Here is an 84,746-nt window from a genome sequence, read left to right as displayed (position 1 = left end):
TCACACCGTGAACAGAGCTAACTTTTGAATGCGGACAATCAGGGGAGCAGGTCACCGTCTTTTTGGGACGAGCAGGGCAAAACAAAGGGAGAGCTACAAATACAGTAGGCGGCGGACGGTTCCGACCCTCACAACCATTGGACTCCAGTGGTAATCCGATCATTCGTACGAATGATCGAGGTAGTGTGCAGGTTCAGCCAAATCGTTCGGTTACTTGCGGTCAGCATTCTTGTGGGATGGTACTAAATACACAGGGCAACCCTGTTGCGGTTGACGATCTTATTCGGACACACCCAGTTACGAGTTCTGCCGGTACCACTGTGCCGGACTTGCAGCGTCTTTTGCGAGACAATGGAGTTAGTTCGGTAGTCAGAACCCGGCGGTCGGTCTCCGACTTGGAAAGTATGACAGCAGGAGGCCGTCCTAGCATTGCAATGGTTCGGACTGGTCCCAATACCAATCACTATGTTGTTGTGGATGGGGTGACGACACGCAGTGGTCAGCGTGTTGTAGCTGTTCGTGATCCAGCAGGCGGACCAAACGGCGGCGTTTACTATGAAACGGTTTCTTCATTTGAAGGTCGCTTCACTGGCAACGCAATTCAGATACGGGACTAATCATGGAAGAATGTTTGTTGGAAATTCCTGCTGACGAAATGAGCGTAACGCTGTCGACAACGGACGGAGCGCGGCTATTTGTCGGTGATGAGTTTCAAGCTCTAAGAGTTTCGAACTTGCTTCCCCCCGTTGCGGGCGGATCATCGCATCGACATTATCTCAAAGGACAATTCGAGCGGCGAGAGGATCATATCCTAGTTCAGATTCCAGACGGCTATGATCTAGATAGTACGGTTGAACTAGAAATTTATGGTGATGTGATAAAGCGAATAGCCGTTTGTTGGCCGTGACTTTGATCACTCCGCCTGTTCTGGCTCCTGATGCGCAACGTGGATTATTTGGGGGTTGGGAACCAAATCTATTTCGAAGTATTGAACATGAATAATAAATCCAAAATTGCTGTCATTAAAATCATCGAGTTGTTTAGGGGGCGGTTAGATGGCGAGTGGCTGAATGATTGCCGGAGTGATGCTGAGCACGGTGAATGGGGTATGGCTTTTGAGAATCTGTGCACGCAGCTTGAAGAATTTGATGTTCTTCCAAATGAGCACGAATACCAAGCTATCCGTACAGCGGGTGAAAGCATGGAAATTGATCCGCAAAATTGGAACTTTCTTGCTCCCAATAAAAACTGAACGAGTTTGACTTTGTGTGCCATATCACTGGTCGTTCGACGACATGTCGTAACCCGCTCCCCTGAAAACTCCGCGTTTTGAGGTTAGTCCGTTTCCAATTCGCACTTTACCCAACTTCACCGCGCCGAGCTTGCCTGTTCCGGTCATATCCTCGTAGTTTGATGTAGTCGCGGAGCAGGGCCACCCGGTTGGGGCGGAAGCTTTCGGTGCCGGGCGCCAGTGAGGCGATCCGGCTGACGTGGAAGTGGCGGTAGTCGTGCCGAAGGCGGCAATGGGCGAGCAGCAGCAGCGAGGTTTCGCTGTAGGACAGGCCCATCGGCCAGATTTCCCTTGTGGTCGTCCGCTCCTGCAGGTCGCGATAGGTGATGATCAGGCTGAACTCTTCCCAGCAGGCCTCGCGCAACAGGTCGAGATCCACCGTCACCGGCGGGCGCTTGTCCGGCTGACGCCAGCTGCGCATCACCGTGTGCATGGCCTGGCGCGCCTGCCGGTCGGGCAGGGTGGCGATGATGCGGGCCATGGCGTTGCGGCCGGCCTTTTTCAGTGTCTCGTCACCGATCTGGTCCAGCCCGCTTTGTGCCAGCATCAGCGCCTCGATTTCCAACCGGGAGAAACTCTGCGGCGGCAGCACGGGATCTTCCGTCAAGGTGTAGCCGACGCCCGCGGCCCCGTCGATCAGCGCGCCGCCCGCACGCAACGTTGCGATATCGCGGTAGAGCTGGCGCAGGGAAACGCCGGTCTCTTCGGAAAGGCGCGCGGCGGTGACCGGTTGGGGTAGGCGCCTGAGGGTATCCATCAGGCGCATCAGCCTGTCCATGCGGGCCATGTTTGCTCCTGCCGTAAATTGTCAGCAGGGGGAAGCTATACCTCTGGCATCGCAAAGAAAAGGAGCTTTCCCATGATGACGCTTTACCATTCTCCCAACAGCCGCTCTTCGGCAATCGTGACGCTGATCGAAGAGCTGGGAGCCGACGTTGAGGTGAAGGAAGTGACGGTTCGCCGGCTGGATGGCTCGGGCGGGCCGGATGCATCCAACCCGCATCCCGAAAAGAAGGTGCCCTACCTGTTGGATGGAGCCGAGGCGATCCGCGAGCGCGGCGCGATCATGCTTTATCTCACCGACAAGTTTCCCGAAGCCGGGCTGGGGCCGATCGAAGGTCAGCCGGGGCGCGGCGAGTATCTGTCCTGGCTGTTCTACTATCAGGGCGTGATGGAGCCGGTCATCATCCTGAAATTCGCGGGGCTTACGCATCCAGCCCTGGAGGCAAACCTGCGCGATTACGACACGATGGTCGCTCGGCTTGCCGAAACGCTGGAAAAACAGCCCTATCTGCTGGGCGAAAATTATTCCGCCGTCGACCTCTTGTGCAGCGGTCCGTTCCTGTGGCTGCCGGATCTGATGCCGGACAACGAAGCGATCCGCGACTGGGTGAAGCGGTGCAGCGAACGCCCGGCCACCGTGCGGACGCTGGAGCGTGAACGCAAGGCGGCCTGAGAGGTTTTGAACCCGAGTTGACTAATCGGCCTGACGGCTGCCCCGTCGGGCCAAATCTGTTTTGTAAAGCGGAGAGGGGCAGTCGGCGTTTTTGCTGCTCGTGGGGTGCTTTCTGCGCCCGTGGCGTATCAGCGTCTCTTGCCGAAGGTCGGTTTGCCGGCGCTTGCATCGGGCCGGTTGCGGCGCACGGAGGCGCGCTCGTCGGCATGCGGTTCATCCATGTGGCGGCGCTGGAAAAAGTTGTCCGGGCTGTCGCGGCGATGGTCAGGCTCGTTGTTTCTCAAGGCTTCTTCGGAGCTTCGCAGCACTTGCGCACGCTGCGCGGCGACCGGTCGTTTCTCGCCGATGAACTGCACGCCGCAGCGCAGGCCTTCTTCCCATCGCCGTTCGCAAGTCACTTCATAATCTTCGAGATCGATGTGCAGGTCGAATTCCTTCGGCAGCATGTAGGCCTGCTCGAACTCCAGCAGGGCACCGCCGTCGGAAATGTTGCGCACGATACATGGGATCGACCGCAGACCGTTTTGAAAGACCATCTTGCCTTTCTTGAAGACGCGTGCCCGCCGCTCGCGCGGCATGTGTTCGCTGGCGCTCTCATCCGCCATTTGGGGCGCGAAGGGTTTGGCGGCGTCCGACATGGATCTCTCGCATTCTCTTGGTGTCCAAGGGCACATTAAACCCCAATCATGGTTAGTTTAGGCTCAAAGCCCTTGCCAATCGGTGAATCCACTTAGGCCGGGCCTGTCCACGCCTGGTTTCGGGCCTTGTGAGGAGAAACAAAAGCTCCTATGCCGCCGTCAGAGAAACCTGAGCTTTTTCTATTCAGGCGAAAACGTGGAACACCATTCCTTGAATTGATACACTGTCCCTTTCTATTTACGGGAGAGCCACTCGAGCGAACTGCGCGGGGGCAATATTTCCCGGCGCAAATTGAGGCATCGATGACTGAAGAACAGATATTTTTCTTGAACCGGCTGGCCCTTAAGGCTGGAGAGGAAATCCTCAAAATCTACGCGGAACCGTTCGAAGTCGAGAACAAGGTCGACGGGTCTCCGGTGACCAAGGCAGACGCAGCGGCCGAAGAAATCATTCTCGCGGGCCTTGCGGAAAAGTTTCCCGATATTCCGGTTGTGGCTGAAGAGGCGGTCGAAGCAGGCAAACTGCCTTCTGCGGGAGCGCGCTATTTCCTCGTCGACCCGCTCGACGGCACAAAGGAGTTTCTGAAGAAGAACGGCGAGTTCACCGTCAACATCGCGCTCATCGAAAACGGCCGGCCGGTCTTCGGCGTGGTCTCCGCTCCCGCTCTTGATGAGATCTACTGGGGCGGGGAAATCGAGGGGAATGGAAGCGCCGAAATGAAGGCCTTCAAGGGCACCATCCGGGATGGTGGGATCACCGACATTGCACCCATTGCCGTTCGCACGCCACCAGCGGGCGGCATCAGTGTGCTCGCCAGCCGCTCGCATCTTTCTGAAGAAACCTCTGCCCTGATCTCACGGCTGAGCGTCGCCGAGCAGCTTAATGTAGGCTCGTCGCTGAAGCTGTGCTGGGTCGCCGCCGGCCGGGCCGATTTCTACCCGCGCCTTGCCCCGACCATGCAATGGGACATTGCCGCGGGCGATGCCATCGTGCGGGCCGCAGGCGGAGCCGTTGTTCTGGCGGAGACGGGCGAAGATTTTGTCTACCGCGTGCCGGAAAACGCGCGGAAGGACGATTTGAGAAATCCCTATTTTCTGGCGACGGGGTGCAGAACCCTGCTGCGGGACGTAGCCCCGGCCGCCTGACGATTGGCAAATTGCGCGGGCGTCTGGCCCGTGTCCGATTTTTGATACGGCTGGTTCGCCGGCCAAACGGAAAAGCGAACATGAACATGCAATCTCACGGGATCACACCCGAGCGCCTCAGCAATCTGAAGCGGCTTGAAGCGGAAAGCATCCACATCATCCGCGAGGTCGCGGCGGAATTCTCCAACCCGGTGATGCTCTATTCCATCGGCAAGGATTCCGGCGTCATGCTGCATCTGGCGATGAAGGCATTCTATCCGTCCAAGCCGCCGTTTCCGCTGCTGCACGTGGATACGACCTGGAAATTCCGGGACATGATCACCTTTCGTGACGAGACTGCCGCGCGTCTCGGCATGGATCTGATCGTCCATACCAACCCGGAAGGGCTGGAAAAGAATATCGGCCCGTTTACCCACGGCTCGTCGGTTCACACCCACATCATGAAGACCGAAGCGCTGAAACAGGCGCTCAACAAATACGGCTTCGATGCCGCCTTCGGCGGCGCGCGCCGGGACGAGGAAAAGTCGCGCGCCAAGGAACGCGTCTTCTCGTTCCGCAATGCCAATCACGGCTGGGACCCGAAGAACCAGCGGCCGGAACTGTGGAACCTCTACAATGCCCGCGTGGCAAAAGGCGAGAGCATCCGCGCGTTTCCGCTGTCCAACTGGACCGAGCTGGATATCTGGCAGTACATCCTGACCGAAGACATCCCCATGGTGCCGCTCTACTTCGCTGCCAGACGGCCTGTGGTGAACCGCGACGGCATGCTGATCATGGTCGATGACGACCGCATGAAGCTGCTGCCCGGCGAAGAGATCGAGGAAAAGATGGTCCGCTTCCGCACGCTCGGCTGCTACCCGCTGACCGGCGCCATTGAATCGGATGCAGACACGCTGCCCGCCATTGTCCGCGAAATGCTGATTGCCCGTACATCCGAGCGCCAGGGCCGCCTCATCGACAAGGATGAAAGCGCGTCGATGGAGAAGAAGAAGCGGGAAGGATATTTCTAAGATGTCGATCGAAAACATTGAGGAAGCTGCAGAGACAGCCGTCACAGACTATATCCTGGCCCAGGAAAGCAAGGACCAGCTCCGTTTCCTGACCTGCGGTTCCGTCGATGACGGCAAGTCGACCCTGATCGGCCGTCTGCTCTATGACACCAAGCTGATCTTCGAAGACCAGTTGGCCGCGCTGGAGCGCGATTCCAGAAAGCATGGCACCGTGGGTGAGGACATCGACCTGGCGTTGCTGGTCGACGGCCTTGAGGCGGAGCGCGAGCAGGGCATCACCATTGATGTCGCTTACCGGTTTTTTGCGACCGAAAAGCGCAAGTTCATCGTTGCCGACACCCCGGGTCACGAGCAATACACCCGCAACATGGCCACCGGCGCTTCCACGGCCGATCTTGCCGTGCTGCTGGTTGATGCGCGCAACGGCCTGATGGTCCAGACCCGCCGCCATGCCTTCATCGCGTCGCTGCTGGGCATCCGCCACGTTGTGCTGGCCATCAACAAGATCGACCTTGTCGGCTATTCCCAGGAACGCTTTGAGGAAATCCGAAAGGAATTCGAGGTCTTTGCCAACGGGTTCGACTTCGAAACCCTTCAGGCCATTCCGATGTCGGCGCGATATGGCGACAATGTCACCGGGCGCAGCGACAAGATGGACTGGTATTCCGGCCCGACGCTTCTGGAACATCTGGAAACTGTGCAGGTGGGCGAACACGTTCTGGAAGCGCCGTTCCGCTTTCCGGTTCAGTGGGTCAACCGGCCCAACCTGGATTTCCGCGGTTATTCCGGTACGGTTGCCAGCGGACAGGTGGCCGTAGGCGACGAGATCGTGGTTGCAGGCCCCGCAAAACAGTCCCGGGTGAAGTCGATCATCGGCGCAAGCGGTGAAGTCAGCTCGGCCCGGGCCGGCGAAGCGGTTACCATCTCGCTGGAAGATGAAATCGACATCTCCCGCGGCGATCTCCTGACCTCGACCGCCCATCGTCCGGATGTCGCCGACCAGTTTGCCGCGCATGTGATCTGGATGTCGGACGAACCGCTGCTGCCGGGTAGGTCCTATCTTCTGAAGATCGGCACCCGCACGGTCACGGCAACGGTCTCTGAGATCAAACACAAGATCAACGTCAACACCTTCGAGCATGTGGCCGGCAAGACGTTGACGCTGAACGAAATCGCGTTCTGCAATTTCTCGCTGTCCTCGGCGGTGCCATTCGATCCTTATGAGGCCAACCACACGACCGGTTCCTTTATCCTGATCGACAGGATGAGCAACTCGACGGTCGGTGCGGGCATGGTCTGGTTCGCGCTGCGCCGGGCAAGCAACATCCATTGGCAGGCGCTCGACGTCGACAAGACGGCCCGTTCCGAGAAGCTCGGGCAGAAGCCCGCGATCCTGTGGTTCACCGGTCTGTCCGGTTCCGGCAAGTCGACCATCGCCTCGATCGTGGAAAAGAAGCTGCATATTGACGGGCGCCACACCTATACGCTCGACGGCGACAACGTGCGCCACGGGCTGAACAAGGACCTGGGCTTCACCGATGCCGACCGGGTGGAGAACATCCGCCGCGTGGGGGAAGTTGCCAAGCTCTTTGCCGATGCAGGCCTGATCACTCTAGTGTCGTTCATCTCGCCGTTCCGCTCGGAACGTCAGATGGCGCGCGATCTTCTGGAAGACGGCGAATTCATCGAGGTCTTTGTCGATACTCCTATCGAGGAGTGCCGCAAGCGCGACCCGAAAGGCCTTTATGCCAAGGCCGACCGGGGCGAGATCAAGAACTTTACCGGCATCGACAGCCCCTATGAAGCGCCGGAAAACCCGGAACTTCATATTCGCAACGTCGGCCGAGACCCGGAAGAGGTTGCCGAAGAGATCATCGAGTACCTGCGCGAACGCGGCTACCTGAACACCTTCAGCGCCGACGGCGAAGGGATCTGACAGGCGAGCGAATGTGAGCGCGGCAGGGAGATCTGACGCACAGACCAGAAAACGAGCCACTCGCGCTGCAACAGAGCGGGTGGCTTTTTTCATTTGCAGAGGCGGATTGTGTATCTCCGGCAAGGCGGGTCCGGCAGACTTCGCCATTGCCCGTTTCCCCGAAGCCTTTTAATACCTTGACTGACTGACTGACTGTTACGTTCTTGCAAAATGAATTTTCGATCGAGAGGCTTTGGGTAAATCATGAAAACCGTTCTGGTGACCGGCTCCGCGGGGTTTATCGGCTATTTCCTGTGCACACGACTTCTCAAGGATGGCTTTCGGGTGATTGGCCTCGATGCCATGACGGATTATTACGATGTCCGCCTGAAGGAGCGCCGTCAGCAGATGCTGATGCAGAACGAGCATTTCAAGCCGATAAACGACCGGGTTGAGGCGCCGGACCTGTTGATGTCGCTGTTCCGCACCGAGCGGCCGGATTTCGTCATTCATCTGGCAGCGCAGGCCGGTGTCCGCTACTCCATCGAGGCACCGCGTTCCTACCTGGAAAGCAACATTTGCGGCACCTTTGAACTGCTTGAAGCGGCCAGAGCCTTTCCGCCGGAACACATGCTGCTGGCGTCCACATCCTCAGCCTATGGCGCCAACACCGAAATGCCCTACACGGAGACCGACAAGGCCGACCATCAGATGTCGTTCTATGCGGCGACCAAGAAGGCAACGGAATCGATGGCGCATTCCTACGCCCATCTCTATGACCTGCCGGTGACCATGTTCCGGTTCTTCACGGTCTACGGGCCCTGGGGCCGGCCGGACATGGCCCTCTTCAAATTCACCAAGGCGATCCTCGAAGGAAAGCCGATCGACGTTTATAACTACGGCGACATGAGGCGGGACTTCACCTATGTGGAGGATCTCGTCGAAGGCATCCGGCTGCTGATGGATGCCGTGCCCGTTCGCCCCGCGGAAGGGGAAGGGGTCCAGGAAGGCGACAGCCTTTCGCCGGTCGCGCCCTGGCGCGTGGTCAACATCGGCAATTCTACCTGCGTCCAGTTGACCGAGTTCATCGAAGCCATCGAAGCGGCGACCGGCAGAACCGCCGAACGCAATCTGATGCCGATCCAGGCCGGCGACGTGCCGGCCACCTGGGCCAACGCGGATCTGCTGCAAAGCCTGACAGGTTACCGGCCGAAGACGACCGTGCAGGACGGCGTAGCCAGGTTCGTTGAATGGTACCAGGACTATTACCGGGCCTGATGCCTGGCCTGGCTGGCGACAACGCCAAAGTCAAAGACGGCAGTCCCTGGAGAAAGACACTGCCCGTCGCAGTCAGGCGGGCTGGGGCGGCTGGCACACGTCCACCCATTCGGCACCGGTGATTTCGGCCATCTGGTCCGGTGAGATCCGCACGGCGGCGTTGGTAGCCCCGGCCGCCGGAATGACCACGTCGTATTCCTTCAGCGAGATATCGCAGTAAACGGGCAGCGGCTGGGCGAGGCCAAACGGGCAGACACCGCCAACCGGGTGCCCCGTCAGGGTTTCCACCTCGTCGAGGCCGAGCATCTTCACTTTGCCGCCAAAGGCCGCCTTTGCCTTCTTGTTGTCCAGCCGGGCATCACCGCGGGCAACCACAAGAAAGATCCTGTCCTTGAGCTGAAACGACAGCGTCTTGGCAATCTGGCCGGGCTCGACCCCATGCGCCTTGGCGGCAAGGTCGACCGTGGCGCTGCTGTTTTCCGTCACGATGACTTCAAGCTCAGGGGCGGCACTGGCAAGGTGGTTGCGGACACTTTCAAGGCTCATGCTGCGGAAATTCCTCGTGTCGGATCAAACAGGACCGGCAAGGCGGGATGCGCAAAAGCTACACTGGGCCGGACCACAATTTGTGCATATCAACAATCTCATTGTGCTGTAAATTAATAAAACATTCATGGTAATCTTAAACGGGTTTTAACCATTTGCGACTTAAACGGTACAGTGTGTGGCTACGGATAAAGGGTTGCCGTTAGCCATTGTTTTAGTCGTTCAAGGATTGCCGAAATGGCGAGAGCCGCTGCAGCCGTTAATGAAGTTGACTCCTCTGGTATGAAGAGGAAGAAACAGGCTGATCTTGCAGCTCGTCGGGATGGGTCAATGAATTTGCCATTTCTGGTGGCGAAAAATCTCCTTTTCTGGGGGACGATTCTGCTGAGCCTTTATGGTCTATACGCGGTGGTTGCCGCCATATAGCCAGCCGACGGGTGCTGCTTCTGACCGAGCCAGGCCGCTAGAAACTTGCGGTCATGCCTTGCCCGACCCGGCCTGTTTTATCTGACATAGTCGCAAATAACCGGGTGTCGTCGCATCCCGGTGCCGACTGCGCGTGTGCATCTTCAGAGGTCAGTGTCCAGCCTGCCGCTGCCAAAGTGGTGTGCGGGCCGGAATGTGTCCGGTAGCGGCACCGCCGGCTCACGGCCGGTCATGTCGGCCACGAGAGCGTCCGCGATCAGATGGGCAATGCCGAAGGATATCTTGAAGCCCCCGGTAGCCGCAAAGGCGGTTTGAAAACCGGGCAGCTGTCCTGCAAGCGGATCGCGCCTGTGGTTGCGCGGCCGGATACCGGCCCAATCCGACAGCACCTGACGTCCCTGCAGTTGCGGGCAGAAGGCGGTGGCACGTTGCAACAGCTCGGCTGACCGCGCCGGTGAGGGCTTTGCGTCTTCAAATTCCCGGTCGGATGTGCTGCCGATCGCCACGGTGCCGTCATCGTGCGGGACGACATAAAGCCCGTCGCAGTAAATCGCAGGCCGGTCTTCCAGTCCCTTGCCTTCCAGCACCAGGGCCTGGCCCTTCTCTCCGCGCCCGATCCGCTCACCGGTGAGTGTCTCGATCAGGTCGAAAGCCGCAAATCCACCCGAAACGACGAATTGCCGAGTCTGAATGGAGGTCTGCCCGTCGGCGAGCAAAACGGTTTGTGTTGCATCGTCATAACCGGTGACTTCAACACCTTCCCGCAGGCACCCGTTCTGGCGGACAAAGCTGGCAAGGCTGGCAAGGTATGCCCGCGGTGAAATTCGGGCCGCAAGGGTCTCATAAACGATGCCGAAAGGGGCTGAACTGGCATCAAGCCAGTCTGACCGGCTTCCGGCTGGTTCAACCACATAGGAAAACCCGGTCTCCAGCGGCCGCCAGCGCAGCTTGCTTTCTTCCGCGCGTTCCAGATGGTGCTCCAGCTTGTCGGTTGTCGTCAGCGGCAAAATGCGGCCGCAGCGGCGATAGCCGCAGGAGAGGCCGGTCTGGTTTTCCAGCGTGCGAATTCGCTCTTCCAGACAGAGCAGTGCCTGGAACTGGAATTCCTTCTTGGGGTTCCAGCGTGCCGGCATATGCGGCATCAAGGCACCCAGCACACCTCCGCTGGACCCGGCGCCGACATGACTTTTCTCCAGAACCACCACCTTCAAGCCGGCCTCGATGGCCGCCCGCGCAATTGCCAGTCCGAAAATGCCGGCACCAGCGATGGCAACATCGAAAGGTTCGGCGTCGGTCACTGCCATGGGCGGGGTCCTTTGAGATTGATTGATCCTGCCGGCTCTCTTATGAGAACGCGTTGCAAATGGCAAAGGCTGATGAGGGCACCCGGAAGGAAAGCTCAAGATCATGTCCATCAAGGCACCGGATCTGGAATGGCTGCAGGGCGACGTACCCCGGGCCGAAGGCTTCAACGACACGTATTTCTCCAAGGCGGGCGGCCTCGCGGAAACACGCCATGTCTTCATGCGTGGCAACGGTCTGCCGGAGCGGTTCGACGCCTGCGAGCGGTTCACCATTGCCGAATTCGGTTTCGGAACCGGCCTCAATTTCCTCACGACCCTTGCAGCGTGGCAGGAAAGGTCCAGCCGGCCGGAGCTGACCTTCGTGTCGTTCGAACTCTTCCCGATGACCGGCGAGCAACTGGCACGCGCCCTTGCGGCCTTTCCAGAGCTGCAGCCGCTGGCTGATGAACTTCTGAAAGCATGGTCTCCGGAACCAGGCTGGAACAGTCTGAAAATTTCCGGTGCCACCTTGCGGATCGGCATTGGCGATGCACGCGAGCTGATCGGTGACCTGCGATCCGGGGCAGCCGCAGGTGAGGAACCTGTGATGCCGTCCGTCGATGCCTGGTACCTCGACGGTTTCAGCCCCGCGCGCAATCCGGAGCTGTGGGACGCCGACCTTCTGAAAGCCGCTGCGGATCTGACGACCTCCGGGGGGACGCTGGCCACCTACACGGCTGCCGGTTGGGTTCGTCGCAATCTTCAGGCGGCGGGCTTCGAAATCGAGAAGGCAGAAGGGTTTGCCGGCAAACGCGAAATGGTGAAGGGGCGAAAGCCCTGAGGACGCCGCAAAACGTACGTCACTCGGCGACCGTCTCCAGTATCCACTGGCGGAACTTTCGCATGGCGCCGGTCTCTTCACGGGATTTCAGCCAGGTCAGCCAATAGCTTCCTGTCAGCACACTCGTCTGGAAGGGCCGCACGATCGCGCCGGACGAAAGCTGGCGGCTGAACATTGAAGTCGGCACCAGGGCGACACCCGCCCCTTGCGTGACCGCTTCAACCATGGCGAGCGAACTGTCGAACATCCAGCCGCGCGCCCTCGGCGGCGGAAGGTTTGCGGCCTGAAACCACATGGCCCATTCGTCGATCCGGTAGGATCTCAAAAGGGGTTCGTTCACAAGGTCTGCCGGTTCGCACAACCGGGGTGCCGCTTCAGGTGAGCAGATCGGGGAAAGCGGGGCATCCATCAGCTTTTCCGCATTGGTGGCATGCCAGGCGCCGTCGCCGAAGCGCAGGAAACAGTCGAGGCCGTCCGCCAGAATGTCCGCACGGTTGTTGTTGGTCTTCAGCCGCAGATCAATTTGCGGGTGGTCCTTGGCAAAGCCGGCTAGACGCGGCAACAGCCAGCCGGTCGCTAAGGTCGCAACCGCACCGACGGTCAGCACCTCCCGGTAATTGCCGTCCTCGAACCGGCTGAGCGCTTCGCTCATCCGCCGGAAAGCATCGGTCAGCACAGGCAACAGGGCGAGGCCCTCGTCCGTGAGGGCAACGCCGCGCGGCAGGCGCTCGAACAGCGACACCTGCAACACATCCTCCAGGGTCTTTACCTGATGGCTGACGGCGGTTTGCGACACCCGCAATTCCAGTCCCGCCCGTGTGAAGCTGCAAAGCCGGGCGGAAGCTTCAAAGGCTCTCAAGGCATTAAGCGGCAGTTTGGAGACGTCCATCGGGATTCTACTATGGCCAAGTTTTCTTCATGTCTAACCCCAGTAATCATCATTTGCGTTATATCTGAGGCGGCGGCACTGTTTCGGTGTTCCGAAGACGAATGGTGCGGGGGGCAACACACCACACCGGGTCGGGCTGTTCGAATTCATCATTGGAGTTGAAGATGAAACTCTGGAAACGCCGCAACGCGTTGACGCTCTCCCTTGCCCTTTTCGCCATGGTTCCAAACATAACCGGATCTGCACTGGCTGCCGGGTTTGATCCCGCACCGCTTGAAAAAACCGTCCAGGATGCGGAAAGCCGCCTGTCGGCCCGGATCGGGGTCGCCGTTCTGGACACGGAAACCGGCAAGACATTTACTCATCGGGCGGACGAACGTTTTCCGCTCAACAGCACCTTCAAGGCCTTTCTGTGTGCCGCGCTTCTGGAAAAGGCAGAGCAGGGTGAGGTTCAACCAGACCGCCGCGTGAAGATCCGCAAGGAAGACCTTGTCTCCTATTCGCCGGTTACCGAGAAAAAGGTCGGCTCCGGCGGCATGACCTATCTGGAACTGTGCGACGCGGCCATTACGATCAGCGACAACGCTGCTGCCAATCTGGTCCTTGAAGCAGTCGGCGGACCTCAGGGCCTGACGGAGTATCTGCGCGGCATCGGCGATACCATTACCCGGCTGGACCGGACGGAACCGACCCTCAACGAGGGCCAGCCTGACGATGACCGCGACACCACCACCCCGGTCGCTGCCGTCGCCACCTTGCACAAACTTGTGCTGGGTGATGCGCTGTCACCTGCTGCCAGAGACCAATTGACGGGCTGGCTGCTGGACAACCAGGTTGGCAAGGCGACCCTGCGCGCCGGATTGCCGGAAGAATGGCCAGTGGCGGACAAGACCGGGGCAGGGGGTAACGGTTCTCGCAGCAACATCGGCGTCATCTGGCCCGATGACAGGAAGCCCGTGCTGATCGCGGTCTATATCACCCGGACCGACGCTTCCTTCGATGACCGCAACAAGGCGATTGCCGATATCGGCGTTGCGCTTGCGGAAAGCTTGCGCGACTGACGCGCTTGCCCGGGCGGAATCTCTTCCCCGCCCGGGCTACACCCTAAATCTCCTGCCGCTTCCGACGGAGACAATCTTGTCCGCTCCAAGGTCCTTGTCTGCCCTCCTGCTTGCCTTTGTTGCGGCCGCGACCATGTGCTGCCTGGCGTCTGCGGAGGAAACCCGCGAACAAAAGCGCGTCAGACGATGCGCCTACTACCAGGAGATCGTCCGGGTGGCATTCGAAAATGTCAGCCGTTCGCAGATGCGGCCAGGCTTTGTTTCCGAGCATGATGCCTTCATCGCCGGTGGCTGTTTCGCCGGGAAAGCCGTTTGCCCGAAAACACCCGCCGAGTTCGCCTTTGCCGACATCCTGACGATGATGACCGTCAGTGCCAACATGGGCAGCACCTTTACCCCGTTCAGGTGTCCGGCCGGCGGATCGGATTGAGCCGGTGAAGTCTGGCCCGGATGCTCCAAGCACCTGAATGAAGATCACAGCAGGGCTATTGCCGACATCGCGAACGAACGCGCCGCCAGCCTTCCCATTGCCTGCCGGCTTCCAATCACATCAAGTCACGAACAGAGATCCGCATGAAATTCAGCACAATACCGGCCCTCATTTTATTGCTTTTCCTGCCCATCAATGCCCACGCCACCTGCATCGAAGCCACGGGTTCCGGTTACGCAATCAAGGGGGATGAGGCAACGGACGTGGCACGTGGTCTCACCTGGAAAAGATGTGCGGTCGGCATGACGTGGGACACGCAAACGAACACATGTTTGGGGGACCCGCGCGGCTTCACCTTGGATGAAGCACTCGCCTACGCCGAGCGGGAAGGGGGCGGCTGGCGCGTGCCCAAAGGGCCGGAACTGGAAACGCTTTACGCCGAGACCTGTGAAGGTCCGAAGATCGACACCGTGACCTTTCCCAACATCACCGCGTCCGACTTCGGCGAAGGCGCGACCTTCTGGAGTTCGACCGAAGCCATGCCCGGGATGTTCTATTTCTTCGAGGTGACGAATGGCTATTTCGACATGCACAGCAAGGGCTACCATTTGTCGGTGTTGCTTGTGAAAGGCAGGCTTCTCGGTCCCACGGCGAATTGACTGGCCCAAAAATGGCACGGCCGCACAGCGTCGTGGGAAAGCAGTCCCTGAAAGCAACTGCCCCGGTTCGAACGTTCGGACCGGGGCAGACGTTTTTCATTTGAACAAACGTGCAGTTATCAGGCGGCGTTCACTTCGTTGAGGAAGTGTTCGACCACCTGACGCATGGTCGTGGACTGTGCCATGAGAAGCTCGGCAGCCTCGACAACGCTTCCGGCAGCGGCATCGGTTTCGCTGGCGCCCTTGGACACGACAACGATGCTGCGGCTCACCTCGTCGGTGCCTTGAGCAGCCTGATCGATGCTGAGGGAGATTTCCGAGGTCGCTGTCGATTGTTCCTCCACTGCGGATGCGATGGAGGAGGCAACGGAGTTCAGTTCAGCGATGATTTTTGCGATGCCCTGAATGCCGCTGACGGCTTCACGTGTCTCGCTCTGGATCGCCGAGATCTTGGCGGAAATTTCTTCGGTGGCTTTGCCGGTCTGACTTGCAAGCTCTTTCACTTCGGCCGCAACCACCGCAAAACCCTTACCGGCTTCACCAGCCCTGGCAGCCTCTATGGTGGCGTTCAGGGCGAGAAGGTTTGTCTGCTCGGCAATGGATGAAATCAAGGCAATGACTTCGCCGATATCTTCCGCGACGGTTGCCAGACCGGCAATCTGCTGATTGGTCTTTTGGGCTTGTGCTTCCGCCTCGCTAGCTATGTTTGCAGAGTGCACAACCTGCCCGCTCACCTCGCCAATGGTCGCAGAAAGCTCTTCCGTTGCAGCGGCAACTGTCTGAACGTTCACACTGGCCTGTTCCGATGCGCTCGCCACAGTGTTTGCCTGATGCGCAGTGTCCTGTGCGGTTGCGGTCATTTGGTTGGCGGTCACCTGCAGGTTACCAGAGGCCTCCGAAATGGAGTTCAGCATGCCTGAGACTTCCTTGTCGAAAGCTTCGACAGCTATGGCCACCCTGGCAGTCCGCTGCTCACGCGCTTCCTGTTCTAACTTCTGCGCGGCCTCCAGGCGCTGACGGTCCAGAACGCCGTCAAGGAAGCCAGCGATGGATTGGGCCACTTTCCCGATTTCATCCGAACGTTTCGCTTCTTCAAACGCAATGTCGGTGTTTCCGGCAGCCAGTTCCCTGGCGTCTGCGACGAGGCGCAGCAGCGGCTTGACAATGGCTCTTGAAATCAATGTTGCAAACGCGATTGCGAGCAACAGGGCGGCGGCGGCGACAATGGCGACGTGAACAACCGCCGAGTCGGCGCTGTCAATTGTCGCCAGACCAAGAGCCGTTGCGTCGGCGGTGGCGCTATCCTTCATCAGCCGCGCATGTTCCGAGGCGTCCGCACCGGCGGTCAACAGAACATCGTTTCGCAACTGGTTTCGTTCGAGAATGATGTCGCGAACACGCAGCGCATAAGTCTGATATTCATTCATCAACGGAGTCGTCTCTGCCAGAAGCTGCATCCGGGCAGGATTTTCTATACTGCGTTCCAGAGAAAGAATGTCGCCGGAGACGGACTCGAACTCATTTTGCAGGCGGTCAATTTCAATAACGGCATTGGTATCGAGGAACTTGAGCATATCGATCCGGGCAAGCAGGAAACTTTCCTGAACCCTGGCTGCAAGAAACGCGGTCTGGTAGTCGCCATCCGCTGCCGCCGATGCCCCCAGCTTTTCAAGATTTTTGATGGCTTGTGGACCAATGACGTTCAACTTGTCTCTTACAAGCTCATCTCGTTCGCCATAGAGAACAGCAACTTTTTCGAGAACAGATTTGAAGGTTACCGTATTCGCTTCAATTTGCTTCAGCAGCTCGACGCGAGCTGGATTGTGGATCTCTGCCTCTGCATTGCGGAGGCCAGTCTCTGTTTTTTCAAGATAGCGAGTGACCTGTTCGAGAGCCTCAGGCTTTCTCGTGCGCAGGTAGTCTCCTGTTCCGGCGAGAATTGTCGCAACATCAGCATTCAGTTCAGATGCGATCAAGGCATCGCCATTCATGTCGTCCAGATCGGCAACGGCGACGCTGACATTCTGCAGGTTGAAGATGGACCAGGCACCCAACCCCAGGAGGACAATGGCGACCGCGCCAAATCCTAACGATATTCTAAGTAGTACAGACATTTTAAAAGTAGCCCTGATTGATTCCTCCCTTCCGGCGACGGTGCTCAGGCGTTGGTTAAAACAGTTTTAATTAAAGCGATTAAATTTTTTAAAAGTCATTGTTTCATATGACCTTTTTAGATTTTTGAGTTTGACGCTAAGGCAGTTTTGGTCGGGTAGGCCCGGCTGATTACAGCTCACTGCAGGTTGCGGCGTTCTTTCAGGCTGACAATCGAAGAACTGCCTGCCCGTTAAGACCTTGGGCAAAAAAAGGCCGCGTACTTTGAAAGCCGCGGCGCTTAGGTCTGGTCGGTGTCTTGGCCCGAGTGGAGCTTTTCGCAAAGTCGCCGCAGCGTTCGCTCAGGCTGAACGCATTTCCGGCACAGGCGAAATGGCCTTGCCCGTTTCGAACCAGCTTTTCAGATTGTCGACCACGCGCTGGCCCATGGCATTTCGGGTTGCCTGCGAGGCGGAACCGACATGCGGCAGCACCGTGACCCTTGGCAGTTTCAGAAGGGCATCCGGCACATGCGGCTCCTTCTCGAAGACGTCGAGACCGGCGCCGTAGATCGTGCCATTCTCAAGCGCCGCGATCAGCGCTTCCTCGTCGATGACGGTTCCCCGGCCGATATTGATCACGATGCCATCTGGCCCGAGTGCTTCCAGCACCTCCGCATTGACGGCATGTCTGGTTTCCTCGCCGCCTGGAGCCACCACCATCAGCGTGTCGCAGGCAGCCGCCAGCTCCTTCGATGTCGCGTGGTAGGGGTAGGAGATGTCGTCCTGCTTGTGGCGGCCGTGGTAATGGATCGTCATGCCGAAGGCTTCGGCGCGCTTGGCAATCGCCTTGCCGATGCGGCCGAGGCCGAAGATGCCGAGCGTGCGTCCCTGCATCGTTGCCCCCGTCAGCTTGTAGGGGCCCTTGCTTTCCCAATTGCCCTGCCGCAGCCATTGCTCGGCCTGGCCGAATTCGCGGATCGTCATGATCATCAGCCCAAGCGCCGTATCGGCAACCTCTTCGGTCAGGACGTCAGGCGTATGGGTGACCATCACATTCGCCGCCAGGCAGTCGTCCGTGTTGATGTGGTCGTAGCCGACGCCGAAGCTGGAAACGATTTCCGCATTCGGAACTTTCGCAAGAAACTCGGCATTCACCGGCCCGAACGCCATAGCAACTCCGCGAATTTTCTCTCCGATTTCCGCCAGCATCGCCTCCGGATCATCAGCCTCGTAAAGCCGGTGAACCGTAAAGGCGGCATCCAGCTGCTCCTGAACAATCGGCAGCATCGGGCGGGGCATCAGAATATCGATGGAGGTCATGGTGGGTCCGGTGGGATGAAGAACAAAGATGCGGTGACCTTAGGCACTTCGGCAGGGGGAGAAAAGATCCAATTGGGCGGAGTTGGTACGCAAGTTCCGTTACACTTGAGGCGTGTATGGTCCAACTTGCCTGAGAAACGGCGCCTTCCACTGTCATTCCGGACAAGCGAGACAATGTCGAGCGCAGATCCGGAAACCAGAGATATTTCGCGCTAAGCGCGGCAAATTTGAGCAGGATCGCGAGTTCGCTTTGCTCACGCTGATGCGCTGGGTTCCGGATCGGCGTGCAGCGTCGCTGCACTTGTCCGGAATGACCGTGCGGGCAGCGCACAGGACTTGCACGCAGTTCCGGAATTTGCCGCCAGAGCCTGATGCAATGGGCGTAGTTTGCTTCCTGGAGACTTTAGGTATCGCCAGCGGTTTGTAACTTGCCCAAAGAAAAGGTGCCTTATCCGCAGGTGAAGGCGGGCGGAAGTTGGCGCAGGAGGAGGAGTAATCGGGATTGCGCAGTCAATGACAGAGGGCGATACAAGCTCATGGACCGCTCCCGGTTTAATCCCCCCATTGCCCCCGGGCGTCATTTCCCCTAAAAGACGCCGCAGAATTCCTGAGAATCCCATCAGATTTTGAAAGCGGAGAAGCGGAGCCCCATGGCGCGCCAGTTCATCTATCACATGCATGGCCTGTCCAAGGCCTATAACGACAAGAAGGTCCTCGACAACATCCATCTCTCGTTCTACCCGGACGCCAAGATCGGTATCCTGGGCCCGAACGGTGCGGGTAAGTCGACCCTTCTGAAGATCATGGCCGGTATCGACAAGGAATATACCGGTGAGGCCTGGGCGGCCGAAGGGGCGAAGGTCGGCTACCTGCCGCAGGAACCGCAGCTCGACAACACAAAGACCGTGATGGAAAACGTCATGGAAGGTGTTGCCCACAAGCAGGCGAAAATCGACCGCTACAACGAGTTGATGATGGACTACTCGGACGAAACCGCCGAGGAAGCTGCACAGCTTCAGGACGAGATCGACGCACAGGATCTGTGGAACCTGGAAAGCCAGGTGGAAATGGCGATGGAAGCCCTGCGCTGCCCGCCGTCAGATGCAGCCGTCGACAATCTCTCCGGTGGTGAACGCCGCCGCGTCGCGCTCTGCAAGCTGCTGCTGTCCGAGCCGGACCTGCTGCTGCTCGATGAGCCGACCAACCACCTGGACGCCGAAACAGTCCATTGGCTGGAGCGCCACCTGCGTGAGTTCAAGGGCTCCGTCCTGATCATCACCCACGACCGCTACTTCCTCGACAATGTCACGGGCTGGATTCTCGAGCTCGACCGCGGTCAGGGCATCCCTTACGAAGGCAACTACTCGGTCTATCTGGAAAAGAAGACCAAGCGTATGGAGCAGGAAGGCCGCGAGAACATGGCCCGCTCCAAGGCGATTGCCCGCGAGCGCGAGTGGATGGGCATGAGCCCGAAAGGCCGTCAGACCAAATCGAAAGCCCGTATCCGGGCCTTTGAAGACCTTTTGACCGCCCAGGAAGAGCGTCAGCCGTCCATCGAGCAGATCCTCATTCCGGTTGGTGAGCGCCTCGGCGCCAACGTCATCGAGGTCGATGGCGTTTCCAAGGGCTTCGAAGATCGCCTGTTGATCGACAACCTGTCGTTCAAGCTGCCACGCGGTGGCATCGTCGGCGTGATCGGCCCGAACGGCGCCGGCAAGACGACGCTGTTCAAGATGCTGACCGGCCAGGAAACGCCGGACAAGGGCAAGGTCATCGTCGGTGACAGCGTGCACCTTGGGTACGTCGACCAGTCCCGCGATGCGCTCAACCCGAACAACACGGTCTGGGAAGAGATTTCCGGTGGCGCAGAAGTCATCTATCTCGATGACAAGGAAATCAACTCCCGCGCCTATTGCTCGTCCTTCAACTTCAAGGGTGCAGCCCAGCAGGCCAAGGTCGGCGATCTTTCCGGCGGTCAGCGCAACCGCGTGCATCTGGCAAAGGTGCTGAAAAAGGGCGCCAACGTGCTGCTGCTCGATGAGCCGACCAACGACCTCGACACCGAGACGCTGGCAGCTCTCGAAGACGCGCTGGAAAACTACGCCGGCTGCGCCGTTATCATCAGCCACGATCGTATGTTCCTCGACCGTCTGGCCACGCACATGCTCGCCTTTGAAGGCGACAGCCATGTGGAGTGGTTCGAAGGCAACTTCGAAGACTACGAAAAGGACAAGGTCCGCCGCCTTGGTGCACATGCCGCCGACCCGCGCCGGATCAAGTACAAGCCGCTCACACGCTAAGCCAACGGCCTGAAAACTGAAACAGGGGGCTTGCCCCCTGTTTTCCCAATGTGCCGGCCCCAGCAACGGGCCGGCATCTTTTTTGCGCGGCGGCACATACCGGCCACCGGGCGATTGTTGTCCAGCGAGCGGCACGAGGCATGGTCCACAGAACTCTTGTTTTTCTGTTTGCGGCTTTTGCCGTTGCCGTCCTGGTTTCCTTTCTGGCGGAGATCGGCTGGCCGCTCGATCTTCTGGCGCATTTTCAGGCCCAATATGTTCTTGCCGGCCTGTTGTTTGCCGTTGGATTTGCGGTCTGCCGGACCTGGTCCATGGCGGCCCTGGCCGTCTGTTTGTCGCTGGTCGCGCTCGTGCGCATGGGGATCTTCGACGACGGTCGCTTCGCGGCATCCTCCGATGCGGCCGAACCGGCAATCAGCGTTGCCACCGCAAATCTCTTCGGTAGCGCTTCAGCGCTTGATGACCTCATTGAGGAAAACACCGCGCGCGGTTTCGATCTGATGATCCTCACGGAGCTGCCGGTACCTGCCGACCAAGGGTTGCTCGACCGGTTTAAGGGCATGCTTCATTTGGCAGGAACACCCGATCAGGCGCTCGGCGGACGTCCTGCTGCAATTATCCTGTCGCGCACTGAACCGCGCAGCGTCGAACTGATCCCTGTTGGCCGGAACCCTTTCGCGATCACGAAGGCAGTCTACTGCGGTGTGCAGGCGGAGCCCTGCATGAGTGTCTTTGCGGTGCATACTCTGCCGCCTTTCAGGCGAGACTTCTATCTGCACCAGGCGGACATTCTTCAAAAGCTTGCATCCGAAGTCGCAAAGACGCCGGGACCGGTTCTCGTTGCCGGTGACATGAACGCCGCCTCCTGGGCACCGTTGTTGAGGCAGTTTCAGGAAACGGCAAAGGTGCGCAAGGCTGTCTGTGGCAGCCGCTGGACCCCGACATGGCTTGCCCCAGTTCCGGGCATCGGCCTCGAACTCGACCATTTCTTCGTCAGGAACGGGCTTGCGGTGAAAAACTGCGAACTCGGACACTTCAACGGGTCCGACCACTGGCCGGTCTTTGCCGAGTTCACTCTTGTGGAGGGAAAGCCGTCGGACTGATCTTCCGGTGGCAACCCGGCGTTCGGCAGATCGAAGCGCCATGGACACGAGACACTGCAATCCGCATAAGAGGTTTCTAGTCTGTACGTCAGGGCGTCTGCCCTGAAGAGCCGGGTTCAAGTCAAGCCAATGCTTCAAGCCGTGTCGGACATAAAGACAAGTCTCCTGCGCACCGATCCGGGTGGCCTGCGGCTGATGCGCGGCGTTCACCTGATGCTGACCGTGCTCGGTGCAGTCTTTCTGGCAAATATGGTGGCAAGCTTCGTGCCCGGTCAGTCGGCTTTCAAACTGGCCGTTCTGGCAGCTGCCGCCGGCGGGCACTGCTTGATGTTCACGCCGGTCTCCACTCGAAAGGCCGAGATCTTCGGTATCCTGAAGCTTGGAGCACTGCTGACAGCCCTGTTTGCGCTCGGGGCCATTGCCGCCGAGGTATCGGGAAAAAGCGCCTCAACCGTTCTGCAGGCGCTCTGGATCGCCGCGATCATGCTGGGCTTTGCCATGCAGGGGCTCAGCCCCTTCTGGCAGCGTGCGGGCCGCAGCATGGCGATCTGCTGGCTGTTCGTGGTCCTCGGCAACCTGGGAGGATCGCCCGGCCTCTGGCTGCCGGCCATGGCGGTGCTCGGCACGCTGACTGCGCTCGTGGTCCGCACAGGGCCGTGGCGGCCCTCGACATATCGAACCTACTTGCGGGTGGAAGCTGCCAACCGCCAGGCGATGGCAACCTATCTGCGGCAATTGTCGGGCAAGTCTGCCGGTTCGCCCGGCGCTGCGGCCATCCGGATCAGGGATCTGGCGAAGCTGCGCATGGAACTTCAGGCATGTGCCGATCTGCTCAGGCCGGAAGGCGAATTGCAGGGCATGTCGCCGGAAGCGGCGATCATGGTGGAGCTTGCCCTGGAAGTCGTCGGCGATGCCCGCGCCCAGCTTTCCCAGGACGCCCGCAACCGTCTGGCCCAGGACGCCGGCTTTCGCCGCACGGTCGACCGGATTGTCCATCGCCTGGAAACCGGTGAGGGCGATAGGGTGGAAGGTGATGGGGGGGACGGCGCACCTGCCGCGAGCTGGCTTCAGGCCGATGCCGGGGCGACGGCACACGACCGGTTTCAGGAACTGCGCATCGCCCAGGCTTTCAAGCGGCTTTGGCTGCTGGCGGCAAAAGACAAGCCGGTTCGCCTGAGCCTCGGTGCGGATGCCAGCGGCCCCACACACGGCTGGTTGCAGAAGCTCTCCTGGCGCCTGTCGCTTCAGGCAGGGGTTGCGGCCGGGATCGGCTTTTCCCTGGGGCTCGCGTTCGATCTCAATCACGCCTATTGGGTCACGCTGACCATCATCATCGTCCTTTCGAACAGCCTCGGAGCGACGCTGCTTCGAACCGTGCAACGGATAGGCGGGACGGCGGGCGGCGTCGTTCTGGCCATGCTGGTCGACCCGGCTCTGGCGGAATTTCCGTCCGTCCGGCTCGCGCTCGTTGTTCTTGCCATACCCGGTGTCATCGTTTTCCTCGATCGCAATTACGCTATTGCCTCCGGCATCATCAGTTTCCTGGTGGTCATGGGGCTTCAGACCCTGGAAGGCCTTCCCATCGGTGAACTCTGGTCGCGTCTCTATGACACGATGATCGGCGCAGGCGTCGGTCTTGCTGCGGCATGGCTGTTGTTTCCCAACCGAACCGGCGCAAGCTTCAAGAGTCTGGCGTCCGATTACCTCAACGCCTGCCGGAAATGCCTGAGGGTGGAAGGCGGCGGGCCGGACACGGATCTTCAGGATCTCGCCCGTCTTCGTACGGCAGCGAGCACTCTGATCGCTACCGCAAGGTCCTACCGAATAGAACAGGCGCCGTGGTCGTCGTTCACGCGCTCCACCAGTGACATGAACGTGCTGGTGATCGTCCTGGCTCAATATGTGGTGCTCTACCGGGAGGTCCGTTCGGACGTCGCGCGGGAAACGCTGGACAGTCCGGCCAAGCCCGGGATAGACGCGCTTGTCGCGCGCATGGACAAGCGCCTGGAGGACGAGTTTGCGGCTGTGCTTGAGGGACGCCCGAGGCAGACCGTTCCTGGGCTGGAGGACGACTGGATGTCAGCCATGCCCGAAGGGGCATCTGGCAACCTTGCTCTGGAAACCGGTTGGGTCGCGATGCTCTATCATGCCCGGAAGATCGTGCGATGCCTGGACGGATTGCGCAAGGAGAAGTTCCTCTCCGGTCCTGTCTGATAAGGGCTGTGTCCGGCTCAAATCTCAGGCGCGGCGGATTGATCCGCAGCGTTTATGAAAACATCAATGAGTTTCGTTGGTCAGGAAGGCCTCCATACCCTAGCTTCGCCTTTCGACCGGGACAGGAGACACCCATGACAGACCAGCTCGACCTTCTTGCCGATGACCTTCGGATCACGCCGGCGTTCAGGGCCACCGGCAAGGTGGAGGGTGTGTTCCGGACAAGTTCTGCGGAAGACTTCAGAACCGCCACCGTGGATGCGTTGGAGCTGACGTTCGAAGGCATTTCGGGAGACCGGCACAGCGGTCACACCCGCAGGTCCGGCGGCCGCGAGCCCTGGTACCCACGCGGTACCGAGATGTGCAACGAGCGCCAGATTTCCATCCTGTCGACGGAAGAACTTGCCGAGATCGCATCGCGCATGGAGATTGCAGAGCTGAAGGCCGAGTGGATCGGCGGCAATATCCTCGTCTCCGGGATCCCGAGGCTGTCCCTCGTTCCGCCGCGCACACGGCTGGTCTTCGAGGGCGGCGTGGTTATTCGTGTGGACGGTGACAACAAACCCTGCCGTTTTGCAGGCGAGGCGATTGCCGAACATTTTCCGGACAGGGACGGGCTGGACCTGCTTTTTCCACAAAAGGCAAAGCGCCTCAGAGGGCTCGTCGGCTATATCGAAATTCCGGGGAAGATTGCGGCAGGCGAGACCGTCACCGCTCATGTTCCCGAACAGTGGATATACGAACGCATCTGATTTTGAGCGGGGCTGTATGCGAAACCTCTTTCCCGAGGATCGCAAATTTCTCTAGTCTGGACGCTCTGTCATAACCTTCCAAAAGGAGCCTCCATGCTGCCGATCCACCACATGATCGACCAGGCGCCACAGCCGGTCGCCCCGTTTTCCCATGCAGTCGAAATAGACGGCTGGGTGTTCGTGACCGGCCAGATGCCAACCCTGCCGGATGATCCGGACGCTCCGTTGCCGGAGGGCATCGAGGCGCAGACCGTGCGCGTGATGGAAAACCTGAAGCTCGTTCTGGGAGGGCTCGGGCTCGGTCTTGAAAATACGACCTTTGTCCGTGTCTATCTGACCGAATTCAAGCGCGACTATCAGGCGATGAACGACACATACCGCTCGTTTTTCGAGCCCGGCAAATTGCCTGGACGTACTTGTGTCGGCGTGTCGGGCCTTGCCGTTGATGCACTGGTCGAGATCGATTTGATCGCCCGGCGGCCGTGATGCATCAAGCCGGGGGCTGTCAGCTTTCCGGTTTCCTGAAAACCGGCAGGTGCAGAGCGAAGACTAACGGCAAGCGGAAGGCGCGCGATGCTTAAACGCATAAGGGCAGCGCCTTGTGGCAGGGCAGTCAATCGTCGGCCGGGGACGTGTCGTCGGCTTCCAGACGTTTCGCACATCCCCAGGAACTCAGCACGTCGTTCATGTCGTCCAGCACGAAGAACCGGGCAGCGTCGCGGTCATAGCCTTCGTCCAGCAGTGTCTCGTAGTCGGTCAGCGCGTGGCGGACATGGCTGGTGGTGGCCTGCCAGAGAGCAATGGACGGTGGCAGGTGGCGCAGATGGCCGGCCAGGGCAACCTCAAGGATGGCTTCCGCGTCGGAAAAGGGAACACGCGGCAGCAAGACCCGCAGTGCCTTGCGCATGTCTTTCTGACGCTTGGTGCCGCCAGTCATGAAACTATCCCTTGAGTTATGAGTTATGAGTGATGAGTGATGAGTGATGAGTGAGGAGAACCGGAAAGGGGCAGCTGAAGGCTTGAAAAAAAGCCGCTACCTTATAGCCCTGTTCCGGGCGTCCGTCAGGCGCGGAAGAACTGAATGCTGTTGGCGGCAGCGGTTCCCGACAAGGGGAGACCTGCAACTGTTCCGTTTTCCCTGGTGCTTGCCAGAATGTCCTCGAAGGGCATGGGAGCGCTGAAATGATATCCCTGGACCAGCCGGCAGCGCATGGCTTCCAGCAATTCCAGCTGATGGCTTTCCTCAACACCTTCCACCACGCAGGACATCTTCATCGACCGGCACAGGTTGACGATCGAGGTTACAACGCCGCTCGCGATCGGGTCCTTGATACCGGAAACGAAACTGCGGTCGATCTTGACGCAGTCGATGGGCAGCCGGTGCAGGTAGCCGAGGCTGGAATAGCCGGTGCCGAAATCATCCAGCGCCAGTTTCACACCGGCCTTTCGAAGAAGCTGCAGGCAGGTCTCGGCCGCTTCGTAGCTTCCGATCACGGATGTCTCGGTAATTTCGAAGGTGATCTGCCTTGGGTTTACGCCGGCACGGCGTATGATGTCGAGCAGTGCTGCGACGGTTTCCGAAGACGTGATGTCGTGGGCGGACAGGTTGAACGACAGGATCAGCGTGCCCGGCAGGCTCTTGATCTGCTCGACCGCCTTTTCGAACAGCGACAGGGTCAACCGATGAATCAGGCCGGCCCGTTCGGCGATGGGGATGAACTTGTCCGGGGCAATCCTGCCCAATTGCGGACTGTTCCACCGCGCAAGTGCCTCAAAACCAACAACGAAGCGTTCCGGCAACTGGACCACAGGCTGGAAATAGACCTGGAATTCGGTGGCAAGATCCGCGCTCTGAAGGGCAGCTTCAATCGCCCGTTCCGAGCGGATCCGGGCCTCGTGTTCCGCCGAGTAGACGGTGGTTCGGCCGCGCAGACTGGTCTTTGAATTGTAAAGCGCATAGTCGGACCGGTCGAACAAAACATGGGCTGAGGTCCCGGCGTCCGGATAAAATGCAATGCCGCAGGACGCACCGACGGACACCTGCAGTTCGCCGATCCGGTAGGGACGGCTGATCTGTTCGCAAATGGATTGTCCCGTACTCGCTGCCTCATCGAGATTACCGAGATAGAGAAAGCCGAATTCGTCACCGCCAAGGCGGCAGATCTCGACACCTGGAATTCCGAGGTTTTTCAGACGCTGACCGACTTCCATCAGCAACTGGTCGCCCAGCTGGTGGCCATAGGTGTCGTTGATGGGCTTGAACCGGTCCAGATCGACAACACCGACGGCAAACTTCCGGCCAGTGTCTTTCACCTCATCGATCAGGCCCTCAAGTCTGTTGAAGAAGTGGCGGCGGTTGGGAAGGTCGGTAAGGGCGTCAGTCTGGGCGAGTTTGGAGTTTTCCGCGTTGAGAAGCTCCGTTTCCCTTTGTTTGGCAGCCAATGCCGACTGCGACACGATCAGTTTGCAAAAGCCCCTGTATCCGTTCAGGAGAACCTGCAGAACAACGAGGCAGACCAGGAAGATGTTCAGCCCCATGGCGATGTAGACATCCTCGTTCTGGCCAAGATAATGCACCAGATACGGGATGGTGACGATGACCATGACCATCAGGGCAGCCTGCGGCAGATGCATCAGGCAGAAGATGCAGCCAATGACGGTGATGGCGATGAAAAGCGCGACATGCCCGCGCTCCGTGGGTCCGCCGTAACCATCAAGGCTGAGCGACCACGTGATATAGATGACTGAAATCAGACTGCCGAGGATGACCGTTTGCCGGATCTTCCGGATGGCTTCTCGCGGAGCAAGCTCTGTTTTCCGGGCACGCAACCAGGCCACCATACGCACAACAGTGACGAGCAGGATGACCGCCAGAATGCCGACCGTCAGATAGGATGGCGCGACGTCGAAGTGGGTATAGGCAACCGCAATCGCGTTGACCATGAGGAGGGCATAGAGAGATGGAATCTGGGTCTTCAGCTCATTGTACTGAGCCTGCGCTATTTCCGGATGGCGAGGATCGATCATCATCCATCTCAGGAAAGCCCGGATTTTTTCCATCATTTTCTCCATTGATATTTCTTCTAATCGAAATGAGATAAAGAATAGTTATTTGATCAGCTTTCATGACCTTGGGTCGTTATACGGTTGTGAAAGCGTTTAATATTTGGATGGGGAAAATGCGGTTTCTTTTTACTGATATTCAGTTAGCAAAGTCGGGCTGCTGGCAAGAAATGCCGATCGTCCTGACATGGTGTGGTTGCAATCCTGCACATGAACTTTGCTGCCGGAATTCGTCAATTTACAGCGTTGAAGCCGACGCTTTCAGATTGTTTCGAGAACTGTGCAGTGGATCATGTATCCAATTTGGCGGGAAAGCAACGTGACTACAGCTCAGATCCATGTAATCGTAGCTCGGTATATTGTGCTTCCTCGCGAACGGTTGGGCTTGAACTGGCGATTTTTAGTCTCAAACAAAAGTGCAGAACGAGCGGCGTGGAGAAAGGCCAGGGAAAAGGAACTGCATCCGGTGTCACGGGGTACCGGATCGGTAGTATTAAGAGTTAAGCCAAATCGATTTTTTATTTGTTATTCGGGCAGAATAAATTGACCAGAAGATTGCACATAATCACAGGGTCTGCTCTGTTTTTTGTCACAGCCATCGTCGTCGCGCTCGTTACGGCAGCTGGCCCGGTTCAAGCCGCCGGCATTCAGCCGGTCCGCTCTGACCATTGTGCTCATCGTATTGACGGCCAGATCCGTCGCGGAGACAGCGAAAAGATAATAGGCTATTTGCAAACGGCACTGGATCGCATCGATCGATATCAACTAGATGATCCGCTGGTTCTTTCGCCATTCTCGGTGTGCCTCAATTCTCCGGGCGGTTCGTTGTCGGAAGCAACGCAGATTGCCGCATTCCTGCTTGAGAAGTGGATCGGAACGGTGGTCGACGATGGCGACAGTTGCCTGTCGGCCTGTTCGATCATTTTCCTGATGGGCAGCACGGACGGTGATTTAGGCAAAGGCCTGAACCGCAAGCTGCATGTCAATGCCACACTTGGTCTGCATCGCCCGTCGGTCGATGCACCGGACGGAGCCGGCTTTTCCGGCGAACAGTTGTCAAAGGCCTTCGACCTTGCCAATGAGGCGATCTACCGATTCATGGCCTTGGCCAACACGCCGCTTGGCCTGACGGACGGCATATTCGTGCAGCCCGATCTGATGCAGAACATGCTCCAGCACAAGGGGCAGGATTTTTTCTATGTCGATACGGTGGGGGCGGCGCTGCGCTGGCAGATCGACCTCTTCGGTTTTGAGAAATCCGTGCTGGTCGACGCCATGGCGGCCTCGCGGGCATGCCACAACATGTTCACTGTCAGCACGACCACGGGTGAAGATCTGGTCTACGACTACGAAACCTATACCCAAGATCAGCTGATGGACGGAGTGACTGCTTTTCACGCGCATTCCGCTAACAACGGTTACAGCGGCTTTCATTACGAGGTTTATGCGGCTCATTGGGATATGGTTAAGTCCGGTTGCCTGATCGGCGTTGTTAACCTAGGGGAAGGACCGCAGATGTCGGGCTGCGGCGGTTCCTGGTCCGGTGCCGATAATTTTCCCGGCAACGACTTCTGCCTGATTTCTGGACCATTTGCTCCCGACACGTTCGACATGACAGGCAGCAATGACGCCGAGGTCTTGGCGCTCCTCATGGACAAGCTGCCGTCCTTTGCAATCTACCCTTTGGAAACCGCCCTCAAGGATCTACCGGATCTTGCGCGGAACACCCGAGCAAGGATCATGGCATCGCCTGATCTTCCCCGGATGCTTACGGCGCTTGGTTTCCGCGATTGCGCGGAATCCGGCCTTTGCAAACCCGGAGAGCGGCCGGTCAATGCGAAGGCTTCGAAACCCGACAGTCGTAACTGGCAACGCATCGTCGGCGTGGCATCAAACGACGTGCTCTGGATACGTTCGTGCGAGTCGTCGAAATGCCACAAGGTAGGGTCGCTCGCACCGGGACAATCCGATTTTTACATCACCGAATGCGACGGAGGATGGTGCAAAGTCTTCTGGTCCGACGATAGTTTCGCCGGTTGGTCGAGCAAACGTTACATGGAAGCTCGCTGACCTCACTTTAAAGGCGCACGCCGGTGATGGTTTCTTCGTAATATGATAAGCAGACTATTTTTTTATCTTAAATCTACGCTATATGGAAAGGCATGGCAGATCGTACTCGAACCCGGCTCCTGAACGCGTTGAAATCCTCCGGCCCGCAGACCGCGGCAGACCTTGCCAGAGGACTGAAGGTGACGTCTGTGGCTGTCCGTCAGCATCTGGACGGCCTGCTGCAGGACGGACTGGTGGATTTCGACGACCAGAAAGGCTCAGTCGGCCGGCCCAAGCGGGTCTGGGACCTGACGCCGGAGGGGCACAAGCAGTTCCCCGACAATCATTCCAATCTGATGCTCGGACTGATCAGCGGCCTGAATGATATTTTCGGCGCCGAAGGTGTCGACAAACTGATCGCCCACCGGGAAGCGCAAAGCCGGAAATCCTATTCCGAAGCGGTTGGCAAAGCGCCGGATCTGCTCGGCAAGCTGGAAGTGCTTGCCGACCTGCGCAACCGCGAAGGCTACATGGCCGACCTTGTGCCGGAAGGGGCGGGCTATCTGCTCATCGAAAATCATTGTTCGATTTGCGCCGCGGCAACGGCCTGTCAGGGGTTCTGCCGTTCAGAGCTCAATCTTTTCAAGGACGTACTTGGACCTGACGTCACCGTCGAGCGCACCGAACATCAGTTTTCGGGCGGCCGTCGCTGTGTTTACAGGATCGAGCCCGCGGCCTGATCCTTCGCCGGTCCTGCTCAAGGAGTATATTGAGTGTCACTTGCCCGGCCGCTGCTTGCGCGGCTCATCGATCGGTATTTCCATCCGTTCGAAACCCACATCAAACCGCTGGAACTGCCCGTCACGCCGCTTCCGGACGAGGGGCCGCTGAAGCTGGTCTGGCATTTTGCCATGATGTTTCGCTGGCAACTGGTGATCGTCTGCTGTCTGGCAATGACGTCCTCTGGTCTCGGCCTCGCCGGCATCTGGGCAATCGCCTTTGTGGTTGACGGGGTAACGGAGGCCGGCGCGCAAGGCTTCCTGAGGGACAACGTGACTATCCTGGCCGCTTTCTTCCTTCTGTTCGTGATTATTGACCCGCTTGCCTTCCTTCTGCGGCAGACCTTTGCTCTCCAGACCGTGCGCATTCTTCTGCCGGCGGCGATGCGCTGGCAGGCACACAAGGCCGTGGAATCCCAAGATCTGGCGTTTTTCGAAGACACCTTCGCCGGTCAGGTTGCGTCCCGCATTGCCCAGGTCACCATGTCGGTTCACCGGCAGATGATGCTGGCCATCGAAACGATTCCGTATCTGGTCATCCAGTTCGGCGGCTCGTTCCTGCTGCTGCTGGCGATGGCCTGGCCGCTGGCCATTCCGGTGCTTTTCTGGATCTGCGCGAATATCCTCGTCGCCTGGCTGGCGATCCCGGCTTATCTGCAGCGCTCTGCCAAGGTGGCGGCGGCAAATTCCAAGGCCACCGGGGCGATGACCGACGTTTATTCGAATATCGCCATGGTCAAGCTGTTCGCAGCGGAAGATTCGGAGGCCGGTGCCATTCGCAAGGTCATTGGCGAGACGATCGACACCAGACACAGCGAGAACCGGTCGTATATCCTGACCGACAGTGGCGTTTACTTTCTGAACGTGCTTCTGATACTGGCCGTGGTGGTCATCGGGTTCTGGGGCATGATGGAAGGATGGGTCACGATTGGTGACTTCGTCGCCGGACTGACCGTCACGCGCTCGCTGTCGAACGCCTCAACCAGTTTCATCGGCATCGGGCAGTCGATCACCAGCACGCTCGGCACGATCCGCGACGCCATGCCGATCATGACGAGCCGGCCGGCCATCGTCGACCGACCGGATGCTCGTGATCTCAAAGTCAGCGCCGGGGAGATCCGCTTCGACAACGTGTCCTTCGCCTATCAGAGCGACCGGAAGCCGGTTCTCGACAAATTCAACCTGACCATCAAGCCGGGGGAACGGGTTGGTCTGGTCGGCCTGTCCGGTGCCGGCAAGTCGACGGCGGTGTCTTTGCTGATGCGCTTGCGGGACGTCACCGGAGGGTCGATCTCGATTGACGGGCAGGACGTGCGCGATGTCACGCAGGCATCTCTCCGCGGCCGGATCGGGGTCGTCACGCAGGATATTTCCCTCCTGAACCGCTCGATCCGCGATAATATCCGCTACGGCAAACCGGATGCCTCCGATGAGGAGATCCGGAAAATCGCCCAGGCAGCCGAAGCGCTCGATTTCATCGAGGAGCAGAAGGACAGCAAAGGCCGAACGGGGCTTGATGCCCATGTGGGCGATAGGGGGGTGAAACTCTCCGGCGGGCAGCGCCAGCGCATCACCATTGCCAGAGTGCTGCTGAAGGATGCGCCGATCCTGATCCTCGACGAGGCAACCTCTGCTCTCGACAGTGAAGCCGAACTTGCCATTCAGCAGAACCTCACCCGCATGATGGAAGGGCGCACGACACTGGCCGTTGCTCACCGCCTGTCGACCATCGCGGCCATGGACCGTCTGGTCGTGATGAACGAGGGCCGGATTGCCGAAGAAGGCACGCACCGGGAACTGCTTGCGTCCGGAGGGCTCTATGCGGCGCTCTGGGAACGGCAATCGGGTGGGTTCCTGGCGCTGAGTGCTGCCGAATAAGTCCTTCAGGCGCCAGCCTGGCAAATGCGTGCTCTTGTCGCGCCTGGTCTCCTGAAGTTGTCATAAAGACGAAGGCTCCTTCCGTTTAACTGAGAACTGGAGGAAAGACTGTCCGGTGGCAGGTGGGAGCTGCCGCTGCGCAATATGGAGAGTTCCATGGAGTTGCAGGGCGATACACCCTCGAACGAGGAAACCGGCCCCGAAAACGGATCTGCAGATAAGGGTGAAGGGGCTGACCTGGCCTCGATGATTCGGGAAATTACTGCCCTGAGGGACGCCATCGGGGTCGACGCCGCGCGGCTGCTCGAAGGCTATGGGGTAACGGCAGCCGCGCCTGAAATCGTCAATCTGGCGCATTATGTCGCCCTGCGTCATCACGATATCCGATTTCTGCAACGCCGCCTGATGCGCCATGGCCTTTCCTCGCTCGGCCGCCTTGAAAGCCGGGTAATGCCGACCCTCGACGCGGTGCTGGCGGCTTTGTCGGCCATGACCGGGCAGAAACAGGATGGCAGCTTCAGGTCCGAAATGGAGTTTTTTGCCGGTGAACGGCGGCTGGAAGAGGCCTCGGCCGGCTTGTTCGGCCCGAAACCGGAACATCGCCGCGGTCGAATCATGGTGACTTTCCCGAGCGAGGCGGCTGACGATCCGGCTTTTGTCCGGGATCTTGTCCGCAAGGGCATGAATGTTGCCCGCCTCAACTGCGCCCATGATGGCCCCGAAGCCTGGGAGAAGATGGCCGCCCATGTCCGGACCGCAGCCGAGCTGGAAGGGCGAGACGTGCGTATTCTGATGGATATTGCCGGGCCCAAGATCCGTACCGAAACCGTGGTGCCCCAGAAGAAGACACCGAAGCTGACCATCGGCGAGCGGTTTCGCCTCGTGGTGCAGGAAACGCCTGACGCCCATTCGGACATTGCGGTAACCGCAAGCGTGTCCCTGCCGCAAATGGTGAACCGGCTGCGCGAGGGGGACCGGCTGCTTTATGACGACAGCAAGCTGGAAGGTGTCGTGGAAGAGGTCTCGAATGGCGAGGCTGTCATCCGCGTCACGCGCGCCAAGGACAGTGGGGTCAAGATCAAACCGCAAAAGGGCATCAACCTGCCTGATACTGCGCTCGGGGTCTCGCCTCTGACGGCCAAGGACAAGACCGATCTCAAGACGGTCACCGCCCTCGCTGACATGGTTGGCTATTCCTTCGTCAGCGAACCGGACGACATCGACCTTCTGGAAGACGCGCTGGCAAGCATCGGCGCGGCGAACCATCCGCTCGGCATCGTCGCCAAGATCGAGCGGCCCGAGGCGGTTCAGAACCTGCCCGCATTGATCGCCCGCGCCAGCGGTACCAGGCCGCTTGCCATCATGATTGCCCGGGGCGATCTTGCCTCCGAAATCGGCTTTGAGCGGCTGGCGGAAATGCAGGAGGAAATCCTGTGGATCTGCGAGGCTGCGTCGACACCGGTGATCTGGGCAACGCAGGTGCTGGAAAGCCTGGTGAAATTCGGCAGCCCTTCGCGCGGCGACATGACCGATGCCGCCATGGCGGCACGGGCAGAATGCGTGATGCTGAACAAGGGCCCGGCTGTCGGCGAGGCGGTACAGCTTCTCGACAGGCTGGTTTCGCGCATGGAAGGGCATATGGCCAAGAAGACGCCAACGCTCCGGGCCCTGCATTCCTGGTAGAAACGGTGTGGCGCGCGGGAATTTGTCAGCTCGTGTTGATTTTCTGAAATCCGGCTGACAATACTCCCCTCATGGACAAAAGAGACCGCGCTGTACTTTTTCGCGAACGCCTGTCGGATGCCTTGAGCAGCCGGGATATGAACCGGTCGGATCTGGCGCGTGGCGCTGGGCTCGACCGGTCAACCGTTTCCCAACTGCTGTCAGAGGATGCGCCGCGCCTGCCCAACGGACAGGCGCTGGCCGCCATTGCGACCGCGCTCAGCGTTTCTTCCGACTGGCTGCTGGGCCTGTCGACCCACCGCGGGGCTGCGGCCGAAATCCTGGACCAGGCGGTGCAGGTGGCCGAGACCGATCGGCATCCTGTCGATGAACACCTGCTCGCCTGGTACCGTGATGCGGTCGGGGCGAAGATCCGGCATGTGCCCGCCAATCTGCCGGACGTGCTGAAGACCGAAGCCGTTCTGGCCTTTGAATATTCCGGTGAGACGCTGCGCACCGCGGATCAGGCCATTACCGGTACCCGGGACCAGAGGGCGCTTCTCAGCCGGGCGGAATCCGACATGGAAATTGCTCTGTCGAAGGAGGCTCTGGAGGGTTTTGCACGCGGAGAAGGGATGTGGCAGGGCTTGCCGGTTGATCTGCGCCGCGAACAGCTTGAAGTTATGGGACACACCTTGAGTGAGCTTTATCCCTCACTCAGGTTGCACCTCTTCGGCGCCACGGACCGATTCTCAGCGCCATTCACCGTCTTCGGTCAGAAGTGGGCCGCGCTCTATCTTGGCCAGCGCTATCTTGCCTTTTCCAACACACGGCATGTCCAGCTTTTTGCCAGTCATTTTGACGATCTGGTCCGCCATGCGGTTATCCGCTCCCATGAGGCTGGGGACTTCGTGGGTGGACTGGCTGGTCAACTCGGCTGAGTTACTTCAGTTCGTCACCGTAAACACAGGGGACAGGGGGCGGTTCTGCCTTTGGACTCAGTCGAGCAGCCTTCGCGTCCATGCAGTTTCCTATCGGCAGTCAGCCGGCCCGATATCCTCTCCAAGGTGGTCCCTACGCCTAGCCGTGGGCGGACTTTGCGGCTTCAACCGACTTGACCGGTAGAAAGCTTTCCGCTTCCGCCATTTCCCAATAGGTCGAATAACCCGCGATATTGTGCGACTGCTCCAGAAGCGCGCCTTTCTTCAGCCAGGAGAGCGCGACGCTGGCCGGCATGATTTCGCGAAGGCCTTCGTGCAGATAGAAATGCTCCGGCTTGAATTCACGCGGATGGTTCAGCCCCGCGGCAGCGGAGAAATCCCGGAGTGACTTGAGTGTGTTGCGATGGAAATTCGCGACACGCTGTGCCTTGTCGGGAACCACCAGGGCTTGCTGGCGCTTGGGGTCCTGCGTCGCGACACCGGTCGGGCAACGGTTGGTGTGGCAGCTCTGGGACTGGATGCAGCCGACCGCGAACATGAAGCCGCGCGCGGAGTTCACCCAGTCGGCCCCGAGTGCCATGGCGCCGGCAATATCGAACGCGCTGATCAGTTTGCCGCTGGCCCCAATGCGGATATCCTCGCGCAGGCCCGTGCCGACCAGGCAGTTGTGGACGAAGGTAAGCCCCTGGCGCAGCGGAGTGCCCAGACGGTTGGCAAATTCCACTGGTGCCGCGCCAGTGCCACCTTCAGCGCCGTCGACCACGATGAAATCGGGTTTGATGCCTGTTTTCAGTATGGCCTTGACGATGGCCATGAACTCCCAGCGGTGGCCGATACACAGCTTGAAGCCGACAGGCTTGCCGCCGGAAAGGTCTCGCAACTGCGCAATGAAATGCAGAAGTTCGATCGGGGTTGAAAAGGCGGAATGAGAGGCTGGCGAGATGCAATCCGTGCCGACCGGAACCCCGCGGGCTTCTGCAATTTCTTCCGTCACCTTCGGGCCAGGCAACACGCCGCCGTGACCGGGCTTCGCCCCCTGGCTCATCTTGATTTCGATCATCTTGATCTGCGGTTCGACGGCCTGCTTGGCGAATTTGTCGGCATCGAAGGTGCCATCGTCTGCGCGACAGCCAAAATAGCCGCTGCCAAGCTCCCAGACCAGATCGCCGCCGCCCTGCCTGTGATAGCGCGAAACGCTGCCTTCGCCGGTGTCATGATAGAAGCCGCCGGCCTTGGCGCCCTTGTTAAGCGCCAGGATGGCGTTTCCGGACAGCGAGCCGAAGCTCATGGCCGAAATGTTGTAAAGGGAGGCGGAATAGGGATGCTTGCAGTCCGGCCCGCCGATGGTCACGCGCATGTCTTCGTGATTGTGCGGCTTGGGACAGATCGAATGGTTCACCCAGCCATAGGACGTGTCATAGACGTCGAGTTCCGTCCCGAACGGCAGAACATCCTCGATGTCCTTTGCCCGGTCGTAAACCATGGAGCGCCGCTCGCGCGAGAAGGGGCGGCCATCCTGATTGCTTTCGAAGAAATACTGGCGCAGCTCAGGCCGGATCGCCTCGAACAGAAAACGGAAATGACCGGCCACCGGATAGTTGCGCAGGATCGCATGTCGGGTCTGGCGGACATCGAGATAACCGATCGCCGACAACACGGCAAAGATGAGAAATGGCCAGACGAAGTAGCCGCTGAGGGCAAACGTCAGGACAAGCGCAATAACGGCAAGGGCGATGCATAGAATGAAAACGGTATAGCGGGCGGGAAACACGGACCGGTGACTCCTTTTCGGCGGGCTGCCTAGTTTTGTCAGGCTGCGGCCGAAAAGGAAAGAGCGATCAACTCCGTTGACCGCTCTTCGCTGGAACCGGATCGACTTCAGACCATGTGGTGAACGTTCAGCTTGTTGCCGTCCAGATCCCGAAAATAGGCGGCATAAAAGCCGTTGTCAGCGCGTTGTCCGGGTTTGCCTTCATCCGCTGCCCCAAGTTCGATGGCTTTCCGGTACACAGCGTCAACCTGCGCGCGGCTGTTGGCAGACAGGGCAATCATGACACCATTGCCGACAGTCGCCCGTTTCCCATCAAAGGGAATGTGCACGGAAAAGGCGGCACCGGCCGGCTGGCCGGACCAGACGATAAAGTCGTCAAACTCCATCAGCCGCTGCGCGCCGAGTTCGGCCAGCAAAGCGTCGTAAAACGCGGCTGACCGCTTCAGGTCGTTTGTTCCCAAGGACGTATATCCGATCATGTCTTGCTCCTGAAAAATGGTGTGTGCGGTGCCGGCATGACCGATTTAGAGATTTGCAAAAATGAACGGAATAGGCAGAATTGAGGTGCGGCTTTGCAAATTTGAAAGAATGTGATGGACTGGAATTACCTTCGAACATTTCATGCCGTGTCTGAGACCGGCAGTCTCGCCAAGGCTGCGGAAAAGCTCGCCATCAGTCACGCGACGGCGTTCCGGCACATCCGCTCTCTGGAAGATCAGCTCGGTTCCAGATTGTTCGAGAAGGTGAAAGGCCGTTACAGAGCCACTGAGGCGGGGGCTGAAATCCTGGACCTGGCGCAGTCCGTCGCTGTTGCGATGGAGGACATCGACCGGCGGATTTCGGGCGCGGATCTGGCCTTGAAAGGGCGAATCCGGCTGACGGCTCCGGCAAGTTTCGCAGTCCACTTCCTGCCCGGATATCTTCTGGACTTCAAAGCCAGGTATCCAGACATCACGGTTGAGCTGCTGACCTCCAACGAGGAGATCAACATGTCCAGCAGGGCCGCCGAGATCGCCCTTCGTGTCACCTCATCCCCACCCGAACACTTGATCGGCCGAAAGGTCGCGGATATCCTCTGGGCCTATTTTGCAAGCCAGAGCTATCTGGATCGCAAGGGCGTTCCGGTGAGTGCCGCCGAGCTTTCCTCCCACGATCTGATCGGCGCCAGCGGACTGCTGGCGCAGCGGCCCGGTTTCCTGCAGATGGACAGATCGCTGCGCGACAGGGTCGTTGTTCGCAGTGATGATCTTACGACCATGGCCGCTTTGGCGCGCAAGGGGCTGGGGCTCTGCCTGCTTCCTACGGATGTGGCGCGGGAAGGTTTGAAGAAACTTGCCGTTGCCACCGAGGTGCCGGCAAACGAGCTCTGGGTTTTGACCCACCCGGACCTTCGATCAGTCGAACGGGTCGCCTGTATGGCGCGGTTTCTGTCAACGGCCTTTCGCGCCGAAACGGCATTTTCAAGCGCGTAAGGCAGCGGTGCCGACACGAGTGCGACAGCGCCGGGCTTGTCAGGCCTTTTTGGCGCCGATCATTGTCAGCAGCCGCTCGGCCGTGCCGCGTGCGCCCGGTTCGCCCGCCATGATGTCCGCTGCCCGTTTTGCTCCCACACGGTAGACTGGGTCTTCGAGCTGCTTCAAGGCCCGGGCAAGTTTCGAAGCCGTCAGCGAAGTCTGACGGATCGGCGCAGGTCCGGCTCCGGCCCTGTGAACCTGTTTGCCCCAGAACGGCTGGTCGCCGAAAACCGGGCAGACGAGCGATGGTTTGCCCCAGCGCAGGGCTTCATGGGTGGTGCCGGCACCACCATGATGAACGACTGCCGCACATCGCGGGAAAAGCCAGCTATGGGGCGCTTTTTCCAGCAGGAAGATACGGCCTGACACGGATCGCGGCAGGTCTTTCGCCGACAATCCCCCCCAGCCGGTGGCCAGAACGGCGCGTTGGCGGGTTTGTTCCAACGCCGCAACCACGGTTTCCGTCAGTTTTCCGGGGTCTCTGCTGGGCATGGAGCCAAAGCCCAGATAGATCGGCGCCGGGCCTTTCTCCAGAAAGGAGGCCAGGTCTTCCGGCGGCACATAGTCCGGATCGGGTTCGGTCAGCCAGTAGCCGCAGGCCCAGGTGTTTGTTGGCCAGTCCTTTGGCGCCGGCACCAGGGCGCGCGAAAACGCCTGGAGGCAAAGCGCTGCCTCACCGCCCGGCATATGGCCATCCATCAGATCGCCGCCCATCAGATCGTCGCCCATCAGATCGCCGTCTGAGGCAGACGTGTCTTTCAGTCCCGCGTGTTCCCGCACAGCCTTCGCCAGCGGGGCAATGCCGAGCCGCATCAGCAGCCGTCCAACGGCATAGCTTTGCCGGTTGAGGAAAGGGCCGAGGTCGGGTAGCCCGAAAAGGGGCAGGGGAAAGGAACCTGTGGGCGCGGAAACAGGCTGCAGCGCCGTCGGCAGGGCAGGCACGTTCAGGTGTCGCGCCACCAGCGTGAGAACCGTTGCCTTCAGGTTGAAGAGAATGAGATCCGGCCGCTCAATCGTTCCGATATCCCAGAGGCACCGCGCGGCCTCCTTTTGCAGATCCATGCTCTTGCGCGCCGCGCGGATTTTCCCCTTCAAGGTGAAAAGCGCAGCCTGTGTGTCTTCCCCTTGCAAAAGGGTCTGATAATTCAGCGGGACAGGTCGTGAGCGGGCACCGGCGGCGGTGATCATGTCATCGAAGCCTTCCCCCGTGGTCACCACCACATCGGCCCCGAGCCTTGTAAGGTCACGCGCCAGGGCAACATACGGCTGAACGTCTCCCCGTGTACCGAGGGAGGCAATCAGGATCTTCTTTCGGGGACTTGGCATCGGGGCCTCGGAGGGGATAGTCACACAGGACGTCGGCAGGCCTCCCTCAGATGGCTGTCCCGGCCCGCAATTGCAACCTTAACGTGGATCGCCTAAGCCAGAGCAGGCGCAACACCGCCGTTGGAGTACACAATGCAAACCAGATTCGCACTCGGCACGCGCGGTCAGGGCCTTTACGAATTCACTTCGTCGGTGGCCGACTGGCTTGCGGAAACAGGGGCTGAAGACGGTTTGCTTACCCTGTTCGTTCGCCACACGTCCTGTTCGCTGCTGATCCAGGAGAATGCGGACCCGGATGTGCAGAAGGACCTGAAGGCGTTTTTCGAGCGTCTCATTCCGCCCGCGGATCACCCTTCCATGACGTATCTGGTGCACACGCTGGAAGGACCGGACGATATGCCCGCCCACATCAAGGCCGCGATCATGCCGGTTTCGCTTTCCATTCCCGTCTCTGCGGGGCGGATGGCGCTTGGAACGTGGCAGGGGATTTATCTTTTCGAACACCGCACCCGGCCGCACCAGCGCCAGGTCGCTGCGCATTTTCTGTCCGACCGCTGAAAGTTGGTTTCGCGGGCCTGTCAAACGCCCTGGATTGAGAAAAGAGCCCTTTTCGAAAAATATGTGACGACTATCACATCCTGAAATTTCGGACCGTCTAGAGTGGTGCATGAACCGGAAGTCCGTCTCCGGAAGTCGGTTGAGATTCAGGAGTTTACAAGATGCGCTTCATCATTGTCCTTGCCGCACTGTTCCTGGCAGGTCCCGCTCTTGCGGACAACGACCCGAACCGCCCGACGGACCGGATCGCAGCCGACCTCGGGATCGAGGAAGCGGTTTTCATCGAGTGCTTCAAACCGGTCAATCCGGAACCGGGTAAATATCCCAGCGGTGCCCAGCAACGCGCGAACAAGGCAATTCTGCTACCCTGCCTTCAAAGGGCCAACGCCGCCATCACCAACGACCGCCTGGACGCGGTCATGGACAAGTACCGCCCTGAAGGGGCGTTCCGGAAAGAGGATTGTTCCCGGAAGGCCGCAAACCGGCCGGTCATGCAGCGCTGTGTGTTCCTGAAAGTCGACTGACGCCTACTTGCGAAGCGCCGGAAGACCGACCCCCGTGCTTTCAAAACCGCCATCGGAAGCGATCACCTGACCGGTGACATAGCTGGCCTGCTCTGAACACAGGAAGGCAATGACTTCGCCAATCTCGGTTTCCGAGCCATAGCGGTTGAGCGGAATGGCGTCGTGATAGGCATCGATAATGTCCTGGCTGTGCACCGCCATTGCCAGCTTGGTGCGCACCGGGCCCGGGCAGACGCAATTGGCGCGAACGCCGTATTCGCCAAGTTCCGCCGCCTGTTGTTTCGTCAGCTGGATGACCGCAGCTTTGGAGGTGCCGTAGGCAACCCGCAGCGTGGAGGCGCGAAGGCCGGAAATCGAGGCGATGTTCACGATCGCGCCACGGGTTTCCTTCAGGGCGGGCGTGACCGCCTGCGAAATCAGAAACACACCGTCCAGATTGGTCTCCATCACCCGGCGCCACATGGCAAAATCGGTCTCTTCGATGGGGCCGAATTCAGCAACACCAGCGTTGTTCACCACCGCGTCCAGCCGGCCGAACCTTTGCAGGATGTCGGGGATCGTCGCCTCGACCTGCTCAATGATGGAGACATCACACACAAACGGCACGGCCCCCTCCAGCCCCTTTGAGGCAATCGCAAGTTCGTCTGCATCCCTGTCGAGCATGGCAACCTGCCAGCCGCGTGCGAGCATGAGCTTTGCCGTGGCAAGGCCAATGCCGCGGGCAGCACCGGTGATGAGAATGGTTTTCTGGGTCATGACAGCGGGGTCCGTTCGGGGCAGGGATTGGAAAAGGGGTTGATTTCAGCGGCTCAGCGCATGGAAATGCAGACGCGGATCGCGCCGGCATTGTCCGGCAACGCAACGTCCTTGTCGTTGATGCGGAAGGCATAGACCCCGGCAGGGTCGCGTGTGTTCACGGCAAGCGCGGCGAACTCCGCGAAGGGCACGATGCGGCCAGCCTGGTCCCGCACCAGCATTTCCCCGAAAGCGTAGGCCTGATCATACTTGTAGCCATAAAGCGGGCCGAGCTTGCGGGCATCTTCACCGGAATAACCACGCGGACCGACCGCCTTGTACATGCCGGCAATAACGCTCCAGCCCCCCGAATACCGCACACCCGTGATCTTGCCACCGGGTAGCGCCAGTTGCTGCCAGCCCCCCTTGGCCTGCACGTCGATGCAATGATCGGCGGCAAATGCCGTGGACGAGAACAAGAGGGGCAGAAGCAGGCAGAGGCGAACAAGGGTCATGATCCGATCCGAACTGAACTCGCCCCAGAAGATAACACGGCCGCGTGCGGGTCAAGCGACGGCGGGTGCGGGCAAGCGGGCAATCAGGCATTCCTCCGCTGAATGATCGAGGTCGGGTGAGTGGGAATTTTCAGAGCTTTGACGGAATCGTAATCACGGCCCTTTGCGGTCGTTCGATCAGTCTGCGGCGCAGGTCTGCTTGGAGCCCTTTCTAACCAATGCTGCGAGGCGCGCGAATTGCAGCTTTCGGCAACAAAGCGCAGCACAACGTCATGCCGCAGTTCCTTTTGTAAGAAACGGAAGCAAGGCATCGAACGCTTCGTTTGGGGCCTCTTCCGGAATGAAATGGCCGCTCGGCATCGCTGCATAGTGCGCGTCCTCGCACCATCCGTCCCAGATTTTCTTCAGGTCGAAGTGCCGCCCGGTCACACCCTTGTCACCCCAGAGGACCAGTGTCGGGCAGGTGATCTTGCGGTTTGCCTCCCAATCGACAGCGTCGTAGTCCCGGTCGATCCCGTAGCCTGCCCGGAAACACTCACACATAGAGAAGATGGAAGCAGGGTCCGTCGATCGTTCCAGATAAACCGCGAGGGCGTCCTCGTCGTATGGCACCCGCTTGTCGCCCAGGCCGAAAAGTATCTGGCGCTGGAACGCTTCAGCGTCGCCTTCGATAAGTCGTTCGGGTTGCGGGTATGGCTGGGTCAGGAAAAAGAAATAGAAATAGTCCTGAGCGATCGCAGCGTTCGTATTTTTGTAGAAGTCTAGGGCGGGCACGATGTCCATGACGCACAAGCGCTCGATGGCATTGGGATGATCGAGCGCCATTCGCCGGGCAACCCGCGCTCCACGATCATGAGCAACCAGCGAGAAGCTGTCGAACCCGAGCTTGTGCATGACCGCGACTTGCTCGGCTGCCATCGTGCGCTTTGCAAAAGGGTTCGGGGTTTGGCCCGGTTCGGGTTTGTGACTTTCTCCCCGTCCCCTAAGATCGGTCAGGACGACGGTGAACCGGTCCGTCAGGCGCGGCGCGATGTCATGCCAGCATAGGTGCGTTTGCGGATCGCCATGCAGCATCAACAGCGGCGGACCGGACCCGGCCGTCAGGGCCAAGGTGTCGTTGCCATCGACAGTGACGAACTGCCTCTTGAAGCCGGGCAGAAGCCGGGCGTCGGCTGCCTCACAGATGTTCATTCAGCCACTCCTTGTAAGCAGCAATGCCCGCCTCATTGCGTTTGAAAAACGACCAGCGACCGATCTTGTTGACGGTCACAAAGTCTGCGCGACGCAGCAGCTCCAGATGGCGGCTGACCGTAGGTTGGGCCATGTTGAGCTTTTCCGTGATCAGCGTGACACAGACGCCGATATCGCGAGGGTCACCAGTCTCCTGGTGCGCAAAATGATCATATGGCTCACGCAACCAATCGAGTATTGCCACACGCGCCTTGCTTGAAAGAGCCTTGGATTGTTCAAGCCGATCTACCATGCTCAACCATTACATAGTTAAACAGCTATTCGTCAATGTATTTGTATCAGTGCAGACGTTGGAGCAGCCGCAGCGAAAGCTCACTTTGTCCGCAATGCAGCCGTCCGGTTAAAGCGCAGCGAATTCACACTTCCCGCCCGAAGTTTCAATTAGAGCGCACCGCGTCAAAGCTCTCGGAAGCGCTCTTTCGAGCCTTTCGCCGCACGATACGCCAATGCCGTATTGCCCTATAGCTCGCACGAAAATATCGGTCGCCTTCAACTGCCCCTGTCGGGGCATTGCTCGCATGGCTGATGTTTCAGGTGACCGCCGGCATGTCGGGGAACGCTGGTTCCGGATCACTCAAGCCTCACACAGGCTTGCCTTGCAACTGTTTGCGTGAAGACCCACATCGTAGGGTGAACGATGAGGGTCGTTCCTCCCCAGACTGGCGCCGGGCCTTGAAGTAGGCTGCGGCGCCTTCTTTTTTCAACTCTTTGTAGTTATGCTGCGTGTGTCGTCGGCAGGCTTGCCGCGACTGGAAATGTGCTCCGCTGCGCTCCTGGAGGGCATGGACTTTGTCCCGGAGACTTGTCCTGGAGAGCTGCAAGCGGTGGCCCGCGCCGTCGGACGGGGACGGCGCGGGCTTTAACACCGGCCTGAAAAGGAGGGGCTCAGGACACGGTGTTAGAGGCTGCGGCCAGGATGGCTGCAATCTGGTCTTTCAGGTGAAGTCTCTTCTTTTTCAGATCTTCCAGGACTTCGTCCGATGTGGGCTCCACATCCGTCTCGATGCGATGCACTTCACGATTGACCGTGTGATATTCGTCCGCCAGCCGCGCAAAATGGGCATCGTTGGTTTTCAACGCATGCAATGTGTCCGCGGCTTCCGGAAATTCTTCATGTAGTTCGTGTGGCACGTGGCTCATTCTTGCCTCCTTGTAAGAAGCACAAGGTGCCGCCAACCCGTTCCAATCACCTTGAGACAGATCAATCGCGCTTCAAATTGAAAAGTGTTTTTGAGGCCGCGCCGCCTTTCGGAAGAACGCGCGGCTGAAAGCCTTTGGAGCGATGCTTCGACGGTGATGCAGGCCTTAACCGCTGGCGGGTTTGAGCTTCGCCAGCCGGCCGGTTGTCGGCATCTTCTCTTTCAGCGTCTGCTCCAGAAGGTAAAGGGAGAAGTCGCGGATCGGCATCGGCTTGGCAAAGAAATACCCCTGCGCGTAGTCCACATTGCGGTGTCTGAGGGAGGCGAGCTGTTCCATGGTCTCGACACCCTCCGCACAGACCTTCATGCCGTGTGCCGACGAAATACTCAGAATCGCCTGGACGAACGCGCCGCGGGCACAATCGGTGGCGCTGCCCAGATCGTCGATGAACATCTTGTCTATCTTCACGAGATCCGGATTGAGCGCCTTGATCTGTGCAAGGTTTGAATATCCCGTGCCGAAATCATCGATCGCGATCAGGCAGCCGTTGCTGCGCAGATACTCAAGCGACTTGACACTGCTGGTCCCGGACCTGATCCCGGTTTCAAGAATCTCGCAGCACAGGGAAAGACCGGCTTCGGCCGCCATGGCGAAAACAGGCGAGCGAAGGACGGACTGGATCTGGTCGTCTTCAAGATCCGACTGGAAAAAATTGACGGAAACCTTGAAACCGGGCCGTCCGGCAAGCAGCGGTTTCAGATCGCGCACTGCCTTGGTGATGATGATTTCCGTGAACTCCCAGGTCAGGTTTTCCTGCTGGATAATGCTCACGAATTCATCGGGGAAGAGTTTGCCCTGTGCATCCTCGAACCGCGCAAGAACCTCGCAGCCGTCGCACTTCATCGTCTCGAGCGTCAGGATCGGCTGGTAGTGCGGTTCGAAACCCTTGCCGCCGTTGGCAATCGCATGGCGGATCCGCCCGGCCGGGCTGTGCCGGTCACTCACGATCCGTTCAACCTTCAGAAAAACGAGCACGCCGGTCACGAGGCCGAAAGCGGCAAATATCACGATCAGTGCGATGTTCTGCTCGACGATGCGGGTGGGGGGAATCATGGTCAGGTAACACAGCCTGACATCCCCTTCACCGCAGGCCTGAGCATAGATCCGCCCGAACACCGGGCCATAGGTGTTCCGGTATTGCTGGAGAAGGCCGGCGTTTCCGTGGCCGTAAAACAGAACGGTGTAGGGATCCTGCCTGTTCGAAACATAGAACAGGTCGTCTGCCGCCGTTGCCAGGTTGCCGGTCTGGTAGAAGGAAACCCCGTAGCGGCCTTTCTTGATCAAGGTGATCTCGCCAACATCCCGGGCCCTTTCGAATGGCACCCGATACCAGGTCTGGCGGCCATCGCGAAAAAGCTGAGCCTTTTTGGGCGGGCCGAAATCGTGAGCAGGCTCGAACCGCCCGAAACTCGATGAGCAGGCAGCCTTCGTATCCCCATCGGGGAAGAACCAGATGTTGGTGATGTGATTGTCTTTGTAGACGAGTGTGTTCAGCGCATTCAGATGGTCGTCGCTGCAATCGTGTTGCGGAAGGTTTTCCAAGGTCGCATAGAGCTTGTTGCCCCGGTCGATATTGGAAAGCCAGATCGCCAGAAGATCAGATGTCTGTTTTTGCAGATCCCGCTGACCGTCATAGGCGACGCCAGCCCAGGCAATTACCAACATGGCGGCAAAAATCGCGAGGCCCGCAAGAGAGCCTGTTAATAGTGCGCGGTTGTTGGGCGAGGTACTGTGACGTGCCATTTCATTGCCGGTTATTGGTCCGCCCAAGTTGCACAGCCAGGATTAAGAACAAGTCAATTGTTAGAATTAACGGCGCTTAACTTGACTGGTTATCCCGCCTTTTGTGGCTCCTGGTGTTGTTTTTTACCCCAAAACCGCAGTTTGGCCCGCCCGGATCAGGTTGAAGCGTGCATCAGGGCAAAGCGCGCGCGCCTTCAACCGGCAGACAGAAGGGCAACCTTGCTCGGTCCGGTCTGTCTGCGCCGGTGTCTTGCCGGGTTAAATGTCATCAGTCCTGTTTGAAGATCTTCTCTGCAAGCGAAATTATCGGGTGTTTCCCTGCATTTGCGTGAGATATGCTCGGTGCTCTCTCCTGACAGAATGCTGTCAGGAGAGGTCTGATAGGGTGATCCTCATCACAGCGCCTGAGGAGACTTTCCATGACTTTTGCACCCGATCACTTCACTGTCTGGATGGAGATACCCGTCTCCGATCTGGACAAGGCGGTCAGCTTTTACAATGACGTGTTCAAAACGGAGCTTAGACGTGTCGCTGACATGGGACCCAATGAGATTGCAATCTTTCCAACGAAAGAGCAGGGCGGGATTGCAGGTCACCTTTATCCCGGGAAACCCGCACAAAGCGGAACCGGACCAACCATCCATCTCGCTTGTCCGGACACCCTGGAAGAAACAATGGAGCGCTTTGCCGCCAGTGGCGGGCAGATCATTTCCGATCCGGCGGCGATCCCGGCAGGCCGCTTTGCCTATGGCATCGATCCGGACGGCAATTCCATCGGCATGTTCGCACGCTGAGGCACGACTGACAGGATGCCGGCTTCGCAGGGAGCCGGCATCATGAGGCGTGCCGACCGGTTGTTCCAGATCGTACAGTATCTGCGCGGTGGCCGGCTTGTCCGGGCGCGACAGTTGTCCGAATGGCTCGAAGTTTCCGAACGCACCATCTATCGTGACGTGGTCGACCTCCAAGCCTCCGGCGTGCCGATCGAAGGGGCTGCCGGCGTCGGCTACATCATGCGCGATGGCTATGAACTGCCACCTCTCATGTTCACGCGGGACGAAATCGTCGCTCTTTTGGCCGGTGCGCGTTTGATCCGCGCCTGGGGCGGTGCGGCCATGGCCCGGGCCGCCGAAGAGGCGATGATCAAGATTGACGCGGTTCTGCCTGAAAAGATGCGGGTGCGCCAGAATGAGGTCGAGATCCACGCCTTCGCGCCGGAGATGACACCGCAAATCCGCGCGCATATCGATTTTCTGGAAGCGGCTGCCGATGGCCGAAAGCGACTGTCCATTGCCTATAGCGACAGCAAGGGGCAGCCGACCAGCCGGGCGATCCGCCCTCTGGGGCTCTGGTTCTGGGGCAAGGTGTGGACACTTGTCGCCTGGTGCGAGTTGCGGCAGGATTTCCGCATGTTCCGGCTGGACCGGATTTCCGAAATACGGGAAATGGGCGACCGGTTCGATCCTGAGCCCGGCAAGACTCTGAAGGATTTCTACCGCGGTATGGAGCGAGACAGCCAGGGCAATTCTGCCGGGTGACGACCACGCGGAAAGGCCTTCTTTTAATTGCAAATCGGTGGAGCAGCCCTGTCAGCCTCGCGGGCGCGCGCAGCCCAGGCGGCAAACGTCAACGCAGGGACGCGTAGCCGCTGCCGAAGATTTCCCGCAGCAGCTTGCGCTTCATCGCCTCTGCGTAGTCGTCGTAACTGGCGGCGACCTCGACAAAAGCGCCTGGACCCTTGATCACATGGGACCGGTAGTAGCGCACAGGCGTTTCGTCCGCGCCCGAGATCACAAGGCCATTGACGGTGATTTCCTTGAAGTCGAAGGCCCTATAGGCGCTGTCGGGGCCGAAGCCGTCATTATTGATGCCGTCGCCGGCGACATCGACCACCTTTCGCCCGCAGGGAACGGGTGCTTTTCGCATCAAGGTGGATGCATGGCCGAGTGCATAACCGAGGGCAGTCGGAAACTCCGTATAGCCTCTCGGCGCACGGCGCAGGATCTCAGCGGCATTGGCAACGCTTTGCGCATCGTTGAGATGGCTCCACCCGAGCTGGAGCAATTGCTGGTACCTGCCGCTCCACTCGAAACTGGTGACCCAGATCCCGCCGACAGCCTCGATTGCCTGCACCACATCCGGGTCGGTCAAGGCGTCCGCCAGTCCGTTGAGCTGCAGGGTATGCTCGCGGGCATCGACACTGGCCGATCCATCCATGGCCAGAACAAGCGAGAGGGAACAGGCTGAAGCCGAGGCAGGGACGAGCATCAGCGGTGCGAGGCACAACAGACTGCAGGCGCGCCGCAAGGTCTTGCGCATTGCGCCTCTTCCAAGGCGGCGGTGATCCATCAGCAAGTTCGAACGGCGGCCCATCATGACACCATTCTAGTGGATCCGGGCTCGAAGGGAATGCCAATAAGATGAGCATGCATCCACGCGGCGTTCAAATTCCGGCAATCGGGCGGTTCGAGCAGATCTGCCGAAAGACCGTCTTCCTGCCGCTGCTGCCAGTTCATAGCGGAGGATCTTTCAAGGCAGTGGCGGAGCAAGACAGGCCTGTACGACAAGGTGTATTGTCGGTAGGGTTTATGTTGCAGTGCAAATTTCTTGGCTTAGTCTCTTGAAATTGCTGAAATATCTGGGCAGGTTTAACGCATGTATGCATCCCATGGATTTTTGCGGTCGGACATTGGCGACGTCGATGTCGTGTATCACGACGGCCTCTATCATCTGTTCCATCTGGTGCTGCCCAACCACGATTTCATCGCGCACGCCGTCAGCACGGACGGCATGACTTGGCGTCGCGTAAAGAATGCGCTTTTCGTCGGAGAACCGGGCGAATGGGACGATGACATGCTCTGGACGATGCATGTAACGCCCGATCCGGACCGCAAGGGCGAGTGGCGCATGTTCTATACCGGGCTTGCCCGTGCGGAATATGGCCGGGTGCAGCGGGTCGGGCTGGCGCGGTCCAAGGATCTGTTCAACTGGCAGCGCTGCAACCACGGCAACTATCCGCTGGAGGTGCCGGGGCCGCTTTATGAAAGCTCCGTCGACGAAGGCCGCCAGTGGGTCAGTTTTCGCGATCCGTTCTTTTATATGGACGAGGAAACGGGCGAACGGCTGCTGCTGTCGTCTGCCAGAGTGAAAGACGGTCCGGTCATCCGGCGCGGCTGCGTCGGGCTTGCGCGGGAGACAAAGACGGACAAATTCTCCTTCGAGGCACCGCTCTACCGGCCCGGACTTTATGATGACGTCGAGGTGCCGAACCTCTTCCGGCTCGACGGCCGCTATTATCTGATGGGCTCGATCCGCGAGGATACCAAGATCCATTACTGGTATTCAGAGACGATCGACGGCCCATATCAGAACTTTTTCGACAATGTGATCCTGCCGACAGGCAATTACGCGGGCCGGATCTGCCGGACGAACGACCGTTTGCTCTTGTTCAATTTCTTCTCCAAGACGGAATACGTCTACGGACGGGAGCATGTGAAGAAGCTGCTGCCGCCTCCCAAGGAGCTGGTGACCGACAGTGCCGGCCGCCTCAAGCTGAAATCGAATTCCGACTTCAATTACCTGGTCACACAGCGTCAGGTCGTAACGGCCTCCTATCAGTGCAAGGTTCTCTATTCCAATCCGCACGCCTCCGCCATCGATCGCTCGGACGGGCTGCACCTGTCCTGTGTAAGCGGCTATGAGGCCTTCATTCTGCCCGGCAAGCATGAGGACTTCCGCCTGAAGGCGCAGTTGATGCTGGAAGGGCTCGGCAAGACCGGTCTCGTGCTGCGGATGAACGACGAGGGCGACGGCTACTATCTGTCTCTCGACCTCGTCAACGGCATTGCCCAGATGCGGGCATGGGGCGCAAATCCGACGCCGGAATTCGAACACGCTTTCCGCTACGAACCGCTTCAGGAAGCGCATTTCCGCGGCAGCGATCATGGCCCATGGCAAATCGAGGTCGTGGCCCATGGCCTCTATTTCGAGTTCTCCATCGACGGTCATGTCGTGCTGTCCCTTGTCGACGACAGTTTCGTTGACGGGGGCATCGGCTTCTACACTGAAAGCGCGGCGGTTTGCCTGAAGGACCTTGTTGTCGAAACATTGAGCCGTCCGGTAACGGAGCACACGGTCGAACCGGTCTATTCCGTCACGCACAGGGCGCCCGATCAGGAAGGGGAGAACCGGTGACCGCGGAGACGGGCACGGCAGATACGAGTGACACCTGGCTTCTGGTGAGCGACATTGACGATACGCTGACCGGTAATCAGGCAGATCTGGAACGGCTTTGGCACCAGCTCAAGACCGCCGGGCCGCATCTGAAACTGGCTCTGAACTCCAGCCGTCCGGCCGTCAGCGTCGACCAGACCCTGTCGGAATATTTTCCAGATGACTTCGAACCGGACGCAATTATCACCGGTTTGGGAACCGAAATCCGTCTTGGCCGTTTGTTTCTGGAAAGTTGGCAAAGCCGTTTTGCCGACTGGCCTGACGGCGAGGTTCGCGCAATCGTCCGGAAATTGGGGTATGATGCACACGACAACAAGTTCCAGACGGGCGGCAAGGCCAGTTTTGCCGTTCCGGGGAAAGACGGCGTGGACGCAATTCTTGCCGAACTTCGGAGCGAGGGCATCCCGTTCAGGCATATCTATTCAGGAACCAGCGACCTGGACATTCTCGCCCCCGGTGCAGGCAAGGACGCCGCCATGCGCCATCTTGCAAGCCACCTCGGCATTCCGATGGAACGAACGATCGCCGCTGGAGATTCCGGCAACGACCTTGCGCTGTTCGAAGCAGCAGGCAAGGCCATCGCGGTCGGCAATGCCCGGCAGGAGCTTCTTGCGAGCCTGCCGCGTGAAAAGACCTATCTGGCATCCGCCCACCACGCCGCCGGCGTGCTGGAAGGCTTGACCGTGATGGGGCTGCTGCCGCAGTCGGCAGTCTGATCCGGCCATTTTAAGGGCCGCTGCCTGCCGCAACGCTGGTGGGCTGATGAGCAAAAAGAGCAAAAGAACGCCTGGGACGCTGGAGTACAAAGCACACGAACAAGGTAACGACACATGAACAAGCACAATATCGGTTCACTTCTGATGATCTCGCTGCACGGTTATGTGGCCGGATCACCGGAACTGGGCAAACCTGATACGGGCGGCCAGGTGGTCTTCGTACTGGAACTGGCAAAGCGCTTCGCGCGGCTCGGCTACAGGGTCGATGTCATGACGCGCCAGTTCGAAGACCAGCCGGCCGAGGATATCATCAACGAAAACCTGCGCGTCGTGCGCGTGCCCTTCGGCGGATCCGATTTCATCCGCAAGGAAGACATGCACGACTGGTATGGTGACTTCGTTACCAATGCGCTGGCAATGATCCGTCATCGCAAGCTGAATTATGACGTCATCAACTCGCATTACTGGGACGCAGGCGTTGCGGGCCAGAAAATTGCCGAGGAACTGCAGATCCCGCACATTCACACGCCGCATTCGCTCGGCTGGTGGAAGCAGCACGACATGGTGGGCGCTGGCGAGGAAGAGATGGCCGGTTACCGGTTCAAGGAGCGGATCCAGAAGGAGTTCGTTCTTTACCGCAACTGCGATCACATCATCGCAACCACCGAGCAGCAGACCGACCTCATCGTGGAGCAGTACCAGTTGCCACGTGAGCACATCACCATGATCCCGCCAGGCATCGATGAAGGCCGCTTCACACCTGCAACACCGGATGTGGTTGCGGAGGCGCGGCGGAAACACGATTTCAAGGAAACGGACATCTACGTTGTCGGCCGCGCGGCGGAGAACAAAGGCTATGACCTGATCATTCAGGCCATGCCGAGCCTCTTGAAGCTGCAGCCCGAAGCGCGGCTGGTGCTTGCCGCCGGTGCGAATTCCGACAGCGACAAGGCTTTGCTCAAGCAATGGAAAGAGATCGCTTCTTCCCTTGGGGTGGCCGATTCCATCAGTTGGCGCGGCTACGTCGAGGATGAAGATCTGGCCGATTTCTATCGCGGTCCGGGCATTTTCGCCCTGCCGTCCCGCTATGAGCCCTTCGGGATGACTGCCGTAGAGGCAATGGCCTGTGGCACTCCGACGGTCGTGACCATTCACGGCGGCTTGTTCGAGCAGATTGAATTCGGCCGTCACGCGCTGGTTGCTGATCCCAAGCGTCCGGAGGAATTCGCGGCCATGCTGAACATGCCGATGCAATATACCTGGATGCGCGAGACACTGTGTGTGGAAGGCGCCCGCTTCGCCCGTCGCGTGTTCGGCTGGACAGGTATTGCGCGGCGGACCTTGCAGGTGTTCGAGCAGTTCAAGGGCCGTTATGACGACCTTCAGTCCGACGAGCTCGCGGTGGGCTGACGGCTTACCGGAAGGGTGCCTTGAATGAGAAGGGATGCTGAAGATAACCAAACGTCCGGTTCAGCTTGCGTTCAGGTGAAATAGATTACACCTTGCGCATGACCTCGTGAGCAGACCGGAATCGGACACGTGAAACAGATATTTGCCCTTTTGATCCTGACCTTCGCCGTCATCGCGCCGGCGCAAGCCGCTTGTTTGTCCCAGTCGCAGGCCCGCGAAGTCGTGGCCAGCGGCAAGGCCGCCCCGCTTGGGGCGGTTGCAGGGCAAGCAGGCGGTGAAATCGTCAAGGCCCAGCTTTGCCAGCAGGGCGGAGGCTATGTCTATCTGTTGTCGGTCCTAAAGGGTGGCAAGGTGACAACTGTCACAGTCAATGCCAGCAGGTAATTGCTAGAAGCGACATCTTCCTGCCGGCTTTCGGTTGGTTGATCTGATTCCGGTTCCTTCAGTCAAAAAGTTGAATTTCATGCGCATTCTTGTTGTCGAAGACGATACCGATTTGAACCGCCAACTTGTGACCGCCCTGGAAGAGGCCGGCTATGTGGTCGACAGTGCGACGGATGGTGAGGACGGGCATTTTCTTGGCGATACGGAGCCGTATGACGCCGTGGTTCTGGACCTCGGTCTGCCGTCTCTCGACGGCCTCTCCGTTTTGGAAAACTGGCGCCGCGACGGACGCACCATGCCTGTTCTTATCCTGACCGCACGAGACCGCTGGTCGGACAAGGTTGCCGGGATTGATGCCGGCGCGGACGACTACGTCGCAAAACCTTTTCACATGGAAGAAGTTCTTGCCCGGGTCCGTGCGCTTGTGCGCAGGGCTGCCGGCCATGCCTCCAATGAACTGACGTGCGGTGCGGTGCGTCTGGATCTCAGATCCGGCCGTGTGACCGTGGACGGCAGCGCGGTCAAGTTTACATCACATGAATACCGGCTGCTGTCCTATCTGCTGCACCACCAGGGCAAGGTCATTTCCCGGACGGAGCTGACCGAGCATCTCTACGATCAGGATTTCGACCGCGATTCCAATACGGTGGAAGTGTTCGTTGGCCGATTGCGCAAGAAAATCGGCTCGGACATGATCGAAACCATCCGTGGGCTCGGATACCGCCTGGGAGCGGCGAGTGACTCCTGAGACCACGGCCAGCAGAAACGGTCAGCCGTTGAACAAGCCCCAACGATCGCTTGCTGCCCGCCTCGTATTTGTGGCTGCTGTCTGGTCCACCATCGCGCTTGCCATTGCCGGTGTGTTTCTGGTGAGCCTTTACGAAAGAGCGAGCGAGCGCGCATTCGATGCGCAACTCGAAGTTCACATCAAGGCATTGATTGCCGAAATGCTGGCAACCAACGCGGACCAGACAACCGCGACCCTGGCCGCACCGGCCTACCGCGGCGATCCGCGGTTTTCGCTGCCACTGTCTGGTTGGTACTGGACAGTCCGCCGCGCCGACAGCCCGTCGATCCTCTATGCCTCGGAGTCTCTTGTCGGAGATCCGCTGAACACGCCGCCGATCGGTCAGGACGAGGCCAACGCGGGGTTCATCATTGGCCCAACAGGTGATGAAATCCGTGTGTTGCAACGCAGAATTTCCGTAGGCGATACCAGCTATGTGATTGCCGTTGCGGCGGCAACTGCCGGGTTCTGGGCGGATATCTTCGAATTTGCGCGACTTGTCGCCATTACCCTTTGCATTGTCTGGCTCGGGCTCATTCTGGCGATCTTTCTTCAGGTGAAATTCGGCTTGCGGCCGCTTGCGCATTTAAGTGCGTCGCTGTCGGCCGTAAGGCGAGGCGAGGCCGAACGGATCGATGAGGCGTTGCCGCGCGAGATCGCACCGCTTGCGGTGGAACTCAACGCGCTCATCGTGTCGAACAAGGAAATCGTCGAACGCTCGCGTACCCATGTCGGCAACCTTGCCCACGGGCTGAAAACGCCGCTTTCCGTCATCTCCAACGAGGCAAGGGCCGCCGGAGGTCCCTTGGCGCAGAAGGTGTCCGAACAGGCGGCGATCATGTCTACGCAGATCCAGCACCACCTGGAGCGGGCCCGCATGGCAGCGCAGCGGCGGGTCATCGGGGTCTCCTGCGAGACCGAGCCGGTTCTTGCCCGTCTGATCCGGGCCATGGGCAAGATCTATCAGGACAAGGGCGTGGAAGTCAGCTTCGCCCAGACGGGCGCTATCCGCTTTCGGGGGGAAAGCCAGGATCTGGAAGAAATGAGCGGCAACCTGATCGACAATGCCTGCAAATGGGCAGGGTCGAAGGTACAGGTTCAGGTTGCGCCTCTGAATGATCCTGCGACCAACCGGGACATGTTCACGATCACGGTCGAGGACGACGGGCCCGGTTTGACGCCGGAACAGCGGGCTGAAGCGGTCAAACGCGGACGGCGACTGGATGAAACGGTGCCGGGAACGGGGCTTGGCCTGTCGATTGTGGCAGACCTTGCCGCCCTTTACGGCGGCTCCTTCACCCTAGACAGTTCCTCGCTCGGAGGACTGAAGGCACGTCTTGTGCTGCCAGCGCTCAACAAGGAATAGGGGATTTGTCGAACGAACGGTGGAGCCGCCCTTGCGGGACTGTGATAGGATGTGATGCAAATCTCGGCAATAAAGACATGGTTGTGGCCAAGTTCGGCCACAAATTAAAAATATCACTGATTCATCCGCCGGTTTCAGCCGGTTTCACGCCTTCTAGCGCAATCGACTTGCGTTAGCCTATGAAAATGGTCAGCACTCGGATTTTGGCTGCTCCTGGTTGAAATCCTCGGAACTTGGAGCTTTCAAGAATGCGTCTTCGCGGTGCCTCGTGTCTTGCTCTTGCCTTGGTTCTGGCGGGATGCTCCATGACGTCCGGATCGAGAGACAGCAACTCCTGGGGGTCCTTTTTCGGCGACCCGAATGCGAATGTGGCAGGCTCTGAGGCGAACACGGCTATTTCGGTTCTTGTAAACAACGAGTTCGGCAACGCGCTTGAGCCGTCGGATCGCATGGCGGCGGAAGATGCGCAGAACCGGGCCTTGCGCGCACGCGGGCTCGGGGTTTCGGTTGCCTGGCAGAACGAGCGCACCGGACGCAGCGGCCAGGTCCGCCCCGGACCGGTCTATTTCGTCAACGAGACGAGCTGCCGCGAGTTCACCCACGAAATGGTCCTTCAGGGCCGCACCTTGCAGGCACGTGGCACGGCCTGCGAAACCGACCAAGGCAACTGGCAGGTGATTGGCTGATCCTGCCAGCACCAAGACCCGGTTGAAGGCAGCTCCACCATGCTGGTGCGAAGGGGCGGGGCCTTTAATTTTCCTAAGGTTTTTCTCAACACTTGCTTAAGTCTTCTGTCGTTAAACTTGCGGTGAAACGGATCGCGATGTTGACGCTTTGAATGGCATATTCGGACCAGCTTGAAACCAAGATCAAAACCTACCTGAGCAGTCTAAGCCCTAACGCGGTTAAGGCTCTGGTCCGGAATTTGGAACGCGCCAAGGTTCAAAAGCAGGCCGACCCGCACATCCAGCTTGTTCTTGCCGCAGCTGTTGCTCTTATCCGCAAACCGCAGTCGGTGACGCCAGGAATGCCTGGCGGTGCGCAGCGTCGGGGCCAGGTACAGCGCATGTTCTTCATGCCGCTTGATGACTTTCTGATCAACGAAATGCTGCCGACCCGGCAGGAAGGCCGCATTCAGCGCGGTGTTCTGGATCGTGTCTGGAATTGGCTCAGCCGCGATGTGATGGCCGCCGATATCCGCCTCGTCCTGGAACAGGCCGGTAATGCCGCTGTCAGCGGCGAGCGGGTGGATGCTCTTGTTCAGGCGCTGCGCTCGCGTGCGGTGGACGCCATTGGTGATATGCTTCGGCGCGCCGAGATATCGGAAAAAGACAAGCGCCGGATGGCTGTCGAACTTGGCGGTGATCGCGGGATCGCGGAAGTTCGCGACATCCAGAAGATCTTCGCGGCGGAGCGTTGGCTCGTTCCCTTTCTGCAGAACATACCGGACCGCATCAATGAACATCGGCTGAAGCAGGACACGGACGTTCTGCGTCTGGTCGACAAGTGCTCGGCGCGTTTTCCAGACCATGTGCCCGTAATCGCCGCTGCCCTCGTGGACCGCTCCGATATGCCCTCGGCCTTGTGTGCCTTTGCCGGGCGCCTGGCGGGAGACAGCGATCCCAAGGCGATCGCCCAGTCCCAGTTCGCGCCCTTCGTGGATGTGGTCATGAGCGAGGCCGAACGTCTGCAGATCCTGGCGCTTGAGCACCGCAACAACAATCCGGATCCTGTTGCCTTCTCTCAGGCGCTGTCCGAATACCACACGTTGGTGCGCGGCGTTGAACGCGACATGGACCTTGCCGTCACAGGCAGGTGGCACAAGCGTCTGGCGGAAACCAAACGCAGCATTTCCAGCGTTGTCACCCGGGAATTGAACAGTGCACACGGCAGCGTGCGCCGGGCACTGCAGGTGCCTAAGTTCGACAAGGAAGGCAAGCTGCAGATCGATCAGTCCGCCATAGATGATGCCGTACGCACCTTGCGCGTCGTCGCGATGGTTCGCAACGCCTCCGAGACCTTTGCAGTCAACGAGATCGGCAAGCGCACCCGTCAGGCGGTTGAACAGACGCTTGAGATCCTGACCCGTTCGCTGATTACCGATCTTGGCAAGGCCAAGGGACCGGCACTGGAGGCGCAGACGGCCGCAGCCGATGTCGCCATCATGCTGTCGGAGATCTATTACGGCGCTGATTATGCCTCGCAGCTTCGCCGCAGTCGGCAATCTGCCTATGCAAAGGCAAGCATGAATGCGGCCAGCGTCCCTTCCGGCCTCAGTCCGGAGCGCAAACTGGTTGCCAGCGCCCTCGGTCGCCGCTGACGGTTTTCCCTTAGGCCCGCCATCCTCGCGCCGGCTTGTGAATTCCGGCGAGGGGCACTCACAGCGGTTTCATGACCTGAAACATCTCAACCGCGACCGCCGGTCACAGCTCAGCCACCTTGCTTTTGTCCGCATTGAATTGTCTATAGTGCGCCATGGTGTTCTGGATCCTGATTGCGCTGCTGACCGGGGCGGCGACATTGTCTGTACTCATTCCCCTGTCGCGTTCGCGGCGAGGCCAGGAAGCTGCGCCCGCACGCGCCGATGAGGCGGTTTACCGCGAGCAGCTTGCCGCCATCGACAAGGAACTCGAACGAGGCCTGATCGATGCCGAAGCTGCCGAGGCCGCGCGAACGGAAATCGCGCGCCGCTTGCTGGCGGCGCACGACAGGGGGGATGCCACGAAACAAGGCGGGGTTCGGACGGGGCGGCTGAAGCTTGCCCAAGGGTTTGCCCTGCTGGCCCTGCCGGTCATGGCGTTCGGACTTTATATCGTCCTTGGCTCTCCCGGGCTTCCCGACCAGCCGCTGCTCAGCCGTCTCAATGCTCCGGCGGAAGAACAATCCGTGGACTTGCTGGTTGCCCGCGTGGAGCGCCATCTGGCGGAAAATCCGGAAGATGGACAAGGCTGGGCGGTCATCGCTCCGGTGTATATGTCTCTCGGCCAGCCCCAGGCTTCCGCCAAGGCCTATTCCAACGCGATCCGCATTCTCGGCCCCCGGCAGGCCTGGCTGACCGACATGGGGGAAGCCCTGACGATTGCAAATCAGGGGCTGGTGACTGCCCAGGCTCGCGCCGCTTTCGAGCAGGCCGTCGGCCTCGAGCCGGCAGCGGTAAAGCCGCGTTTCTTCCTGGCGCTTGCGCTGGGCCAGGAAGGCCGCAAGGAAGAAGCCATTGCCGCCTGGCAGGCCCTTCTTCAGGGAGCTGACGAAAACGCTGCCTGGGTTGGCGCGGCCCGGCAGGAAATGGCAAGGCTGACTGGAGAAGCGCCTGCAGGCGACACCCTGCGCGGCCCCTCGCAGGAAGAGGTTGCCGCCGCCGGTGAGATGACGGCCGAAGACCGCCAGGCCATGATTTCCAATATGGTTGCCGGTCTTGCCGAACGCCTTTCGACGGAAGGCGGATCGGCCGAAGAGTGGAACCGACTGATCCGTGCCTATATGGTCCTTGGAAAGAAACAGGATGCGGAACAGGCTCTGGCTGCGGCATTGTCGGCATATGCGGACAAACCCGAGGACTTGTCCATGATCAAGGACGCTGCAAGCAAGCTTGGTCTATCTGACGGTTGAGTGGCGGATCTGCTGCGGTCGGCGCGATTGCGCCGGGGAAATGAAAATCGGACGCTTGGCTCATGACACGCAAACAAAGACGATTGACCCTTATCGGATCGGCAGGCGCGGTGCTGGCTGTTGCGCTGACGCTGATATTGATCGCGCTCAGAAGCGAGATCGTGTTTTTCCAGAGCCCGACTGAAATCACCCAGAACGGCGTGGCGCCCGGTCAGCGCATCAGGCTCGGCGGGCTAGTCGAGGAAGGCTCGGTGGTGCGTTCCGACAACGCTGAGGTCCGTTTTCGCGTGACTGACACGGCCAATACGGTTGCCGTCACCTACAAGGGCATCCTGCCAGATCTGTTCCGGGAAGGGCAGGGTGTCGTTACCGAAGGTGTTGTCGGGTCGGATGGCGTCTTCGTTGCAGACAGTGTGCTGGCCAAACACGACGAAAACTACATTCCCAAGGAAGTGGCCGAAGCGCTGAAGGCGCAGGGACACTGGCAAGGCGAGGAAGGCCAGTCGAACTGATTGTTCGCAGTGCCGGTGAGGAAGAGGAACGGACATGATTGTCGAATTCGGACATTACGCACTCGTGCTGGCCTTCGCTCTGACACTTGTCCAGTCCGTTTTGCCGATTTGGGGCGCGCTCCAGAAGGATGACCGCCTGATGGCGGTGGCGCCACCCGTTTCGGTGATGCTCTTTGTCCTGATCCTGGTTTCCTTCATGGTGCTGACGGGGGCCTATCTCAGTTCCGACTTCTCTGTTCTGAACGTCGTCGAAAACAGCCATTCCGCAAAGCCGCTGCTCTACAAGTTCACAGGCGTCTGGGGCAACCATGAAGGCTCCATGCTTCTGTGGGTACTGATTCTGGTGTTCTTCGGCGCACTGGTTGGCGTTTTCGGGGGCAACCTTCCTGCCGATCTGAGAGCTGTGACGCTCTCGGTGCAGGCCTGGGTGTCCGCCGGCTTCATCCTGTTTCTGCTGGCGACATCCAATCCCTTCACGCGGATCGTCAATCCGCCGCTGGAAGGGGCTGACCTCAACCCGATCCTGCAGGACATCGGCCTCGCCATTCATCCACCGCTGCTTTACGTCGGTTATGTCGGGTTCTCGATCACCTTCTCCTTTGCCGTCGCGGCGCTGATCCTCGGGCGCATCGATGCTGCCTGGGCACGGTGGGTGCGGCCGTGGACGCTGCTTGCCTGGTGCTTTCTCACGCTTGGCATCGCAATGGGCTCCTATTGGGCCTACTACGAGCTCGGCTGGGGTGGCTGGTGGTTCTGGGATCCGGTCGAAAACGCCAGCTTCATGCCCTGGCTGGCGGGCACCGCGCTGCTGCACTCGGCAATCGTCATGGAAAAGCGCGAGGCGCTCAAGGTCTGGACTGTCCTGCTGGCGATCTTCACCTTCTCGCTGTCTCTTCTCGGCACCTTCCTGGTGCGCTCCGGCGTCCTGACCTCGGTTCATGCCTTCGCCACCGACCCGGCCCGCGGCGTCTTCATTCTCGCGCTTCTGTGCGTCTTCATCGGCGGCTCTCTGAGCCTTTACGCCTGGCGCGCGCCGATGCTCAAGCAGGGCGGCCTGTTCGCACCCATCAGCCGGGAAGGTGGGCTGGTCTTGAACAACCTGTTCCTCACGGCGGCCTGTGCGGCGGTCTTTGTCGGCACGCTCTATCCGTTGGTGCTCGATGCCGTCACGGGTGAAAAGATCTCGGTCGGCGCTCCCTTCTTCAACCTGACCTTCGGACCCTTGATGGTGCCACTGCTTCTGGCCATTCCCTTCGGCCCGGTCCTGTCGTGGAAACGGGCAGATCTCGGCGCAGCCTGCCAGCGGCTCTACGCGGCTTTCGGCCTGGCGCTTTTGCTGACGCTTGTCACTTACTGGGCGTGGGGCATGGACAAGGTGCTGGCGCCGCTCGGTGTCGGGCTGGCTGTCTGGGTGATGGCTGGCGCGGTTTCGGAAATCGTGACACGCGTCAAATTCTTCGAAATCGGCTTCAAGCGCGGCTTTGCACGTCTTGTCGGTCTGCCGGGGTCTGCCTGGGGCACGGCCATCGCCCATTTCGGCATTGGCGTCACTGTCCTTGGCATTGTCACCGCCTCCGCGTTTCAGGAAGAGCGGGTCCTCACCATGCGTCCGGGCGATACGGTGGAGCTTGCCGGATATCAGATGACATTCGAAGGCGCTGCGCCGCGCCGCGGTCCGAACTATACCGAAGAGGTCGGCCACTTCTCGATCCGTCAGGGTGGGGCTCTGGTGGCTGAACTCGACCCGTCGAAGCGTATCTATACCGCCCGGCAGATGCCGACGACCGAAGCCGGCATCTATACGACAGGCTTTTCGCAGGTCTATCTCTCGCTGGGCGAAGGCCGCGGCGATGGCGCCGTCGACGTGCGGGTCTATTTCAAGCCGCTGATCACGCTGATCTGGATCGGCTGTGTGATCATGTCGCTCGGTGCGGTATTCTCGATCGCCGACAGGCGGCTGCGTGTGGGAGCTCCCAAACCGGCCCGCAAGCGTCAGCAGACCATGGCGGCGGCGGAGTAACGGGATGATACAGCGCCTTTTCCTTGCCTTGCTGCTTGGCCTCAGCCTTCTTGCCGGACCGGCTTTTGCCGTTGCTCCGGACGAAGTTCTGGACGATCCGGTTCTGGAACACCGGGCTCGCGCCTTGTCATCGGAACTGCGCTGCATGGTCTGCCAGAACCAGTCCATCGACGACAGTGATGCTCCGCTTGCCAAGGATCTGCGCATTCTGGTGCGCGAGCGGCTGGTCGCTGGCGACAGCGACAAGCAGGTGGTCGATTATCTCGTTTCCCGCTATGGCGAATTCGTGCTGTTGAAACCCCGTTTTGCCTGGCACACCATTGTGCTCTGGGCGGCCGGTCCCGTGGCTTTGATCGCAGGGCTGATCGCAATTGGCGTGGCGCTGCGCAAGCGCGCCCGCAACCGCTCCGCCGCCACCGATCCCACCGCGCCGAGGCTCACTGCCGAAGAAGAACGCCGCCTGCAAGCATTGCTGGACAAGACCGACTGACCCGGCCTGTCCTGAGACTGCGGTCACCGCTGTCACACAAAGGCGTGACTTGTATCACGGGCAGGTGTGATTACCTGAGGTCGAGCGACCGCATGGAGGCAGGAGAATGGGACAGCACCCGCTGAAACTGGAATTTGACGGAGCACACGAGGCAAGCCTCGCTGCCCGGCTGGACTTGCCTTCAGGCAATATCAGGGCCTTTGCCCTGTTCGCGCACTGCTTTACCTGCTCGAAGGACATCGCTGCTGCACGCCATGTCGCCAGCGCGCTTTCGCAGGAAGGCATCGCCGTGCTCCGGTTCGATTTCACTGGCCTTGGCGGCAGCGGCGGTGATTTCGCCTCGACCGGCTTCTCCTCCAACATCGAAGACCTGAAACGGGCTGCGGACTACCTGCGCCGGAACTATCAGGCCCCCCAGTTGCTGATTGGCCATTCGCTCGGCGGAGCCGCGGTTCTGTCCGTTGCCGCCGACATTCCCGAAGTGCGGGCTGTCGTGACCATTGGCGCCCCCTCTGACGCGGATCATGTCATCCATAGCTTCAAGGGTGAGGAAGACACGATCCGCCAGCAGGGGCAGGGCGAAGTCTGTCTCGAAGGGCGCAACTTCACCATCCGCAAGGAGTTTCTGGAGGACCTGGAAGCCCAGTCCGTTCGGGACAAGGTCGCCAGTCTCGGCAAGGCGCTGCTGGTCATGCATGCCCCGCTTGATGAAGTTGTCGGCATCGACAATGCCACAAGCATTTTCGTCGCCGCAAAGCATCCTAAAAGCTTCGTCTCCCTCGATACCGCAGATCACCTTCTGTCGAAAAGCGAGGACGCCGCCTATGCGGCCCGCGTGATTGCCAGCTGGGTTGGACGCTATCTCGATCCCGTGGAGCAGAGCGCCGACGACGAGGTGAAAGACGGTGTTGAGGTGGTGGAGACCGGCCAGGGCAAGTTTCAGGTCATGGTCACCAGCGGCAAGCACCGGATGATTGCCGATGAACCCAGGGACGTTGGCGGTTTCGACAGCGGCCCGTCACCCTATGGCTATCTGTCGGCTGCTCTCGGCGCTTGCACGGTGATGACCTTGCGCATGTATGCCGAACGCAAGGGGCTCGACATCGACCGGATCGGCACCCGGGTTCTGCACGGCAAGGTGCACGCCGCCGATTGCGAAAAGTGTTCTGAAAGCGTGAAGTCGCGGGGCGGCAGGATCGACCGGTTCGAGCGCTTGATCACGCTGGAAGGAAACCTGGACGAAGCAACGCGGACCCGGATGCTGGAAATCGCAGACAAATGCCCTGTCCATCGTACCCTGGAAGCAGGTGCAGCCGTGGTGACGCGGGAAGTGACACCCGGCGAACCGGGCGCATGATCTGATGAAAGCGGGGAGGCGGCCTCAGGCCGCCTGGCCTTCCAGGGTCTGCAGGCGGATTTTCATGAAGGACAGAAGACGGCGCGCGTCACGGTCTGACAGCGACTGATAGTCGTTGGCCCAGTTTTCCGCGGTCGACTGCGGTTGCTTGTTGTGCATCGCCCGGGCCTTGCACAGCGCTGCGTAATCAGCGTTTTCCACGCCCATCGCCCGGCAGAGAACCGCGACGCCGGTGGAATCGTAGCGCACCATGACGTTGGTGACGTATTTCTGCTCCAGACCGGCCATTTCCGCCAGAAGGAAGCAGATGTCGAACAGGTTGTTGGACAGCGAAAGCTGGGTGATCGCCTTGCTGAGCGAGCGTTGTCCAGCCCGAATTTCCTTAAGCGTCACCTTGGCGTTGATTCGGGTCGCCTTGCGTTCCAGCTTGGAGCTGGCGACAACCTTGCTGGCCTTGTGGAAGAGATCCTGGATCAGGGTCTCGTTTTCCTGGCGCAGCTTGCGGATCTTTGCCTGCTGGGCATCCGGCATCTGGTTGATCAGTTTGTCGTAATCGGACTCGGTAATGTCCGCGCGTTCCATCATTGCGTCGCGGATTTTCTCGTCCTGCTCTGCCAGCTTGATCAGCAGACGGGAGCCCCAGTCGGAAAATTCCGCGCCGGCGTTGGCCGCAACCGATTGCTTGACCGGGCTTTCACCGCGTTCCAGAAGCACGTCGGTGACATTGGCTTCCAGATGCTGACGCTTGGAAATTGCCAAGAGGTGGCCCTGACCCATGGTCTTGGCCAGCCGAAGGATGTCCTCGGTCTTGAGGGCATTGGAGGACGTCAGCATCGGCCGCGCGATGTCGATCTCTTCCCGGGCAAGCTCATAGGCGACCTTGTGGGACGTGTCGTCTATCGGCGCCAGTTGTTCGGAAATAGCCTTCTTCTGTTCCGGCTCCATGGTGGGAAGCATGCTTTCCAGCACCGTGTTGAACAGGGCGATTTCTTCTGTCTGGTAACTGTTCGCGCCGCGTACAAAAAGCTCGGTAACGTGTTCCACCAGTTGGTGGCGTTTTTCCGGGGTGCTTTCCTGAGCGAGGCTGAGAAGGTCGTTGAGCATCTTTGAGCTGTCCGTTTTTCTTACAACACAGCTAACGCACAGACAGTTTACAACTGTCTAAAGCACAGGATAAAAAAACGATAAATCTCACAAAACATCCGTATTATTGACAGTGCAGATCCCGCAATTCATCTGCATCGTCACCTTCTTGGCTATACTTGGTTTGGAAAGCTGTCCGGTTCTGCAAGGTTGCATATCCTTGCGTAACTCATGTTTGAGCCGATATGCGATTAACCCAGCCCTTTCGTGTCAGCGCCCGTGTCGAGGACAACCTTGTCCATTGGCACGTCCCAGGGCATGGGAAAAATCGACGGTATCCTGCAAAAGGCAAAACCGACGCCGATCGTCAACGGCCTGGCCGGTAGCGACGCCAGCGTGCGGTCGTAGTAGCCGCCGCCGTTGCCGAGGCGGTAAAAATCGGCGTCGACGCCGACCAATGGGGCAATCACGACTTCAGGCCGCAGCGACGGGCCCTCTTCGGGAACGGGAATGTTCCAGAGGCCTCGCGTCATCGCGCACCCGGGCCGCCACGGGCGGAAGATCAGCGGCGATTGCTTTTCGCGAACGACGGGCAGAAGAACCGTCCTGCCCGACGTGCAAAGCTCCGTCATCAAAGGGCGTAGGTCGGGTTCGCCGCGGATCGGCCAGTAGAGCGAGATGGTTTGAAAGTCGATGGCTTCAACGACGGAGCGAAGCTGATCGATCAGCGCTGCGGTAGTTTCTGCACGCTCCGTGCTGGTCAGTCCCTTCCGCTTCTCATAGAGCCGGCTGCGTTCAGATTTGCGGAACCGGCTGACATCGCGAAAAGTCTCCTGATCAACGACAAAACCACCCACCAGCATGTCGGCATAGCAGACAGGATCTCCCGGCGAGTCGTCCTCTTGGGTCATTCAGGATTATTCCTTTCATCGCCATGCGTTTTTATCGTGTCAGTCAGCCTATCTTGTGGTTGCCGGTCAGGCCACGGCCTCCGGCAGAAGAAACCTTCTCAGGAATCCTGCAAACACATTTCCTGGAACACCGGAACCTGATTGAGATTAGCGCGCTTGGGCCGGATGCGGTCAGGCCGCTTGCTCGTGCTTGATGGCCTTCAGCTTGATTTTCATCAGCGTCAGAAGGCGGCGCGCATCGGTGTCGTCAAGCATGTGATAGTTGGTCAGCCACTTGCTGCCCGTGCTTTCGGGAAACTTCAGATGCTTGCAGCGTTCCTTGCAAACGGCCTGAAACTCCATTGCGCCAATGCCCGTGGCGCGGCAGACCGTAGCGATGCCGGTGGAATCGAACCGGACCATGAGATTGTGGACATATTTCATGTCGAGGCCGGAGAAGAACGAGAGCAGGGCAACCGCATCCAGAAGGTTGTGTTCCTGGGCCAGCTGGTAGACTGCCTTGTTGAGGGTTGTCTTGCCGAGCCGGATGCCCATCAGCCAGGCTTTCGGGCTGATCTTGGATTGCTTTTTCACCAGTTCCGCACCCGCAGCGACGTCGCCGTCGTCCCGGAACAGGTCTTCCAGCAACTCTTCGTTTGACTTGCGCAAATGCCGGATACGGTCGCCAAGCTGCTTGGGCATGTCCTTCACCAGGCTCTCGAACACCGGCATGGTGATCTCTGCGCCGAGGTTGGCTGCCAGCGTGTGTTTGACTTCCTTGCTGCCGCGCCTGATCAGGATGTCGCTGATGTCGTTGCTGACATGATCGCGCTTGGCGAGGGCCAGGAGATAGCCCTGGTCCTTGGTTTCGGCAATCTTGCGCTGATCTTCTTCGCGAAGAGACTTGGAGCGTTCCAGAATGGCCTGGGCAACAGGCAACTCGTCGCTGGCCATGGCGGCGGCCAGTTTGGAAGACATGGAACGAACGTCCGCAAGGCGTTCCGACATCTTGCGCTTGGCTTCGAGTGCCAGGGAATCGTAGACGCCCTCAAGCATGTTGTTCAAAAGGTGCGTCTCTTCGGAACCAGGATCGTCCGCGCGGGCAACAAGCAGGCCGGTCACGTGCTCGGCAAGCTCGTGTTTTTTCTCCGCAGAACTGTCCTTAGCAAGCTTAAGAAGCGAGTCGCTCATGTCCGTACCCTATCGGCATAAGTTTCCCTGAATTTCCTTTATAACCTGTGAAAAACACCGATTGGTTCGTTGCAGGGAGGTGTCATCGTCACTGTTGACCGGACTGCGCCAATGCGTCATTTCACGGACATGACCGCACCTTCGAAGCCGATCCTCTATTCCTTTCGCCGCTGTCCCTATGCCATCAGGGCCAGGCTTTCGATTGCCGCCAGCGGTGAACAGGTCGAGCTGCGGGAGGTCCTCCTGCGGGACAAGGCACCGGAGTTTCTGGAAACCTCTCCCTCCGCGACCGTTCCCTGCCTGAAGGCCGATGATACGGTCATCGATGAAAGCCTTGAGATCATGCTCTGGGCTCTGCAGCGCGGCGATGCGGAAAACTGGCTTCGACCGGAGGAGGGCGATCTCGATGACATGCTGGCGCTGATTGCTGAGTGCGACGGCCCTTTCAAACGCCATCTCGACCGCTACAAATACGACACGAGATATCCGGACGCGGACAGGGAAACAGAGCGCGCCGGTGCAGGGGACTTTCTCTGGCAACTGCAAAGCCGTCTGGCAGAGGCATCCTGGCTCTTCGGTAACAAGGCTTCGCTAGCCGACTATGCAATCCTGCCGTTCGTTCGTCAGTTCGCCAACTCGGACCGAAGCTGGTTCGACAGCCAGAACTGGGTGTCCCTGAAGGCCTGGCTGGAAGCCTTCGAGAAGTCTTCCCGGTTCCAATCTGTGATGCCGAAGTGGAGCCCCTGGCGGGCAGGGGACACGCCGGTCTTCTTTCCTTCAGACGCGAATCCCTCGTCCTGATTCCCTGGGCCGGAGCCGTCTTTTCGTCACGCTTGTCGTGAGTGTGTTGCCACTGACGATGGTTTTCTTGCGTGCGGTTGATGCGGCGGACACGAATATGCAGCTTTTTATCGCGCCGGATCCGCGATTTCCCTCAGGTTTTCGAACCTGCTTCCCAACCTTACAAAACCGTAATGCCACCGACAGGCGCCTGTAAGACTGGCTGACATACCTTCACTTTCGAACCTGGGGCGCTTCCCCCGCTAGCGCACCCGGCAATGGCCTTCAAACCGTATCTCGAAAGAGGAAGACAACATGCAGAACAGTCGCTCAGTTTCTCCCCTGCGCTCCCGTCGCGCCAAATTGCTGGCAGGCGTCGTTGCGCTCGGCGCAGCCGGACTTCTGACGGCACAGACCATCGTCCCGAACCAACTGGCTCTGGCTGATGCGGTTCGTGTCGATACCGCGGCTCCGCTGGACTTCTCCCACGTTGTCAGCGCCGTCAGCCCGGCGGTCGTCAGTGTTCAGGTCAAGCAGGCCGCAGAACCGCGCATGATGAACTACGATGGCGGCAACGACAGCTTCGAGGATTTCTTCAAGGGGTTGCCGGACGGTCACCCGTTCCAGCGCTTCTTCCGCGACTTCGGCGGCAAGGGGGGTGAACAACAGCATAACCAGCGCCGTGCACCGCGCCAGTATGGCATATCCCAGGGCTCCGGTTTCTTCATCTCCGATGACGGTTACCTTGTGACCAACCATCACGTGATTGAAAACGGCACCGAGTTCACGGTCATCGATCGCGACGGCAAGGAATACAATGCCAAGCTCATTGGCGCGGACAAGCGAACTGACCTTGCGCTCCTGAAAGTCGATAGTGACGACAAGTTCACCTATGTCGAATTCGCCAAGGAAGCACCGCAGGTCGGTGAATGGACCGTGGCCATCGGCAACCCGTTCGGTCTCGGCGGCTCCGTGACGGCCGGTATCGTTTCGGCGCGTGGCCGTGACATCGGCGCAGGTCCCTACGACGACTTCATCCAGATCGATGCTCCGGTCAACCGCGGCAACTCCGGCGGCCCGGCCTTCAACATGCATGGTGAAGTGATCGGTGTGAACGCGGCGATCTTCTCGCCGTCCGGTGGCAACGTCGGTATTGCCTTCGCAATTCCGGCTTCGACCGCGCAGGATGTCATCATGGAGCTGAAGGACGACGGCACAGTCGTTCGCGGCTGGCTGGGCGTTCAGATCCAGAACGTGACCGATGACATCGCGGAAAGCCTTGGCCTTGATGAGGCCCGCGGCGCGATTGTCGCGGAAGCGCAGGAAAACAGCCCGGCCCAGAAGGCTGGCCTGCGCTCGGGCGACACCATCCTTGCCGTTGACGGCACCGAAGTGAAGGGCCCGCGCGAGCTGTCCAAGATCATCGCGGCTTACGAGCCGGACAGCAATGTGGATATCACGGTCTGGCGTGACGGTCAGAAGGAAGACGTCACCGTAACCCTTGGCCGCCTGCAGGAGCCGGATCAGGTTGCTGCCGTCCAGCCGGAAGCCTCTGAAAGCAAGACCAGCCTTGATGACCTCGGCCTGGTCCTGACCACAAAAGCCGAAGCAGGCATGGAAGGTGACGGCGTGGTTATCGCCGAAATCGATCCGGACAGCCCGGCTGCCGAAAAGCGCCTCAACACCGGAGACGTCATTCTGGAAGTCGCCGGTATCAAGGTCAACAGCCCGTCCGATGTCCTGAAGGCACTGGAAAAGGCGGAAAAGGATGGCCGCAAGGCGGTTCTCTTCCGGGTTGAAACCAACAACACCTCCCGGTTCGTGGCCCTGCCCATGAACGTCGCCTGATCAGGGACCGGTTCTGCCCCGAACCGGACCTGTGAGGCAAGACCGGCCTGCCCTCTGCCCCCAAACCCCGACGGGCCGGTCTTCGCCAAGGGTTTATCTGCTAAACCCTGACTGACTGGCGGCGGCGACTCTCACATCCATCGCCGCCGCCAGCATTTTCTTTAGGGCCAACTCAAGCTAAAAGGATGGGATGTTGAGGATTCTTGTCATAGAAGACGACCCGGAAGCTGCAAGCTACCTCGTCAAGGGTTTGAGCGAACTGGGCCACACCGCCGATCAGGCGGCCGATGGACCAGCCGGTCTCGATATGGCGCTCGACAGAGACTACGACATCCTCATCGTAGACCGCATGCTGCCGAAGATGGATGGCCTTTCAGTCATCAAGGAGCTGCGCCGGCAAGGCAACCACACACCGGTTCTGATCCTGTCCGCGCTCGGTCAGGTCGATGACCGCGTCAAGGGCCTCAAGGCCGGCGGCGACGACTATCTTCCCAAGCCTTACGCTTTCACCGAATTGCTGGCCCGTATCGAAGCATTGGCCCGGCGCCCCAAGTCGGCCAGCCAGATTGAAACCACCTACACCGTCGGTGACCTGACACTCGACCGCATGGCCCATTCCTGCCGCCGCGGCGAAACGGAAATTCCCTTGCAGCCGCGTGAATTCCGCCTTCTGGAATATCTCATGCAGAACGCTGGCCAGGTGGTCACGCGCACGATGCTGCTCGAAAATGTCTGGGAATATCACTTCGATCCGCAGACCAACGTGATCGACGTTCATATCTCCCGTCTGCGCGGCAAGATCGACAAGGGTTTCGACACACCTCTGCTGCACACCATCCGGGGTGCCGGATACACGATCCGTGACGCGGCTCACTAGGTTTACCAGAACCACAGCTTTCAAGCTGTCGCTGCTCTACATTGCCGTCTTCACGGTGATGTCCGGCGTGCTGCTTTTCTACATTGCGGACAACACGGACAATCTGATGTCCGAGCAAGTGGTCCAATCCGTCGACTCGGAACTGAAGACACTTGCCGATGTCTATGTGCGTGGCGGTGTGCGGGATCTTGTCGAGACCATCGACACGCGCTCCCGCCATCCCGACGCCAGCCTCTATCTTCTGGTCGATTTCGCGGGCAATGCGCTGGTCGGCAACATCGCCCGCCTGCCCACCACCGTTCTGGAAGAAGCCGACGGCGGATTGCGGCGGGTGCGCTATACGCGGCTCGGTCAGGATTCCGAAGATGTCGAACGCCAGGCCATGGTGCGCACCTTTGAGCTGCGCGGCGGCTTCCGACTGCTGGTCGGTCGCGACCTGGGCGACCAGCTCCGGTTTTCCAACCTTCTGGCCAATGCCTTGCGATTGTGGCTTGTCGTCGTGGTGGTCATGGCGGCCATCACCTGGCTGTTTGTCAGCCGCCGGGTGATGAAGCGCATCGACGAGATTTCGGCCACCAGCCGCACGATCATGCAGGGCGAACTTTCCGGTCGTTTGCCCGTGGCCGGAAACAATGACGAGTTCGACCGTCTGGCGATCAATCTCAATACCATGCTGGACCGGATCGAACTCCTGATGCAGTCGATGAAGGATGTCACCGACAACATCGCCCATGACCTGAAGACACCGCTGACCCGCCTGCAAACCCGGATTGAAAACGCCCTGCGCGAAGCAAAAGGGGAGGAGGGCTATCGCGGTGCCCTGGAAGCGACACTGGAGGAATGCGATCAGCTTCTGAGGATCTTCAACGCGCTGCTGCGCATCGCACGGGTCGAATCCATGGCTCCGGCCTCGGTGATGGAGCCAACCGATCTCAACAAGCTGGTCGCGCAGGTTGCCGAACTTTATGAACCGCTGGTGGAAGACGAAGGCGGCAAGCTTGAAACCGATTTGCCCGAAGGGCTGATGGCCGATTGCAACCGCGACCTGATCAGCCAGGTGCTGGTGAACCTGATCGAAAATGCGTTGAAATACGGGCGGCCGCAAACCGGTGACTTGCGGATCTGCCTCGGTGGCCGCGAAGAGGATGGCCGCATTGTCCTCAGCGTCACTGACAATGGCCCGGGCATTCCGGAAAAGGATCAGGACCGGGTCAAGGAACGCTTCGTCAGGCTGGAAGAAAGCCGTTCGGAACCTGGAACAGGCCTTGGATTGAGTCTGGTCAAGGCGGTTGCCCGCTTGCATGGCGGAGACTTGCGCTTCATGAATGAGGACCCGGGGCTGAGTGCCCGGATCGATCTCAAGCCGGTAAAACCGGACAGCAGCAGGAGCGGGCATGAACAAGGCGGCACAGCCGGACAATCCGGGGAAGGGGACTAGCCAGGACGGTGCCCCGGGCATTCTGGCCGACCGGATCGCGGTTGTGCCCACGGCGCCCGATCCCGATCATGCAGCCCTTTTCCTGAAAGACCTTCTGTCTGATGCCGACGCCGGGGAGGCGCTGAAATCCCTTTTGCAGGAAAATCCGGATCTGGAAGGCTTCCTGCTCGGGATCATCGGCAACTCTCCTTATCTGCGCGATCTGATGCTCGCCGATCCGCCGCGCCTGCTTAACCTGTTGCAGGAAGCACCGGAAATCCGTCTGGAAAATCTCTTGTCAGACGCCCGCGAAGCGCGGGCGGAAGACGAGGCCGGCATCATGCGGACCTTGCGCCTTTTCAAGCATGATCTCGCATTGACGCTCGGTCTTGCCGATATTTCCGGCGCAATCGGCCTGACCCGCGTTACCGGCGCCCTGGCCGGATTTGCTGACGCAGCGCTGACGGCCGCCATCAGGTTCTGTCTTGGCGATCTTGTCCGCCGGAACAAATTCGACCCCAAAGACCCGGAAAAACCGGAAGTCGACAGCGGCCTTATCGTGCTTGCCATGGGCAAGCACGGCGCAAATGAACTGAACTATTCGTCCGACATCGATCTGATCGTTCTGTACGATCCGGCCAAGGCACCAATGGTCGGATCGGCAGAAGCGCCGGTGGAATTCGTCCGGTTGACGCGCCGCCTGGTCAAGATCATGCAGGACCGGACCGCGGACGGATATGTCTTCCGCACCGACCTGCGCCTGCGCCCGGACCCGGGGGCGACGCCGCTTGCCATGTCGGTTCCCGCCGCGCTGGTCTACTACGAGTCTCTCGGCCAGAACTGGGAACGGGCGGCGCTGATCAAGGCGCGGCCATGTGCCGGCGACATTCCGGCCGGTGAATCCTTTCTCCATGAAATCGTGCCGTTCATCTGGCGCAAATATCTGGACTTTGCGGCAATCGCCGACGTGCAGTCGATCAAGCGCCAGATCCATATGCACAAGGGCCACGGCGCCATTGCGGTTGCCGGGCACAACGTGAAGCTCGGCCGCGGCGGCATTCGCGAAGTCGAGTTCTTCGTCCAGACCCAGCAGTTGATCGCCGGTGGCCGCAACCCGGCGCTTCGCGGGCGGCGCACGCTCGACATGCTGGATGCGCTGGTCGAGGCCGATTGGATCAAGGGCAAGACACGCGACGAAATGGCCTCTGCCTATCGGTTCCTTCGCAACGTCGAACATCGCATCCAGATGCTCAACGACGAGCAAACCCAGCTTCTGCCCAAGGATGAGGAGGGTATGAAACGGGTGTCCGCGCTGATGGGCTATGACACGCTTGCCGGCTTCGAAGACGCATTGCTCCACCATTTGCGGACAGTCCAGCATCACTATGCCGAACTGTTCGAAGATGAGCCGGCGCTGTCCTCCGAACTGGGCAATCTGGTCTTCACTGGCGACGATCACGACCCCGGCACGCTGGAAACACTCGCCGGTCTTGGTTTCAAGCAGCCGGCGGAGGCGGCCGCCATCGTCAAGGCCTGGCATTTCGGCCGCTACCCTTGCACCCGTTCGACCAAGGCACGCGAACGGCTGACCGAAATGCATCCGGCGCTTCTCAGCGCGCTGGCCGCAACCGACAATGCGGATGCCGCGCTGCGGGCCTTCGACAGCTTTCTGGGCAAGCTACCGGCCGGGGTGCAGCTTTTCTCGCTTCTGAGATCCAATCCACAGCTCCTGACGCTTCTGGCGACCACCATGGGCGCTGCGCCACGCATGGCAGAGACGGTTTCCAAACGCGTGCATGTGCTGGACGCGGTTCTGGATCCCGCCTTCTTCGGCGCCATGCCGAGTGTGGAGGAGTTTCGTGCCGGGCTGGACCGGACGCTGTCTCAAGCCCGCTTCTACGAGGAAGCGCTGGACCGGGCACGGATCTTTACCCAGGAACAACAGTTCCTGATCGGCCTGCGGATGATTTCCGACACGCTGTCCGCCGACCGGGTCGGCTTTGCACTGGCACGGCTGGCGGAAGTGGTGGTCGACCGCATCCTGAAGCAGGTGATTGTCCATGTCGGCGAAAGCCACGGTACGGTGCCGGGCGGCAATGTCGCTGTTCTCGCCATGGGCAAGCTGGGCGGGCGCGAAATGACGGCGGCCTCAGATCTGGATCTGATCCTGCTTTATGAAGCCCCGGAGGACGTCAAGCAATCCGACGGCAACAGACCCCTCGCCATCACGCAGTATTACACGCGCCTGACTCAGCGGCTTGTAACGGCCCTCAGCGCACCGACGGCGGAGGGCTCGCTTTATGAGGTAGACTTCCGCCTCCGTCCGTCCGGTAATGCAGGACCACTGGCGACCAATCTCGACGGCTTCATAGCCTACCAGAAGAAGGAAGCCTGGACCTGGGAGCATATGGCCCTGACGCGTGGCCGCGTGATTGCCTCCACGACGCCGGAGTTCAAGCAGAAGATCGTCGACAGCATCAGCGGCACGCTGGTTCAGTCGCGCGACCTGACGAAGCTCGCTGACGATGTCCGCACCATGCGCGCCCGGATCGAGAAGGAAAAAGGCACCAAGGATGTCTGGGACCTGAAACAGGTCGCCGGCGGTCTGGTTGACATCGAGTTTCTGTCCCAGTTTCTGCAACTGGCACATGCTCGGGAAAATCCGGAGATCCTGGCCCAAAGCACGGAACAGGCGCTGGAGCTGTTGCGCGATGCAGGCTTCCTCACTCTTGGCGATGCAGGCCTGCTGTTGGAGGCTCTGCGCCTTTATCACCGCCTTACCCAGGTGTTGCGGCTGGCCCTGTCCGGCAAGTTCGTTCCGGCGGAAGCTCCGCGCGGTGTTCTGGACCTTCTGGTGCAGGCCTCCGGCAGCCCGACCTTTGCCCGTCTGGAAGCGGAACTTGCAGACCTTCAGGCAAAGGTGCGCGAGACCTTCGTGCGGCTGATTGGCGAGGTTGAAACGGTTAGCAGCTAGACGCGGATTGCCAAGCCGTCTTCATTGGGCTAGGGAGAGACCGCGCCGGCGGCCGATTTCAAGTCTTTTTGCGCTCATCTGAGCGATCCCTTTTCCATTTCCTGAGAAACGTCATGACTTTTTCACCTGATGAAGCGGTCCGTCGCCCGGATCGCAAAGGCAGCATCACGCTTGCCGGCAACCGTCTGCTTGCCTGGTCCGAATGGGGACCGGAAAGGGGCGATCCGGTTCTGTTTCTGACAGGGGCCGGCATGGCCGGCAGACTCGGTTTCGGTCAGGAGCATCTCGAAAAGCTAAACCTTCGACTGATTGCACCGGACAGGCCGGGCCTCGGTGCATCGTCCGCTGATCCCGACAAGACATTGGCAAGCGTCGCGCGGGACATAGGCGAACTTGTCGAAAGTCTTGGTCGAACCAGCATCCCCATGGCTGCTTTTTCGCAAGGCGCGCCTTTCGCGTTTGCAGTTGCAGCACAAGGTACCGCAAGTGCTCTGGCGATTGTTTCCGGTCAGGATGAACTCTACCACACGGAGTTTGCTGGCCGGTTGCCAGATCAGGTGACACAGATGACCCGGCACGCGCAGGAAGATCCGGCAGGGTTTGCTACGATGCTGGAAGGCTTCGCCGAGCCGGACGGCTTCTATGATCTTGTCCTGTCGATGAGTTCGCCGAAAGACAAGGCGGTCTATGGTGCTGAGCCCTTTGCCGCGGCTTACAGGCATGCGCTGCGCGAAGGCTTCAGGCAGGGGCTGAAAGGCTATGTCCTGGATACGCTTGCAGCGCTGACGCCTTGGGGCATCGATCTGGGCCGGATCAATTGTCCGGTCACGCTTTGGTATGGCGGCAAGGATGGGAGCCCAGTCCATTCACCTGACTTCGGTCAGGCACTCGCAGAGAGGCTGCCGAACGCAAGCCGCCGGTTCTTTCCCGAAGAGGGCGGCGCGTTGCTGTGGACCCACGCACGCGACATCCTGCGCGACCTGACGGCGGCACACGGCAAGGAGTGATCTTTGCTGCAGAACGCGAACCTCGCCCGTCTGGAGGGGGCCGGTCTTAAGTTGGGCGGTTTGTCTTTGTGTGGATGCCCAGGCTGGTGAGACTGCATTCGGAGGGTTTTACTGGCTGCACTATGACGTGCGTCAGACGGCTGCTTCCTTGTCGGCAAGCGGCAGCGTGAAGCTGACGGTCGTGCCTTTCTTGACTTCCGACTTGATCACCAGTGCGCCGCCGTGCAGTTCGACCAGCGAGCGGGCGATGGCAAGTCCAAGCCCAGAGCCCTGGTGGGTCTTGGTGAACTGGTTTTCCACCTGAACGAACGGTTGCGCAAGACGTTCGATATCGCGCTCGGAAATACCGATGCCGGTGTCGATCACTTCAAAGTGCAGCTTGTCGCCGCGCGGCCGGGCCTTGAGCGTGACTGTGCCATTGTCCGGCGTGAACTTCACCGCATTGGCCAGGAGGTTCAGGAGGATCTGCTTCAGCGCCCGCTTGTCCGCATGAACCGAGACATTTTCAACGACGTCGGTGGTGACGGTGATGTTCTTTTCGGTTGCCGCTCCGGTGACGATGCGGCTGGCGTCCTCGGCGGACTCCGACGCATTTACGGTTTCCGTCTCGATGGTCATGCGGCCGGCTTCGATCTTGGACATGTCGAGAATGTCGTTGATCACGTTCAGGAGGTAGGTGCCGGAGGAATAGATATCCTTGCAGTAGTCCGAGTAGCGCTCCGTGCCGACCGGGCCGAACATTTCCTGCGTCATGATGTCGGAGAACCCGATGATGGCGTTGAGCGGCGTTCTCAGTTCATGGGAGATGTTGGCCAGAAACTCCGACTTTGCCTTGTTTGCAGCTTCCGCGCGGGTCTTTTCTTCCTGGTACTTGTCGGCCATTTCCACCAGCTGGCGGGCCTGAACTTCGAGCGTCTGGCGGGACTTCTGAAGATCGGTCACGGTCGCCTTCAGACGCTTTTCGGAATCGACCAGCTTTTCTTCGTGCTTTTTCAGCGCGGTAATATCCGTGCCCACAGACACGAACCCGCCGTCCTTCGTGCGCCGTTCGGAAATCTGCAGCCAGCGGCCGTCTTCCAGTTGCGCTTCATAAGAGCCGTCCGGCTGGCCGCCGCGCTGGCGCAAGGTGACAGGGTGGGGCGCCACTTCCGCATTGGAGGCGGCCGCCATCACGTCCTTGTAAGGCGTGCCCGGCTTGATCACGGAATTCGGCAGGCTGTGCAGTGACTGATAGTTGGAATTGCAGATCACGAGCTCGTTGCGCGCGTTCCATAGAACGAAAGCTTCCGAGATCGTCTCGATAGCGTCCCGCAGACGCAGGTCGGCCATTCGGCTTTGTTCGGCCAGCTCGTGCTGCTCGGTGATGTCGATGCAGATCCCGATAAGGTGCGGCTCGGCACGGCCGGGCTCGGACTGGATCTCGCCACGGGCACGCAGCCAGATCCAGCTTCCGTCGGCGTGGCGCATGCGGAAGGTTTCGTCGACCAGCGTCTCGCCGCTTTCCAGCAGATGTTCGGCAAGGCCCAGAAGGTCGATGTCATCGGGATGTGTGATGTCGGCGACATCGGCGAAACTCAGAATGTCGTCCTTCGGTTCGCGGCCCAGCAACTCGTAGAGCGAGGACGACCAGAACATCCTGCCGCGCGACAGATCCCAGTCGAACAGACCGCAGCGGCCGTGGGTGAGGGCAGTATCGATGCGGGCGCGGGTTGCCGCGTACATGTCGTCAGCTGCTTCCGCGCGGGTCGCCTGGCTGAAGAAACCGTAGATGACCGCAAGCAGTACCAGAGATGTGCCGACGAAAAGGGTCACATTTGCCGACAGATCGTCCCGCCACTGGCCGAAGATTGCGTTTTCAGGCTGCAGGACAGCAACCATGCCCAACCGTCCGTCGAGGTGATGAACGGTCGCCAGAACCTGTTCCTCCCCCTTGCTGCCGCCCAGGTTGGTGACCACGGGCATGACGCCTGCGCGGGCGCCGAACACCATGAGCGGCTGCGACGGGCCGAGCAGGTCGCTGATCGGGCGGCTTTCAAGAGAAGGCTGGAGCGGGGCGGAGGCGACGATGGTGCCGGATTGGTCGGCAACAAGATAAATGCGGCCCTTGCTGGTTGCCCCGGAGGGCAGACTGTCGGCAAGGATGCGTTTCAAGGTTGTCCGGTAGCCCGTTTCGGGCAGGTCGCTTTCCGAAGACATGAGGCCGCTGGCAACGACGGTTGCCATCAGGCTCAACGTCATCTGCGCGGTTTCCTGGGTTCTGGTGTAGTCAGTGACCAGGTCGCCCGTGCGGAAGAGTGCCAGAATGACGATGAAGACAATGGCGAGGCCCGGTATGAGACGCCGCATCAGGCTGTCGGAACGGGCAAGGCTTTCGGCAAGGGAGCCGAGGATGGTGCGTAGAGGCAGGCGTTTCGTGCCTGCGTCTGTGTCCCACTCAGACTCCTTCTCGCCGCGCCGCGAAGATGCGTCGCCAGCTATTGCTCTCGCCATTGGAAGTGTGCCTCAAAAACCGCCACGCCGGGGTAACCCCCGAATCACTTCCATTTGAATCAAATCGTCGGTTCTTGTCCAGACCCGGCCAAGAATAAAATGGTTAACGCGAGCCCGATTTTCCGGTTCTTTCGTTAACTTTTCTCAGTATTGCAGACTACTGCAAGGTTCTGTCGACAATGTCGCGGCTGTCTCTCGACAGATTTTCACATGCGGAAACCCTCAGGAGGGCAGATTCAGCAAGGGAACTTCTTTGTGGGTCAAGTGCGCGCCACGAGCGGAAGCTCGTCAGAAGTCTCGATGCCACTTGTGGATTTCGCTTGTCGATCTCCAGAGCTGATTCGGCCACCAGTTCAAAACCGGCGCCGTCCGCACGGGCAAACTGAGTAGGGTTGCCGGTGGCGAAGGACTGCAGAAGCGACCGGACGCGGTTGGGATTGCCCGCATCATAGGATGGATCCGACATCAAGGCCTTGACCCGCTCCAGCGTTTGGTCGCCCGGGGCCATGGCCTGGGTCATGAACCACTTGTCCATGGCAAGAGAGCTGCCGGAGTGACGCTGCCGGTAAGCGGTAAGCGCTTCCTCTTCCCTTGGCATGTGATCTTGAACCAGCAGCGTAAGTGCCGCAAGCCGGTCAGTCATGTTGTCGGCTGAAGAGAACCGGGACCAGACAAGATCCGCCGCATCGTCCGCACCGGAGGCTGCATAATAGTGCAGGCACCGGTTTGCGAGCGACCGTTTTCCGGCGGCCTGTGCATCCGGCGAGTAGGATCCGCCGGAAGAGTGACCGGAAATGAACGGCAGCAGCGAGGGGCCAAGGCGGGTGGCGACCGCACGCCGCAGCATTTCTCGGGCCGCATGGATGGCGTCCGGGTTGACGTCCTTGCCGATTTCCTGGGCGATATCCGCCTCGCTCGGCAAGGTTAGCGCCTGCGCGCGCAAGGCTTCGTCGAGCTGGGTTTCATCCAGTACGGATGCGAGGACACCGATAACGTCTTCAGATGGAACGCCGTCCACACCATCGCGCACGAGGCCGGCAAGCCTGACAAGGTCCTGCATCGCCAGCGTCTGAACCGCTTGCCAGCGATTGAACGGGTCCCGGTCCTGTGCCGCCAGAAACAGAAGGTCCTTCGACTGGAGAGGCTGGTTCAGCCGGACGGGCGCGGAGAACCCGCGCAGGAGCGAGAGAACGGGAGCCGCGGCGACATTTTTGAAGACGACATCCTGATGGGCCCTGTCGAGCACCAGCACGTCGCCGTTCACCTCTGCACCCTCGACGGAACCTGTCTCCATATCCTCGCCATTTGGGCCGATCAGCCCGAAGCGCAGCGGGATGACGGCCGGTTTGCTGGACTTCTGACCGGCGAGCGGCGGAATTTCCTGTGACAGCGAAACGGAGAAGGTCTTGCGGTCGGGGTCATATTCCGTCTCCACCGACACCACGGGCGTTCCGGCCTGCTCGTACCAGAGCGAGAACTGTGCGAGATCGGTAGAAGAGGCTTCCTCGAAGCAGGCCAGGAAGGCCTCGATCGTGGTTGCCTCTCCGTCGTGACGTTCGAAGTAGAGATCCAGCCCCTTGTGGAACGCCTCTTCTCCCAGAAGGGTCAGGAGCATGCGGACAACTTCTGCACCTTTTTCATAAACGGTGGCTGTGTAGAAGTTGTTGATTTCGTGATAGGCTCGCGGGCGCACGGGGTGGGCCAGCGGGCCTGCGTCCTCCGGAAACTGATGCGATTTCAGCAGACGCACATCTGCAATGCGCTTGGCAGGGCGCGAGCGCATATCGGACGAAAATTCCTGATCGCGGAAGACCGTCAGGCCTTCCTTCAGGCACAACTGGAACCAGTCCCGGCAGGTGATGCGGTTTCCGGTCCAGTTGTGGAAGTATTCGTGCGCGATGACCGCTTCAATATTGGCGTAGTCCTGATCGGTTGCTGTTTCCGGATCGGCCAGAACGTATTTGTCGTTGAAGATGTTGAGACCCTTGTTCTCCATCGCGCCCATGTTGAAGTCCGAAACGGCGACGATGTTGAACACATCCAGATCGTATTCGCGGCCGAACACTTCCTCGTCCCAGCGCATGGACCGCTTGAGGGAATCCATGGCCCAGTCGCACAAGCCTTCCTTGCCGTGCTCGACATAGATATTGAGCGCGACGTCCTTGCCCGACATGGTGGTGAACCGGTCCGGAACTTCCGCGAGATCGCCGGCAACGAGCGCGAACAGATAGGCCGGCTTGGGATGCGGGTCGTGCCAGATGGCGTAGTGCCTGTCCGTGCCCTCGATGTCTCCGGCTTCTGCAAGGTTGCCATTGGCCAATAGAACCGGGCACTCCGCCTTCGAGGCTTCCAGGCGTGTCGTATAGACAGAAAGGTTGTCCGGACGGTCGAGGAAATAGGTGATCCTTCGAAAGCCCTCGGCCTCGCATTGGGTGCAATAGGTCGCGGATGAGCGGTAAAGGCCCATCAGCTTGGTGTTTGCATCCGGATCGAGTTCGGTCACCAGTGTCAGTTCGAACGGCTCGGCGGGAGGAGAAACAAGTTCGAGGCGGTCGGCGGTCGCGGTATAGGCGGTTTCCTCCAGCGTCTTGCCGTTCACGCGGATGCCGGCAAGCGACAATTCGTCACCATCCAGCACCAGCGGTGCGCCGGCTGCAGTGTCCGGCTGCCTTTCGACCTGAAAAGTTGAGGTAACGCGCGTCGCTTTGGGGACCAGCTCCACGTTCAGGGCAACGGTGTCGATGCGATAGAGTGGCGGTTTATAGTCTTCCAGCCGTATGGCCGGCGCCGTTTCGGAACGCATCGAAATCTCCTGCTGATGTGAGGCGCAAAGGCCTGCCAGAGCCTGCCTGGAGCGTTCTGGCCGGGGCCGGAAACGCACCCTCATGGAATTGTGAGAACGTTCTAGCCGTTAGCATGATCGCCGATTACGGCAAAGTCCTCTTTGACCTTCCGCAACGGCTGCGGGTTTGTCAGCCTTTTGATAATAGGTAAAAGCAGATGGGAGGTTTTGACGCCGGCCGGGGCATTGTCTATGTCATGGGCTTCGCAAGTTGCAGGGAACTTTTTTAATGAGCCGTTTGGACAGTTTTATTCGCCGAATGACGTCGCAGAAAATATTGCTCGAATTTCTGGTCGACAAGGTCAACGAGGTCGACGGACCGATCCTTGAGCTGGGGTTGGGCAATGGCCGGACATACGACCATTTGCGCGAGATTTATCCCGACAAGGAAATTTTCGTATTCGATTTCGCCATGGACTGCCATCCTAGCTGTGCTCCGGACGCGCACCACATGATCCTTGGCAATATTCGCGACACGCTTGTTTTCTGCGGTCCGCGGATCGGTGCGAAGGCATCGTTCGCCCACATCGACATCGGGTCGGCCGATCCGACCAACGATCTTGCGACCGCAGCCTGGCTGGCACCGGCAATCGATGCGCATATGGCTGTCGGCGGCATCATTTTGTGCGCGCTCGAGCTTGACCTTCCGCATTATGAAGCCGTGAAGAAGCCGGACGGCATTCACCGGGGACGTTACCATATCTACCGCAAGACATCAGAAGCCTGACCGTCGGGATTCTTCAGGAAGAGACACATGACCGCGCCGCTCAAAGGTATCAAGGTTGTCGAACTGGCCCGCATTCTGGCTGGGCCCTGGACGGGTCAGACCCTCGCGGATCTCGGAGCGGACGTCATAAAGGTGGAAAGCCCGCAAGGTGACGACACCCGGGGCTGGGGACCACCTTTCGTCAAGGACGAGACCGGCGCGGACAGGGACGCCGCCTATTTCCACGCCTGCAACCGCGGCAAACGGTCCATAGCGGTGGATTTCCGGACACAGGAAGGCCAGGAGCTTGTCCGACGGCTGGTGGCGGATGCCGACGTTCTGATCGAGAACTTCAAGGTTGGCGGACTGGCCAAATACGGCCTCGACTACGACAGCCTGTCGAAGGTCAATCCGAAGCTGATCTATTGCTCGATCACCGGCTTCGGCCAGGACGGGCCATATGCACACCGGGCTGGCTATGACTTCATGATCCAGGGCATGGGCGGCATCATGGATCTGACCGGGGAGCCGGAGGGCGATCCGCAGAAGATCGGCGTGGCCTTCGCGGATATCTTCACCGGGCTTTATGGTGTCGTCGGTGTTCTCGCCGCCCTGCGCAGGCGGGATGAAACCGGCGAAGGGGAGTGGGTCGACATGGCGCTTCTCGATGCGCAGGTCGGTGTGCTGGCAAACCAGGCCCTCAACTACTTCGTCTCGGGCAAGGCGCCGAAGCGGCTGGGCAATGCACATCCCAACATCGTTCCCTACCAGGTCTTTCCCGCCAGCGACGGACATCTGATCATCGCGGTTGGCAACGACGGCCAGTTCAGGCGGCTTTGCGCCGTTCTCGGCCTGCCCGGACTTGCCGACAACCCGCGCTATGCCACCAATGCCGCAAGAGTTGCCGCCCGCTCAGACCTTGTGCCGATCCTGACGGCGGAAACGGCAACCAGGGCCCGCGACGATCTGCTGGCCGCTCTGGAAGGCGAAGGCGTTCCGGCCGGTCCCATCAATTCCGTCGAAGATGTCTTCAACGACACGCAGGTTCTGCACAGGCATATGAAGGTCGACTTGCCGGCAACCGGGGTCGAAGGCGGCTCGGTTGCCTCGGTTCGCACCCCCATTCGGTTCCGGAACGGTCAGCTCGTTCTGGATCGGGCCGCGCCCTCGCTCGGCGAGCATACGGACGAAATCCTGAGGGAACTCGGCATAGCCACCGGTCCGAAATCCTGAACCAAGAAAGCACTCCAATGAGCACCCCGGATTACCTCAAGGTGGTCGAAAGTGAAGTCCTGGCAGATGCCTGGGGCACCTTGACCCGTCACCGGATCGAGTACAGGCGCAGAGACGGGGCCTGGCAGGAGCAGGTGCGCGAAGTCTATGAAAAGGGCCACGGTGCAACCTGCCTGCTCTACGATCCGGAACGGAACTGCGTATTGCTGACCCGTCAGTTCCGGCTGCCCATCTGGGCGGCCGGACGCGACCCGATGCTGATCGAAGCGCCTGCAGGTCTTCTGGAAGGCGCGCATCCGGAAGACCGGATGCGGGCGGAGCTGATGGAGGAGACCGGATTTCAGGTGTCCGAACTCGAGCATCTGTTTGATGCCTTCATGAGCCCGGGGTCGGTAACGGAATATGTGGCATTCTTCCGGGGCACATACCATCTGAAGGACAAGGTTGCCGCTGGCGGCGGCAAGGAAACCGAAGGTGAGGATATCGAAGTGCTGCACGTTCCGCTCGACCAGGCACTCGAAATGATCCGCTCTGGTGAGATCATGGACGTCAAGACAATCGTTCTGCTGCAGGACCTGGCCCTGCGACAAATGGCCGGCTAAAGGAAAAAGACATCGCGGCGGCAATCCTTTGCGGTGGAAATTGCAAAGCTTGCCTTAATTTGACGGAAACCGTCCTGCAGGTAATCTGCCTGTTCGCAACAAGGGTCACCGCCCGATGAAGAATTCGAAACCCACTGGACGGCGGATTATGCTGCCCCTGACGACAATCGTCGGGCTGGGCTTCGGTGCGTTCGTGGCGATTGCCATCGGTCTCGTTCTTGGCCTGTCTGTTTCCGCGAACTTCCGCAACACGTTTTCTCTGCTCAACGACAAGACGATCCTGAGCACCCAGGCGCTCGAAACGCAGCTCCGGACGCATTTCGTGTCTGTCGAAAACGCGATCGTTGGCTTGAAACCCTACTTTGACGACGGAACACTCGGCTTTGACGATGCTGAGAGAACCCTGCAGGACCTGTCGATTGCGCTGAAGTCCAATCATGACATCACCACTCTGGTTGTGACGTCGCTGGACAAACGCAAACTGGGCATCTATCGGGCGCCGAACGGCAAACTGTGGCGGATCGAGACGGACGCCCCGCCGCCCGGCATGAACATGCAGCAGACGCCGCAACTGAGTGTGGACAGCCCGCCGACTTGGGGGGCGCTCGTCAAGCACGAAGTCGGTCTCTTTGCGAATGTGTCGGTGCCGCTGGTGCGCGACGGAAAGCTTGCCGGAATGCTGACGGCGGCAACGTCGATGGAAGAGCTTGCCCATATCGTTTCCGCACAGGACGAAGGCAGCGACAACACGGTCTTCATCATCGCCGACGGCGATCAGGTGATCCTGCATTCCGACGCGGTCTGGCTTCAGACCGGCGGCAGCATTCAGGACAAGCTTCCGGGGGCCTGGCAGACCATCGGTGATCCCGTGCTGGCGGCCATGGCACAGGAAGAAAAGCTGGACGAGTTCAAGAAGGCCGCCGATCTGGGCATCGACGTTTCAATGGTCAATGCCAATCATGAAGAATATATCGTCATGAAGGCGCAGCTAGACGGCTTCAGTGACCGGCCCTGGACAGTCGGTCAATATTACCTGAGCGCGACAGTCTCGCGGGAGCTTCGGCGACTTGCAGGCTCCATGTTCGTCGGCTTCGGCGCACTGGTGGTGTCGGTGCTGATTGCCTTCTGGATGGGGCGGCGTGTCGCCCGCCCGCTCAGGTATCTTGCGGTTCAGTCAAAGCGGATCGGCAGCCTGTCGCTCAACGAGGTTGAGCCGCTGCCGCGCAGCCGCGTTGCGGAGATTGACCAGGTGGCGCTGGCGTTCAATTCCATGGTGGAGGGCCTCAAGGCCATGAACACCTACGTGCCGCGATCGCTCTTCATCAAGCTGATGCGACTGGGCGGCGGTGATGCCGCGCAGGCGCGTGGTGCAGAACTCACCATTCTCTTCACCGATATCGTCGGCTTCACGGCTCTCTCCGAGCACCTGAGTGCCGAAGAAACGGCCAGCCTTCTCAACGAGCATTTTGCCATCCTGGTCGAAGCTGTCGAAGGCGAGGGCGGCACGGTGGACAAGTTCCTCGGTGATGGCATGCTGGCCTTCTGGGGGGCCCCCGACGCCCGTCCGGACCACGCAGAAGCTGCGGTCCGAACCGCACGACGGATCGCGGCTGCGCTGCATGAGGCAAACCTGAAAGCCGTCGAGGAAGGTCGTCAGCCGATGTCGCTGCGCATCGGCATTCACACAGGACAGGCGGTTGTCGGCAACGTCGGCGCTCTCGATCGCTGGAACTATACCGTGGTCGGCGACACCGTGAATGCG

Annotated in this window: 73 protein-coding genes (1 of these 73 cut by a window edge); 49 read left to right on the top strand and 24 right to left on the bottom strand. The window is 59.6% G+C overall.

Annotated elements, in window-relative coordinates; translation table 11 throughout:
- Window positions 1–185: 185 nt before the first annotated feature.
- Together V1T76_RS29070 and V1T76_RS27335 are read left to right on the top strand one after the other, a co-directional pair.
- Window positions 186–617: a cysteine peptidase family C39 domain-containing protein gene (locus V1T76_RS29070; RefSeq protein WP_442970189.1), complete on the top strand. Its 432-nt coding sequence runs from the start codon at window positions 186–188 to the stop codon at window positions 615–617.
- 377 nt (window positions 618–994) lie between these two features.
- Window positions 995–1,252 carry a MafI family immunity protein gene (locus tag V1T76_RS27335; protein ID WP_330563838.1) on the top strand — a complete coding sequence of 86 codons (258 nt, stop codon included), beginning with the start codon at window positions 995–997 and terminating at the stop codon, window positions 1,250–1,252.
- Window positions 1,253–1,358: 106 nt separating this feature from the next.
- Here the strand turns inward: V1T76_RS27335 and V1T76_RS27330 are convergent, their stop codons facing one another.
- A complete protein-coding gene (locus V1T76_RS27330; RefSeq protein ID WP_330563837.1) occupies window positions 1,359–2,078 on the bottom strand; it encodes a helix-turn-helix transcriptional regulator in 720 nt (239 codons plus the stop codon).
- 72 nt (window positions 2,079–2,150) lie between these two features.
- Between V1T76_RS27330 and V1T76_RS27325 the strand changes: the two genes are divergently transcribed.
- Window positions 2,151–2,747: a glutathione S-transferase family protein gene (locus V1T76_RS27325; protein WP_330563836.1), complete on the top strand. Its 597-nt coding sequence runs from the start codon at window positions 2,151–2,153 to the stop codon at window positions 2,745–2,747.
- 128 nt (window positions 2,748–2,875) lie between these two features.
- On the opposite strand, the gene V1T76_RS27320 is transcribed toward V1T76_RS27325, so the two are convergent.
- Window positions 2,876–3,385, bottom strand: a complete 510-nt coding sequence (locus V1T76_RS27320) for a PilZ domain-containing protein (RefSeq protein ID WP_330563834.1) — start codon at window positions 3,383–3,385, stop codon at window positions 2,876–2,878.
- A 303-nt stretch (window positions 3,386–3,688) separates the two neighbouring features.
- Here V1T76_RS27320 and cysQ point away from each other — a divergent pair, with 303 nt between their 5' ends.
- From cysQ to V1T76_RS27300, 4 genes are all read left to right on the top strand, one after another.
- Entirely contained in the window at window positions 3,689–4,531 is an 843-nt protein-coding gene (cysQ, locus tag V1T76_RS27315; protein ID WP_330563833.1) for a 3'(2'),5'-bisphosphate nucleotidase CysQ, read from the top strand.
- 80 nt (window positions 4,532–4,611) lie between these two features.
- Window positions 4,612–5,541 carry a sulfate adenylyltransferase subunit CysD gene (gene cysD / locus V1T76_RS27310; RefSeq protein ID WP_330563832.1) on the top strand — a complete coding sequence of 310 codons (930 nt, stop codon included), beginning with the start codon at window positions 4,612–4,614 and terminating at the stop codon, window positions 5,539–5,541.
- A gap of 1 nt (window position 5,542) precedes the next feature.
- The gene (gene cysN / locus V1T76_RS27305) at window positions 5,543–7,477 is read left to right on the top strand and encodes a sulfate adenylyltransferase subunit CysN (protein WP_330563831.1); all 1,935 of its coding nucleotides are present in this window, start codon (window positions 5,543–5,545) and stop codon (window positions 7,475–7,477) included.
- A gap of 243 nt (window positions 7,478–7,720) precedes the next feature.
- Window positions 7,721–8,734, top strand: coding sequence for an NAD-dependent epimerase/dehydratase family protein (locus V1T76_RS27300; protein ID WP_330563830.1), 1,014 nt, complete (start codon window positions 7,721–7,723; stop codon window positions 8,732–8,734).
- Window positions 8,735–8,806: 72 nt separating this feature from the next.
- Here the strand turns inward: V1T76_RS27300 and V1T76_RS27295 are convergent, their stop codons facing one another.
- Window positions 8,807–9,280, bottom strand: a complete 474-nt coding sequence (locus V1T76_RS27295; protein WP_330563829.1) for a YbaK/EbsC family protein — start codon at window positions 9,278–9,280, stop codon at window positions 8,807–8,809.
- Window positions 9,281–9,849: 569 nt separating this feature from the next.
- Window positions 9,850–11,010 carry an NAD(P)/FAD-dependent oxidoreductase gene (locus tag V1T76_RS27290; protein ID WP_330563828.1) on the bottom strand — a complete coding sequence of 387 codons (1,161 nt, stop codon included), beginning with the start codon at window positions 11,008–11,010 and terminating at the stop codon, window positions 9,850–9,852.
- A 103-nt stretch (window positions 11,011–11,113) separates the two neighbouring features.
- Here V1T76_RS27290 and mnmD point away from each other — a divergent pair, with 103 nt between their 5' ends.
- Window positions 11,114–11,830 (top strand): tRNA (5-methylaminomethyl-2-thiouridine)(34)-methyltransferase MnmD, encoded by a 717-nt coding sequence (gene mnmD / locus V1T76_RS27285; protein ID WP_330563827.1) that lies wholly within the window; start codon window positions 11,114–11,116, stop codon window positions 11,828–11,830.
- 19 nt (window positions 11,831–11,849) lie between these two features.
- Here the strand turns inward: mnmD and V1T76_RS27280 are convergent, their stop codons facing one another.
- The gene (locus tag V1T76_RS27280) at window positions 11,850–12,719 is read right to left on the bottom strand and encodes a LysR family transcriptional regulator (RefSeq protein WP_330563826.1); all 870 of its coding nucleotides are present in this window, start codon (window positions 12,717–12,719) and stop codon (window positions 11,850–11,852) included.
- Window positions 12,720–12,883: 164 nt separating this feature from the next.
- On the opposite strand from V1T76_RS27280, the gene bla reads away from it, so the two are divergent.
- The 3 genes from bla to V1T76_RS27265 all read left to right on the top strand — a co-directional run bounded on the left by bla (window position 12,884) and on the right by V1T76_RS27265 (window position 14,869).
- Window positions 12,884–13,780, top strand: coding sequence for a class A beta-lactamase (gene bla / locus V1T76_RS27275; protein WP_330563825.1), 897 nt, complete (start codon window positions 12,884–12,886; stop codon window positions 13,778–13,780).
- 76 nt (window positions 13,781–13,856) lie between these two features.
- The gene (locus tag V1T76_RS27270; RefSeq protein WP_330563824.1) at window positions 13,857–14,210 is read left to right on the top strand and encodes a hypothetical protein; all 354 of its coding nucleotides are present in this window, start codon (window positions 13,857–13,859) and stop codon (window positions 14,208–14,210) included.
- A 143-nt stretch (window positions 14,211–14,353) separates the two neighbouring features.
- Window positions 14,354–14,869 carry an Lcl C-terminal domain-containing protein gene (locus V1T76_RS27265; protein ID WP_330563823.1) on the top strand — a complete coding sequence of 172 codons (516 nt, stop codon included), beginning with the start codon at window positions 14,354–14,356 and terminating at the stop codon, window positions 14,867–14,869.
- Between the two features lie 119 nt (window positions 14,870–14,988).
- Here the strand turns inward: V1T76_RS27265 and V1T76_RS27260 are convergent, their stop codons facing one another.
- Both V1T76_RS27260 and V1T76_RS27255 read right to left on the bottom strand, forming a co-directional pair.
- Window positions 14,989–16,983: a methyl-accepting chemotaxis protein gene (locus V1T76_RS27260; protein WP_330563822.1), complete on the bottom strand. Its 1,995-nt coding sequence runs from the start codon at window positions 16,981–16,983 to the stop codon at window positions 14,989–14,991.
- 339 nt (window positions 16,984–17,322) lie between these two features.
- Window positions 17,323–18,282: a 2-hydroxyacid dehydrogenase gene (locus V1T76_RS27255; RefSeq protein ID WP_330563821.1), complete on the bottom strand. Its 960-nt coding sequence runs from the start codon at window positions 18,280–18,282 to the stop codon at window positions 17,323–17,325.
- Window positions 18,283–18,932: 650 nt separating this feature from the next.
- Here V1T76_RS27255 and ettA point away from each other — a divergent pair.
- The 5 genes from ettA (at window position 18,933) to V1T76_RS27230 (ending at window position 25,137) form a co-directional block, all read left to right on the top strand.
- Window positions 18,933–20,582 (top strand): energy-dependent translational throttle protein EttA, encoded by a 1,650-nt coding sequence (gene ettA, locus V1T76_RS27250; RefSeq protein ID WP_330563820.1) that lies wholly within the window; start codon window positions 18,933–18,935, stop codon window positions 20,580–20,582.
- Between the two features lie 140 nt (window positions 20,583–20,722).
- Complete coding sequence (locus tag V1T76_RS27245) at window positions 20,723–21,685, top strand: endonuclease/exonuclease/phosphatase family protein (RefSeq protein ID WP_330563819.1); 963 nt, start codon at window positions 20,723–20,725, stop codon at window positions 21,683–21,685.
- A gap of 129 nt (window positions 21,686–21,814) precedes the next feature.
- On the top strand, window positions 21,815–23,899 hold the full coding sequence (locus V1T76_RS27240) for an FUSC family protein (RefSeq protein WP_330563818.1): 2,085 nt from the start codon (window positions 21,815–21,817) through the stop codon (window positions 23,897–23,899).
- Window positions 23,900–24,033: 134 nt separating this feature from the next.
- Complete coding sequence (locus V1T76_RS27235; protein WP_330563817.1) at window positions 24,034–24,651, top strand: MOSC domain-containing protein; 618 nt, start codon at window positions 24,034–24,036, stop codon at window positions 24,649–24,651.
- A 93-nt stretch (window positions 24,652–24,744) separates the two neighbouring features.
- Window positions 24,745–25,137, top strand: a complete 393-nt coding sequence (locus V1T76_RS27230; RefSeq protein WP_330563816.1) for a RidA family protein — start codon at window positions 24,745–24,747, stop codon at window positions 25,135–25,137.
- Between the two features lie 127 nt (window positions 25,138–25,264).
- Here the strand turns inward: V1T76_RS27230 and V1T76_RS27225 are convergent, their stop codons facing one another.
- Window positions 25,265–25,588: a DUF2293 domain-containing protein gene (locus V1T76_RS27225; protein WP_330563815.1), complete on the bottom strand. Its 324-nt coding sequence runs from the start codon at window positions 25,586–25,588 to the stop codon at window positions 25,265–25,267.
- Between the two features lie 125 nt (window positions 25,589–25,713).
- The gene (locus V1T76_RS27220) at window positions 25,714–27,714 is read right to left on the bottom strand and encodes a putative bifunctional diguanylate cyclase/phosphodiesterase (RefSeq protein WP_330563814.1); all 2,001 of its coding nucleotides are present in this window, start codon (window positions 27,712–27,714) and stop codon (window positions 25,714–25,716) included.
- A gap of 543 nt (window positions 27,715–28,257) precedes the next feature.
- Here V1T76_RS27220 and V1T76_RS27215 point away from each other — a divergent pair.
- The 5 genes from V1T76_RS27215 to V1T76_RS27195 all read left to right on the top strand — a co-directional run bounded on the left by V1T76_RS27215 (window position 28,258) and on the right by V1T76_RS27195 (window position 35,023).
- Window positions 28,258–29,784: a hypothetical protein gene (locus V1T76_RS27215; protein WP_330563813.1), complete on the top strand. Its 1,527-nt coding sequence runs from the start codon at window positions 28,258–28,260 to the stop codon at window positions 29,782–29,784.
- A gap of 92 nt (window positions 29,785–29,876) precedes the next feature.
- Entirely contained in the window at window positions 29,877–30,503 is a 627-nt protein-coding gene (locus V1T76_RS27210; protein WP_330563812.1) for a helix-turn-helix transcriptional regulator, read from the top strand.
- 33 nt (window positions 30,504–30,536) lie between these two features.
- A complete protein-coding gene (locus tag V1T76_RS27205) occupies window positions 30,537–32,420 on the top strand; it encodes an ABC transporter ATP-binding protein (RefSeq protein ID WP_330563811.1) in 1,884 nt (627 codons plus the stop codon).
- 156 nt (window positions 32,421–32,576) lie between these two features.
- Window positions 32,577–34,103 carry a pyruvate kinase gene (locus V1T76_RS27200; RefSeq protein ID WP_330563810.1) on the top strand — a complete coding sequence of 509 codons (1,527 nt, stop codon included), beginning with the start codon at window positions 32,577–32,579 and terminating at the stop codon, window positions 34,101–34,103.
- 71 nt (window positions 34,104–34,174) lie between these two features.
- A complete protein-coding gene (locus V1T76_RS27195; RefSeq protein WP_330563809.1) occupies window positions 34,175–35,023 on the top strand; it encodes a helix-turn-helix domain-containing protein in 849 nt (282 codons plus the stop codon).
- A 139-nt stretch (window positions 35,024–35,162) separates the two neighbouring features.
- On the opposite strand, the gene V1T76_RS27190 is transcribed toward V1T76_RS27195, so the two are convergent.
- Entirely contained in the window at window positions 35,163–36,794 is a 1,632-nt protein-coding gene (locus tag V1T76_RS27190) for an FMN-binding glutamate synthase family protein (RefSeq protein WP_330563808.1), read from the bottom strand.
- A 107-nt stretch (window positions 36,795–36,901) separates the two neighbouring features.
- Complete coding sequence (locus tag V1T76_RS27185; RefSeq protein WP_330563807.1) at window positions 36,902–37,273, bottom strand: VOC family protein; 372 nt, start codon at window positions 37,271–37,273, stop codon at window positions 36,902–36,904.
- 114 nt (window positions 37,274–37,387) lie between these two features.
- On the opposite strand from V1T76_RS27185, the gene V1T76_RS27180 reads away from it, so the two are divergent.
- The gene (locus V1T76_RS27180) at window positions 37,388–38,266 is read left to right on the top strand and encodes a LysR family transcriptional regulator (protein WP_330563806.1); all 879 of its coding nucleotides are present in this window, start codon (window positions 37,388–37,390) and stop codon (window positions 38,264–38,266) included.
- Window positions 38,267–38,305: 39 nt separating this feature from the next.
- Here V1T76_RS27180 and V1T76_RS27175 read toward each other — a convergent pair whose 3' ends face one another.
- The gene (locus V1T76_RS27175; RefSeq protein WP_330563805.1) at window positions 38,306–39,634 is read right to left on the bottom strand and encodes a glycosyltransferase; all 1,329 of its coding nucleotides are present in this window, start codon (window positions 39,632–39,634) and stop codon (window positions 38,306–38,308) included.
- Window positions 39,635–39,766: 132 nt separating this feature from the next.
- Between V1T76_RS27175 and V1T76_RS27170 the strand changes: the two genes are divergently transcribed.
- A complete protein-coding gene (locus V1T76_RS27170; RefSeq protein ID WP_330563804.1) occupies window positions 39,767–40,192 on the top strand; it encodes a secondary thiamine-phosphate synthase enzyme YjbQ in 426 nt (141 codons plus the stop codon).
- 161 nt (window positions 40,193–40,353) lie between these two features.
- Window positions 40,354–40,716: a hypothetical protein gene (locus tag V1T76_RS27165; protein ID WP_330563803.1), complete on the top strand. Its 363-nt coding sequence runs from the start codon at window positions 40,354–40,356 to the stop codon at window positions 40,714–40,716.
- A 3-nt stretch (window positions 40,717–40,719) separates the two neighbouring features.
- On the opposite strand, the gene V1T76_RS27160 is transcribed toward V1T76_RS27165, so the two are convergent.
- From V1T76_RS27160 to V1T76_RS27135, 6 genes are all read right to left on the bottom strand, one after another.
- Entirely contained in the window at window positions 40,720–41,472 is a 753-nt protein-coding gene (locus tag V1T76_RS27160) for an SDR family NAD(P)-dependent oxidoreductase (protein ID WP_330563802.1), read from the bottom strand.
- A 53-nt stretch (window positions 41,473–41,525) separates the two neighbouring features.
- Window positions 41,526–41,966, bottom strand: a complete 441-nt coding sequence (locus tag V1T76_RS27155) for a hypothetical protein (protein WP_330563801.1) — start codon at window positions 41,964–41,966, stop codon at window positions 41,526–41,528.
- A gap of 270 nt (window positions 41,967–42,236) precedes the next feature.
- On the bottom strand, window positions 42,237–43,157 hold the full coding sequence (locus tag V1T76_RS27150; RefSeq protein WP_330563800.1) for an alpha/beta fold hydrolase: 921 nt from the start codon (window positions 43,155–43,157) through the stop codon (window positions 42,237–42,239).
- Entirely contained in the window at window positions 43,144–43,449 is a 306-nt protein-coding gene (locus V1T76_RS27145; protein ID WP_274578160.1) for an ArsR/SmtB family transcription factor, read from the bottom strand. The genes V1T76_RS27150 and V1T76_RS27145 overlap by 14 nt, the downstream gene beginning before the upstream one ends.
- 653 nt (window positions 43,450–44,102) lie before the next feature.
- Window positions 44,103–44,357, bottom strand: a complete 255-nt coding sequence (locus tag V1T76_RS27140) for a YdcH family protein (protein WP_330563799.1) — start codon at window positions 44,355–44,357, stop codon at window positions 44,103–44,105.
- A gap of 165 nt (window positions 44,358–44,522) precedes the next feature.
- Window positions 44,523–46,160, bottom strand: a complete 1,638-nt coding sequence (locus V1T76_RS27135; protein ID WP_330563798.1) for an EAL domain-containing protein — start codon at window positions 46,158–46,160, stop codon at window positions 44,523–44,525.
- A 419-nt stretch (window positions 46,161–46,579) separates the two neighbouring features.
- On the opposite strand from V1T76_RS27135, the gene V1T76_RS27130 reads away from it, so the two are divergent.
- Window positions 46,580–46,954 carry a VOC family protein gene (locus V1T76_RS27130; RefSeq protein ID WP_330563797.1) on the top strand — a complete coding sequence of 125 codons (375 nt, stop codon included), beginning with the start codon at window positions 46,580–46,582 and terminating at the stop codon, window positions 46,952–46,954.
- A gap of 42 nt (window positions 46,955–46,996) precedes the next feature.
- Entirely contained in the window at window positions 46,997–47,698 is a 702-nt protein-coding gene (locus V1T76_RS27125) for a helix-turn-helix transcriptional regulator (RefSeq protein ID WP_330563796.1), read from the top strand.
- Between the two features lie 88 nt (window positions 47,699–47,786).
- Here the strand turns inward: V1T76_RS27125 and V1T76_RS27120 are convergent, their stop codons facing one another.
- A complete protein-coding gene (locus tag V1T76_RS27120; RefSeq protein ID WP_330563795.1) occupies window positions 47,787–48,536 on the bottom strand; it encodes a DUF1194 domain-containing protein in 750 nt (249 codons plus the stop codon).
- A 279-nt stretch (window positions 48,537–48,815) separates the two neighbouring features.
- Between V1T76_RS27120 and V1T76_RS27115 the strand changes: the two genes are divergently transcribed.
- From V1T76_RS27115 to V1T76_RS27055, 13 genes are all read left to right on the top strand, one after another.
- Entirely contained in the window at window positions 48,816–50,354 is a 1,539-nt protein-coding gene (locus V1T76_RS27115) for a glycosyl hydrolase (RefSeq protein ID WP_330563794.1), read from the top strand.
- On the top strand, window positions 50,351–51,109 hold the full coding sequence (locus tag V1T76_RS27110; RefSeq protein ID WP_330563793.1) for an HAD-IIB family hydrolase: 759 nt from the start codon (window positions 50,351–50,353) through the stop codon (window positions 51,107–51,109). Before V1T76_RS27115 ends, V1T76_RS27110 begins: the two co-directional genes overlap by 4 nt.
- A gap of 114 nt (window positions 51,110–51,223) precedes the next feature.
- Entirely contained in the window at window positions 51,224–52,519 is a 1,296-nt protein-coding gene (locus V1T76_RS27105; protein ID WP_330563792.1) for a glycosyltransferase, read from the top strand.
- A gap of 129 nt (window positions 52,520–52,648) precedes the next feature.
- Window positions 52,649–52,903 (top strand): PepSY domain-containing protein, encoded by a 255-nt coding sequence (locus V1T76_RS27100; RefSeq protein ID WP_208983863.1) that lies wholly within the window; start codon window positions 52,649–52,651, stop codon window positions 52,901–52,903.
- 79 nt (window positions 52,904–52,982) lie between these two features.
- Entirely contained in the window at window positions 52,983–53,651 is a 669-nt protein-coding gene (locus V1T76_RS27095; RefSeq protein ID WP_330563791.1) for a response regulator transcription factor, read from the top strand.
- On the top strand, window positions 53,641–55,056 hold the full coding sequence (locus tag V1T76_RS27090) for an ATP-binding protein (protein WP_330563790.1): 1,416 nt from the start codon (window positions 53,641–53,643) through the stop codon (window positions 55,054–55,056). The genes V1T76_RS27095 and V1T76_RS27090 overlap by 11 nt, the downstream gene beginning before the upstream one ends.
- A 248-nt stretch (window positions 55,057–55,304) precedes the next feature.
- Window positions 55,305–55,742, top strand: coding sequence for an RT0821/Lpp0805 family surface protein (locus V1T76_RS27085; protein WP_330563789.1), 438 nt, complete (start codon window positions 55,305–55,307; stop codon window positions 55,740–55,742).
- A gap of 152 nt (window positions 55,743–55,894) precedes the next feature.
- A complete protein-coding gene (locus tag V1T76_RS27080; RefSeq protein WP_330563788.1) occupies window positions 55,895–57,376 on the top strand; it encodes a hypothetical protein in 1,482 nt (493 codons plus the stop codon).
- A 155-nt stretch (window positions 57,377–57,531) separates the two neighbouring features.
- Entirely contained in the window at window positions 57,532–58,665 is a 1,134-nt protein-coding gene (gene ccmI / locus V1T76_RS27075; RefSeq protein WP_330563787.1) for a c-type cytochrome biogenesis protein CcmI, read from the top strand.
- A 62-nt stretch (window positions 58,666–58,727) separates the two neighbouring features.
- Entirely contained in the window at window positions 58,728–59,177 is a 450-nt protein-coding gene (ccmE, locus tag V1T76_RS27070; protein ID WP_330563786.1) for a cytochrome c maturation protein CcmE, read from the top strand.
- Window positions 59,178–59,211: 34 nt separating this feature from the next.
- The gene (locus tag V1T76_RS27065) at window positions 59,212–61,197 is read left to right on the top strand and encodes a heme lyase CcmF/NrfE family subunit (protein ID WP_330563785.1); all 1,986 of its coding nucleotides are present in this window, start codon (window positions 59,212–59,214) and stop codon (window positions 61,195–61,197) included.
- A gap of 4 nt (window positions 61,198–61,201) precedes the next feature.
- Window positions 61,202–61,687 carry a cytochrome c-type biogenesis protein gene (locus V1T76_RS27060; protein ID WP_330563784.1) on the top strand — a complete coding sequence of 162 codons (486 nt, stop codon included), beginning with the start codon at window positions 61,202–61,204 and terminating at the stop codon, window positions 61,685–61,687.
- Window positions 61,688–61,793: 106 nt separating this feature from the next.
- Entirely contained in the window at window positions 61,794–63,044 is a 1,251-nt protein-coding gene (locus tag V1T76_RS27055) for a bifunctional alpha/beta hydrolase/OsmC family protein (protein ID WP_330563783.1), read from the top strand.
- 24 nt (window positions 63,045–63,068) lie between these two features.
- On the opposite strand, the gene V1T76_RS27050 is transcribed toward V1T76_RS27055, so the two are convergent.
- The 3 genes from V1T76_RS27050 to V1T76_RS27040 all read right to left on the bottom strand — a co-directional run bounded on the left by V1T76_RS27050 (window position 63,069) and on the right by V1T76_RS27040 (window position 66,208).
- Window positions 63,069–64,148: a DUF2336 domain-containing protein gene (locus V1T76_RS27050; protein WP_330563782.1), complete on the bottom strand. Its 1,080-nt coding sequence runs from the start codon at window positions 64,146–64,148 to the stop codon at window positions 63,069–63,071.
- Window positions 64,149–64,378: 230 nt separating this feature from the next.
- Complete coding sequence (locus tag V1T76_RS27045; RefSeq protein WP_330563781.1) at window positions 64,379–65,038, bottom strand: 5-formyltetrahydrofolate cyclo-ligase; 660 nt, start codon at window positions 65,036–65,038, stop codon at window positions 64,379–64,381.
- Between the two features lie 171 nt (window positions 65,039–65,209).
- The gene (locus tag V1T76_RS27040; protein WP_330563780.1) at window positions 65,210–66,208 is read right to left on the bottom strand and encodes a DUF2336 domain-containing protein; all 999 of its coding nucleotides are present in this window, start codon (window positions 66,206–66,208) and stop codon (window positions 65,210–65,212) included.
- A gap of 111 nt (window positions 66,209–66,319) precedes the next feature.
- Here V1T76_RS27040 and V1T76_RS27035 point away from each other — a divergent pair, with 111 nt between their 5' ends.
- The 6 genes from V1T76_RS27035 (at window position 66,320) to V1T76_RS27010 (ending at window position 75,111) form a co-directional block, all read left to right on the top strand.
- Entirely contained in the window at window positions 66,320–67,009 is a 690-nt protein-coding gene (locus tag V1T76_RS27035; RefSeq protein ID WP_330563779.1) for a glutathione S-transferase, read from the top strand.
- Between the two features lie 294 nt (window positions 67,010–67,303).
- Entirely contained in the window at window positions 67,304–68,836 is a 1,533-nt protein-coding gene (locus tag V1T76_RS27030) for a Do family serine endopeptidase (protein ID WP_330563778.1), read from the top strand.
- A 190-nt stretch (window positions 68,837–69,026) separates the two neighbouring features.
- Window positions 69,027–69,713, top strand: a complete 687-nt coding sequence (locus V1T76_RS27025) for a response regulator transcription factor (protein WP_330563777.1) — start codon at window positions 69,027–69,029, stop codon at window positions 69,711–69,713.
- Window positions 69,697–71,151, top strand: a complete 1,455-nt coding sequence (locus tag V1T76_RS27020) for a sensor histidine kinase (RefSeq protein WP_330563776.1) — start codon at window positions 69,697–69,699, stop codon at window positions 71,149–71,151. Before V1T76_RS27025 ends, V1T76_RS27020 begins: the two co-directional genes overlap by 17 nt.
- Window positions 71,108–74,104: a bifunctional [glutamine synthetase] adenylyltransferase/[glutamine synthetase]-adenylyl-L-tyrosine phosphorylase gene (locus V1T76_RS27015; RefSeq protein WP_330563775.1), complete on the top strand. Its 2,997-nt coding sequence runs from the start codon at window positions 71,108–71,110 to the stop codon at window positions 74,102–74,104. The genes V1T76_RS27020 and V1T76_RS27015 overlap by 44 nt, the downstream gene beginning before the upstream one ends.
- A 113-nt stretch (window positions 74,105–74,217) precedes the next feature.
- The gene (locus V1T76_RS27010; protein ID WP_330563774.1) at window positions 74,218–75,111 is read left to right on the top strand and encodes an alpha/beta fold hydrolase; all 894 of its coding nucleotides are present in this window, start codon (window positions 74,218–74,220) and stop codon (window positions 75,109–75,111) included.
- Between the two features lie 132 nt (window positions 75,112–75,243).
- On the opposite strand, the gene V1T76_RS27005 is transcribed toward V1T76_RS27010, so the two are convergent.
- Window positions 75,244–77,601, bottom strand: a complete 2,358-nt coding sequence (locus V1T76_RS27005; protein ID WP_330563773.1) for a PAS domain-containing sensor histidine kinase — start codon at window positions 77,599–77,601, stop codon at window positions 75,244–75,246.
- A 157-nt stretch (window positions 77,602–77,758) separates the two neighbouring features.
- A complete protein-coding gene (gene pepN, locus V1T76_RS27000) occupies window positions 77,759–80,404 on the bottom strand; it encodes an aminopeptidase N (protein ID WP_330563772.1) in 2,646 nt (881 codons plus the stop codon).
- Between the two features lie 268 nt (window positions 80,405–80,672).
- On the opposite strand from pepN, the gene V1T76_RS26995 reads away from it, so the two are divergent.
- The 4 genes from V1T76_RS26995 to V1T76_RS26980 all read left to right on the top strand — a co-directional run.
- Window positions 80,673–81,170, top strand: coding sequence for a class I SAM-dependent methyltransferase (locus V1T76_RS26995; RefSeq protein WP_330563771.1), 498 nt, complete (start codon window positions 80,673–80,675; stop codon window positions 81,168–81,170).
- Between the two features lie 27 nt (window positions 81,171–81,197).
- The gene (locus tag V1T76_RS26990; protein WP_330563770.1) at window positions 81,198–82,382 is read left to right on the top strand and encodes a CaiB/BaiF CoA transferase family protein; all 1,185 of its coding nucleotides are present in this window, start codon (window positions 81,198–81,200) and stop codon (window positions 82,380–82,382) included.
- Window positions 82,383–82,399: 17 nt separating this feature from the next.
- Window positions 82,400–82,984, top strand: coding sequence for an NUDIX domain-containing protein (locus V1T76_RS26985; RefSeq protein ID WP_330563769.1), 585 nt, complete (start codon window positions 82,400–82,402; stop codon window positions 82,982–82,984).
- Window positions 82,985–83,132: 148 nt separating this feature from the next.
- A protein-coding gene (locus V1T76_RS26980) for an adenylate/guanylate cyclase domain-containing protein (RefSeq protein ID WP_330563768.1) crosses the window boundary here: on the top strand, window positions 83,133–84,746 show its 5' portion. It continues 231 nt past the right edge of the window; the window shows 1,614 of its 1,845 coding nt (coding positions 1–1,614); its start codon is at window positions 83,133–83,135; its stop codon lies off the right edge, out of view.

Source organism: Roseibium sp. FZY0029, from assembly GCF_036350355.1.
In the GTDB taxonomy this organism is placed as follows: domain Bacteria; phylum Pseudomonadota; class Alphaproteobacteria; order Rhizobiales; family Stappiaceae; genus Roseibium.
Note: the sequence above shows the minus strand (reverse complement) of the source record. Positions and strands in the feature narration are given on the sequence as shown.

What these genes read in the sequence shown, in the direction of transcription:
- cysD (WP_330563832.1), top strand. Translation starts at nt 4,612, where the DNA reads ATGAACATGCAATCTCACGGGATCACACCCGAGCGCCTCAGCAATCTG.
- V1T76_RS27330 (WP_330563837.1), bottom strand. Translation starts at nt 2,078, where the DNA reads ATGGCCCGCATGGACAGGCTGATGCGCCTGATGGATACCCTCAGGCGC.
- ccmE (WP_330563786.1), top strand. Translation starts at nt 58,728, where the DNA reads ATGACACGCAAACAAAGACGATTGACCCTTATCGGATCGGCAGGCGCG.
- V1T76_RS27290 (WP_330563828.1), bottom strand. Translation starts at nt 11,010, where the DNA reads ATGGCAGTGACCGACGCCGAACCTTTCGATGTTGCCATCGCTGGTGCC.
- pepN (WP_330563772.1), bottom strand. Translation starts at nt 80,404, where the DNA reads ATGCGTTCCGAAACGGCGCCGGCCATACGGCTGGAAGACTATAAACCG.
- V1T76_RS27105 (WP_330563792.1), top strand. Translation starts at nt 51,224, where the DNA reads ATGAACAAGCACAATATCGGTTCACTTCTGATGATCTCGCTGCACGGT.
- V1T76_RS27130 (WP_330563797.1), top strand. Translation starts at nt 46,580, where the DNA reads ATGACTTTTGCACCCGATCACTTCACTGTCTGGATGGAGATACCCGTC.
- V1T76_RS27040 (WP_330563780.1), bottom strand. Translation starts at nt 66,208, where the DNA reads ATGAGCGACTCGCTTCTTAAGCTTGCTAAGGACAGTTCTGCGGAGAAA.
- ccmI (WP_330563787.1), top strand. Translation starts at nt 57,532, where the DNA reads ATGGTGTTCTGGATCCTGATTGCGCTGCTGACCGGGGCGGCGACATTG.
- bla (WP_330563825.1), top strand. Translation starts at nt 12,884, where the DNA reads ATGAAACTCTGGAAACGCCGCAACGCGTTGACGCTCTCCCTTGCCCTT.
- V1T76_RS27025 (WP_330563777.1), top strand. Translation starts at nt 69,027, where the DNA reads ATGTTGAGGATTCTTGTCATAGAAGACGACCCGGAAGCTGCAAGCTAC.
- V1T76_RS27010 (WP_330563774.1), top strand. Translation starts at nt 74,218, where the DNA reads ATGACTTTTTCACCTGATGAAGCGGTCCGTCGCCCGGATCGCAAAGGC.
- V1T76_RS27220 (WP_330563814.1), bottom strand. Translation starts at nt 27,714, where the DNA reads ATGATGGAAAAAATCCGGGCTTTCCTGAGATGGATGATGATCGATCCT.
- V1T76_RS26990 (WP_330563770.1), top strand. Translation starts at nt 81,198, where the DNA reads ATGACCGCGCCGCTCAAAGGTATCAAGGTTGTCGAACTGGCCCGCATT.
- V1T76_RS27255 (WP_330563821.1), bottom strand. Translation starts at nt 18,282, where the DNA reads ATGACCTCCATCGATATTCTGATGCCCCGCCCGATGCTGCCGATTGTT.
- V1T76_RS27295 (WP_330563829.1), bottom strand. Translation starts at nt 9,280, where the DNA reads ATGAGCCTTGAAAGTGTCCGCAACCACCTTGCCAGTGCCGCCCCTGAG.
- V1T76_RS27145 (WP_274578160.1), bottom strand. Translation starts at nt 43,449, where the DNA reads ATGGTAGATCGGCTTGAACAATCCAAGGCTCTTTCAAGCAAGGCGCGT.
- V1T76_RS27045 (WP_330563781.1), bottom strand. Translation starts at nt 65,038, where the DNA reads ATGACCCAAGAGGACGACTCGCCGGGAGATCCTGTCTGCTATGCCGAC.
- V1T76_RS27265 (WP_330563823.1), top strand. Translation starts at nt 14,354, where the DNA reads ATGAAATTCAGCACAATACCGGCCCTCATTTTATTGCTTTTCCTGCCC.
- V1T76_RS27180 (WP_330563806.1), top strand. Translation starts at nt 37,388, where the DNA reads ATGGACTGGAATTACCTTCGAACATTTCATGCCGTGTCTGAGACCGGC.
- V1T76_RS27185 (WP_330563807.1), bottom strand. Translation starts at nt 37,273, where the DNA reads ATGATCGGATATACGTCCTTGGGAACAAACGACCTGAAGCGGTCAGCC.
- V1T76_RS26995 (WP_330563771.1), top strand. Translation starts at nt 80,673, where the DNA reads ATGAGCCGTTTGGACAGTTTTATTCGCCGAATGACGTCGCAGAAAATA.
- cysN (WP_330563831.1), top strand. Translation starts at nt 5,543, where the DNA reads ATGTCGATCGAAAACATTGAGGAAGCTGCAGAGACAGCCGTCACAGAC.
- V1T76_RS27260 (WP_330563822.1), bottom strand. Translation starts at nt 16,983, where the DNA reads ATGTCTGTACTACTTAGAATATCGTTAGGATTTGGCGCGGTCGCCATT.
- V1T76_RS26985 (WP_330563769.1), top strand. Translation starts at nt 82,400, where the DNA reads ATGAGCACCCCGGATTACCTCAAGGTGGTCGAAAGTGAAGTCCTGGCA.
- V1T76_RS27005 (WP_330563773.1), bottom strand. Translation starts at nt 77,601, where the DNA reads ATGGCGAGAGCAATAGCTGGCGACGCATCTTCGCGGCGCGGCGAGAAG.
- V1T76_RS27155 (WP_330563801.1), bottom strand. Translation starts at nt 41,966, where the DNA reads ATGACCCTTGTTCGCCTCTGCCTGCTTCTGCCCCTCTTGTTCTCGTCC.
- mnmD (WP_330563827.1), top strand. Translation starts at nt 11,114, where the DNA reads ATGTCCATCAAGGCACCGGATCTGGAATGGCTGCAGGGCGACGTACCC.
- V1T76_RS27160 (WP_330563802.1), bottom strand. Translation starts at nt 41,472, where the DNA reads ATGACCCAGAAAACCATTCTCATCACCGGTGCTGCCCGCGGCATTGGC.
- V1T76_RS27225 (WP_330563815.1), bottom strand. Translation starts at nt 25,588, where the DNA reads ATGACTGGCGGCACCAAGCGTCAGAAAGACATGCGCAAGGCACTGCGG.
- ettA (WP_330563820.1), top strand. Translation starts at nt 18,933, where the DNA reads ATGGCGCGCCAGTTCATCTATCACATGCATGGCCTGTCCAAGGCCTAT.
- V1T76_RS27245 (WP_330563819.1), top strand. Translation starts at nt 20,723, where the DNA reads ATGGTCCACAGAACTCTTGTTTTTCTGTTTGCGGCTTTTGCCGTTGCC.
- V1T76_RS27175 (WP_330563805.1), bottom strand. Translation starts at nt 39,634, where the DNA reads ATGCCAAGTCCCCGAAAGAAGATCCTGATTGCCTCCCTCGGTACACGG.
- V1T76_RS27120 (WP_330563795.1), bottom strand. Translation starts at nt 48,536, where the DNA reads ATGATGGGCCGCCGTTCGAACTTGCTGATGGATCACCGCCGCCTTGGA.
- V1T76_RS27240 (WP_330563818.1), top strand. Translation starts at nt 21,815, where the DNA reads ATGCTTCAAGCCGTGTCGGACATAAAGACAAGTCTCCTGCGCACCGAT.
- V1T76_RS27055 (WP_330563783.1), top strand. Translation starts at nt 61,794, where the DNA reads ATGGGACAGCACCCGCTGAAACTGGAATTTGACGGAGCACACGAGGCA.
- V1T76_RS27200 (WP_330563810.1), top strand. Translation starts at nt 32,577, where the DNA reads ATGGAGTTGCAGGGCGATACACCCTCGAACGAGGAAACCGGCCCCGAA.
- V1T76_RS27065 (WP_330563785.1), top strand. Translation starts at nt 59,212, where the DNA reads ATGATTGTCGAATTCGGACATTACGCACTCGTGCTGGCCTTCGCTCTG.
- V1T76_RS27115 (WP_330563794.1), top strand. Translation starts at nt 48,816, where the DNA reads ATGTATGCATCCCATGGATTTTTGCGGTCGGACATTGGCGACGTCGAT.
- V1T76_RS27165 (WP_330563803.1), top strand. Translation starts at nt 40,354, where the DNA reads ATGCGCTTCATCATTGTCCTTGCCGCACTGTTCCTGGCAGGTCCCGCT.
- V1T76_RS27195 (WP_330563809.1), top strand. Translation starts at nt 34,175, where the DNA reads ATGGACAAAAGAGACCGCGCTGTACTTTTTCGCGAACGCCTGTCGGAT.
- V1T76_RS27170 (WP_330563804.1), top strand. Translation starts at nt 39,767, where the DNA reads ATGCAAACCAGATTCGCACTCGGCACGCGCGGTCAGGGCCTTTACGAA.
- V1T76_RS27320 (WP_330563834.1), bottom strand. Translation starts at nt 3,385, where the DNA reads ATGTCGGACGCCGCCAAACCCTTCGCGCCCCAAATGGCGGATGAGAGC.
- V1T76_RS27300 (WP_330563830.1), top strand. Translation starts at nt 7,721, where the DNA reads ATGAAAACCGTTCTGGTGACCGGCTCCGCGGGGTTTATCGGCTATTTC.
- V1T76_RS27080 (WP_330563788.1), top strand. Translation starts at nt 55,895, where the DNA reads ATGGCATATTCGGACCAGCTTGAAACCAAGATCAAAACCTACCTGAGC.
- V1T76_RS27230 (WP_330563816.1), top strand. Translation starts at nt 24,745, where the DNA reads ATGCTGCCGATCCACCACATGATCGACCAGGCGCCACAGCCGGTCGCC.
- V1T76_RS27015 (WP_330563775.1), top strand. Translation starts at nt 71,108, where the DNA reads ATGAACAAGGCGGCACAGCCGGACAATCCGGGGAAGGGGACTAGCCAG.
- cysQ (WP_330563833.1), top strand. Translation starts at nt 3,689, where the DNA reads ATGACTGAAGAACAGATATTTTTCTTGAACCGGCTGGCCCTTAAGGCT.
- V1T76_RS27140 (WP_330563799.1), bottom strand. Translation starts at nt 44,357, where the DNA reads ATGAGCCACGTGCCACACGAACTACATGAAGAATTTCCGGAAGCCGCG.
- V1T76_RS27125 (WP_330563796.1), top strand. Translation starts at nt 46,997, where the DNA reads ATGAGGCGTGCCGACCGGTTGTTCCAGATCGTACAGTATCTGCGCGGT.
- V1T76_RS27085 (WP_330563789.1), top strand. Translation starts at nt 55,305, where the DNA reads ATGCGTCTTCGCGGTGCCTCGTGTCTTGCTCTTGCCTTGGTTCTGGCG.
- V1T76_RS27335 (WP_330563838.1), top strand. Translation starts at nt 995, where the DNA reads ATGAATAATAAATCCAAAATTGCTGTCATTAAAATCATCGAGTTGTTT.
- V1T76_RS27150 (WP_330563800.1), bottom strand. Translation starts at nt 43,157, where the DNA reads ATGAACATCTGTGAGGCAGCCGACGCCCGGCTTCTGCCCGGCTTCAAG.
- V1T76_RS27035 (WP_330563779.1), top strand. Translation starts at nt 66,320, where the DNA reads ATGCGTCATTTCACGGACATGACCGCACCTTCGAAGCCGATCCTCTAT.
- V1T76_RS27095 (WP_330563791.1), top strand. Translation starts at nt 52,983, where the DNA reads ATGCGCATTCTTGTTGTCGAAGACGATACCGATTTGAACCGCCAACTT.
- V1T76_RS27060 (WP_330563784.1), top strand. Translation starts at nt 61,202, where the DNA reads ATGATACAGCGCCTTTTCCTTGCCTTGCTGCTTGGCCTCAGCCTTCTT.
- V1T76_RS27030 (WP_330563778.1), top strand. Translation starts at nt 67,304, where the DNA reads ATGCAGAACAGTCGCTCAGTTTCTCCCCTGCGCTCCCGTCGCGCCAAA.
- V1T76_RS27210 (WP_330563812.1), top strand. Translation starts at nt 29,877, where the DNA reads ATGGCAGATCGTACTCGAACCCGGCTCCTGAACGCGTTGAAATCCTCC.
- V1T76_RS27135 (WP_330563798.1), bottom strand. Translation starts at nt 46,160, where the DNA reads ATGGCACGTCACAGTACCTCGCCCAACAACCGCGCACTATTAACAGGC.
- V1T76_RS27325 (WP_330563836.1), top strand. Translation starts at nt 2,151, where the DNA reads ATGATGACGCTTTACCATTCTCCCAACAGCCGCTCTTCGGCAATCGTG.
- V1T76_RS27280 (WP_330563826.1), bottom strand. Translation starts at nt 12,719, where the DNA reads ATGGACGTCTCCAAACTGCCGCTTAATGCCTTGAGAGCCTTTGAAGCT.
- V1T76_RS27050 (WP_330563782.1), bottom strand. Translation starts at nt 64,148, where the DNA reads ATGCTCAACGACCTTCTCAGCCTCGCTCAGGAAAGCACCCCGGAAAAA.
- V1T76_RS27235 (WP_330563817.1), top strand. Translation starts at nt 24,034, where the DNA reads ATGACAGACCAGCTCGACCTTCTTGCCGATGACCTTCGGATCACGCCG.